Origin of the sequence: Streptomyces sp. NPDC052299 (genome assembly GCF_040679335.1) — a bacterium.
Taxonomy (GTDB): Bacteria; Actinomycetota; Actinomycetes; order Streptomycetales; family Streptomycetaceae; genus Streptomyces.
On sequence record NZ_JBFAUP010000022.1, the window covers coordinates 1 to 112,400 of the forward strand.

General features: G+C 73.5%; 95 protein-coding genes, 1 tRNA gene and 2 pseudogenes (1 of these 98 running past the window's edge). 38 read left to right on the forward strand and 60 right to left on the reverse strand.

The window, feature by feature from the left end; genetic code table 11:
* The coding region (locus AB0L33_RS29500; protein ID WP_365686298.1) for a homocysteine S-methyltransferase family protein at window positions 1-2,303 on the reverse strand (2,303 nt) is incomplete at its 3' end.
* Window positions 2,304-2,541: 238 nt separating this feature from the next.
* Between AB0L33_RS29500 and AB0L33_RS29505 the strand changes: the two genes are divergently transcribed.
* The 5 genes from AB0L33_RS29505 to AB0L33_RS29525 all read left to right on the forward strand — a co-directional run bounded on the left by AB0L33_RS29505 (window position 2,542) and on the right by AB0L33_RS29525 (window position 8,366).
* Complete coding sequence (locus tag AB0L33_RS29505) at window positions 2,542-3,306, forward strand: IclR family transcriptional regulator (protein ID WP_365686457.1); 765 nt, start codon at window positions 2,542-2,544, stop codon at window positions 3,304-3,306.
* Window positions 3,307-3,585: 279 nt separating this feature from the next.
* Entirely contained in the window at window positions 3,586-4,377 is a 792-nt protein-coding gene (locus AB0L33_RS29510) for an MIP/aquaporin family protein (protein ID WP_365686300.1), read from the forward strand.
* A gap of 48 nt (window positions 4,378-4,425) precedes the next feature.
* Window positions 4,426-5,967 (forward strand): glycerol kinase GlpK, encoded by a 1,542-nt coding sequence (gene glpK / locus AB0L33_RS29515; protein ID WP_365686301.1) that lies wholly within the window; start codon window positions 4,426-4,428, stop codon window positions 5,965-5,967.
* A gap of 5 nt (window positions 5,968-5,972) precedes the next feature.
* On the forward strand, window positions 5,973-7,586 hold the full coding sequence (locus AB0L33_RS29520; RefSeq protein WP_365686304.1) for a glycerol-3-phosphate dehydrogenase/oxidase: 1,614 nt from the start codon (window positions 5,973-5,975) through the stop codon (window positions 7,584-7,586).
* 108 nt (window positions 7,587-7,694) lie between these two features.
* Entirely contained in the window at window positions 7,695-8,366 is a 672-nt protein-coding gene (locus AB0L33_RS29525) for a FadR/GntR family transcriptional regulator (RefSeq protein WP_365686306.1), read from the forward strand.
* 147 nt (window positions 8,367-8,513) lie between these two features.
* Here AB0L33_RS29525 and AB0L33_RS29530 read toward each other — a convergent pair whose 3' ends face one another.
* Entirely contained in the window at window positions 8,514-9,293 is a 780-nt protein-coding gene (locus AB0L33_RS29530; RefSeq protein WP_365686307.1) for an SDR family oxidoreductase, read from the reverse strand.
* Entirely contained in the window at window positions 9,290-10,627 is a 1,338-nt protein-coding gene (locus AB0L33_RS29535; protein WP_365686308.1) for an enolase C-terminal domain-like protein, read from the reverse strand. Before AB0L33_RS29535 ends, AB0L33_RS29530 begins: the two co-directional genes overlap by 4 nt.
* Window positions 10,628-10,859: 232 nt before the next feature.
* Here AB0L33_RS29535 and AB0L33_RS29540 point away from each other — a divergent pair, with 232 nt between their 5' ends.
* The gene (locus tag AB0L33_RS29540; protein WP_365686310.1) at window positions 10,860-11,975 is read left to right on the forward strand and encodes a PAC2 family protein; all 1,116 of its coding nucleotides are present in this window, start codon (window positions 10,860-10,862) and stop codon (window positions 11,973-11,975) included.
* A 60-nt stretch (window positions 11,976-12,035) separates the two neighbouring features.
* On the opposite strand, the gene AB0L33_RS29545 is transcribed toward AB0L33_RS29540, so the two are convergent.
* The 5 genes from AB0L33_RS29545 to AB0L33_RS29565 form a co-directional block, all read right to left on the reverse strand.
* On the reverse strand, window positions 12,036-15,086 hold the full coding sequence (locus tag AB0L33_RS29545) for an NPCBM/NEW2 domain-containing protein (protein ID WP_365686312.1): 3,051 nt from the start codon (window positions 15,084-15,086) through the stop codon (window positions 12,036-12,038).
* 122 nt (window positions 15,087-15,208) lie between these two features.
* Window positions 15,209-16,438, reverse strand: a complete 1,230-nt coding sequence (mshC, locus tag AB0L33_RS29550; protein ID WP_365686314.1) for a cysteine--1-D-myo-inosityl 2-amino-2-deoxy-alpha-D-glucopyranoside ligase — start codon at window positions 16,436-16,438, stop codon at window positions 15,209-15,211.
* A gap of 110 nt (window positions 16,439-16,548) precedes the next feature.
* A complete protein-coding gene (locus AB0L33_RS29555) occupies window positions 16,549-17,388 on the reverse strand; it encodes an SCO1664 family protein (protein WP_365686316.1) in 840 nt (279 codons plus the stop codon).
* Window positions 17,352-17,942: a DUF3090 domain-containing protein gene (locus AB0L33_RS29560; RefSeq protein WP_143623319.1), complete on the reverse strand. Its 591-nt coding sequence runs from the start codon at window positions 17,940-17,942 to the stop codon at window positions 17,352-17,354. Before AB0L33_RS29560 ends, AB0L33_RS29555 begins: the two co-directional genes overlap by 37 nt.
* Before the next feature lie 94 nt (window positions 17,943-18,036).
* On the reverse strand, window positions 18,037-18,735 hold the full coding sequence (locus AB0L33_RS29565; RefSeq protein WP_365686318.1) for an MSMEG_4193 family putative phosphomutase: 699 nt from the start codon (window positions 18,733-18,735) through the stop codon (window positions 18,037-18,039).
* A gap of 74 nt (window positions 18,736-18,809) precedes the next feature.
* Between AB0L33_RS29565 and AB0L33_RS29570 the strand changes: the two genes are divergently transcribed.
* Entirely contained in the window at window positions 18,810-19,805 is a 996-nt protein-coding gene (locus AB0L33_RS29570; RefSeq protein ID WP_365686319.1) for a magnesium and cobalt transport protein CorA, read from the forward strand.
* Between the two features lie 12 nt (window positions 19,806-19,817).
* Here AB0L33_RS29570 and AB0L33_RS29575 read toward each other — a convergent pair whose 3' ends face one another.
* Both AB0L33_RS29575 and AB0L33_RS29580 read right to left on the reverse strand, forming a co-directional pair.
* Window positions 19,818-20,606, reverse strand: coding sequence for a ferritin-like domain-containing protein (locus AB0L33_RS29575; RefSeq protein ID WP_365686321.1), 789 nt, complete (start codon window positions 20,604-20,606; stop codon window positions 19,818-19,820).
* A gap of 238 nt (window positions 20,607-20,844) precedes the next feature.
* On the reverse strand, window positions 20,845-21,894 hold the full coding sequence (locus AB0L33_RS29580) for an LLM class F420-dependent oxidoreductase (protein WP_365686322.1): 1,050 nt from the start codon (window positions 21,892-21,894) through the stop codon (window positions 20,845-20,847).
* 106 nt (window positions 21,895-22,000) lie between these two features.
* Here AB0L33_RS29580 and AB0L33_RS29585 point away from each other — a divergent pair, with 106 nt between their 5' ends.
* Window positions 22,001-22,984 carry an aldo/keto reductase gene (locus AB0L33_RS29585; RefSeq protein ID WP_365686323.1) on the forward strand — a complete coding sequence of 328 codons (984 nt, stop codon included), beginning with the start codon at window positions 22,001-22,003 and terminating at the stop codon, window positions 22,982-22,984.
* A complete protein-coding gene (locus AB0L33_RS29590) occupies window positions 22,981-25,137 on the forward strand; it encodes a helix-hairpin-helix domain-containing protein (RefSeq protein WP_365686324.1) in 2,157 nt (718 codons plus the stop codon). The genes AB0L33_RS29585 and AB0L33_RS29590 overlap by 4 nt, the downstream gene beginning before the upstream one ends.
* 78 nt (window positions 25,138-25,215) lie before the next feature.
* On the opposite strand, the gene AB0L33_RS29595 is transcribed toward AB0L33_RS29590, so the two are convergent.
* Window positions 25,216-25,878, reverse strand: a complete 663-nt coding sequence (locus tag AB0L33_RS29595) for a hypothetical protein (RefSeq protein ID WP_365686326.1) — start codon at window positions 25,876-25,878, stop codon at window positions 25,216-25,218.
* Between the two features lie 47 nt (window positions 25,879-25,925).
* Between AB0L33_RS29595 and AB0L33_RS29600 the strand changes: the two genes are divergently transcribed.
* Complete coding sequence (locus AB0L33_RS29600) at window positions 25,926-26,114, forward strand: DUF5703 family protein (RefSeq protein WP_018103708.1); 189 nt, start codon at window positions 25,926-25,928, stop codon at window positions 26,112-26,114.
* 100 nt (window positions 26,115-26,214) lie between these two features.
* On the opposite strand, the gene AB0L33_RS29605 is transcribed toward AB0L33_RS29600, so the two are convergent.
* From AB0L33_RS29605 to AB0L33_RS29615, 3 genes are all read right to left on the reverse strand, one after another.
* A complete protein-coding gene (locus tag AB0L33_RS29605) occupies window positions 26,215-26,979 on the reverse strand; it encodes a chaplin (protein WP_365686327.1) in 765 nt (254 codons plus the stop codon).
* Between the two features lie 135 nt (window positions 26,980-27,114).
* Window positions 27,115-27,348: a chaplin ChpH gene (chpH, locus tag AB0L33_RS29610; RefSeq protein ID WP_365686329.1), complete on the reverse strand. Its 234-nt coding sequence runs from the start codon at window positions 27,346-27,348 to the stop codon at window positions 27,115-27,117.
* 143 nt (window positions 27,349-27,491) lie between these two features.
* Complete coding sequence (locus AB0L33_RS29615; protein WP_132903453.1) at window positions 27,492-28,826, reverse strand: M20/M25/M40 family metallo-hydrolase; 1,335 nt, start codon at window positions 28,824-28,826, stop codon at window positions 27,492-27,494.
* A gap of 159 nt (window positions 28,827-28,985) precedes the next feature.
* Here AB0L33_RS29615 and AB0L33_RS29620 point away from each other — a divergent pair.
* Window positions 28,986-29,073: transfer RNA gene (locus tag AB0L33_RS29620), tRNA-Leu, on the forward strand.
* Window positions 29,074-29,092: 19 nt separating this feature from the next.
* On the opposite strand, the gene AB0L33_RS29625 is transcribed toward AB0L33_RS29620, so the two are convergent.
* A complete protein-coding gene (locus tag AB0L33_RS29625) occupies window positions 29,093-33,511 on the reverse strand; it encodes a tetratricopeptide repeat protein (RefSeq protein WP_365686331.1) in 4,419 nt (1,472 codons plus the stop codon).
* A 6-nt stretch (window positions 33,512-33,517) separates the two neighbouring features.
* On the reverse strand, window positions 33,518-33,838 hold the full coding sequence (locus tag AB0L33_RS29630) for a CU044_2847 family protein (RefSeq protein ID WP_365686333.1): 321 nt from the start codon (window positions 33,836-33,838) through the stop codon (window positions 33,518-33,520).
* A gap of 120 nt (window positions 33,839-33,958) precedes the next feature.
* On the opposite strand from AB0L33_RS29630, the gene AB0L33_RS29635 reads away from it, so the two are divergent.
* Complete coding sequence (locus AB0L33_RS29635; protein ID WP_365686335.1) at window positions 33,959-34,951, forward strand: hypothetical protein; 993 nt, start codon at window positions 33,959-33,961, stop codon at window positions 34,949-34,951.
* Between the two features lie 16 nt (window positions 34,952-34,967).
* Here AB0L33_RS29635 and AB0L33_RS29640 read toward each other — a convergent pair whose 3' ends face one another.
* The 8 genes from AB0L33_RS29640 to AB0L33_RS29675 are packed head-to-tail and all read right to left on the reverse strand — an operon-like array spanning window position 34,968 to window position 48,140.
* Window positions 34,968-37,568, reverse strand: coding sequence for an AAA family ATPase (locus AB0L33_RS29640; RefSeq protein ID WP_365686337.1), 2,601 nt, complete (start codon window positions 37,566-37,568; stop codon window positions 34,968-34,970).
* Window positions 37,565-38,953 (reverse strand): hypothetical protein, encoded by a 1,389-nt coding sequence (locus AB0L33_RS29645; RefSeq protein ID WP_365686338.1) that lies wholly within the window; start codon window positions 38,951-38,953, stop codon window positions 37,565-37,567. The genes AB0L33_RS29640 and AB0L33_RS29645 overlap by 4 nt, the downstream gene beginning before the upstream one ends.
* Window positions 38,943-39,602 (reverse strand): 4Fe-4S single cluster domain-containing protein, encoded by a 660-nt coding sequence (locus AB0L33_RS29650; protein WP_365686340.1) that lies wholly within the window; start codon window positions 39,600-39,602, stop codon window positions 38,943-38,945. Before AB0L33_RS29650 ends, AB0L33_RS29645 begins: the two co-directional genes overlap by 11 nt.
* A complete protein-coding gene (locus tag AB0L33_RS29655; RefSeq protein ID WP_365686342.1) occupies window positions 39,599-41,155 on the reverse strand; it encodes a vWA domain-containing protein in 1,557 nt (518 codons plus the stop codon). Before AB0L33_RS29655 ends, AB0L33_RS29650 begins: the two co-directional genes overlap by 4 nt.
* Entirely contained in the window at window positions 41,152-42,477 is a 1,326-nt protein-coding gene (locus AB0L33_RS29660; RefSeq protein WP_365686343.1) for a hypothetical protein, read from the reverse strand. The genes AB0L33_RS29655 and AB0L33_RS29660 overlap by 4 nt, the downstream gene beginning before the upstream one ends.
* Complete coding sequence (locus AB0L33_RS29665; RefSeq protein WP_365686344.1) at window positions 42,474-45,110, reverse strand: hypothetical protein; 2,637 nt, start codon at window positions 45,108-45,110, stop codon at window positions 42,474-42,476. Before AB0L33_RS29665 ends, AB0L33_RS29660 begins: the two co-directional genes overlap by 4 nt.
* A complete protein-coding gene (locus tag AB0L33_RS29670) occupies window positions 45,107-46,285 on the reverse strand; it encodes a hypothetical protein (RefSeq protein WP_365686345.1) in 1,179 nt (392 codons plus the stop codon). Before AB0L33_RS29670 ends, AB0L33_RS29665 begins: the two co-directional genes overlap by 4 nt.
* A gap of 28 nt (window positions 46,286-46,313) precedes the next feature.
* Window positions 46,314-48,140: a hypothetical protein gene (locus AB0L33_RS29675; protein WP_365686347.1), complete on the reverse strand. Its 1,827-nt coding sequence runs from the start codon at window positions 48,138-48,140 to the stop codon at window positions 46,314-46,316.
* Between the two features lie 240 nt (window positions 48,141-48,380).
* Here AB0L33_RS29675 and AB0L33_RS29680 point away from each other — a divergent pair, with 240 nt between their 5' ends.
* The 3 genes from AB0L33_RS29680 to AB0L33_RS29690 all read left to right on the forward strand — a co-directional run bounded on the left by AB0L33_RS29680 (window position 48,381) and on the right by AB0L33_RS29690 (window position 53,678).
* Window positions 48,381-51,269 carry a glycoside hydrolase family 2 TIM barrel-domain containing protein gene (locus AB0L33_RS29680; protein ID WP_365686349.1) on the forward strand — a complete coding sequence of 963 codons (2,889 nt, stop codon included), beginning with the start codon at window positions 48,381-48,383 and terminating at the stop codon, window positions 51,267-51,269.
* A 193-nt stretch (window positions 51,270-51,462) separates the two neighbouring features.
* Window positions 51,463-52,527 carry a hypothetical protein gene (locus AB0L33_RS29685; RefSeq protein ID WP_365686351.1) on the forward strand — a complete coding sequence of 355 codons (1,065 nt, stop codon included), beginning with the start codon at window positions 51,463-51,465 and terminating at the stop codon, window positions 52,525-52,527.
* 14 nt (window positions 52,528-52,541) lie between these two features.
* Window positions 52,542-53,678 (forward strand): hypothetical protein, encoded by a 1,137-nt coding sequence (locus AB0L33_RS29690; RefSeq protein ID WP_365686353.1) that lies wholly within the window; start codon window positions 52,542-52,544, stop codon window positions 53,676-53,678.
* A gap of 86 nt (window positions 53,679-53,764) precedes the next feature.
* On the opposite strand, the gene AB0L33_RS29695 is transcribed toward AB0L33_RS29690, so the two are convergent.
* The 3 genes from AB0L33_RS29695 to AB0L33_RS29705 all read right to left on the reverse strand — a co-directional run bounded on the left by AB0L33_RS29695 (window position 53,765) and on the right by AB0L33_RS29705 (window position 55,727).
* Window positions 53,765-54,202 carry an NUDIX domain-containing protein gene (locus AB0L33_RS29695; protein ID WP_365686355.1) on the reverse strand — a complete coding sequence of 146 codons (438 nt, stop codon included), beginning with the start codon at window positions 54,200-54,202 and terminating at the stop codon, window positions 53,765-53,767.
* Window positions 54,203-54,232: 30 nt separating this feature from the next.
* Complete coding sequence (fabG, locus tag AB0L33_RS29700) at window positions 54,233-55,063, reverse strand: 3-oxoacyl-ACP reductase FabG (protein ID WP_365686458.1); 831 nt, start codon at window positions 55,061-55,063, stop codon at window positions 54,233-54,235.
* Window positions 55,064-55,184: 121 nt separating this feature from the next.
* Window positions 55,185-55,727: a flavoprotein gene (locus AB0L33_RS29705; protein ID WP_365686356.1), complete on the reverse strand. Its 543-nt coding sequence runs from the start codon at window positions 55,725-55,727 to the stop codon at window positions 55,185-55,187.
* Window positions 55,728-55,871: 144 nt separating this feature from the next.
* On the opposite strand from AB0L33_RS29705, the gene AB0L33_RS29710 reads away from it, so the two are divergent.
* On the forward strand, window positions 55,872-56,810 hold the full coding sequence (locus AB0L33_RS29710) for a pseudouridine synthase (protein WP_365686357.1): 939 nt from the start codon (window positions 55,872-55,874) through the stop codon (window positions 56,808-56,810).
* Here the strand turns inward: AB0L33_RS29710 and AB0L33_RS29715 are convergent.
* The 3 genes from AB0L33_RS29715 to AB0L33_RS29725 all read right to left on the reverse strand — a co-directional run bounded on the left by AB0L33_RS29715 (window position 56,807) and on the right by AB0L33_RS29725 (window position 59,328).
* Window positions 56,807-57,436: an MBL fold metallo-hydrolase gene (locus tag AB0L33_RS29715; RefSeq protein ID WP_365686359.1), complete on the reverse strand. Its 630-nt coding sequence runs from the start codon at window positions 57,434-57,436 to the stop codon at window positions 56,807-56,809. The two genes, AB0L33_RS29710 and AB0L33_RS29715, sit on opposite strands and share 4 nt — an antisense overlap.
* Complete coding sequence (locus AB0L33_RS29720; protein WP_365686360.1) at window positions 57,436-58,521, reverse strand: S-(hydroxymethyl)mycothiol dehydrogenase; 1,086 nt, start codon at window positions 58,519-58,521, stop codon at window positions 57,436-57,438. Before AB0L33_RS29720 ends, AB0L33_RS29715 begins: the two co-directional genes overlap by 1 nt.
* 105 nt (window positions 58,522-58,626) lie before the next feature.
* Entirely contained in the window at window positions 58,627-59,328 is a 702-nt protein-coding gene (locus AB0L33_RS29725; RefSeq protein ID WP_365686362.1) for a FadR/GntR family transcriptional regulator, read from the reverse strand.
* 142 nt (window positions 59,329-59,470) lie between these two features.
* Here AB0L33_RS29725 and AB0L33_RS29730 point away from each other — a divergent pair, with 142 nt between their 5' ends.
* The gene (locus tag AB0L33_RS29730; protein WP_365686364.1) at window positions 59,471-59,980 is read left to right on the forward strand and encodes a gluconokinase; all 510 of its coding nucleotides are present in this window, start codon (window positions 59,471-59,473) and stop codon (window positions 59,978-59,980) included.
* 11 nt (window positions 59,981-59,991) lie between these two features.
* Window positions 59,992-61,389 (forward strand): gluconate:H+ symporter, encoded by a 1,398-nt coding sequence (locus AB0L33_RS29735; RefSeq protein ID WP_365686366.1) that lies wholly within the window; start codon window positions 59,992-59,994, stop codon window positions 61,387-61,389.
* Here AB0L33_RS29735 and AB0L33_RS29740 read toward each other — a convergent pair.
* Together AB0L33_RS29740 and AB0L33_RS29745 are read right to left on the reverse strand one after the other, a co-directional pair.
* A complete protein-coding gene (locus tag AB0L33_RS29740; protein WP_365686368.1) occupies window positions 61,375-62,058 on the reverse strand; it encodes a cytochrome b/b6 domain-containing protein in 684 nt (227 codons plus the stop codon). The two genes, AB0L33_RS29735 and AB0L33_RS29740, sit on opposite strands and share 15 nt — an antisense overlap.
* Entirely contained in the window at window positions 62,000-62,665 is a 666-nt protein-coding gene (locus AB0L33_RS29745) for a molybdopterin-dependent oxidoreductase (RefSeq protein ID WP_365686460.1), read from the reverse strand. The genes AB0L33_RS29740 and AB0L33_RS29745 overlap by 59 nt, the downstream gene beginning before the upstream one ends.
* 183 nt (window positions 62,666-62,848) lie before the next feature.
* On the opposite strand from AB0L33_RS29745, the gene AB0L33_RS29750 reads away from it, so the two are divergent.
* A complete protein-coding gene (locus AB0L33_RS29750) occupies window positions 62,849-63,289 on the forward strand; it encodes an ASCH domain-containing protein (RefSeq protein WP_365686370.1) in 441 nt (146 codons plus the stop codon).
* A 7-nt stretch (window positions 63,290-63,296) separates the two neighbouring features.
* On the opposite strand, the gene AB0L33_RS29755 is transcribed toward AB0L33_RS29750, so the two are convergent.
* Together AB0L33_RS29755 and AB0L33_RS29760 are read right to left on the reverse strand one after the other, a co-directional pair.
* Window positions 63,297-64,538: an FUSC family protein gene (locus AB0L33_RS29755; RefSeq protein ID WP_365686372.1), complete on the reverse strand. Its 1,242-nt coding sequence runs from the start codon at window positions 64,536-64,538 to the stop codon at window positions 63,297-63,299.
* A gap of 85 nt (window positions 64,539-64,623) precedes the next feature.
* The gene (locus AB0L33_RS29760; RefSeq protein ID WP_365686373.1) at window positions 64,624-66,279 is read right to left on the reverse strand and encodes an FAD-binding dehydrogenase; all 1,656 of its coding nucleotides are present in this window, start codon (window positions 66,277-66,279) and stop codon (window positions 64,624-64,626) included.
* 182 nt (window positions 66,280-66,461) lie between these two features.
* Between AB0L33_RS29760 and AB0L33_RS29765 the strand changes: the two genes are divergently transcribed.
* The 4 genes from AB0L33_RS29765 to AB0L33_RS29780 are packed head-to-tail and all read left to right on the forward strand — an operon-like array spanning window position 66,462 to window position 68,645.
* The gene (locus tag AB0L33_RS29765) at window positions 66,462-67,352 is read left to right on the forward strand and encodes a DMT family transporter (RefSeq protein WP_365686374.1); all 891 of its coding nucleotides are present in this window, start codon (window positions 66,462-66,464) and stop codon (window positions 67,350-67,352) included.
* Window positions 67,353-67,380: 28 nt separating this feature from the next.
* Complete coding sequence (locus AB0L33_RS29770) at window positions 67,381-67,899, forward strand: NUDIX domain-containing protein (protein WP_365686375.1); 519 nt, start codon at window positions 67,381-67,383, stop codon at window positions 67,897-67,899.
* A 42-nt stretch (window positions 67,900-67,941) separates the two neighbouring features.
* Window positions 67,942-68,337 carry a DUF202 domain-containing protein gene (locus AB0L33_RS29775; protein WP_365686377.1) on the forward strand — a complete coding sequence of 132 codons (396 nt, stop codon included), beginning with the start codon at window positions 67,942-67,944 and terminating at the stop codon, window positions 68,335-68,337.
* Complete coding sequence (locus AB0L33_RS29780; RefSeq protein WP_365686379.1) at window positions 68,334-68,645, forward strand: DUF202 domain-containing protein; 312 nt, start codon at window positions 68,334-68,336, stop codon at window positions 68,643-68,645. Before AB0L33_RS29775 ends, AB0L33_RS29780 begins: the two co-directional genes overlap by 4 nt.
* Window positions 68,646-68,660: 15 nt before the next feature.
* On the opposite strand, the gene AB0L33_RS29785 is transcribed toward AB0L33_RS29780, so the two are convergent.
* A complete protein-coding gene (locus tag AB0L33_RS29785) occupies window positions 68,661-69,605 on the reverse strand; it encodes an NADP-dependent oxidoreductase (protein ID WP_365686381.1) in 945 nt (314 codons plus the stop codon).
* Between the two features lie 47 nt (window positions 69,606-69,652).
* Window positions 69,653-70,942 (reverse strand): glucarate dehydratase family protein, encoded by a 1,290-nt coding sequence (locus AB0L33_RS29790; protein WP_365686383.1) that lies wholly within the window; start codon window positions 70,940-70,942, stop codon window positions 69,653-69,655.
* A 153-nt stretch (window positions 70,943-71,095) separates the two neighbouring features.
* Between AB0L33_RS29790 and AB0L33_RS29795 the strand changes: the two genes are divergently transcribed.
* Window positions 71,096-72,118 (forward strand): phosphotransferase family protein, encoded by a 1,023-nt coding sequence (locus AB0L33_RS29795; RefSeq protein WP_365686384.1) that lies wholly within the window; start codon window positions 71,096-71,098, stop codon window positions 72,116-72,118.
* Window positions 72,119-72,124: 6 nt separating this feature from the next.
* Complete coding sequence (locus tag AB0L33_RS29800) at window positions 72,125-73,339, forward strand: acyl-CoA dehydrogenase family protein (RefSeq protein WP_365686386.1); 1,215 nt, start codon at window positions 72,125-72,127, stop codon at window positions 73,337-73,339.
* A gap of 4 nt (window positions 73,340-73,343) precedes the next feature.
* Here AB0L33_RS29800 and AB0L33_RS29805 read toward each other — a convergent pair whose 3' ends face one another.
* Complete coding sequence (locus AB0L33_RS29805; protein ID WP_365686387.1) at window positions 73,344-73,508, reverse strand: hypothetical protein; 165 nt, start codon at window positions 73,506-73,508, stop codon at window positions 73,344-73,346.
* A gap of 74 nt (window positions 73,509-73,582) precedes the next feature.
* Here AB0L33_RS29805 and AB0L33_RS29810 point away from each other — a divergent pair, with 74 nt between their 5' ends.
* Window positions 73,583-74,470 (forward strand): LysR family transcriptional regulator, encoded by an 888-nt coding sequence (locus AB0L33_RS29810; protein WP_365686389.1) that lies wholly within the window; start codon window positions 73,583-73,585, stop codon window positions 74,468-74,470.
* Here AB0L33_RS29810 and AB0L33_RS29815 read toward each other — a convergent pair.
* Genes AB0L33_RS29815 through AB0L33_RS29825 form a run of 3 tightly spaced genes read right to left on the reverse strand, consistent with a single transcriptional unit; the run spans window position 74,460 to window position 77,512 of the window.
* The gene (locus tag AB0L33_RS29815) at window positions 74,460-75,053 is read right to left on the reverse strand and encodes a TetR/AcrR family transcriptional regulator (RefSeq protein ID WP_018103668.1); all 594 of its coding nucleotides are present in this window, start codon (window positions 75,051-75,053) and stop codon (window positions 74,460-74,462) included. The two genes, AB0L33_RS29810 and AB0L33_RS29815, sit on opposite strands and share 11 nt — an antisense overlap.
* Before the next feature lie 39 nt (window positions 75,054-75,092).
* Entirely contained in the window at window positions 75,093-76,751 is a 1,659-nt protein-coding gene (locus AB0L33_RS29820; protein WP_365686391.1) for an AMP-binding protein, read from the reverse strand.
* On the reverse strand, window positions 76,748-77,512 hold the full coding sequence (locus tag AB0L33_RS29825) for an SDR family oxidoreductase (RefSeq protein ID WP_365686393.1): 765 nt from the start codon (window positions 77,510-77,512) through the stop codon (window positions 76,748-76,750). The genes AB0L33_RS29820 and AB0L33_RS29825 overlap by 4 nt, the downstream gene beginning before the upstream one ends.
* A gap of 207 nt (window positions 77,513-77,719) precedes the next feature.
* Here AB0L33_RS29825 and AB0L33_RS29830 point away from each other — a divergent pair, with 207 nt between their 5' ends.
* On the forward strand, window positions 77,720-79,000 hold the full coding sequence (locus AB0L33_RS29830) for a DUF1343 domain-containing protein (RefSeq protein WP_365686395.1): 1,281 nt from the start codon (window positions 77,720-77,722) through the stop codon (window positions 78,998-79,000).
* A 54-nt stretch (window positions 79,001-79,054) separates the two neighbouring features.
* Here AB0L33_RS29830 and AB0L33_RS29835 read toward each other — a convergent pair whose 3' ends face one another.
* Complete coding sequence (locus tag AB0L33_RS29835) at window positions 79,055-81,892, reverse strand: penicillin acylase family protein (RefSeq protein WP_365686397.1); 2,838 nt, start codon at window positions 81,890-81,892, stop codon at window positions 79,055-79,057.
* 229 nt (window positions 81,893-82,121) lie between these two features.
* On the opposite strand from AB0L33_RS29835, the gene AB0L33_RS29840 reads away from it, so the two are divergent.
* Complete coding sequence (locus AB0L33_RS29840) at window positions 82,122-82,733, forward strand: hypothetical protein (protein WP_365686399.1); 612 nt, start codon at window positions 82,122-82,124, stop codon at window positions 82,731-82,733.
* Window positions 82,734-82,781: 48 nt separating this feature from the next.
* Here AB0L33_RS29840 and soxR read toward each other — a convergent pair whose 3' ends face one another.
* Complete coding sequence (gene soxR / locus AB0L33_RS29845) at window positions 82,782-83,294, reverse strand: redox-sensitive transcriptional activator SoxR (RefSeq protein WP_365686400.1); 513 nt, start codon at window positions 83,292-83,294, stop codon at window positions 82,782-82,784.
* A 131-nt stretch (window positions 83,295-83,425) separates the two neighbouring features.
* On the opposite strand from soxR, the gene AB0L33_RS29850 reads away from it, so the two are divergent.
* Window positions 83,426-83,887 (forward strand): MaoC family dehydratase, encoded by a 462-nt coding sequence (locus AB0L33_RS29850; RefSeq protein WP_365686404.1) that lies wholly within the window; start codon window positions 83,426-83,428, stop codon window positions 83,885-83,887.
* A 64-nt stretch (window positions 83,888-83,951) separates the two neighbouring features.
* Here the strand turns inward: AB0L33_RS29850 and AB0L33_RS29855 are convergent, their stop codons facing one another.
* The 3 genes from AB0L33_RS29855 to AB0L33_RS29865 form a co-directional block, all read right to left on the reverse strand.
* Window positions 83,952-84,575 carry a TetR/AcrR family transcriptional regulator gene (locus AB0L33_RS29855; protein ID WP_164398472.1) on the reverse strand — a complete coding sequence of 208 codons (624 nt, stop codon included), beginning with the start codon at window positions 84,573-84,575 and terminating at the stop codon, window positions 83,952-83,954.
* Window positions 84,576-84,661: 86 nt separating this feature from the next.
* On the reverse strand, window positions 84,662-84,952 hold the full coding sequence (locus AB0L33_RS29860; protein WP_365686406.1) for a YiaA/YiaB family inner membrane protein: 291 nt from the start codon (window positions 84,950-84,952) through the stop codon (window positions 84,662-84,664).
* Between the two features lie 59 nt (window positions 84,953-85,011).
* Window positions 85,012-86,163 carry an acyl-CoA dehydrogenase family protein gene (locus tag AB0L33_RS29865; protein ID WP_365686408.1) on the reverse strand — a complete coding sequence of 384 codons (1,152 nt, stop codon included), beginning with the start codon at window positions 86,161-86,163 and terminating at the stop codon, window positions 85,012-85,014.
* A 65-nt stretch (window positions 86,164-86,228) separates the two neighbouring features.
* On the opposite strand from AB0L33_RS29865, the gene AB0L33_RS29870 reads away from it, so the two are divergent.
* Complete coding sequence (locus tag AB0L33_RS29870) at window positions 86,229-86,885, forward strand: TetR/AcrR family transcriptional regulator C-terminal domain-containing protein (RefSeq protein WP_365686409.1); 657 nt, start codon at window positions 86,229-86,231, stop codon at window positions 86,883-86,885.
* Between the two features lie 89 nt (window positions 86,886-86,974).
* Here the strand turns inward: AB0L33_RS29870 and AB0L33_RS29875 are convergent, their stop codons facing one another.
* From AB0L33_RS29875 to AB0L33_RS29905, 7 genes are all read right to left on the reverse strand, one after another.
* The gene (locus AB0L33_RS29875; protein WP_365686411.1) at window positions 86,975-88,054 is read right to left on the reverse strand and encodes a Zn-dependent alcohol dehydrogenase; all 1,080 of its coding nucleotides are present in this window, start codon (window positions 88,052-88,054) and stop codon (window positions 86,975-86,977) included.
* A 63-nt stretch (window positions 88,055-88,117) separates the two neighbouring features.
* A complete protein-coding gene (locus tag AB0L33_RS29880; protein WP_365686412.1) occupies window positions 88,118-89,512 on the reverse strand; it encodes an aldehyde dehydrogenase family protein in 1,395 nt (464 codons plus the stop codon).
* A gap of 106 nt (window positions 89,513-89,618) precedes the next feature.
* Complete coding sequence (locus tag AB0L33_RS29885) at window positions 89,619-90,968, reverse strand: ABC transporter ATP-binding protein (protein ID WP_365686414.1); 1,350 nt, start codon at window positions 90,966-90,968, stop codon at window positions 89,619-89,621.
* Window positions 90,969-91,106: 138 nt separating this feature from the next.
* Window positions 91,107-91,724 carry a TetR/AcrR family transcriptional regulator gene (locus AB0L33_RS29890; RefSeq protein ID WP_365686416.1) on the reverse strand — a complete coding sequence of 206 codons (618 nt, stop codon included), beginning with the start codon at window positions 91,722-91,724 and terminating at the stop codon, window positions 91,107-91,109.
* 40 nt (window positions 91,725-91,764) lie between these two features.
* Window positions 91,765-93,075 (reverse strand): hypothetical protein, encoded by a 1,311-nt coding sequence (locus AB0L33_RS29895; RefSeq protein WP_365686418.1) that lies wholly within the window; start codon window positions 93,073-93,075, stop codon window positions 91,765-91,767.
* Complete coding sequence (locus AB0L33_RS29900; protein WP_365686419.1) at window positions 93,072-93,890, reverse strand: hypothetical protein; 819 nt, start codon at window positions 93,888-93,890, stop codon at window positions 93,072-93,074. The genes AB0L33_RS29895 and AB0L33_RS29900 overlap by 4 nt, the downstream gene beginning before the upstream one ends.
* Window positions 93,887-96,004, reverse strand: coding sequence for a right-handed parallel beta-helix repeat-containing protein (locus AB0L33_RS29905; RefSeq protein WP_365686421.1), 2,118 nt, complete (start codon window positions 96,002-96,004; stop codon window positions 93,887-93,889). The genes AB0L33_RS29900 and AB0L33_RS29905 overlap by 4 nt, the downstream gene beginning before the upstream one ends.
* A gap of 119 nt (window positions 96,005-96,123) precedes the next feature.
* On the opposite strand from AB0L33_RS29905, the gene hmgA reads away from it, so the two are divergent.
* The 3 genes from hmgA to AB0L33_RS29920 all read left to right on the forward strand — a co-directional run bounded on the left by hmgA (window position 96,124) and on the right by AB0L33_RS29920 (window position 99,619).
* Window positions 96,124-97,452 (forward strand): homogentisate 1,2-dioxygenase, encoded by a 1,329-nt coding sequence (gene hmgA / locus AB0L33_RS29910; protein ID WP_365686423.1) that lies wholly within the window; start codon window positions 96,124-96,126, stop codon window positions 97,450-97,452.
* 28 nt (window positions 97,453-97,480) lie between these two features.
* Window positions 97,481-98,281 (forward strand): GntR family transcriptional regulator, encoded by an 801-nt coding sequence (locus tag AB0L33_RS29915; RefSeq protein WP_365686424.1) that lies wholly within the window; start codon window positions 97,481-97,483, stop codon window positions 98,279-98,281.
* Window positions 98,282-98,374: 93 nt separating this feature from the next.
* Window positions 98,375-99,619, forward strand: coding sequence for a type ISP restriction/modification enzyme (locus AB0L33_RS29920; protein WP_365686426.1), 1,245 nt, complete (start codon window positions 98,375-98,377; stop codon window positions 99,617-99,619).
* A 466-nt stretch (window positions 99,620-100,085) separates the two neighbouring features.
* Here the strand turns inward: AB0L33_RS29920 and AB0L33_RS29925 are convergent.
* The 3 genes and pseudogenes from AB0L33_RS29925 to AB0L33_RS29935 form a co-directional block, all read right to left on the reverse strand.
* Window positions 100,086-100,226, reverse strand: a pseudogene (locus AB0L33_RS29925) (TetR/AcrR family transcriptional regulator); the annotation flags it as partial.
* Window positions 100,227-100,393: 167 nt separating this feature from the next.
* Window positions 100,394-100,657, reverse strand: a complete 264-nt coding sequence (locus AB0L33_RS29930; RefSeq protein ID WP_365686429.1) for a hypothetical protein — start codon at window positions 100,655-100,657, stop codon at window positions 100,394-100,396.
* 184 nt (window positions 100,658-100,841) lie between these two features.
* Window positions 100,842-101,624, reverse strand: coding sequence for an SGNH/GDSL hydrolase family protein (locus AB0L33_RS29935; RefSeq protein ID WP_365686462.1), 783 nt, complete (start codon window positions 101,622-101,624; stop codon window positions 100,842-100,844).
* A gap of 317 nt (window positions 101,625-101,941) precedes the next feature.
* Between AB0L33_RS29935 and AB0L33_RS29940 the strand changes: the two are divergent.
* A pseudogene (locus tag AB0L33_RS29940) lies at window positions 101,942-102,028 on the forward strand (ABC transporter ATP-binding protein); the annotation flags it as partial.
* Between the two features lie 5 nt (window positions 102,029-102,033).
* Here AB0L33_RS29940 and AB0L33_RS29945 read toward each other — a convergent pair.
* Window positions 102,034-102,408: a GntR family transcriptional regulator gene (locus AB0L33_RS29945; protein WP_365686430.1), complete on the reverse strand. Its 375-nt coding sequence runs from the start codon at window positions 102,406-102,408 to the stop codon at window positions 102,034-102,036.
* A 69-nt stretch (window positions 102,409-102,477) separates the two neighbouring features.
* Between AB0L33_RS29945 and AB0L33_RS29950 the strand changes: the two genes are divergently transcribed.
* Both AB0L33_RS29950 and AB0L33_RS29955 read left to right on the forward strand, forming a co-directional pair.
* Window positions 102,478-103,398 (forward strand): GNAT family N-acetyltransferase, encoded by a 921-nt coding sequence (locus AB0L33_RS29950; protein ID WP_365686431.1) that lies wholly within the window; start codon window positions 102,478-102,480, stop codon window positions 103,396-103,398.
* The gene (locus AB0L33_RS29955) at window positions 103,379-103,876 is read left to right on the forward strand and encodes a DUF402 domain-containing protein (RefSeq protein WP_365686432.1); all 498 of its coding nucleotides are present in this window, start codon (window positions 103,379-103,381) and stop codon (window positions 103,874-103,876) included. Before AB0L33_RS29950 ends, AB0L33_RS29955 begins: the two co-directional genes overlap by 20 nt.
* A 10-nt stretch (window positions 103,877-103,886) precedes the next feature.
* On the opposite strand, the gene AB0L33_RS29960 is transcribed toward AB0L33_RS29955, so the two are convergent.
* From AB0L33_RS29960 to dnaE, 4 genes are all read right to left on the reverse strand, one after another.
* Window positions 103,887-104,975 carry a methyltransferase domain-containing protein gene (locus AB0L33_RS29960; RefSeq protein WP_365686433.1) on the reverse strand — a complete coding sequence of 363 codons (1,089 nt, stop codon included), beginning with the start codon at window positions 104,973-104,975 and terminating at the stop codon, window positions 103,887-103,889.
* Between the two features lie 79 nt (window positions 104,976-105,054).
* Window positions 105,055-105,948, reverse strand: a complete 894-nt coding sequence (locus tag AB0L33_RS29965; protein WP_365686435.1) for an alpha/beta fold hydrolase — start codon at window positions 105,946-105,948, stop codon at window positions 105,055-105,057.
* A gap of 201 nt (window positions 105,949-106,149) precedes the next feature.
* On the reverse strand, window positions 106,150-107,190 hold the full coding sequence (locus tag AB0L33_RS29970; protein WP_365686464.1) for a hypothetical protein: 1,041 nt from the start codon (window positions 107,188-107,190) through the stop codon (window positions 106,150-106,152).
* Window positions 107,187-110,711, reverse strand: a complete 3,525-nt coding sequence (dnaE, locus tag AB0L33_RS29975) for a DNA polymerase III subunit alpha (RefSeq protein WP_365686436.1) — start codon at window positions 110,709-110,711, stop codon at window positions 107,187-107,189. The genes AB0L33_RS29970 and dnaE overlap by 4 nt, the downstream gene beginning before the upstream one ends.
* A gap of 129 nt (window positions 110,712-110,840) precedes the next feature.
* On the opposite strand from dnaE, the gene AB0L33_RS29980 reads away from it, so the two are divergent.
* Both AB0L33_RS29980 and AB0L33_RS29985 read left to right on the forward strand, forming a co-directional pair.
* Window positions 110,841-111,863, forward strand: a complete 1,023-nt coding sequence (locus AB0L33_RS29980; protein WP_365686437.1) for a DUF3533 domain-containing protein — start codon at window positions 110,841-110,843, stop codon at window positions 111,861-111,863.
* An 11-nt stretch (window positions 111,864-111,874) separates the two neighbouring features.
* Window positions 111,875-112,400, forward strand: the 5' portion of a protein-coding gene (locus AB0L33_RS29985; RefSeq protein WP_365686439.1) for a hypothetical protein. The gene runs 26 nt beyond the window's last position; only the first 526 of its 552 coding nucleotides appear in the window; it begins with the start codon at window positions 111,875-111,877; the stop codon falls past the right edge of the window.

The following is a 112,400-nucleotide window of genomic DNA, read 5'->3' on the forward strand; positions in this document are numbered from 1 at the left end:
ATGTTGACGACGTTGAACCCGTTGTTGGAGAGGATGATGTCGACCAGGTTCTTGCCGATGTCGTGGACGTCGCCGCGGACGGTGGCCAGCACGATAGTGCCCTTGCCCTCGGCGTCCGACTTCTCCATGTGCGGTTCGAGGTACGCGACCGCGGCCTTCATGACCTCGGCGGACTGCAGGACGAACGGCAGCTGCATCTGCCCGGAACCGAACAGCTCGCCGACGACCTTCATGCCCTCCAGGAGGGTGTTGTTGACGATGTCGAGCGCGGGCGTGTCCTTCAGCGCCTCGGTGAGGTCGTCCTCCAGGCCGTTCTTCTCGCCGTCGATGATCCGCCGCTGAAGCCGCTCGTCCAGCGGGAGGGCGGCCAGCTCCTCGGCCTTGCCCTCCTTGAGGGACTTCATGTTGACGCCCTCGAACAGCTCCATGAGCCTCTGGAGCGGGTCGTAGCCCTCGGCGCGGCGGTCGTAGATCAGGTCGAGCGCGACCTTGACCTGCTCCTCCTCGAGCCGGGCGATCGGGAGGATCTTCGACGCGTGCACGATCGCCGAGTCCAGGCCCGCCTTCACGCACTCGTCCAGGAAGACCGAGTTCAGCACCACACGCGCGGCCGGATTCAGACCGAAGGAGATGTTCGACAGACCCAGCGTCGTCTGCACGTCCGGGTGACGCTTCTTCAGCTCCCGGATCGCCTCGATGGTGGCGACCCCGTCCTTCCGCGACTCCTCCTGCCCCGTGCAGATGGTGAACGTCAGGGTGTCGATGAGGATGTCCGACTCCTGAATGCCCCAGTTGCCGGTCAGATCCGCGATCAGCCGCTCCGCGACGGCCACCTTGTGCTCGGCCGTACGGGCCTGCCCCTCCTCGTCGATCGTCAGCGCGATCAACGCGGCACCGTGCTCCGCCGCCAGCCGCGTCACCTTCGCGAAACGCGACTCCGGACCATCACCGTCCTCGTAATTGACCGAGTTCAGGACCGCGCGGCCGCCCAGCTTCTCCAGGCCCGCCCTGAGCACGGGCAGCTCCGTGGAGTCCAGGACGATGGGCAGGGTGGAGGCGGTGGCGAACCGGCCGGCCAGCTCGTCCATGTCGGCGACGCCGTCGCGGCCCACGTAGTCCACGCACAGGTCGAGCATGTGCGCGCCCTCGCGGATCTGGTCGCGGGCCATCTCGACGCAGTCGTCCCAGCGGCCTTCGAGCATGGCCTCGCGGAACTTCTTCGACCCGTTGGCGTTCGTGCGCTCACCGATCGCCAGATACGCCGTGTCCTGGCGGAACGGGATGGTCTGGTAGAGCGAGGCGGCGCCGGGCTCGGGGCGCGGGTCGCGGGCGCCCGGCGCCGTCCCGCGTACGCGCTCGACCACCTGGCGCAGGTGCTCCGGGGTCGTACCGCAGCAGCCGCCGACCAGCGAGAGGCCGTACTCCTGGACGAAGGCCTCCTGCGCGTCGGCCAGCCCCTCGGCGTCGAGCGGGAAGTGCGCGCCGTCCTTGGTGAGGACCGGCAGTCCGGCGTTGGGCATGCAGAGCAGCGGGATGCGGGAGTGCCGGGCGAGGTAGCGCAGGTGCTCGCTCATCTCGGCCGGGCCGGTCGAGCAGTTCAGGCCGATCATGTCGATGCCGAGGGGTTCCAGGGCGGTCAAGGCCGCGCCGATCTCGGAGCCCAGCAGCATGGTGCCGGTCGTCTCGAAGGCCAGGGAGCACAGCAGCGGGAGGTCGCTGCCCAGGGCGTCGAGGGCACGGCGAGCGCCGAGGACGGCGGCCTTGGTCTGGAGGAGGTCCTGCGTCGTCTCGACGATCAGCGCGTCGGCGCCGCCGGCGATCAGGCCCTCGGCGTTGGCCTGGAAGCCGTCGCGGACGGTGGCGTACGCGATGTGGCCGAGGGTCGGCAGCTTGGTGCCGGGGCCCATCGAGCCGAGGACCCAGCGCTGCTCGCCGGTGGAGGCGGTGTACTCGTCGGCGACCTCGCGGGCGATGCGCGCCCCGGCCTCCGACAGCTCGTGCACCCGCTCGGGAATGTCGTACTCGCCGAGCGCCGCCGTGTTGGCCCCGAAGGTGTTCGTCTCGACGCAGTCCACGCCGACGGCGAAGTACGCCTCGTGCACGGAGCGCACGATGTCCGGCCGGGTGAGGTTGAGGATCTCGTTGCAGCCTTCGAGGTTCTCGAAGTCCGCGAGCGTGGGGTCCTGGGCCTGGAGCATGGTGCCCATGGCACCGTCGGCCACCACCACGCGGGTGGCGAGCGCCTCGCGGAGGGCTGCGGATCGGTTCCGGCTGTCGGCGGAAGGGGTCGGCGACGAGGCCATGGATGTACTCCCTGGGATGCGACGGCTGTCGGCTTTGCGTCTTCGGCGGAAGGCGCACCCGGCCAGGGTAGCCGGGCCGCGACCTGGGCCGTCACTCTGTCCCACGAGCCGGACGGCATCCTGATGACAGGGGGATCCGGTGTCGGGGGGTGCTGCGGACTTCTGCCGCAGCCGAGCGCAGGTCGGCATCGACCGATAGTGTTCAGCATTGTCGAACAAGGTGGAGGAGTACGGCGCGATGGCCAAGAACATCCAGTCGCTGGAGCGGGCGGCCGCGATGCTGCGCCTGCTGGCAGGCGGCGAGCGGCGGCTCGGGCTGTCCGACATCGCCTCCTCACTGGGCCTGGCCAAGGGCACCGCGCACGGCATCCTGCGCACCCTCCAGCACGAGGGCTTCGTGGAGCAGGACGCCACCTCCGGCCGCTACCAGCTGGGCGCGGAACTGTTGCGCCTGGGCAACAGCTATCTCGACGTGCACGAGCTGCGGGCCCGGGCCCTGGTGTGGACGGACGACCTGGCCCGGTCCAGCGGCGAGAGCGTCCATCTCGGCGTGCTGCACCAGCAGGGCGTCCTCATCGTCCACCACGTCTTCCGGCCCGACGACAGCCGCCAGGTGCTCGAGGTGGGCGCCATGCAGCCGCTGCACTCCACGGCGCTGGGCAAGGTGCTCGCCGCGTACGACCCGGTGGCGCACACCGAGGCCATGGAGGCCGAGCGGCAGCCGTTCACGCCCCGGACGGTGACCGGCGCGGCGGAGTTCGAGTCGGTGCTCGACGTCGTACGGGCCCGGGGCTGGGGGTCCGACGTGGAGGAGACCTGGGAGGGCGTGGCCGCGGTGGCCGCGCCGATCCACGACCGGCGGCGGATGCCGGTCGGGGCGATAGCCGTCACCGGCGCGGTGGAGCGCGTCTGCAAGGACGGGGAGCTGCGCCCGGAGCTGGTCGCGGCGGTCCGCGACTGCGCCCGCGCGGTCTCGCGGGACCTGGGCGCCCGCCGCTTCTGAGCCGCCCGGTCCCGGGCGGCTCTCCTCGTAACGATCGATTCGTACGTCACATCCCTCTTGACGCTGCCTTCGCCCGGGAGAAACACTGCCGTTCACCGGTCGGCATTGTCGAACACTTAACGGATATTCGCGTTAGGGTGTGACGGTGCTGGGGGGTGTCCTGCCCGACCCTGATCGGCAAGACACCCCCCAGGGGCCGGCCAAGCCCTCACACGAGGGCGCGGACCACCGGTGGGACCCGGGGTTCGGCTTCCTGGACGAAGGACAAAGGAGTCGCGGGTGTCCAGCTCCGACATCTTCATCGGCGAGACCATCGGTACCGCCGTACTCATCCTGCTCGGCGGCGGTGTCTGTGCCGCCGTCACGCTCAAGCACTCGAAGGCGCAGAACGCCGGCTGGGTCGCCATCACCTTCGGGTGGGGCTTCGCGGTACTGACCGGCGCGTATCTCGCCGGCGGCGTGTCGGGGGCGCATCTCAACCCGGCCGTCACCATCGGCCTGGCCATCGAGGGCGGCACGGAGTGGAGCGACGTACCGCTCTACCTCGCCTCCGAACTGCTCGGCGCGATGATCGGCGCGGTGCTGGTCTGGCTGACCTACTACGGGCAGTTCCGGGCCCATCTGACCGATCCGGAGATCCTGCGCGCCCATTCGGGTGAGGAGGGCATGGTCGACCAGGCCGCGGCCCCCAAGGCCGGACCGGTCCTCGGCGTCTTCTCGACGGGCCCCGAGATCCGGAACGCGGTGCAGAACGTCCTCACCGAGGTCATCGCCACGGTCGTCCTGGTCCTCGCCATCCTCACCCAGGGCCTCAACGCCGACGGCGACGGCCTCGGCACGCTGGGCGCGCTGATCACCGCCCTGGTCGTCGTCGGCATCGGCCTGTCGCTCGGCGGGCCGACGGGCTACGCGATCAACCCGGTCCGCGACCTCGGCCCGCGTATCGTGCACGCGCTGCTTCCGCTGCCGAACAAGGGCGGCTCCGACTGGGGCTACGCATGGGTCCCCGTCGTCGGCCCGCTGATCGGCGGCGCACTCGCGGGCGGCCTCTACAACCTCGCGTTCGCCTAGGCCGTGTCCGCCCTCACACCACACCGCACAGACCTCCGGGAGCACACCGTGACCGACGCACACACCACCGGCAGCCACGGCGCCGGGCCGTTCATCGCGGCCATCGACCAAGGCACGACCTCCAGCCGCTGCATCGTCTTCGACAAGGACGGGCGGATCGTCTCCGTCGACCAGAAGGAGCACGAGCAGATCTTTCCCAAGCCCGGCTGGGTCGAACACGACGCGGCCGAAATCTGGGCGAACGTCCAGGAAGTCGTGGCCGGGGCGATCTCCAAGGCGGGCATCACCGCCGCCGACGTGAAGGCGATCGGCATCACCAACCAGCGCGAGACCACCCTGCTGTGGGACAAGAACACCGGTGAGCCCGTCCACAACGCCATCGTCTGGCAGGACACCCGTACGGACGCGCTCTGCAAGGAGCTCGGGCGCAACGTCGGCCCGGACCGCTTCCGCCGCGAGACCGGGCTGCCGCTCTCCTCCTACTTCGCCGGGCCCAAGGCGCGCTGGCTGCTCGACCACGTCGAGGGGCTGCGCGAGCGGGCCGAGCGCGGCGACATCCTCTTCGGCACGATGGACTCCTGGGTCATCTGGAACCTGACCGGCGGCACCGACGGCGGCGTCCACGTCACCGACGTCACCAACGCCTCGCGGACCCTCCTGATGAACCTGCACACCATGCAGTGGGACGAGAAGATCTGTTCCTCCATCGGCGTGCCCACGGCCGTGCTCCCCGAGATCCGGTCCTCCTCGGAGGTCTACGGCACCACCAAGGGCGGCGTGCTCGACGGGGTGCCGGTGGCCTCCGCGCTCGGCGACCAGCAGGCGGCGCTGTTCGGCCAGACCTGCTTCTCCGAGGGCGAGGCCAAGTCCACGTACGGCACCGGCACCTTCATGCTGATCAACACCGGCGACACGCCCGTCAACTCGTACAACGGGCTGCTGACGACCGTCGGTTACCGGATCGGCGACCAGAAGGCGGTGTACGCCCTGGAGGGGTCGATCGCCGTCACCGGTTCGCTGGTCCAGTGGATGCGCGACCAGATGGGGCTGATCCAGTCCGCCGCCGAGATCGAGACCCTGGCCTCCTCGGTGGAGGACAACGGCGGCGCCTACTTCGTGCCCGCGTTCTCCGGCCTGTTCGCCCCGTACTGGCGCCCGGACGCCCGCGGTGTCATCGCCGGTCTCACCCGCTACGTCACCAAGGCGCACATCGCCCGTGCGGTGCTCGAGGCCACCGCCTGGCAGACGCGTGAGATCAGCGACGCCATGACCAAGGACTCCGGCGTCGAGCTGACCGCGCTGAAGGTCGACGGCGGCATGACCTCCAACAACCTGCTGATGCAGACGCTCGCCGACTTCCTGGACGCGCCCGTGGTGCGGCCGATGGTCGCCGAGACCACCTGCCTCGGCGCCGCCTACGCCGCCGGTCTGGCCGTCGGCTTCTGGCCGGACACCGACGCGCTGCGCGCCAACTGGCGCCGCGCCGCCGAGTGGACCCCCCGCATGGACGCGGACACCCGCGCCCGCGAGTACAAGAGCTGGCTCAAGGCCGTGGAACGCACCATGGGCTGGCTGGACGACGAGGAGTAGAGAACATGACCACCCTGCAGAGCGTCCCCGCACTCGGGACGCATCCGGCCTCCGGCTCCCTCCCGAGCCGTGCCGAGACCCGGGAGCAGCTCTCCAAGGCGACGTACGACCTCCTGGTGATCGGCGGCGGCATCCTGGGCATCTCCACCGCCTGGCACGCCGCGCAGGCCGGACTGCGGGTGGCCCTGGTGGACGCCGGTGACTTCGCCGGCGCCACCTCCTCCGCCTCCTCCAAGCTGCTGCACGGCGGTCTGCGCTACCTCCAGACCGGTGCGGTGAAGCTGGTGGCGGAGAACCACTTCGAGCGCCGTGCGGTCTCCCGCCAGGTCGCCCCGCACCTGGCCAACCCGCTCACCTTCTACCTGCCGGTCTACAAGGGCGGGCCGCACGGCGCGGCGAAGCTCGGGGCGGGCGTCTTCGCCTACTCGGCGCTGTCCGCCTTCGGCGACGGCGTCGGCCATGTGATCAGCCCGGCGCGGGCGGCGCGCGATGTGCCGGAGCTGCGCACGGAGAACCTGCGGGCGGTCGCGGTCTACGGCGACGACCAGATGAACGACGCGCGGATGGCGCTGATGACGGTGCGCGCGGCCGTCGACGCGGGCGCGGTGGTCCTCAACCACGCGGCGGTGACCGGGCTGCGGTTCACCCGGGGCCGGGTGACGGGCGCGGAGCTGCGGGACTCCATGGACGGTACGGAGTTCGGGGTGACCGCCCGGCTGGTGCTGAACGCGACCGGGCCGTGGGTGGACCACCTGCGGAAGATGGAGGACCCGAACGCGGCGCCCTCCATACGCCTGTCCAAGGGCGCCCACCTGGTGCTGAAGCGGACCCGGCCGTGGAAGGCCGCGCTGGCCACGCCGATCGACAAGTACCGCATCACGTTCGCCCTGCCCTGGGAGGACATGCTGCTGCTCGGCACAACGGACGAGGAGTACGAGGGCGACCCGGCGGATGTCGCGGTGACCGAGCGGGACACCGCGCAGATCCTGGACGAGGCCGCGTTCTCGGTACGGGACCAGCAGCTCTCCCGGGACCTGATCACGTACTCCTTCGCCGGTCTCCGGGTGCTGCCCGGCGGGCCCGGCGACACCTCGAAGGCCAAGCGCGAGACGGTCGTGACGGAGGGCCGGGGCGGGATGCTGTCGGTGGCCGGCGGCAAGTGGACGACCTTCCGCCACATCGGCCGTACGGTGATGAACAAGCTCGCCGCGCTGCCCGGGCACCCGCTGGCGGAGGACATGGAGCCGATGTCCCGGCTGCCCAGGAAGCTGCCGCTGCCCGGGATCGCCAGCCCGAACGCGGTGGCGCACCGGCTGCTGGTGGACGGCGGGACGCCCGGTCCCCGGATGGCCGCCGACACCGCGCGCCATCTGGCCACGCACTACGGTTCGCTCGCGTTCGACATCGCCCGGCTGGCCAACGAGAATCCGGCGCTGGCCGAGCGGATCCACCCGGACGCGCCGGAGGTCTGGGCGCAGGTCGCCTACGCCCGGGACCACGAGTGGGCCGAGACCGCGGACGACGTGCTGCGGCGGCGGACGACGCTGACGATCCGGGGCCTGGCGACGGACGAGGTCCGGGCCGGGGTGGAGAAGGTGCTCGGCGAGCGGCGGGGCTGAGCACGGACGGGCCGGGCGGCCGGGCGGACCGGGGGCGGTCCGACGGTCGTACCGGCCTTCGTCGTGGCCGCATAATGGGGCGATACATCGGATGTCTGGAGGTCGCCCATGGCTGTCACCGACGAGGCCATCGAGAAGATCAAGGGAATGATCGTCTCGGGTGCGCTACGGCCCGGCGATCGTCTCCCCAAGGAGAGCGAACTCGCCTCGGAACTGGGGCTTTCCCGCAACTCGCTGCGGGAGGCGGTGCGCGCCCTGTCGCTGATCCGCATTCTCGACGTCCGCCAGGGCGACGGCACGTATGTGACGAGCCTGGACCCCCAGCTGCTGCTCGAAGCGCTGAGCTTCGTCGTGGACTTCCACCGGGACGACACCGTGCTGGAGTTCCTGGCGGTGCGCCGCATCCTGGAGCCGGCCGCGACCGCGATGGCGGCCGGCCGGATCGGCGAGGAGCAGCTGGACGCGCTGAGCGCCCAGCTCGACGCGCTCGGCGAGCGTCCTTCGGTGGAGGAGCTGGTCGCCTGCGACCTGGACTTCCACCGGGGCATCGTCCAGGCGTCCGGGAACTCGGTGCTCTGCTCGCTGCTGGACGGGCTCTCGGGGCCGACGACGCGGGCGCGGGTGTGGCGGGGGCTGACGCAGGAGGACGCGGTGAGCCGGACGCTGCATGAGCACCGGGCGATTCTGGGGGCGTTGCGGGACCGCGACGCGGAGGCGGCGCGGGCGTGGGCCACGGTGCATGTGGCCAGCGTGGAGCAGTGGCTGCGGTCCACGCTGTGACCGTTCCGGGGCTCCGCCCACCGTCATGACGTCGACGACGAGTCGGAGCGTCGGTACGCCGGTGAGGGCGACGACCGGAGCGATGCCGATCGCGGATTCCTGGTTGGGGTCGCGGCTCGGACCCGGTGGGTATGGCGGGGTGCGGGTTCAGCTGCCGGCGGGGCGCAGGCGCAGGCCCTGCATCCCGCCGTCGACGGCGAGGGCGGTGCCCGTCACGGAGGCCGCGGCGGGGCTCGCGAGGTAGACGATCGCGGCGGCCACCTCGTCGGCGGAGACCAGCCGGCCCAGCGGCTGCCGGGCGTTCAGCGCGGCGCGTTCGGCGGCCGGGTCGTCCGCCCGGTCGAGGAGGCGGCCGATCCACGGGGTGTCGGCGGTGCCGGGGTTGACGCAGTTGACGCGGACGCCCTCGCGGACGTGGTCCGCGGCCATGGCGAGGGTGAGCGCGAGGACGGCGCCCTTGCTCGCGCTGTACAGGGCGCGCTGGGGCAGCCCGGCGGTCGCGGCGATGGAGCAGGTGTGCGTGATGGATACGGCTCCGGGGCGCCCGGCGGCCGCGCGGCGCAGGTGCGGCAGGGCGTGCCGGGCGGCGCGGACCATGCCGAGGACGTTGATGTCGAGGACCCGGGCCCATTCGGCGTCGTCGTTGTCCGTGACGGTGCCGATGGCGCCGATGCCCGCGTTGGACACGAGGGTGTGCAGCGAGCCCATGGTGGCGGCGGCCCGGTCCACCCCGGCGCGCACGGCCGCGTCGTCGGTGACGTCGGCCTCGACGGCGAGGGCGCCCCGGGGTGCTCCTGAGGTGTCCCGGTCGAGCACGGCGACCTGGGCGCCGCGCTCCAGGAGCAGGGTGGTGACGGCGGCCCCGATGCCGGAGGCACCGCCGGTCACCAGGGCGTTCATCCCCTCGAAGTCGCGTGTGCCGGTCATCGGCTCTCCTCCTTCTCCTGGCGCCGGGCCTGCCAGACGGGGCCCTGCGGGTAGCGGTGTGCGGCGATGGACTCGGGGCGCATCCTGGCCGAGAAGCCGGGGGTCGCCGGGGCGGCGTAGCGGCCGTTCACGATGACGGTGGGGTCGGTGAAGTGCTCGTGGAGGTGGTCGACGTACTCGATCACCCGGTCCTCGCGGGTGCCGGAGACGGCCACGTAGTCGAACATCGAGAGGTGCTGGACGAGTTCGCAGAGCCCGACGCCGCCCGCGTGCGGGCAGACCGGGATGCGGTACTTGGCGGCGAGCAGCAGGACCGCCAGGTTCTCGTTGACGCCGGCGACGCGTGCGGCGTCGATCTGGACGAAGTCGACGGCCCCTGCCTGGAGCAGCTGCTTGAACACGACCCGGTTGGCGACGTGTTCGCCGGTGGCGACCTTGACCGGCTGTCCGGCGCGGACGGCGGCGTGGCCGAGTACGTCGTCGGGGCTGGTGGGCTCCTCGATCCAGTGCGGGTCGTACGGGGCGAGCGCGGTCATCCGGGCGACGGCGTCGGCGACGTCCCAGCGCTGGTTGGCGTCCACGGCGATCCGGACGCCGGGTCCGACGGCCTCGCGGGCGAGCGCCATGCGGCGGACGTCGTCCTCGACCCGGCCGCCGACCTTGAGCTTGATCTGGGTGAACCCGTCGGCGACGGCCTGCTTGGCGAGCCGGACCAGCTTGTCGTCGGAGTAGCCGAGCCAGCCGGGCGAGGTGGTGTACGCGGGGTAGCCCTCGGCGCGCAGCCGGGCGGCGCGTTCGGCGCGCCCCGGTTCGGCGGCGCGCAGGATGGCCAGCGCCTCGTCGGGGGTGAGGGCGTCGGTGAGGTAGCGGAAGTCCACGAGGGAGACCAGCTCCTCCGGGGTCATCCCGGCCAGGAACTCCCAGACGGGTCTGTTCGCCAGCTTGGCCGCCAGGTCCCAGGCGGCGTTGACCACCGCGCCGGCCGCCATGTGCATCACGCCCTTCTCGGGGCCCAGCCAGCGGAGTTGCGAGTCGTGCGTGAGCTCCCGGTACAGGGCGCCGAGCGCGGCGGCCGTCCGGGGCACGGGGCGCCCGGTCAGGTAGGGACGCAGTGCCTCGATCGCGGCGGCCATGACCTCGTTGCCGCGGCCGATGGTGAAGCAGAAGCCGTGGCCCTCGACGGGCTCGCCGTCCGCGTCGGCGGCGTCGGTGCGCAGGACCACGTAGGCGGCCGAGTAGTCGGGGTCGGGGTTCATGGCGTCCGAGCCGTCCAGTTGGTCCGAGGTCGGAAAACGGATGTCGTGGACCTCGAAATCCGTGACGGTCTGACTCATGCGCGCCCCCAGGGGAAATAACATCGGACCTCTGCTCCGGTCATCCGATGTATAGCCGCCTTCGAGGGCGTGAGTCCAGAGAGAAGCGGGAATTTTCCACTGACAGCTCGGATGTATCGGGAGTACGCCGCCGCGTCGAGCGGTCACTCGGTCGTCCATGGGGGCTGCGGTCCGGGAGGCCGCAGGCCGTAAGGTTGGTCCGTACGCAAGGGAACTTCGGAAGGAGGCTGGGGTGATCGAGCTCGAGGGCGTGCCCGAGCTGATCGACCCGGTCATGGTGGCCGCGTTCGAGGGGTGGAACGACGCCGGTGACGCCGCCTCCACAGCGGTCGCGCATCTGGACCGGGAATGGAAGGGCGAGGTGTTCGCGGCGCTGGACGCCGAGGACTACTACGACTTCCAGGTCAACCGCCCGACGGTGTGGCTGGACAACGGGGTACGCAAGATCACCTGGCCGACGACCCGGCTCTCCGTGGTCCGCGTCGGCGGGGACAAGCCCCGCGATCTCGTGCTGGTCCGGGGCATCGAACCGTCCATGCGCTGGCGCTCGTTCTGCAACGAACTCCTGGGCTTCGCGCACGAGTTGGGCGTCGAGATGGTGGTGGTGCTCGGTGCGCTGCTCGGCGACACCCCGCACACCCGCCCGGTCCCGGTCAGCGGGGTGACGTCCGACCCGGACCTGGCCCGCACCATGGACCTGGAGGAGACCAGGTACGAGGGCCCGACCGGCATCGTCGGCATCCTCCAGGAGGCGTGCACCCATGCCGGAGTGCCCGCGGTGAGCCTGTGGGCGGCGGTGCCGCACTACGTGTCGCAGCCGCCCAACCCCAAGGCGACGCTGGCCCTGCTGAACCGCCTGGAGGACCTGCTCGGGCTGCGCATCCCGCTCGGCGAGCTGCCGGAGGACGCGCGCGCCTGGCAGCTCGGGGTCGACCAACTGGCCGCCGAGGACAGCGAGGTGGCCGAGTACGTGCAGACCCTCGAGGAGGCCCGGGACACCGCCGAGCTGCCCGAGGCGAGCGGCGAGGCCATCGCCCGCGAGTTCGAGCGCTATCTGCGGCGCCGCGAACCGGGGTCCGGTCCGCCGCCGGGCGGCCACGCCACGGAGAGCGGCGACGCAACGTACCTCCGGGACACGTCGAGCGGCCGGACGAGACCGCCCAAGCCGGTCCGGCCGGACGCCGCTCCGGGACAGCCGGGACGTCCGGGCCGGCCCGGACCCGTGAGGCCGCCGTCCGACGGGGACGACCGCACCGACCGCCCGGACGGCAGCGGCACGGGCGACAGCCGTCCGGACGGCGAAGCGCCGGACGACGACGGGGCCGACGGCCCCCCGGCGCAGGACTGAGCGTGGCACGGAGCCGGGCGGGTGCGTACCCGCCCGGCTCCTGCGCCGGGTGACCGCCACTCAGGCGCAGCTGAAGCGCGCAGCGCCCCAGTCGCCGTGGTCACCGGTCTTGGACCCGTTCGTGTCCGTGACCTTCAGGCGCACGTGCCGCGCCCCGTCGAGCGCCACATCGACCGGCACGGTCGCCGACGTACCGGTCACCTTCGGCGAGGTCCACAGCACCTTGCCGTCCGCCTCGACGGAGAAGGCGACTTCGCCGTACCCGTTGATCTCGTCGTCGATGCCGGCGTCCGCGGTGAAGCGGGAGCACTGCCCGCCGAGGTAGACCTCGATGTCGGAGTCGGCGTGGGTGCCGATGCCCTTCTCGTACGTCTTCCCGGCCAAAGTGATCGGGTGTCCGTCGGCCGCGCCCGACTCGCCGTTGCTGCGGTCGCGCTCGGCGGGTCCGTAGCCGTTGACCGCGGTCAGCCACTCCATGTCGCTCGCCCAGGTCTCGCCGGTGGGCGGCGCCGGCATCACGGAGACCGCGAGCCGCCCGGTGGCGGTGCGGGACTCGCCCGCCGACCGGTAGCGGACGAGGGCGGTCAACCGCGCCTCCCCCGCCTTCGCGTCCTTCGCCGGAGTGACCCGGACCTCGACGCGGCGGGTGGTGCCCGCCGGTATCCGCTCCACGGGCGCGGCGGGGGTGGCCTGCCAGCCCTCGGGGACGTCGAGCGTGACGGACGCGTCCGTGACGTCCGCCCGGCCCGCCGTCACGTCGACGGCGACGGTGCTCGGGGCACCCGCGCCGGTCTCCTGGCCGCGCGGGGCGGCGACGGAGGCCGTGGCGGCGGCGTTCCGGCCGCCGACCGCGCTGGCGTTCTTCAGCTTCAGGGAGAACGCGCGGTCCGTGGGCAGCGGTGCGGTCCTGATCCTGACCACGCCGCCCCGGTCGTCCCGGTCGTAGAACCAGCCCTGCTCCGCCTTCGCGTACGCGGCGGCCGAGGTGAGCCGGGGCAGCTTGCCGCCCAACTGGACCGCGCTCGGCTCGGAACCGGTGTGCACGGTGAACTCGTACGGGCGGCTGCTCTGCTTGCCCTGGTACGTGCCCTTGCTCGCGCCGATGTCCACGGTCACGTCGCCCGAGCCCCGGGAGGGCGCGCGGACCTCGGCGGTCTGCGTGGCGTACGCGCCGTCGCGGTGCTCGCGGGTCACGCCGTCGTCCTCGTACAGGGTGAACGAGGAGCGGCCCTGCGGGTAGACGTCCCAGGCCAGCGGGGACTCGGCGGTGCGGTCGGTGTACGAGCGGATGCCCGGCCACATCGGCACGCTCGCCCCGGCCTTCACGAACAGCGGCAGGGTGTCCAGCGGGGCGCTGTAGTCGTCGAGGGTGACGGGGCCCTGGTAGGTGCGCCCGGTCCAGTAGTCGGTCCAGGTGCCCTTCGGCAGGTAGATGCCGTCGCGCTCGGTGCTGTCCTGGTAGACCGGGGCGACGAGGAAGTCCTCGCCCGACATGAACTCGTACTTCGCGGCGTCGGTCGCGGCCTTCGGGTCGTCCGGGTACTCCAGGACCAGCGGGCGGACCATCCCGACGCCGGTCTTGGTCGCCTCGTGGGCGTACGAGTACTGGTAGGGCAGCAGCGACTCCTTGAGCTTGAGGTAGTCGCGGTTGATGGAGGTGTAGGGCTCGCCGTAGCGGAAGGGCTGCTTGTCGCTGGCCGCCCAGCCGTCCATGGTCATCGTGGTCCCCAGGAACATCTTCCACTGGAGGTCACGGGTGTACGTCTTGGCGCTGCCGCCGAAGATGCCGTCCACGTCGCCCGTGGTGTAGGCGAGGCCGGACATCGTGGCGCCCGCGTAGGTCGGGATCTGCCAGCGGATGTAGTCCCAGGTGCCGTACTGGTCGCCGGACCACTGGACGCCGCAGCGCTGCGCGCCGGACCAGCTCTCGGGGGCGTACGTGAAGCCGCGCGCGTCGCTGTTGGCCTCGATGCCCGCGTAGGCGTCCTTGCAGCCGTCGAGCGCGAACTTGTAGCCGGGGCCGACCCAGGCGACGTCCAGCTTCGCGACGCGCTGGCCGGCCTTCACCTGGTCCGCGAGACCGTCGATGCCGTCCTCGGTCCACAGGCCGAGCTCCATGCCGCGGTCCTTGAGGCCCTTCGCCGTCTCGGCGAGGTCCTCGTAGCCGCAGCCGTAGCCGTCGTTGACGAGCATCCAGCCGTTGGGCATGTCGTGGTCGACGTAGCCGTCGGCGACCTTCAGGGCGTCCAGGGTCCGGCGCTCACCGCGGTTCGCGTTGTGCAGGTAGCAGTCGGAGTCGCCCATCTCCAGGCCGTAGACCGGCGGCAGGAACGGCTTGCCGGTCAGCTGCGTGTACTGGCCGATGACGTCCTTGGCGCTGTCACCGGCGAAGTAGTACGCGTCGAAGCGCCGCTCCTTCTCGCTGGTGGTCACCGGGTCGTTGAAGGCGTAGGTGCCGGGCGCGAAGGTGTTGCGGAAGACGCCGTAGCCGGCCGAGGAGAGGTAGAACGGCACCGAGTTGGGGTGGCCGCCGTCGTCCCAGTTGTAGTCGACGCCCACCTCGACGGTCTTGCCCCGGTGCGAGGTGTTGCCCCGGCCGTTCTGCATGCCGGCGCCGTAGAACTGCTCGTCGGCGCCCCGGGCGAGGGTCTGGGTGGTCTGCTCGGCGTCCCAGCTCAGCCCCTTCGCCTCGGACCAGACCCGGCTGCCGTCGGCCCGGTACAGGGCGAACCGCAAAGGCGACTTGTAGACACGGAGGGTGACGCTCCGGGTGGACAGCTCGTAGCGGTCGCCGCGCTCCGTCCAGCGGGTGCGGGGCGGGGCGCCCTGCGGGAGCACGATGGCGTCGCCGGCCGGGTCCTCGAAGGTGCCGTCGGGGGCGAGTTCGATGCGAAAGGTCTCCTCGGAGACGAAGGTGACCCGTGCCTTCGCCGCCCCCGCCGTCAGGCGGTACACGGCCCCGTCGGCCTGGAAGCCGGTGAGGTCGCCGACCGTCGTGCCGGCGGGCTCCGCCGCGTCGTCGGCGCGGGCGGCACCCGGCCCGGTGAGTACGGCGAGGAGCCCCAGCAGCGCTGCAACTACCGCCGATCTGATGCGCGTTGATGATTGCATAGAGCGCTTTTAGCGCAGCACCGAGCATTTGACCATGGACAAAACGGAACCGACCCCGAACTTCATGAAGAAGTCCGGGGCCGGTGAAGTCGGCTGCTACGACGGAGAGTTACGAGAAAGAGCTACAGGGCCACGCCGAGGAGGGCGTCCACGGTACGGGAGACGAGACCGGGCGCCCCCTCGTCCGTACCGCCCTCGGCGGTCTGCCGCTCGGCCCAGCGGTCGACGGCGGCCAGCGCGGCCGGGGCGTCCAGGTCGTCGGCGAGGGCCGCGCGGACCTCCTCGACCAGGGCGTCCGCGGACAGCCCGTCGGGGCGGGAGACGGCGGCGCGCCAGCGGCCGAGCCGGGCCACGGCGTCGGCGAGCACCTGGTCGGTCCACTCCCAGTCGGAGCGGTAGTGGTGGGCGAGCAGGGCCAGCCGGATCGCGGCCGGGTCCACACCCTCGCGGCGGAGCGCGGAGACGAAGACGAGGTTGCCCTTGGACTTGGACATCTTCTCGCCGTCCAGAGCGACCATGCCCGCGTGCACGTACGCCTTGGCGAAGGGGTGCTCACCGGTGAGCACCTGGGCGTGCGAGGCGCCCATCTCGTGGTGCGGGAAGGCGAGGTCGGAGCCGCCGCCCTGGACGTCGAAGCCCATGCCCAGGTGGTCCAGGGCGATGGCCACGCACTCGATGTGCCAGCCGGGGCGTCCGGCGCCGAGGGAGCCGCCGTCCCAGCTGGGCTCGCCCTCGCGGGCGGCCATCCAGAGCATGGGGTCGAGCGGGTTCTTCTTGCCGGGGCGCTCCGGGTCGCCGCCGCGTTCGGCGGAGAGCAGGCGCATGGCCTCGGCGTCGAGGTTCGACACCTCGCCGAAGTGCGGGTCGGTGTCGACGGAGAAGTAGATGTCGCCGTCGAGCTCGTAGGCGGCGCCCGCGTCGCGGAGCCGTTCCACGAGCGGCACGATGCCGGGTATCGCCTCGACGGCTCCGATGTAGTGGCGGGGCGGGAGCATGCGGAGCGCGGTCATGTCCTCGCGGAACAGGGCCGTCTCGCGCTCCGCGAGCTCGGTCCAGTCCTGTCCGTCGCGCACGGCCCGCTCCAGCAGCGGGTCGTCCACGTCCGTCACGTTCTGGACGTAGTGAACCTGCCGCTTGGTGTCGAGCCACACGCGCTGGACGAGGTCGAACGCGTTGTAGGTCGCCGCATGACCCATGTGGGTCGCGTCGTACGGCGTGATGCCGCAGACGTAGATGCGGGCGACGGGACCGGGGTCAAGGGTGATCCGTCCGCCGGTCGCGGTGTCGTGGATCCGAAGGTCGCGGCCCTTGCCGGGCAGGGCGGGGACCTCAGAAGCGGGCCAGGCATGCATGTCACGAGCGTAACCGGATGCGGCTTCCGGATACGAACCGGAGGGGTGATCCTGACCGAAGAGGCACTCTTGCGCCGCCGCGCCCGGCGTGCATCGGGGCGGACCGGCCGTCAGACCGGGGGCCAGGGGATGGCGGGCCACTCACCGCTGGGCTCCCGGTGCAGCCCGGTCGTCCGCAGCCCGGCCACGCGGGCCCGCAGGGCCTCGATCTCGGCCGCCGTGATGAGTTCGGCCAGCCGGGTGACCAGCGGGGCGCCGGGCTCCACGTCGGCGGCCAGCCGGTCCAGCGCCTCGACCGCCTCGGGGGTCAATGGTTCGCCCGCCCAGCCCCAGAGCAGGGTGCGCAGCTTGTCGTCGGCGTTGAAGGTCACCCCGTGGTCGATGCCGTAGAGCCGGCCGCCGGGCGCGGGCAGCAGGTGGCCGCCCTTGCGGTCGCCGTTGTTGATGACGGCGTCCAGGACGGCGAGCCGCCGCAGCCGTGGGTCGTCCGCGTGCACGAGCAGGGCGGTCCTCCCCTCCCCCACCTCGGCGAACGCGACGGCCTTCCAGCCCTCGCCGGGCTCCTCCTCCTCGATCAGCGCGAGCAGCCCCGGCTCGTCCTCGCCCGGCTCCTCGGCCTCGATCCAGAGCTGGCACATGCCCTGGCCGTACGGCCCGTCCCGCAGCACGGTCGGCGGGATCAGGCCCCAGCCCATCGCCTCGGAGACCTCGTAGGCGGCCACCTCGCGCTGGGCGAGGGTGCCGTCGGGGAAGTCCCAGAGCGGCTGCTCTCCGGCCACGGGCTTGTACACGCAGTACGCCTCCTCGCCCTCGTGGGCGACGGAGCAGTACAGCACCGCGTTGGACGCGCCGCGGACCTGCCCGAGGACGGTGAGCGTGCCCTCGGCGAGCAGGACGGCCTGTCCGGCGTCGGTCAGGCGCCCCGGCGGTATCCGTTCTGGCGCGGGCATACGTGTCCTTCCGGGTCGAGCGGCAGGCTGCACAGCGGGCACGGCGGGCGGCCGGCGTTCACCACGTCCAGGGCCCGCTTGGCGAAGGCGCGGGCCTGGGCGCCGGTGAGCCGGACGCGGAGCATCGGCGGGCCGTTCTCCTCGTCCTGGAGCAGCCGCTCCTCGGCCTCGGCCAGGTCCTCGACGGAGTCGGCGTCCAGCTCGACCAGGGCCTGCGCCTCGACGATCATGCGCTGCTCCTCGCCGTCCCAGGCGAGCGCCATGGTGCCGACGCGGAACTCCTCCTCGACGGGGACGTCGAGCGGCGCGGTGTCCGTGACGTCCATCGGGGCGACGGCGGGCACCGGCGAGTTCCCGCCGGTGCGGCGGACCACCTCGTCCAGCAGTTCGTCCACGCGCTCGGCGAGCGCGGCGACCTGGGTCTTCTCCAGGGCCACGCTGGTGACACGTCCGCCTGAGGATGCCTGCAGGAAGAACGTACGGCGTCCAGGCAGCCCGACCGTGCCGGCCACGAAGCGGTCCGGGGGGTCGTAGAGGAACACCTGACGGGACACGTCCTGTCTCCCTTGAGAGTCGACGGGCAGAGATGGGGTGGGCCGGAGCCTCGGAAAGCGTTCTACGGCGCGTCCACCCTACTGCGCGCGGCGATCACGGCGCCCCAGCGCCGCCCCCTACCGCCGCGTCCCCGGCGGCTCCGGCGTCCGGGCCCGGTTCGCGGGGCGCGAGTCCGGCGAGGTCGCCGGTGTCGCCGAGGCGCAGCAGATGGGGCCGGAGCCTCGTGTAGCGGATCGCGGTGACCGAGCAGGGGTCGGCGTGGACGCGCTGGAAGAGGTCGAGGTGCATGCCGAGCGCGTCGGCGACCAGGGACTTGATGATGTCGCCGTGCGAGCACATGACGTACGCGGCGTTCTCGCCGTGTTCCGCCTCGATCCGCGCGTTCCACTCCCGTACGGCGTCGACGGCGCGGGACTGCATCGCGCGCATCGCCTCGCCGCCGGGGAAGGCGGCGGCGGAGGGGTGCTGCTGGACCACGGTCATCAGCGGTTCGTCGTTGAGTTCGGCGAGCTTGCGGCCCGACCAGTCGCCGTAGTCGCACTCGCTGATCCGGTCCTCGACGTGCAGCGGCAGATCGGGGCGGGCGGCCAGCAGGGGTGCCAGCGTCTCCCGGCAGCGTTGCAGGGGGCTGCTGACGGCGGCGGCCAGGGGCAGTGCGGCCAGCCGTGCGGGGAGTGCGGCGGCCTGCGCGGCCCCGCGCTCGTCGAGGGCGACGCCGGGGGTCCGGCCCGCGAGCACCCCGGCCGTGTTGGCGGTCGAGCGTCCGTGGCGTACGAGGATCAGGGTGGGCATGCGGTCCAGCGTACGGGCGCGGCCCGGTTTCCCGGCGGGGCCAAAGGTGCATACCGGGCCGGAAGCAGGGAAGAATGCGCGCCGTGATTGTCGACTGCGCCATCTATCGCGACGGACGCCGGACCGAGGGCCCCGCCGACTTCTCCGACGCGCTCGCCGAGGCGCGGGAGTCCGGCGACGCGTTCCTCTGGATCGGCCTGCACGAGCCGACGGAGAAGGAGTTCGACCTCGTCAGCAACGAGTTCGGGCTGCACCCGCTGGCCGTGGAGGACGCCCTCTCCGCCCACCAGCGGCCGAAGCTGGAGGTGTACGACGACTCGCTGTTCGCGGTGATCAAACCGGTCCTGTACGACCACGACAGCGACGCGGTCACCACGCACGAGCTGATGGTGTTCATGGGCGACTCGTTCGTCGTGACCGTGCGGCACGGCGAGGGCGCGCCGCTCGCGGCCGTACGCCGCCGGCTGGAGGCCGACCCGGAGGTGCTGAAGCACGGGCCGACGGCGGTCCTGTACGCGGTGAGCGACGCCATCGTGGACCACTACATAGACGTGGCGGGCGAGCTCCAGGTCGACCTGGAGGAGCTGGAGACGCAGGTCTTCGCGCCGAGCGGTACGGACGACTCCAAGAACACCGCGGCACGCATCTACACCTTCAAGCGCCAGGTGCTGGAATTCCGCCGGGCGACCGTGCCGCTGGCCGGGCCGATGGCCCGGCTGGCGGGCGCCGGGGTGCCGTTCGTGCAGGAGCACGCGCAGCCGTTCTTCCGGGACGTCCAGGACCACCTGACCCGGGCCAACGAGCAGGTGGAGGGCCTGGACCGGCTGCTGTCCGACATCCTGTCCGCGCATCTGGCGCAGATGGGGGTGCGGCAGAACGACGACATGCGCAAGATCTCCGCCTGGGCGGCGATGGCCGCGGTGCCGACCATGGTCGCGGGGATCTACGGGATGAACTTCGAGCACATGCCGGAGCTGCGTTGGGTCGGCTCCTACCCGCTGGTGCTGCTGCTGATGGCGGGGGCGGTCGTGGGTCTGTACCGCCAGTTCAAGCGGCGCGGCTGGCTCTGATCCGTTGGGGCGCTACGCGTACTCGGGTGCGGGCGTCGCGGGTCCGCCGAGGGCGTCGCGCCGGTCGGGCGGCGTCAGGCTGACCATGCGCCGCCAGCCGCCGAGGCGTTCGTACGCGTACATGGCGTGGATGCCCGCGGCGAGCACGGCGGCCTTCGCGCGGGACCAGCCGAGCACCCGGCCCATGTGGTCCATGACGGCGAGGCTGACGTCCCGGTAGACCCGGATCTCGGCCAGCGCGCACTCGCGCAGGATGCGCTGGATCGTGCGGCCGTGCCCGGCCCGCGCGAAGCGCAGCAGCTCCTCGTGGCAGTACGCGAGGTGGTTGTCCTCGTCGTTGGAGATCATGCGGACCGCGCGGCCGAGCTCGGGGTGGTCCGCGAAGTGCTTGGTCAGCAGCTGCATCTGCTCGGACGCGCGCTGCTCGGTGACCCGGCTGTGGGCCAGGTACGTGATGATGTCGCGCTCGGTCAGCGGCTCGTCGCGGCCCAGCTGCTCGTGGGCGAGTCCGATGCCGTGGCGCTCCAGGAGCATCGTGTAGTCGGTGTCCGGGGGGACGGGGCCGGGGGTCAGGCCGCGCTTCTTGAGCAGGGCGTTGAAGATCCTGCCGTGCTTGTCCTCGTCGGCGCCGTGCCGGGCGATCTTGGGGGCCAGCGGGCGCTGGCTCGCGGGGACGAGGGCCGCGATCCGGCCGTTCTCCCAGCCGCCCTGCGATTCGCCGCTGGCCGCGATGGAGCAGAACAGCCGGAACGAGTCGTCGTTGTCGAGGATCTCCTGGAACAGGTTCTTTGCCGAGAGCATCACTGCCACCTCCGTGCCGGCGTCGCCGAGCGCCAGTCAAGTGCGCCGGGCCGGGGCGGGCAACAGGAGGGGGCGGCGGCTGGGCCGAACGGGTGGCGCCGGCAGACGCCGGACCGGTTCCGGGCGAACCGTTTTTGCGTACGCCCGTAACCCCGCCGGGACGCCCGCGTTGTTCCCCGTGACGGCCGTGGCGGGGAGGACCCCCGAGCCCCCACCACGGCCGCAGAGCCCCTTCCGGTTACCCGAGACCGGCCCGCTCCAGCGCGTCCGTACCGGCCCGGAGCGCGGCGATCCGCTCGTCCAGCGTGAAGCCGGCCGGGGCCAGGGTCAGGGTCGTGACCCCCACCTCCGCGTACGCCTGCATGCGCTCGGCGATCCGGTCCACGGACCCGAGCAGCGTGGTCTGGTCGATCAGCTGGTGCGGGACGGCGGCCGCCGCGCCGCTCTTGTCGCCGGAGAGGTACTTCTCCTGGATCTCGGCGGCCTCCTTCTCGTACCCCATGCGCTGGGCGAGCCGGTTGTAGAAGTTCTGCTTCGCGCTGCCCATGCCGCCGACGTACAGCGCGGTGTAGGGGCGGAACATGTCCGCGAGGCCGGGGATGTCGTCGCCGACGGCGAGCGGCACGGTCGGGCAGACGTCGAAGCCCTCCATCGTCTTCCCGGCCTTCGCCCGGCCGGCCCGCAGATGGCTGACCGCAGTCTCCTCCAGGTGTTCGGCCGACGGGAAGATCAGCAGGGCGCCGTCGGCGATCTCGCCGGTCTGCTCCAGGTTCTTCGGGCCGATCGCGGCGATGTAGAGCGGGATGTGCTCGCGCTGCGGGTGCACGGTCAGCTTGAGCGGCTTGCCCGGACCGTCCGGGAGCGGGAGCGTCCAGTGCTCCCCCTCGTACGACAGGCGCTCACGGGTCATCGCCTTGCGGACGATGTCCACGTACTCCCGGGTGCGGGCCAGCGGCTTGTCGAACTTGACGCCGTACCAGCCCTCGGAGACCTGCGGGCCCGAGACGCCGAGGCCGAGCCGGAAGCGGCCGCCGGACAGGGAGTCGAGCGTGGCCGCGGTCATGGCCGCCATCGCGGGCTGGCGCGCCGGGATCTGGAGGATGGCGGACCCGACGTCGATGGACTCCGTCTGCGCGGCCACCCAGGCCAGCACGGTCGGCGCGTCGGAGCCGTACGCCTCGGCCGCCCAGCAGACGTCGTAGCCGAGCCGGTCGGCCTCCTGCGCCACGGCGAGATTGTCGCCGTCCATCCCCGCGCCCCAGTAGCCGAGATTGATGCCGAGCCGCATAGCCGAACCCCTTACCGATCAGTAACGTCCCTGAGTTCCGGACTCTAGCGCGCGGGAAGTTGATCCGGCAGGGGGCCGACCCACGCCGGTTGTAATCTCAGCGCCCATGGAGCAGAGGCATCTGGGCCGCACCGGCCTTCGTGTGTCCAGGATCGGGCTCGGCACCCTCACCTGGGGCCGGGACACCGACGAGCACGACGCTGCCGAGCAGCTGAAGGTGTTCTGGGAGGCGGGCGGCACACTGGTCGACACGGCCGATGTGTACGGGGGCGGCGAGGCCGAGTATCTGCTCGGGCGGCTCGTGGACGGCCTGGTGCCCCGGCGCGATCTGGTCATCGCGACCAAGGCGGGCAGCGTCGCCGACCCGTACCGCAGGGTCGACGCCTCGCGCGGGCACCTGCTTGCGGCCCTGGACGCCTCGCTGAGCCGGCTCGGCACGGACTACGTGGACCTGTGGCAGCTCCACGCGTTCGACCCGGAGACCCCGCTGGAGGAGACGCTCCAGGCGCTGGACCTGGCGGTGTCCTCCGGGCGCGCCCGCTATGCCGGGGTGTCCGGCTTCTGCGGCTGGCAGCTCGCGAAGGCGGCGACCTGGCAGCTCGCCGCGCCGGGGGCGCGGACCCGGCTCGCCGCGACGCAGATGGAGTACTCGCTGCTCCAGCGCGGCGTGGAGCGCGAGGTGCTGCCCGCCGCGCTGGACCTCGGCGTCGGGCTGCTGCCCTCCTCGCCGCTGGGCCGGGGCGTGCTGACCGGCAAGTACCGCACGGGGACCCCGGCCGGCTCGCGCGGCGCGTCCGAGCTGCTGGCCCCCTTCGTGGAGCCGTATCTGGACGAGGCGGCGGGCCACATCGTGGACGCGGTGGCGACCGCCGCCGACGGGCTGGCCACCACGCCCGCGCAGGTCGCCCTGGCCTGGGTGCGGGACCGGCCCGGCGTCGCGGCCCCGATCGTCGGCGCGCGCAACGCGCAGCAGCTGACGGAGGCGTTGTCAGTGGAGACGCTTAGTCTTCCTGACGAGATCTGCCAGGCGCTGGACGATGTGTCGGCGCCCGTGCACCGCTATCCCGATCAGGACTGGAGCACGCTGTGACCGCGCTACCCCGGGACGAGTCCCCCGGCGCCGACACCACCGAGGACGACACCGCCGCCGTCCCGGGCGATCCGGGCCCCGCCGGTGCCGCCGAGGCGGCCGGCGAGGACGCCGGGACCGGCGCCGAAGGCGCCCCCGCGGTCTCCGAGGCCGAGGCCGAGATCGCCGCTCAGCGGGAGTTGCGGGAGCGGATCGAGAAGCGGAAGGCCGAGAAGGACGGGCCCATCGAGGCCGGGGGGAAGCTGAGCGGCACCGCGGCGGATCTGCTTGCGGCCGTGCGGGCCGTGGAGAGCGGCCAGAAGCCCGCCAGGGCGTTCTACGACTCGCCCGCACCGGCCCCCGCCCGCCGGACCGCCCCGGCGCCGGTGCGGACACGGGCCCCCGAGCCCGCACCCGCACCCCCGGCGGCCTCGCCCGAGAGCGTCGCCGCCGTGGCGGATGTGCTGGCCGCCGGCGGGGCCCCCGCCGCCCTGGGCCGGTCCGCCGCCGCGCTGCTCGGGGACCGGGCCGCCGAGGTCCTGCGCGAGGACCCCTGGCAGCTGCTGGCCCTGCCCGGCGTCGGCCCCGAGCAGGCGGACGGCTTCGCCCGGGCGCTGCTCGGCTCGGCGGCCGGCCCGGACGACGAGCGCCGCACCGCCGCCCTGACCGGCTGGGTCCTGGAACAGGCCGCGCTCCGGGGCCACACCGCGCTGGACGCGGACCGGGTGCGCGAGGCGCTGGCCGGCCGGGGCGTGAGCGACCCCGAGGCTGCCGTGCGGCACGCCGTCGCGGAGGGCGTCGTGCTGGTCTTCCAGGACGGGCCGGAGGAGCAGGGGGATGCCGAGGACGCCCCGGACGCCGAGGAGACGGCCGAGGCCGCAGCCCCGGGCCCCGTGCTCCTCGGCCTCGACCGGTACGCCCTGGCGGAGGAGAGCCTGGCCGACGGACTGGCCCGGCTGGTCAACGGCGGCGACAAGGACGCGGACTGGTCGGAGGCGGCGGCCGCCGCGCCCTCCCCGTCGGCGGCCGAGCTGATCCGCGCGGCCGCCGCCCACGGCCTCGTCGCGCACACCGGCGGCGAGGCGGCCCGGGCCGAGCCGGCCGCCCTGATCGCCGCCGCCCGGGGCCTCGGCCTGCGTGCCCTGGGCGCCGCACACAGCGTGGACGGCCGCCGGCGGCTCGCCGAGGACACCGGCGCCCCGGAAGCGGCCGTCACGCTCGCCGGGCTGCTGTCGGGCGCCGAGGGGCCGGGGCGGGACGAGGAGGGGGCGCTCGCGCTCGACCTGCTCGTCGTGCTGGACGCGCCCCAGCTGGACGTGGAGACCGGCACGATGCTGGTGGAGTCCCTGGCCGACGGGGTCCGGCTGGTCCTCAGCGGCGACCCGGGCGTGCTGGGCTCGGCGGGCGCCGGGCAGGTGTTCGCCGATGTGCTGGCCGCCCGCGCCTGCCCCCGCGTCGCCTCCCGCACCCCGGACCCGGGTCCGGTCGGCGAGCTGGTCTCGGGCATCGGCATCGGCGAGCTGAACCAGGTGGCGGCGCCCGGCAAGGAGGTCGTCATCGTCCCGGTCCGGGACGCGGGCGAGGCGGTCCACCGCACGGTGCAGCTCGTCGCCGACTCGGTGCCGCGCGCCATCGGGGTGCCGTCCGAGGACACCCAGGTCATCACGGTGGGCCATGGCGGCGCGGCGGGCACCCGGGCGCTGAACGAGGCCCTGAAGCAGCGGCTCAACCCGGGCCCCGGCCGCTTCGGCGGGTTCGACCCCGGCGACCGGGTCGCCCATGTCCCGGCGCCGGGGCGGACGGTGCCCGGTGTGGTCGTGTCGGCGGACGCGGAGGGGCTGCACCTGGACTGCGCGGGGACCCCGGTCGTCGTGCCGCAGGAGCGGGTGGCCGATTCCGTGCGCCACGCGTGGGCGCTCAGTGCCCACCAGGCGGCCGGGATGCGGTGGCCGGCGGCCGTCGTGGTGCTGCCGGGGGACGCGGCGCGCGGGCTGAGCCGGCCGTGGGTCTACACCGCGTTCGGCCGCGGCGAGCGCCATCTGTCCGTGGTGCACGGCGTCGACCAGGCCCTGCCGCGCGCGGTGGCCGAGGTGCCCGCCCAGGAGCGCAGCACGCGCCTGCGCGGCCTGCTGGAGGCGTCCCAGGAGGCCCAGGAGCCCGCTGTGGAGCAGTGAGACACAAGGAGGGCCCCCGCGTACGCCTGGCGCGTCCGCGGGGGCCCTCCGGGCCTTCGGTGGGTGCCGGGGCGCCGCTCAGCCGGCGGGGTGTCCCGGCCCCTCCGCGTCGTCATCGAGCTCGTCGTCGTCGTCGAAGACCGCGCTGACGTCGAAGCGGCAGACCACCAGCTGGGGGTCGGCGTCATCGAACGGGGCGGCCAGCCACTCCCCCGGTTCGGGGAGTTCGTCCGCCGCGGCGACCCAGAGCGTGGAGTCGCCCTCCTCCAGGCCGAACTCCGTGTGCCGGGAGGCGATCTCGTCGGCCTCGTACTCTCCGAAGAGCACCCCGAGGGCCGCGTGCACGCTGGTGCCGACGACCGCCGCCCCGGCGTCCTCCCGCTCGTCCGGGTCGGCGTCGGCGAGGCGCTGGGCCTGCGCCAGCAGCCGCTGGGGTTCCACCACCGCGTAGTCGCGGCGGATCAGCACGCTGAGCGCGTGCGGCTCGTCGGGTCCGTTGTAGGGCGGAAGGGCGTCCTGCTCCCCCGGGATCTCGAAGGGGGTGACCTCGTCGTGGCGGTCGTAGAGGAGTTCGTCGTAGGCCTCGGCGGCGGCGGCCAGTGCGTTGAACGCGTCGTAGACAGCGGGATCATCGTCCCCCGACCGGCGTTCGACCGCCGCGAGGTGGTGGTCGATCGCGGCTTTGACCGCATCGGCGGCGGCGCGTACCTCGGCAGCGGTGGGCTGCGCAGCATCAGACATGGGGCAGACGCTATCCGTACCGGGCCCTTGCCCGCACAATGGATTCGATGCCGGAATACGAATTTGTCGATGTGTACGTGCCGCGCGGGGTGTCCCGGAAGGACACGGCCCGCCTGTTGACCGACCATGCCGAGTACGGGCACTGGGAACTGGACCGCCTGACGCTGCGCCGGGACGGCAGCCGCCGCGTGCGGCTGCGCCGCCGGATCATCCGTCAGCTGCGGGCCACGTGGTGAGCCGGAAGGCCCGGCCACAGACCGTCCGACCATGCGAAACGGGCCCCGCGATCCGCGGGGCCCGTTCCTTCTGCGCGTGCTCGCCGGTGCGGCGCTGCCGTCAGGCGGCGGCCTTCGCCCGGCGGTAGAGCACCGTGCCCGCGCCGGCCAGCAGCAGGCCCGCGCTCGCCGGGATGAGCAGGTCGAGCCCGCCCGCTCCGGTGTGGGCCAGTTGCGGCGCCTCCGGCACGGTCTGCGGCTCCGGCGTGTTCGGAGTGGGCTTCTCCGGAGTCGGCGGCGTGACGTGGCGGACCGGGGGCTCGGGAACGTCGACCGGCGGCGTGCTCTCGTTCTCGCACGTGTTGCCGATGGCCGGGTTCAGCAGGCCGACGATGTCGATGCTGTTGCCGCAGACGTTCACGGGAATGTCGATGGGTGCCTGGATCTGGTTGCCCGAGAGCAGACCGGGCGATCCCTGCGTGGTCCCCTGCGCGGTGGCTCCGCCGCCGTTGCCGCCGCGGACCGCCCGGTGCTTGCCGGTGCCCGAGTCCGCGCCCCGCGTGTGGTCGTCGGAGGCCCGGTTGCCGGCGTGGTTGCCGGAGGTGCCCGAGGCGGCGCCGGACCGGCCGGCGGTCGCGCCGTCCGAACCGTTTCCGCAGGCGTTTCCGGCGGCCGGGTTGAGCAGTCCGACAACGCTCACGGAGTTTCCGCAGACGTTCACCGGCACGCTGACCGGGATCTGCACCGAATTCCCTGAAACCACCCCCGGGGAATTCGAAGCGCCGCCGGCCGCTCCCGCGTCGGCGTGCGCGTAGCCGCCGCCGAGGGCGAGAACGCCACCCGCGGCCGCCATGGTGATCAGGCCGTTTCGCGTGACCTGTCGCATAGGTGTTTCCTGCCTTCTACCTTCCGGAGTACCCCCGGACTACCGTGCGGAGGCAAAGGACCCGACGGCCCCGGAGCGCGTGGAGTGCGGTCCGGGGCCGAGCGGGCTCAAACCCTTACGGGTTGACGCGCAACGTCAGTCGTTGACGCAGACGTTGCCGAAGGCCGGGTTCAGCAGCCCGATCACGTTGATCGTGTTGCCGCACACGTTCACGGGAACGTGGACGGGAACCTGGATGACGTTGCCCGAGACGACGCCGGGGCTGCCGATGGCGGCACCCTGGGCACCCGAGTCGGCGACGGCCATGCCGGCGCCGGCGAGCACCAGGCCACCGGTGGCAGCCGCGGCGGCGACGATCTTCTTGATCATGATTCCTCCTAGTTGGCAAACACGGTCCCAGCCGCGGACCGCACCCCCTGTAACGAGGAGGAAGTAACGGGGCTACGAGGCAAACGCCCCATTCACTCGTTCCGGTTAGTGGCGTACACCCTGGCGATTTACGCCCTCCCGGGTCAGCTGTGGTCGATGAAGCGGTCCAGAACGCGGGCGCCGAACTTCAGCCCCTCGACCGGAACGCGCTCGTCCACGCCGTGGAACATGCCCGCGAAGTCGAGCTCCGGCGGGAGCTTCAGCGGGGCGAAGCCGAAGCAGCGGATGCCCAGGTCGTCGAAGGACTTGGCGTCCGTGCCGCCGGACAGCATGTACGGGACGGCGCGGGCGATCGGGTCCTCGGCCTTGAGGGCCGTCTGCATGGCGTCCACGAGGGCCCCGTCGAAGTCGGTCTCCAGCGCCTTGTCGCCGTGCACGTCCTCGCGCCGGACGCGCGGGCCGAGGATGCGGTCGAGGTCGGCCAGGAACTCCTCCTCGTAACCCGGCAGGAAGCGGCCGTCGACGTGGGCGGTGGCCTGTCCGGGGATCACGTTGACCTTGTAGCCCGCGCCGAGCATGGTCGGGGCGGCGGAGTTGCGCAGGGTGGCGCCGACCATCTTGGCGATGCCGCCCAGCTTGGCGAGGGTGGCCTCCATGTCCTCCGGGTCCAGCGGGGTGCCGAGCGCGTCCGACAGCTCGTCCAGGAAGGACCGCACGGTCTTGGTCACCCGCACCGGCCAGGTGTGCCGGCCCAGCCGGCCGACCGCCTCGCACAGCTCGGTGATCGCGTTGTCGTCGTTGGTCATGGAGCCGTGGCCCGCCGTGCCGTCGACGGTCAGGCGCATCCAGTGCATGCCCTTCTGGGCCGTCTCCACGAGATAGAGCCGCAGGTTCTCGTTGACGGTGAACGAGAAGCCGCCGACCTCGCCGATCGCCTCGCTGACGCCGTCGAACAGGTCGGGGTGCTTGTCCACGAGGTAGCGGGCGCCGTACGTACCCCCGGCCTCCTCGTCCGCGAGGAAGGCGAGCACGATGTCGCGCGGGGGCTTGCGGCCGCTGCGCATGCGCTCGCGCACCACCGCCAGCGTCATCGCGTCCATGTCCTTCATGTCGACCGCGCCCCGCCCCCACACACAGCCGTCCGCGATCTCGCCGGAGAACGGGTGGTGCGTCCAGTCGTGCGCGTTGGCCGGGACGACGTCGGTGTGGCCGTGGATCAGCAGGGCCGGGCGGGACGGGTCCTCGCCCTCGATGCGCGCCACGGTGGAGGCGCGGCCCTTGTGGGACTCGAAGATCTTCGGTTCGAGCCCGACCTCGGCCAGCTTCTCGGCCACGTACTCGGCGGCCGCCCGCTCGCCGGGCCCGGAGTGGTCGCCGTAGTTGCTGGTGTCGATCCGGATCAGGTCACGACAGAGGTCCACCACCTCGTTCTCGGCGGTCTCGCCCGAGCCGCTCCGGGCCGCATTGCTCTCGCTCACGCTGGGTTCCTTCCCTGTCGCCGTGGTGCTCCCTCCCATCCTCCCGCGCCGGGCCCGCGCACCCAAGGCCCCCAGGGCACCGGGCGTGATCGAGCACCCTCCAATGTTTGCTATGGTTTTCCACGTCGGAACGGGCGAGGCCCGCGAGACAGACACCTTGTCCGGGTGGCGGAATGGCAGACGCGCTAGCTTGAGGTGCTAGTGCCCTTTATCGGGCGTGGGGGTTCAAGTCCCCCCTCGGACACCAGCCACAGGCCCACGGTTCCTCAGGAATCGTGGGCCTGTGTCGTTGTGGGGGCCGCTTCCGGGCGGCCGGCCAGGTCGTACCAGAACGCGGCCTCCTCGTGGGCGCCCTCCGCATCCGCCACGTCGCCCAGCAGTGCGAGCAGCGCGGGCGGGAGCGGGTGCGGGGCGGCCGGGGCGGGGCGTGTGGGGGCGGGCAGGGTGAGCGTCGGGGTGTCGTCCATGGTCGTCTCCTCGTCCGGGGGTCCGGCGTCGGGGTCGTCGTCGTCCACCAGGGGCCGGTAGATCTCCAGGGCGCGCTCCCGTCGTCCCGCGCTGAGCAGCAGTTCCGCGTACGTCTGGCGGGCCCCGGTCTCCGTGTCGCCGTCGCCCCCGGCGCACTCGATGGCCGCTTCGAGCCAGGGATACGCCTCCTCCGGGCGGTTGTCCGCCGCCAGGACGCGGCCGAGCAGCAGCAGGGCCTGGGGGCGGTGCTCGGTGTCGTCGGAGCGGGCCAGCGGCAGCAGGACCTCCTCGGCCTCGGGGAGCAGGCCCAGGCGGAAAAGGGTGCTGCCGAGGTAGCGGCGGGCCAGCGGTTCGGTCTCCGGGTCGCCCGCCGCCAGGGCGTCCGTGAGGAGTTCGCGGGCCCGGTCCAGGTCGTTGACCGAGCGCCGGACGACGCCGAGCAGGGCGCCGATGCGGGGCGCGGTGTCCGGGCCGGCCAGCTCCAGGGCCGCTTCGAGCAGTTCGCCGGCCGTCTGGACCTCGCCGGTCTCCAGCAGGTATTCGCCCGCGCCGAGGTAGCCCGCGACGATGGCCTCCGCGTCGCCGGAGTCCTCCACCCTGACCAGGAGCGCCTGCGCGGCGTCCGGGTCGCGGTGCAGCAGCCGGACCGCGAGCCAGGCCCGGGCGACCTCGGTGACCTGGGAGGGTTCGCCGTCGACCACCGTGCGCACCAAGGCTTCGGCGGCCTCGTCCTCCCCGTCGGCGGCCAGGCACTTGGCGAGGTGGAAGCGGGCGAACTGGGAGGCGGCACCCACGTCGGCGTCGGCGGCGGCGCGCAGCTGCTCGCGGCCCTCCTCCGGGCGGTCGTTGCCGAGGTGGACGACACCGAGGACGCCGCGCGCCCATGCCTCGGCGCCCGGGTCGTCCGATGCGGCGACCACCAGGAGGAGGCGTTCGGCCTCCTCGAAGGCGCCGTGGTCGGCGAGCATGACGGCCAGGTCCATGCGGGCGATGAGCGACCACTGGGCGTGGCCGGAGTCGATGGCGACGCGGTAGAAGTGCTCGGCGTCCTCGAAGCGGCCCTCGCGCACGAAGAGGTCGCCGAGGAGGTCGGCCGCGCGGGGCCCCTGGTGGGGGTGGCCGGACGCGATGACCGAGGTGAGGAGGTCCGCGGCCGCCTCCGCGCTGTCGCCGTCGCCCCGGGCGGCCTGGAGCAGCGCGAGTTCGATCCGGACGACCTGGGCCCAGTCCCGGTGTCCGGAGGCGACCGCGAGGCCGTACGCCTGTTCGGCGTCCTCGATGCGGCCCTCCCGGACGAGGAGGTCGCCGAGGGCTGCGGCGGCGAGCGGGGAGAGACCGGGGTGGCGGGCCTCGATGACGGTGTCGAGCAGCCCGGCGGGCCGGTCCAGGCCCTCACCGCTCCCGGCGAGCATCAGGGCCAGCTCCACCCGGGCCATGCCGCCCCACTCCGGGTGGCCGGTGGCGATGGCCCGCTCGAAGAACTCCTCGGCGGAGATCAGGTCGCCGTCGTTCGCGTACCACTCGGCGAGGCCGCAGAGCGCGCGGGGGCCCTGGGCCGGGTGGCCGGACGCGGCGGCCTCGCGGAGCAGGTCCATGCCCTGCTCGATGAGCCCGCGCGGGCGCAGGGACACGGCGAGCAGGATCTTGGCGTACGGGATGAGGAGCGGGTTGCCCGATTCGATCAGGGCCCGCAGGACCTCCCCCGCCTCCTCGTTGCGTCCCCGGACGATCAACAGCTCGCCGAGGCCCACCTGCGCCCGGGGCACGGCGTGGACGCGTCCGCCGGCCAGCGCGGAGCGCAGCAGTTCCTCGGCGCGGTCGACGTCGCCCTGGCTGACCAGCAGGGAGCCGAGGCTGGCCTGGGCGACCGAGGCGACCTGGCCCGCCATGGACTCGCCGACCGCGCGGGAGAGCGACCAGGGCTGTTCGACGGGTTCGGTGCGCCCGGCCGGGGCTCCGCCGGCCCGCAGGGTGCCCTTGCCCTGGCCGCTGCCGGGGCGCTGTCCCGTACGCGCTCCGGCGGCGTCGCCGTCGGAGCCGCTGAGGACGCTCACCAGGCGGGCCTGGGCGAGCGGGGCGGCCTCGGTGTCGCCGGCCGCGACGATCGCCTCCAGCATGCGTTCGGCGCGGTCCTCCTCGCCGTCCGCGAAGAGCAGGGTGGCCAGGCCGACCTGGGCGACCTGGGAGAGCTGCGGGTCGCGGGCGGCGACGGCGCTCTCCAGGAGCCGGCGTGAGCGGTCGCGGTCCCCGTACATCATGAGCAGTTCGGCCAGGACGGTCTGGGCGAGCGGGACGACGCTGTCCACGCCGGATTCCGCGGCGCGCTCCAGGAGCCGGGCGGCCGCGTCGAAGTCGGCGAGGTAGAGGTGCATCTCGCCGAGCATGAGTGCGGCCCAGGCGGCGCTGTCGCGGTCGTCGGTGCCGTCCGCGATGCCTTGCAGGAGCCGTTCTGCGATGGCGGCCTCGCCCCGGACGAGGGCGGTGTAGGCGCTGGGGAGGAGTGCGGCGGCGGGGCGGCGGTCGGCGAGGTACTTCCAGGCGAACCACGGGACCGGGGCGGACGGGTCGTCGTCGCGGCTGTCGAGGTATTCCGACAGGTACGGCGTGCCGGTGTAGCCGCCGGGACCGGGGGCGCGGTGGACGAGTGCGATCGTGCCCGCGACCGGCTCGCGGGCCCAGGCCAGGGCGGTGCGGAACGTGGAGTCGTCGGCGTCGAGCGCGGGGTGGTGCTCGGCGAGGTAGCCGGCGAAGAGCTCGCGCAGGACGGCGTCCGGGACCGGGTCGGTGACGCCCATGCGCATCCAGTCGGCGGCGGCCCTGGCCAGGGCCCAGCCGGCCGGGCAGCTCTCGGCGCCGTCGGTGAAGCGCCGTTCCAGGCTGGGGGCGGCGACCATGAGTTCACCGATGCCCCGGGCCGCGAAGTCCTCGCCCGGGTACATCTCGCGGGCCGCCTCGGCGTCCTGGGGGCCCAGCAGGGTGGGCAGTTCGACGGTGCTCGCCTTGTCGATGACGGTGCGGGCGATGCGGCCGACGTCGTTCTCCATGGCGGTCAGCGCGGCCCGCTGCTTGGCGGGGATGGTCGCCACGATCGTCACGGCGGGCCGCCTGCGGGCCAGCCGGTCCAGGATCTGGAGGTCGAGGCCGCCGGGGTGGAGGTAGCGGTGCAGGTCGTCGAGCCAGAGCACCACGCGGTCGGAGCCGGTGGGCAGGCTGAGGCGGCTGAGGTCGTCCAGCGTCCGGCGGGCCGAGTCGCCCGGGCGCGGCACGACGAGCCGGGCGTCCGGCATGGCCCGGGCCAGCGCCTCGTACAGGGTGCGGGACTTGCCCGCCTTGGAGCGCCCGGCGAGCAGCACGAACCGGCGGGTGGTCAGGAGTTCGGCGAGCCGGCCGTCCTGGGGGCTGCGGCGGACGTAGGGGGCGCGGGCGGAGCCGCCCCGGTCCGGGTCGCTGTATTTGGAGCGGCAGACGCCGATGTCGTACGGGTCCACCTCGTCCACCCTCGGGATGCGGCCGTCCTCGGTGAGCGGGGTCCAGAGCAGGGCCTCGAGACGGTCGCGCACCTCGGTCGTCGTCATGTCGCGGACGAGGGGGCCGAGTCCGGGCCAGTAGCGGGCCAGGGCCTCCGCCTTGATGGCGTAGGCGGTGCGCCGGTCGACGGAGGTGACCGAGTCGCGGGCGACGAGCATGCCGACGACGCCCTGGCGGTCGACGTCCCAGACGGGGCCGCCCGAGAACCCCTTCTCCAGGCCCCAGCCGGTGTGCGGGCCCGCCTCCACCTGGATCCACTCGCTCCCGGCGTGGCCGATGATCTCGCCGCGGACCGGGACGCCCCGGCGCTTGTGCTCCTCGGGGTAGCCGTAGGCGCGGAAGCGGTGGTCCCAGGTGCCGGGGTCGGTGGTGCGCAGGGGGGCCGGCAGGGCCTCGGGGGGTGCGGGCGCGGCGAGTTCGAGGACGGCGACGTCGCCCGTGCCGTCGCCGGTGTCCGGGTGCCAGCCGCCGGGGACGACCGTCGCGGGGAGGGGGTCGTGCGGGGCGGCGTGCTGGAAGCTCACGTGGACGGGCCGGGCGGGCGGCTCCGGGGCGCGTCCCGGGCCCACGACGTGGGCGCAGGTCACGATGTGGCGCGGGGTGACGAGGAATCCGGCGCCCACCGGGTCGCCGTGCTCGGTCCTGCGCACGCTGACCAGCCAGGGCGGGCGTTCCCAGTCCGGCGCCATCTGAGGTCAGTCCGCCCGGGGGCGGTTCCAGGAGACCTTGACCGCGAAGTGGCCCTCGATCGCGGTCTTGGCGATCACCACGCCGGACTCGGCGTTGAACTTCATGCCGAACTCGATCTCGTACGCGTCGGGGCCGAGCGCCTGGACGGACTCCATCACGGAGCGGAGCGCGGGGCGGGTCTGGGCGAGCGCGTCCTCCAGCCGCCGGCCGGCGCGCACGACCTCGCCGGAGTCGCGCGAGATGCGTTCGAGTCCGGGGGCGTCGTCGGGCACCTCGACCTGGAGCGAGGCGCCGTCCGGCCCTTCGAAGGACACGACTTCCGGCATGACGTCCCCCTGCTTTCGGGTGGGTTGTGGGCCGATCGTATCGGCCGGGGCGGACCCCGCGCGGGGGTTTCGGGTGATGTGATGATGGTGCGGATGTGCTGCCGGGGGACGGAGAGGGTCGTGTACGAGGCCGCGGAGGAGATCACCGCCGCGCTGTCGGGTGCCGGGGCGGACGCCCCGGAGGCCGAGGTGGCGCTGCGCGTCCTCGGCCTGGCGTTCCGGTGGGCGGGGGCCGCGTTGGGCCGGGTCGACGGCGGTGAGAGCGGTGCGCCGGCCCTCTCGGCGCTGTTCGCGCTGGAGGACGCGCTCGTGGAGTCCGGGGCGCTGGCCTACGCGCTTCCGGGGCTGCTGGAGGCGGCGATGCCGGGCGAGGCGTTCGGCGGGGGTACGGAGGAGCTGATGGCCCGGCTCGCCGCCGTACGCGAACGGGTCCGGGAGGAGCGCGAGCGGACGGACCTCGCGCACGCGGCACTGGAGAAGCTGTCGGCCGCCGAGGAGGCGCTGCGGGACCGGCTCGCCGAGCACGAGGCGCTGCGCCGCCAGGTGGACGAGCTGCGGAGGCTGGAGCGTCTGGTGCTCGCCCTGGACGCGCTCCAGGAGCAGCAGGAGGTCATCGCGGAGCGGCTGGCCGCGTTGCGCGGGCGGGACGCGGGGGTGGAGGGGACGCTGCGCACCAGCAGCGACGCGCTGGTGGGGCTCTCGGAGGACCGGCTGGCGACGCTGGCCCCGCGCACCCGGGAGGTCCTGGAGCGGGCCGAGGCGGCGCAGCGCGCGCTGGCCGAGGAGGAGCGGGTGCACGGCGACGCGGCGGCGGACCTGGCGGAGCGTCAGGCCCGCCTCGAGCGCATCCGCGAGGCGCAGGGCGACCGGGTCGCCTCGCTGCGGCGGTACGCCGCGGTGGACCGGGACCTGGCGGGTGCGCTGGGGGCGCCCGGCGGCGCGCCGGAGGGCGCGGTGGCGCCGGAGCACCGGGTGACGCTGGCCGAGGTGGCGGCGGCGACGGAGGAGATGGAGCGACGGCTGGGCGCGGCGGACGAGGCGCTGGGCCGCGTGCTGGCGGAGCGGGACGCCCGGGACCGGGACGGGAAGTCGGTGGTGCACCGGACGCCGTGAGGGAGCGCCGCGCTCCTCACAGCGGCGGAGCCGGTACGTCACCCGGCAGGAACTGGGTGAAGGTCCCGGGCTCGGTTCCCTCGCCCGCCCGGGCGAAGCGGGCGGCCAGGCGGGATTCCATGAGTTCCAGGAGCTTGCGGACCGTACGGGCGTTGCCGAAGCCCGCCGGGTCGGCGCGGCGGGTCGCGGCCAGCCACTCCCCCGCGTGGCGGGGCACCTCGGGGTGCAGGGTGTAGCCCTGGGCCGCGGCCATCCGGCGCAGGATCTCCAGGAGGTCGTCCGGGCCGTAGTGCGGGAAGGGGACGCGCTCGGTGAAGCGGGACGGCAGGCCGGAGTTGGCGTTGAGGAAGGCGTCCATCTCGCGGGGGTAGCCGGCGACGATCACGGAGAGGCGGCCGCGCCACTGCTCCATCTCCAGGACCAGGGTGTCGATCGCCTCCTGCCCGTAGCCGCCGCGCACGTCGTGGGCCAGGCTGTACGCCTCGTCGATGAACAGCACCCCGTCCAGGGCGTCCTGCACGGCCTGGCGGACCAGCCGGGCGGTCTCGCCGAGGTAGGCGCCGACGAGGGTGGCCCGGCTCGCCTGCACGACGTGGCCCTTGCGCAGCAGGCCGAGGTCGCGGAAGAGGGTGCCGACGAGCCGGGCGACGGAGGTCTTCCCGGTGCCGGGCGGCCCGGTGAACACCAGGTGCGGGGGTGTCAGCTCGCCGGTGCCGTGGGCCTGGCGCAGCCGCTGCCGGTTGGCGAGGCCGGTCAGCACCTCGCGGACCGGGCCCAGTCCCACGTACGAGTCCAGTTCGGCGAGGAGCCGCGCCGGGTCGGGCGCGGGGCGTTGCAGGTAGTCCCGGTAGCGCTCGGGCAGGTCGTCGGGGAGGACGGGTTCGTCCACCCGGCTGCGGACCCGGTGGGACCAGCGGGTGAAGACGGCGTCGGCGAGGGTGCGCATCTCGCGGGCGTTACCGAAGGACTCGTCGCGGGTGCGGTGCATCTCGGTGACGATCCGCAGGAGCTGGGACTCCGTCTCGGGGGCCGGCCGCGCACCGCGCTCGCGGAGCCGGCCGAGGGCGATGGCGTGCAGGGCGGGCGGCGGGTAGTCGGGGAAGCGCAGGATGTTGTCCTCGGCGACCCGGCTCCGCAGGCCGGGGTTGGCGTCCAGGAACTCGGTCATCTTGTCCGGGTATCCGGCGACGATCAGGACCAGCCGGCCCCGGTCGTTCTCCATGCGGGTCAGGAGGGTCTGGATGGCCTCGTTGCCGAATCCCTCGCGCTGGTCGCTCAGCCCGTACGCCTCGTCGATGAACAGCACCCCGTCCAGGGCGCGGTCGACGGTGGCGTCGGTGAGCCCGGCCGTCTGGCCGATGTATCCGGAGACCAGGTCGCTCATCTTCGCCTCGACGAGATGGCCCCGCTCCAGGAGCCCGAGGTCGCGGTAGATCTCGCCGACGAGCCGGGCCACCGTGGTCTTGCCGGTGCCCGGGTTGCCGGTGAACGCGAGGTGCAGGGAGGGCGGTTCGAAGACGCCGGCCCGGCCGCCCGCGCGCAGCGCCTCCGCCGTCTCGACCTCGGCCCGCAGCTGCTCGAAGCGGTCCCGCACCACGTCGAGCCCCGGCATGGCCGCCAGTCGGTCCCAGGGGCTGCGGGGGTCGGCCGCGGTGGCCCCGGGGAAGGCGTCGCGCACGGCCGCCGGGCCGAGGACGGCGCCCGGGGTGCCGGCCAGCTGTTCCAGCCACGCCTGCCAGGCGCGTGCGGTGCGGGGGTGGCTGCCCATCGCCTTGACGACGGTGTCCAGTTCCCGCCAGTCCCCGACGCGCAGTCCGGTACGCAGCCGTACGGCGTGGATGAGGCGTTCGACCTCGGCGGCGGGCGGGTGCCCGATCCTGGCGGTGCCGGGGCGGCCCGGGGCGGCGGCCTGCTGCCGGGTCAGGGCCTCCAGGACCGGGTAGGCGTGGCAGGACTCCACGAACCGGGCCACCTCGTCCAGGCCGGACCGGCGGAAGACCATCAGCCACAGGTTGCCGTTGCCGTGGTCGTCGGTCCAGGCGTCCATGGCGCCGGCGAGTTCGCGCTGGGCGCGGTAGTGGAGCAGGGTGCCCTCGGCGTGCGCGAAGACGACGGCCGTGCGGTGCCGGCGCTGCGTCAGGTAGCGCTTCAGGGTCATCACGGCGAACGGGTCGCTGACCCCGGGCGCGGGGCCGGGCGCGGGCAGCGGCGTGCTGTCCTCCCGGGGTGCGGGGGCGGGCACCCGGCCGGTGACCCGGAGGTTGCCCATCGGCCCGCGCATGCCCGGCGTACGCATGACGGGGAGCCCCGGGCCGCCGCCGGTGCGGGAGCCGGGCGGGCGGCCGCCCGGGCGGGACAGGTCGCGCGACGCGGTGTCCCGGAAGTAGACGGGGTGGTCGCTGGAGCTGAAGACGATGCGTTCGTAGCCCTCGGCGCGCAGCAGCCGCCACAGCGCTTCCTCCAGCCGGCAGACCTGGTAGGCGGTGTCCACGAAGACGTCACCGGCGCCGGGCCCGTAGAGGATGGTGAACGGTTCGCCGCCGCGCAGGGCGGCCGGGTCGAGGCGTTCCACGACCGGCGCCGCGGCGGGGCGGGGCGGTTTGCTCCACCGGGTCATCCGCCGCTCCCCGTCCCCCTCCGCCGGGTCCGTTCCCCGCGCTCCCGGTGGCCCTCGATGTCCAGGAAGCTGCGGTCGGGGGTGCCGGGTTCGGCCTCGGGGGCGGCCGGGACGGCCCGGCCGTCCGCGGCGAGGGCCTGGCGGACGGCCTCGGCGCGGTCGCGGAGCTGGTCCTCGGACGTGGTGTCGTAGTCGTAGGAGAGGACCCGGACGACCTGTTCGCCGGAGTCGGGGGCGGCCTGGGAGATGTCGAGGACGATCTCGTTGCCGTTCTCGTGGCGCAGCTTGGCGTAGTACGAGCCCCGGGGGTCGGCGTTCTCGTACTCGCCGTCCACGAAGTCGTAGTAGGCGAGACGGCTCAGGCTGTGGGCCACGGTGTCGGCCAGGTTCACCCGGAGCTGGGAGGCGAGGTGGCGCATGGTCGCGCGGCCCACGGCGTCGCCCAGTTCCTCTTCCAGGCGGGGTGCCTCGCGGTCGCGCAGGCCGAGGAGTTCGTCGGTGCCCGTGGCGTCGTCGCGGGCACGGGCCAGGGTCTCGGCGGCCTCGGTGCGCAGCCGGTCCCAGTCGCCCTCCGACCAAAAGGCGACGTCGACGGTGTAGTCGGGCAAAACGGCGCCGTCGGGCCCGGTGACGGGCTGTTCGCGGCTGCCCTCGATCGCGCCGGCCACGGTGACCAGGGCGTCGATGGCCGCCAGCTGGGCGGTGCAGCGCTCCAGTTCGCGCTGTTCGGTGTCGGCGCGCAGCTCGCTCAGGGAGTGGCAGGTCTCCTGGACGAGGGCCAGGGCGGCGTCGAACCTGCCCTCGGCGGCGTTCTGTTCGGCGGTGGCGAGGCGGCCGGTGAGACGGTCCAGCTCGCCCGGTGCGTAGCGCTCGTGGAGCCCGGCCTCGGTGAGGTCGGCGGCCAGGGCGCGGGCGTCGGCGAGCCAGCTGCGCACCGTACGGTCCGCGCGGGTGCGGTCCTCGGTGAGTTCGCCGATCTCCCGGGCCAGCCGGGCGGTCTCGGCGCGGCGTTCGGCGCGTTCCTCGGCGATGGCCCGGCGGGTCGTCTCCTGCTGTTCGGCGAGGCGCTGCCGGGTCTCCTCGCGGATCTGCCCGGCGGACGCGGCGAGCGCCCCGCGCACCTCGGCGGCCTGGTCGCGGAGCCGGCGCGCGGTGTCGGCCTCCAGGCGACGGGTCTGCTCGCTGAGGCCCTGGACGACTGCTTCGTGGCGCCGCTGGCGTTCCTCGACGCGGGAGAAGACCCGGTCCAGGTCCTCGCCGGTCTTCCGGCGGACCTCCTCGATGAGGCCGGGGATGTTGCGCTGGACGTCCTTGAGCTGCTGGGCCTTGCGCTGGATGCGGTACCACTCGGACTCGTCGACCTGGATGCGCTTCCTACCGCTCATGGTGTTCCTGTCCTCTCACGGGGGTCGTGGTGCGGGTGCGGACCGCGTCGACCGCGAGGTCGAAGGCGTCCAGCAGACCGGGCGGCGGTACGCCGATCAGCAGGGCCTCCGGGCCGTTGACGGCGATCTCGGCGGACCGGGTGCGGTGCTCGAAGTCGTAACCCGTGTCCGCGAGGCGTCCGGTGAGGTGGTGGACGCGCTGGTTGGTGCTGCCGCGCAGGCCGCGTCCGTCGTCGAGGGCGGCCACGTACACGCCGTCGACCAGGACGTCCACCTCGGCCAGGAGCGCGGCGACGCCGGGTCCCGGCGGCCGGGCCCGGAGCCGTTCGAGCCGGTGTCCGGTGAAGCAGATCAGCGTCACGTCGCGGATCTCCCGGGCGAGCCGGGCCACTTGGGCGAGGCCGGCCGCCTGGGCCATCGGCTCGCCGCCGGAGAAGGTCAGTCCGGTCACCCGGGCGTCGGCGAGCAGTTCCCGGGCCAGCTCCGCCGGTGCGGCCTGCCGGGCGGGGCGGAAGGGAATCCAGTCGGGGGCCATGCAGCCGGCGCAGCTGAACGGGCAGCCCTGGACCCAGAGCGCGGACCGCACGCCGGGGCCGAGCGCTTCGGTGCCGACGCGGGTGGCGGCCACGTTGAGGCGGGGGCCGGTCATCCGGGCCGGCCGGGGGCGGGGGCGTGACCGGGCGCGTCCAGGTAGGTGAAGGAGACCCCGCTGACGACGACTTCGGCGCCGGGTGCGCAGACCGCTCCGCTCTCGCGGGCGGCGGTGCCGTCCGGTGAGAACCGGATGCGCAGATCGGTGCGGGGGCCCTCGCGGGTGGACCTGCGCCTGCCGTGCACGGTGCCCCGGCCGCCGGCCGATGCGGGGCGCAGGGTCATGCGGCGGCCGCGCAGCTCGATGCGTTCGGGCAGCGGGCCGCCGAAGGGGGTGGCGAGCAGGAGCACGCCACGCAGCGGCGGCCGGTTGGTCCGCAGCCAGATGAGCCATCCGGCGAGGACGAGGAGGACGAGTCCGGCGGCGAGGGCGGGCAGGAGGGCGGCGGAGCCCACGTCCGCCCGCAGCGGCAGGTCCGTGCGCTGGAGGCGTATCGCCGCCGGGGTCTTCAGCCGGATGTCGGGGGCGAGGGGCCGCTGCCAGGTGGAGGTGACCCTGCCCGCCAGGTGGAAGGCGGCGCTGGCGGTCTCGGTGTGGCGGTAGGGCAGGACGCCGCCGGAGAGCCGGCCGCGCAGCCGGAGGGTGTACGTCTTCGACTCGCCGGGTTCCAGGGTGAGCCGGTCGGGCAGTCCGGTGACGGTCAGGTCAGGGCCGGTGACGGAGGCGCGCAGCCCGGTGACGGTCAGGGGGACGTGGGTGGTGGCGGAGCGCAGGGTGAGCTTCCTGGTGGCGGAGCCGTCGCCGAGGTCGAGCGCGTCGCCGTCCTGCCAGGCGGCGGTGACGCCCTTGCCGGTGTCGGGGGCGAGGAGGCGCGCGGCCTTGCGGGCCCGGGTGCGGTCGCCGGCCCGGGCGAGGTAGGCGCCGAGGTCCTGGATGCCGTCCGGGCGCAGCACGGTGGTGTCGGGGACGACGTTCGCGAGGAGCCCGGCGCCGGTCGCGCCGCCGCCGAGGGGGATGGCGTATCCGGCGAGTTCGGTGCGTCCGGCGACTCCCTTCGCCCGCTTCGCGAGCGCGTCCCAGGCGGGGCCCGACGCCTTGGGGTAGCGGGAGCGGGCGGCGGGGCGGTGTTCGCCGTCGGTGAGCAGGACGACCGAGGCGACCGGGGACGCGTCGTCGCGGGCCACCTCCTTCAGGGCGGCGTCCAGTGCGGCGCCGATGTCGGTGTCGCCGTCCTTGGTGGGCGCGCCCGGGAGCGAGCCGATGATCTTCGAGGTGTCACCGGCCGGGCCCACGTACCGCGCCTCGGTGCGGGAGTCGAACGTGAAGAGCGCGACGTGGTCCTCGGGGGTGAGCCCGTCCAGGAAGGGGCGCAGCGTCGCGCGGACGGTGTCGTACCGGCCCTCCTTGGTCATGGAGCCGGAGGTGTCCACGAGGATCGCGTAGTCGGCCGGTTCCCGGTCCAGATCGAGCGCCCGGTATATCTCGGCGCGGGTGGGGTCCGAGGCGGCGGGCGCGGCCTGGGCGGGGGCGGCCGGGAGCGCGGCGAGGAGCACGGCGGCGAGCAGCACGGCGCAGCGCCGGAGCGAGCGTCCGGGGGCGGTGTGGTTCACGGGCCCACTTCCTTGGTGTCGGTGCCGATGTCGGCCGGCAGGGTGCCCAGCGGGAACGCTCCGGGCGGTCCGGCGCCGAGCGGGTGCAGGACCAGGGCGGCGGTCCCGTCGGCGGCGAGCCGGACGCCCACGTGGAAGCGGTCCGTTTCGCCGCCGCCGGGCAGGGTGAGGGGGCCGAGCGGTGCCCCGGCGCCGCTCGCGGGGTCGATGGCCCGCACCCGCACCGGGCGGCCCGGCGCGGTGCGGACGCCGACGCGCCGCCCGTCGCTCTCGGCGTAGACGGGCGGTCCGCCGGGTTCCAGCGTCCCGGCGGCGCTGATCAGCAGCTCCCGGTCCGTGGGGCGTCCCGCCTCGGTGCGGTGGGCACCGATCCACAGCTCGTACGGGTAGCGGTCGGCCGGGTCGACGCGGCCCGCGGCGACGAGCGCGGCGCCGAGGACCGCCGCGTGGGCCGGGTCGGTGTCGTCGGGGAGCGCGGTGAGCGTCAGGCCGGCGGCGTCCAGGTGCGTCCGGAGGGGGCCGAAGCGGGCGACGCCGCCGGTCAGGGCGAGCGGGGCGGTCCGGCCGGGGCCGCCCGGCGCCCCGGCCAGTGCCCGGTCCAGGCCGTCGGTGAGCAGCGGCAGCGCGGCGCGGACCGTGTGGGCGGTGACGGGGCGGCCCGCGACGTGGTGGACGGCGGTGGTCTCGAAGCGGGCGGGATCGCGGTCGGCCCGGTCCAGGACGAGTGCGAGGCGGCGCCCGGCGCCCGGCTCGGCCCGGACGGCGGCCAGGGCGCGGCGGGTGTCGTCGTCGGGGGTGAGCCCGGACCGGGTGAGGAGGGCCGCGTCGAAGGCCGCGCCGTAGCCGTCGTCGGGGGCGTGCCGGGAGGCGGCGGCGACGGCCACCGCGCCGGGGGTCACGGTGCACACCGACACCTCGGCGGCCGCCGCGCCGAGGTCGCACACCGCGTACCTGCCGGGGGCGAGGGGGCCGGTGTGCCGGAGCAGGGCGAGCACCGCGTGCGGGGCGGCCAGGGTACGCACGTCGGGCGCCGGTCCGCGGGCGGGCGGGGTGGTGAGGGCGTCGGCGGCGCGGCGCGCGTGACCGGCCCGGTCGTGCTGCGGGACGACGACGAGCAGCCGGGCCGGGGCGTCGTGGTGCCGGAGGTAGGCGTCGTACGCGGTGCGCAGGGCGGCGGCCCGGTCGCCGCGCGCCGCTTCGGGCACGGGCAGCCCCTCGCCGGGCACCGCGCCCGGCAGGTCGACCGGTTCGGGGCCGCCGCCGGGTGCGACGCGGGCGAGGCGGGCGTACCGCGATCCGGCGTCGATCGCGAGTGCGGTCATCCGTCTCCCCGTTTCTTGAACCGGAACCCCCACCGGGGCGAGCGCTCCTCCTCGTACGAGGAGGCGGGCGGGTAGGCGGGGTGGCCGTCGGGGGTCCGGGGCGGGGCGCCCTGGGGGCCGCCGGGGGCCGGGGGCTGCGGCGGGGCGGTCGAGGGCGGGGCGGTGGGCGGGAAGGGGCGGTGGTGGTAGGGGCCGGGGGGCGGGGCGGGGCGCGCGGGGGCGGTGAGGGCGCCGATGATCCTGCGGTGGCGCGCCTCCTCGTGGTTGCTGTAGCGGACGAGCCGGGCGCACAGTTCGCCGTAGCGGGCGTCGCGGCCCAGTGCCTCGTAGACGGCGAGGCCCATGCCCGGCTGCCGCCGGTCGAGTTCCGTGGCGAGCGCGTAGCCGAAGGCGGCGCCGCGGTCTCCGATGAGGTGGGCGATCTCGTCCAGCAGACGGCCGGTGACCGAGCGGTGCGGGCAGCCGCTGATGACGATCCTGGCCAGTTCGCCCAGCTCCGCCCCGGCGTTGACGGCCATTCGGAGCGGCCGGACCGCCCGGAGCCAGCCGAGCCCGGAGCGTTCCAGGCGGTCGATCAGGTCGGCGGGGAGGTCGAGGTCGAGCCAGTGGGCGTAGTCCGCGGCCATGAACCGGCGGGACAGGCCCTCGCCCACGGTGGTTTCGATGCTGGGCCGCTGTTTCATCCACCGGGTGAGGACGGGCCAGCCGTGCACGGGGTCCGGCCGGTCCCCGAGGAGGGCCGCGATGACGTCGTCGCGCAGCTCGGGGTCGCCGTCGGTGCGGGCCACGAGCGTGTCGGCGTACCGGTCGAGGGCGGGTGGGCCGTCGGTGATTCCGCGCAGCCGGGGTAGCGCCGCCGCCGGGCGGAAGCCGGGGTCCGCGGCCCGGGCGGTGAGCCACAGCAGGTCCGCGTCGGCGGCGGCGCCCGGGGGCAGCCCGGGGGCTCCGGGGCGCGCCAGGTCGTCGAGGAGCTGGAGGAGTTCGGCCTGCCGCCCGGCGCGCAGGACGCCCCGCAGGACGGGCCAGAGCGGGGCGATGACACCGGGCTGCCCGTGGTCGCGGGCGGTCTCCAGGGCGATGCGCCAGGCTTCCTCGTTGTCCCCGACGAACGCGGTGGCGTCGGCCTCGGTCGCGCCGGCGGACGCGTGGTGGCCGATGAGCGCGCCGGCGAAGCGCAGCCAGCCGGGGACCGGTCCCGCGCCGGGGGCGGCGGCGAGGGTCAGCAGCCGGTCCAGGGGGCGCAGTTCGCGGGCGTGGTTGGTGAACAGGCCGCGCACCCACGCGAGTCCGGCCTCCGGTGCGGCCAGCAGGGCCCGGTCGGTGGCCTCGGTGGCGTAGCCGTACTCCCGTTCCACCATGTAGGCGAGCTGTCCGGTCCATACGGGGTCGTAGCCGGGGGCGGTCGCCAGCGCGGTGAAGAGGCGGCCGAACGCGCTGGGGCGGCTGCTCCCCTCCAGGGAGTGCATGAGGCTCAGGTACTTCCTGGCCAGGGCGAAGGTCTCCTTGGACGCCGGCTGGGCGAGGACGTCGGCGGCGAGTAGGTCCGGGATCCGCGGGGTCCAGTGCCGGGCGAGGAGCGCGGAGGCGGCTCCGTCGTCGGGGCGCACGGCGGTGCGGGCGAGGAAGGAGACCAGCTCCCGCTGCCATCGCTCGTCCAGCGTGTCCAGGGCGTGCAGGGCGAGCAGCCGTCCGGCCTCCTCGGTCTGGCCCCTGCCCTGCCGGACGGCTTCCAGGACGGAGTCGAGGAGGTCCAGTTCGCGCAGGACGCGGACGGCGTCGGCGCCTTCGCGCAGCGGGAGGGGTGAGGTGGCGGCGAGGAGGTGGGCGACGACGTCGGCGGTGGACTCCCGCTTGGCGCGCACCCGGGAGAGCTCGGCGAGGTAGGCGCGGGCCGTGTCGCCGCCCGGGGACGGGGCCCGGCCGGCGGCGAGCGGGATCTCCAGCTGCCCGCTGCGCGCGGACCCGGCGAACACCAGCCGCAGCGCGTGCTCGGTCTTCCCGGCCCAGGTGGCGCCGCTGAGCCAGGTGCGGCAGCCGTACGGCAGCAGGGCGCAGATCGCGTCCAGGACCCGGACCCGCTCGTCGATGCCGGGGAGGGCGGAGCCGCGCGGGGCGGTGATGACGAGGTGCCGGCCGTCGAGGAGGAGGGCGGCCGCTCCGGCGACCCAGTCGAAGCCCAGGCGGTCGACGGTGTCGGCGAGTTCGGCGGCGGGGGTGCGCTCGGCGTGCAGGACGACCTCGGCGCCGGGCGCGGTCTCGGTGCGGGCGGCGGCCCGGTCGAGGGAGGTCCACGTCACCCCGGCCCGGGCGGCCGGACGCCATTCGGTGAGCAGCAGCCGCCAGGTGTAACTGGCCGCTCCGGTGCCGTCCTTGGAGCCGTCCCAGGTGGTGTCGACCACCGCGCAGACCGGCCGGTCCTCGCCGTCCGCGGTGCTGAGGAAGACCCGCCAGGGCAGTTCGCCGTCCGGGTCGCGGCCGTCCGGGGTGCCGGTGGTGGCGGTCCACAGATAGCGCTGGGCCCGGTCCCCGGGGAGGCTGCCGTCCAGCACCTCGTATCCCATCGAGCGGCCCGCCCGCTTGCCGAGGACGGCCCAGTCGGCGGGCAGCGGGACCGCGCCCGGGCCCTCGCTCACCGCTGCCACAGCTTCGAGCCGCCGGACCGGATGCGCCTTTCGAGGTCGATCAGCGGTTCCAGCACGTTGATGGGCACGGGAGAGGTGCAGATGCGCGGGGTGCCGTCCACGACCTCGACGTTCAGGTAGTTGCGGTAGTCGAAGATGTTCTGCGGGTTGAGCCGGAAGCCGATGGCGGAGGTCGCGTAGTACGAGATGCGCGACGGGTGGAAGAAGTTGGACAGGCCGTCGCGCACCAGCCGGGCGCTGGCCCCGCGCACGTCGTCGCACATCCACTGGAAGAAGCGGGCCGCCTGCTCGTCGGGGACGCGCGGCAGCCGGTTGCCCTCCAGGCTCTGCGTCACCCAGCCCGCCTCCACGGCCGGCCGGAACACCTCGGGGTCGTCGAACTTGGTGATGCAGACCGAGACGTGGTGGGGCAGCCGGTTGCGGTGGAGCTTCCCGGCGTCCCGGACCCGGGCGTTGAGCTCGGTGAGCATCGAGTAGAGGAAGTTGAGCCCCTCCCCGGCCCGCTGGCTGTCGAGGAGCGGGTCGAAGAGGTAGATCAGCCCCTGGGAGCGGGCCAGCTGGTCGAGGACCCTGGGCCGCAGGGCGTTGGCCTCGTCGCCCCGGTACGCCTCGCCGGTGACGTCCTGGACCTCCAGGATGAAACCGGTCTCCTTGTTCCTCCGGAACGGTCCGGCCGTCGGCTGGTCGCCCTGGAAGGACCAGGAGAGGGGCTGGAGGCCCACGGTCGCGTCCGGGAAGCGGCGCTGGATCGCCAGCTGGGTCACGCCGTCGTTGAGGAACTCGATGGACTCGGGGTTCATCCCGCCGATGACCCAGTTGGAGCGGCTGTGGCGCTGCTGCTGCATCGCCGCGATGGCCATCGACGCGAGGTAGGTCGTCTTGCCGGAGCGGGGCGCCCCCCACAGCCCGATGCGGACGCGGTCGGCCGCCGGATTCTCCACGCCGGTGGGGGCGACCGGGATCGGCAGGGGTTCGAGATTCCCGTCGACCGAGGGGTACGAGGACGGCTCCGGCCCGTACGCGGTGGTGCCGGGCTGGGGCGGAAGGCTGTTCCAGGGGGCGGTGGTGGCGTCGGGATCGGAGGACGAGGCGGTGTGACCCGGCGGTTCGGAGCGCCCCACCGCGTCCTCGGGGGGCTCGTTGGGGTCGTAGTACGGATCGGTCATGTGTCTCTCCTCGTACCGGAGCGGTCGGTCACAGCAGCGGGGTCGCGAGGGCCAGCGGGCAGGGCGGGCCGTCCCACTGCCAGGGAGGGGCGAGGGCGTCGGCCACGTCGTCCGCCGTGTCGGTGCCTGGGCGGAAGGACCCGCCGGCCCGGAGCGCGTCCCAGGCGGACGCGGTGTAGTGGCGTACCGGGCCCTTCGGGCCGTCGTCCGGGTCCGCGCGGGCGAGGACCCGGACGCCCCGGGCGCGCAGGGCGTCGAGTTCGGCGCGCCAGTCGGCCCCGAGGGGGCAGGCGGGCACCACCTCGTGCTGTTCGGGCAGTCCGGGCGGGCGGCGGCCGATGACGAGCAGGACGCGCCGGGTGTCCGGGCCGCGCGCGGTGCCGGGCCGGGCCCGGACGAGCCGGCCGGCCTCCTTGAGGGCGTCCTCCAGCGAGGAGGCGGTGTCCTGTTCGCGCCGTGCGGGCCGCCAGCCGGTCAGCGCGGCGAGGGCGGCGCGGGCGGGCCCGGGCGGGACGCGCAGCAGGAGCAGGGGGCGGGGGCCGTAGCGGTTCTCGTGGACCGCGTGGTCGTAGTGGCCGACGATGCCGACGCGCAGACCGGGTCCGTGCCGCCGGGCGAGGGTGGCGATGACGTCCCGGGCGAAGCCGAGCCGCTCGCCGGCCTCGCCCGCGTCGGCGCCGCTCATGTCGACGGTGAGGAACACGTCGAGGGCGGGCGGGTGGATGACGCGCCGGGGCAGGCTGCCCACCAGGGCGGGGACGTCCGGCAGTTCGCCCCGGCCCTCGGCGTGCGGGCCGCCCTCGTGCGGGGTGACCTCCCCGGGGCCGTGCAGGACGAACGCGAGGCGCGCCGGTGCGAAGGCGGCGAGCGCGGTGCGCCGCGCGGAGAGGGTCACCGCGCCGCTGCCGTCGGCCTCCGGGGTGCCGGCGAGGACGGGCAGCAGCACCGGGGCGCGGGCGGCGAGTCCGCCGTAGACGGTGATCTCGGCGGTGGCGGTCTCGCCGCGCCGCAGCCGCGAGCCGGCCGGGAAGAGGACCTGGGTGTGGGCGTGCACCTCGCCGGTGCGGCGGTCCACGCGGGCGAGGAGCAGGGAGTGGTCGACGGCCAGCGGTGCCGTCCGCAGCGCCGCGCGCACCGCGTCGGCGGTGTCGGTGCCGGAGGCCGCTTCGCCGGGCCCGGGGCCGATCTCGGCGCTCGGCCGGTGCGCGGCCCGCAGCAGGTCGGCGGCCCGGTCGAGGAGGACCCAGCCGGTGCGGCGGCCGAGGAGCACGAGGGTGCGGGCCCGGGAGAGCGCGGGGTGGGTGCGCAGCCACCGGCTGACGGCCGTGTCGAACTCCGCGCGGTCCAGGGGCTCCTGGGTGCCGATGCCGCCGGCGAGGCGGAAGCGGCGCGGTTCGGCGTCGCCGTCGAGCAGGGGCAGGAGCGAGGCCCAGTCGGTGCTTCCGGCGTCGGTCTGGCGGGGTATGCCGCTCCGGTCGGCGGCGGCCCGGATCACGTGCAGGCGGTCGGGCGTGAATTCGGCGAACACGACGTCGGGGATGCGCCCGGCGACCAGGTCGGTGAGGATCTGCTGCCAGCGGGCGGAGTCGTGCGGCGGTAAGGAGCCCGCGGGCAAGGACGGCGGTGCGGGCTCCGCCGGTCCAGCCCTGAGCAGCGGCGCGAGCCGCCGTACGCCCTCCGCGCCGCCCGTCGAGAGCGTCGCGGCCCGTAAGTCCCAGGCGTGCTGGGCGGTGTGCAGCGCGGTCCGGGCGGCCTCGGTGTCCTCGTCGGTCAGGGCGCCGAGGACCGGGTCGTCCCACATGCGCCAGGAGCAGCCGGCGCACTCCTGGCCGCCCGTGTCCGGTGTCGCGCACACGGGACACACCGCACCGGTTCCCCTCGCCACACCACGGCTCCCCTCGTAGCCCGTCGCTCACCTCCGCGCCTGGCCACTGACCACAGGCGCTCGGCTCCGGGGCGTCATGGTGACACAGCGGCGGGTGCGAAGGTCAGGGTTCGGACGGATGAACCCGATCATCTCGCCGAACGCCCCATGGTGAACCGGTTCTTCGCTCATTAGCGTGATCGCGGAGGGTCCCGCCGACCGAGGAGACGCATGAGCCGCACCGACACCGACCCGCTCACCTGGTACGAGAGTCCCTCGCCCGGCACCGGCTGTCTGCCGCCGCGTTCCTGGTACCCGGCGTCCGACGCCCGCCGGCTGTCGCTGAACGGCCGCTGGGCCTTCCGCCTATCGCCGCGCGCGGACAGTGCGGACACCTCGTTCGTACGGCCGGAATTCGACGCCTCGGACTGGGCGACGGTCGCCGTGCCGGGGCACTGGGTGCTTCAGGGCGCGGGCGGGGCACCCGCGTACACGAATGTCGTCTATCCCTTCCCGGTCGATCCGCCGAGGGTGCCGTCGGAGAATCCGACCGGCGACCATCTGCGGGCCTTCGAGCTGCCCTCCGACTGGCCGGGCGACGGCGGGAGCGTGCTGCGGTTCGACGGGGTGGAGTCCGCCGCCCGGGTGTGGCTGAACGGGGTGGAGGTGGGCGACTTCAAGGGCTCGCGGCTGCCGCACGAGTTCGCCGTGGGCGAGCTGCTGCGGCCGGGCGCCAACGTCCTCGCGGTGCGGGTGCACGCCTGGTCGTCCGGGAGCTATCTGGAGGACCAGGACCAGTGGTGGCTGCCCGGGATCTTCCGGGACGTGACGCTGCTGCACCGCCCGGCGGGGGCGCCCGACGACTTCTTCGTGCACGCCGGCTACGACCACCGCACCGGCGCGGGGACCCTGCGCGTGGACTGCGAGGGCGCGCGGGGGCGGGTCCTGGTGCCCGGGCTCGGGCTCGACATCGCGGCGGGCGAGACGGTGACGCTGCCGGTCGAGCCGTGGACCGCCGAGACGCCCCGGCTGTACGACGGGGAGCTGGTGACGCCCGGCGAGCGCGTCCCGCTGCGCATCGGCTTCCGCACGGTCGCCGTGGCGGACGGCGTCCTCACGGTCAACGGCCGTCGGCTGCTGTTCCGGGGCGTGAACCGGCACGAGTTCCACCCGGAGACGGGCCGGACGGTCGACGCGGAGACCATGCGGCGCGATCTGGTCCTGATGAAGCGGCACAACGTCAACGCCGTGCGCACCAGCCACTATCCGCCGCACCCCGCCTTCCTGGACCTCTGCGACGAGCTGGGCCTCTGGGTGATCGACGAGTGCGACCTGGAAACCCACGGCTTCGGGGAGGTGGACTGGCGGAACAACCCGGTGGACGACGAGCGCTGGACGCCCGCGCTGCTCGACCGGGCGGCCCGGATGGTCGAGCGGGACAAGAACCACCCGTCGGTGATCGTCTGGTCGCTGGGCAACGAGTGCGGCACGGGCGCCGGTCTGGGCGCGATGGCCCGGTGGATGCGGGAGCGCGACCCGGACCGCCCGCTGCACTACGAGGGCGATCCGTCGTGCGCGGACGTCGACCTGTACTCGCGGATGTACGCCTCGCACGCCGAGGTGGAGCTCATCGGACGGCGCGCCGAGGAGCCGTTGACCGATCCGGAGCTGGACGCGCGGCGCCGCGCGATGCCGTTCGTACTGTGCGAGTACGGGCACGCCATGGGCAACGGACCGGGCGGACTGAGCGAGTACCAGCGGCTGTTCGAGCGGTACGAGCGCTGTCAGGGCGGCTTCGTCTGGGAGTGGATCGACCACGGCATCGCCCACCCGGAGCTGGGCTTCGCGTACGGGGGCGACTTCGGCGAGGAGCTGCACGACGGGAACTTCGTGTGCGACGGGCTGCTCTTCCCGGACCGCACGCCGTCCCCGGGCCTCGCCGAGTACAAGAAGGTCGTCGAGCCGGTGCGCATCGCCCCGGGCGCCGCCCCCGGCACGTTCACCGTGACCAACGGCTACGACTTCACCGGGCTCGACCACCTGGAGTTCCGCTGGTCGCACGAGGCGGACGGCGTCCTCGTCGGCTCGGGGACCGTCGCCGTGCCCCCGCTCGCCCCCGGCGCCTCGGCCGACGTGGCGCCCGACGCGCCCGCCGGGGACGGGCTGTGGACGCTGCGGGCGGTCCTCGCCGGGGCGACGGGCTGGGCCGGACGCGGCCACCTGGTCGCCTGGGGCCAGAGCGGGACGGACGCCCCGGCCGCCCCTCCCCCGCCCACCGGGGCGTGCCCGCGCGCCTCCGGCTCGACGGTCTCGCTCGGCCCGGGTGTCTTCGACGCGGCGACCGGGGCGCTCCTGCGTGTCGGGGACGTCCCGGTGGAGGGGCTGCGCCTCGACGTGTGGCGGGCGCCCACCGACAACGACAACGGGGCGGCGTGGCAGCCGGAGGAGCGGTACGGGCTGCGCTGGCGGGAGTGGGGGCTGCACCGGATGCGCCACCGCCTGGACGCGGTGGAGGCGGGCTCGGACGCGCTGACCGTGCGCACCCGGGTGGCCCCGGCCGCCCGGGACGTGGCGCTGCGGACGGTCTACCGGTGGACGGCCGACGGGGACCGGCTCGGGCTGACGGTGTCGGTGGCGCCGGAAGGCGACTGGCGGGTGCCGCTGCCCCGGCTCGGGGTGCGGTTCGCGCTGCCCTCCGCTTACGACGCGGTGCGGTGGTTCGGCGGCGGTCCGGGCGAGGCGTATCCGGACACCCGGGCGGCCGCGATGCTGGGCCAGTGGGCCAGGGGTGTGGACGAGCTGCAGACCCCGTACGTCCGCCCGCAGGAGAACGGGGCCCGGGCCGGTGTGCGCTGGGTGGAGGTGGCCGGGGCGGGCGGCGGCGGGCTGCGCGCGGAGGGCGGGGCACCGTTCTCGTTCACGGCGCGGCGCTGGACGGCCGAGGAGCTGGACGCGGCGGAGCACCTGACGGATCTGGTGGCCGGGGACCGGGTCCATGTCGGCCTGGACCACGCGGTGCAGGGCATCGGCTCGGGGTCGTGCGGGCCGGGCGTGCTGCCCGCGTACCGGCTGGACGCGGCACCGGCGGAGTTCTCCTTCGTGTTCTCGGCGCTGGGCTGAGACGTCCGGGCGGGCCCGGTGCCGTACGGAATCGGGCCCGCCCGGGAAGGTGCCGGGCCCGGTGCCGTACGGAATCGGCAACCGGGTGCGTTCTGTGCCGAGTTGGGCCCGCGCCCCCCTCCCCCGGGGCGAGCGGTGACGTCGTAGCATCGGCACTTTGCGCGATCTTTACCGCTTCACAAGGGGGAATGTGATGGGCATCGGCAGGCGCCGGGCCTCGGTCATCGCCGGGGTGGTGGCCGGGGCGGTGCTGGCGACGGGCACCGTGCTGTGGGCGACGGACAGCGGGCCGTTCCGGGACAGTTACTGCTGGGGCGCGTGGGAGCAGAACAGCGGCCCGTCCTTCCTCGGTGACGAGGCGCTGGAGAAGTCCGGCTCCGAGCGCGGCTCCACCGAGTCGGCCGCGCCCTCGGCGGCCCGGCCGCACGGCACCTGTACGGTGTCCGTCACCTCCTCGGTCGAGGACGACGACTCGGACGAGCCGCTGACCTTCGAGGAGTCGGTGACCCTGGACTACGGCCCGGTGCCCGCGGGTGCGAAGGAGCGGCGGGCCTGGCTGGCGCACTTCTTCCACGGCTCCGCGTCGCCGCTGCCGGACGGGCTCGACGGCCTGGTGGGAGGGGACCGGGGCATGCTGATGCTGCCGTCGTCCTGCGACAAGGACGGTGCGCCGTCCGTGGTCACGATCCGCAGCGAGAGCACGGGCGACGGCCATCTCGGCAAGGTCCCCATGCCGTTCACGATCGCCACGCGCACCGAGGTGGCCCGGATGCTGCTCGCCGCCGCCAACACCGGTATGGACAAGGCCGGATGCGCACCCGCGCACCCGCTGCGCAGCAGCTCCCCGATGGTGACGGTGGCCGAGGACGAGGAGTCCGCCGCGTCACCGCTCTGCCGGATACCGGGCGTCACCTTCGACTACGGCGAGGGCTCGCGCTACCGGCAGCAGGTGGGCGCGGTCACCGACCGGCTCCAGACGTGCTCGGTGGTGTGGAAGCAGCCGCGGATGCCCGATGAGCCGTCCGCGCAGTACGTGATGGCGAACGGGAGCCGTCTGACGGCCCTGTTCGAGGGCATGCCGGAGGGCGCGGAGCAGGGCCTGGTGCGCCGCAGCTGCGACGGACGGCGGACGGTGTTCTACGGGCATGTGGAGGCCGGTCTCCAGGACCGGGGCCGCCCCTCCGACCAGCAGGTGTTCCACCGCTTCGTCGAGTCGGTCGGCAAGCGCATCGGGTGCGGAAGCGGTGAGGACGCGTGAGCGAGGAGAACGCCGTGACGGACACGGAAACCCAGGTCGCCCCGGAAACCGCCCGGCCCCCGCTGCTGCGCCGTCTGCTGCGCAGCCGCACCGTGCGGGCCGCGACCGCCGCCGCGTTGGCCGGGGCCCTGCTGGGCGCGGGCACGGTCGCCTGGCGCACGGACACCCTTCCGCTGCTCGGGCCCTCCCCCTGCTGGGACTCGCTCGGTTCCGGGTCCATGGACGGCCTGTTCGGGGACCGCCGGACCGAGGTCGAGGAGCAGTCGCTGCACAACGACCCGATGGGCGACGGCGGTTCGTACGGACAGTGCCGCATCACGAGCTACGAGGACGACCGGGCCCGCCGCCAGGTGACGGTGAACGTGCGCCGCCTCGACGGGCTGCGGGGCACCGACTCGCAGGACTGGCCGGGCGAGTTTCTGTCCTCGGGCATGGTGCCGCTCGGCGAGGGACTGCCCGGCATGGCATCGTCCTCGCGCGCCTGGATCGCACTGCCGCAGGCGTGCACCGGGCGCGACGACTTCACCGGGCCCACGGTGGTGGACATCGGCATGGGCCGGTCGGGCTTCGAGGTGTCGTCCGAGTACACCCTGCGGGACCGGGCGGCCCTGACCGGGGCGCTGATCGACGCGGCCAACGGCGTCATCGACGACTTCGGCTGCTCCGGCACGTACCGGCAACCGCGCGACATGCACCCGCCGGTCGAGTGGGACGACACCCGGACGTCCACGTTCTGCGGGATCAAGGGCCTCACCCTGCCCGCGGCGTACCGGAAGGACCTGCGGGAGACCCGCGTCAGCGGCGAGGGCGGCCCGGCCCGGATCTGCGAAGCGGGCTACGACTCCGACGAGACGGCCGTCCGGCTGACGACGGTCACCGACCCGGTGCTGGCCGAGATCTACTCGTCGGACGCGCTGCACTCGGGTGCGCCCGTGAAGGGGACCCGGGGTTACGGAAAGGTGGGCGGGAACCGCGCGGTGTACCGGGCGGTCTGCCAGACGGGCCAGGTGATGTTCGTCCTGGAACAGCTGCGCCCGGCGGGCAAGGGCAGCCGCTTCACGTTCACCCACGACCTGCTCCCGGCGTACGCGGCGGCGGAGGCGGAACGGATCGGCTGCGGCCCGCAGAAGGTGACGTTCCCGGCGTCCTGAGCGCCGAGCGAACAACACGTAGCGACGCCATCCGGGCCGACTCGCCTCGGAGTCGGCCCGGATGGTGTGCTGACGCGCCCGAAGGTTCAGAGAGATACCCCGACTCCGAGGCTTCCGGTGCTGATGGCTCCCCGTAGGACGTGGACGATGTCCTCGGGCTTGAGGTCGATACCGTCGAGGCCCTCCAGGGTCAGCGGGATCTCCTCCAGCGCATATTCACCGCGGCCCTCGGCGCTGAACTCGGGACCGGTGCGGTCGTCGAAGGACCAGGTCGCGATGCGGGCGAGGTAGAAGAGCTGACGCTCGTCGTCGGACTCCATCGTGTGGAGCAGACGGATGATGTCGGCCTTTCCCGCGATCTCCTCGTGGATCTCGCGGTGGAGGGCGGCCTCGCGTGACTCATCGGTGGGCTCGACGCCGCCGCCGGGCAGGACCCAGTACTCGGGGATGCCGGGCCTGGTGCGGCGGATGACCAGCATCGTGCGGTCGCGGGTGACGAGGACGGCACGGACTCGTTCGATCATTTCGTTGGGTCTCCTTGCTTGTTGACGTTCTCAGTGGAGCAGCCAGCCACCATCGACGTGGACGGACTGCCCCGTAATGAACGAGGCGGAGGGGCCTACGAGAAACGCCACCAGGGCGGCGACGTCCTCGGGGCGGCCACGGCGCGGGACGCACTGGCGCTTGATCTGGTCCTCCGGCCGTGCACGGTGCCGGGCGGGGAGGGCGTTCTCGGCCTCTACCTGGATGGCGCCGGGCATGACGGTGTTGACGCAGATCCCGAACGGACCCAGTTCCCGGGCGAGGGAGCGGGTCAGTCCCAGCAGCCCGGCCTTCGCGGTGCTGTATGCGACGAGGTTCGTCCGGCCGGCGCGGGCGTTGACGCTGCCGATGTTCACGATCCGGCCCCAGCGGCGTTCGATCATGCCAGGGGTGAATGCGTGGCAGGTGCGGTAGTGGGCGGTGAGGTTCACGTCGAGGGAGTAGTCCCAGGCGGTCTCGTCGGTGTCCTGCCAGGCGACGCGGGGGTAGGAACCGGCGTTGTTCACCAGGATGTCGACGGGTCCGATCTCGGCGCGGACGAGGTCGGCCATGGTCCGAACGGAGCCCGGATCGGTCAGGTCTGCGTTGACCGCGATCCCCGGGCTGCCCGCGCGTTCGAAGGCGGCAAGGAGGGCGTGGGCGTCGGGGTCTTGGCCGAGGTGGTTGACCGCCACGGTTGCTCCTGCGGCCGCGAGCGCCCGTCCGATCTCGGCGCCGATGCCGGTGGCCCCGCCTGTGACGAGGGCGGTGCGCCCCTGGAGGGGCCGACTCTGGAGAGGACTCTCAAGCAGTGGCAGTGCCGGTGGGCCCGTGCGGGAGTGTCGTTCCGGTCGTCGCCCCAAGAGGTGGAAGCGCCGCCACAACGCCACCCACGCCAAGGTTCGTTGCGGTTGATTTGACCTTGCGGCTGGCAAGAAGCCTGCTGCGGTTGCCATCCCTTCGCTCCGACGGGCCGAAGGGCGATCACCTTCCGGGGCGGTCGGCAATCTTGCCCTCCAAAAGTTTCAGTGCCTCCTCCCACCGGAAGCGGTCCACTCCACCGCCGGTCTTCGGCCGGTGGGGCTCGTAGGAGCCGATCATCACGCCCATCTCCCGGAGCTGGTCCAGACTCCGGCCGTAGGCCGGGTGGGCAGCCATAGCCGTGTTCACGTACGGGAGGACGGCGGTCGGGATGCCCATCCCGTACGCCTCGCACAGGATGCCGAGGGCCAGGGTGTCGGCGATGCCGGCCGTCCATTTGTTGATCGTGTTGAAGGTGGCGGGCGCGACGGCGATGGCGTCGGCGGGCGGGAGGGGACGCGGGTCGCCGGGACTGCGCCAGGCCGAGCGGATCGGGTAGCCCGTTTGCGTCTCGATCGCTTCCGTGTCGAGGAAGCCGAGCCCTTGGGGTGTGGCTATGACCCCGACGTCCCAGCCCTTGTTCTGCGCGGCGGTGATCAGCTTGGGGGCGTCGCCCGCGATGCCGGCTGCGCAGACCACGACGTACAAGAAGGGTTGTGTCGTCACACCGGGGCTCCCAGTCGTCGGCTCAGTCGGTGGAGTTCGGGCAGCGTACGTCGCCGGTCGGGGGCGGCCAGGCCCCCGGCTCCATGAAAGGATGCCGGGCACCATGAGAACCATCAGCTTTTCCGTGCCGGGCCGGGGCCCCCGGTGAGGGGCCGGGCGAAGCCGCCCGCGTCGCCGCTGCCCCAGCGCGACGGGGTCGATCCGGTCCGGGTGCGGCTCCCGGCCGACCCGGACGGGCGGTGGGCCACGGTCCGGGACCATCTCCTCGACCGGTTCGCCGGGGCGATCGGCGCGGAGCGGGTGGCGGCGCTGCTCGCGGGCGGACGGTTCGTCGCCACGGAGGGGCCGGTCACCGGCGACGAGCCGTACACGGCGGGGCGCTATCTGTGGTTCCACCGGGACTTCGCGCCGGAGGAGCCGGTGCCGTTTCCGGTGGGGGTGGTGTACCGCGACGCGCATCTGGTCGTCGCGGACAAGCCGCACTTCCTGGCGACGATGCCGCGTGGCCGGCACATCACGGAGACGGCGGTGGCCCGGCTCCGCCGTGACCTGGACCTGCCGGAGCTGCAGCCCGCGCACCGGCTCGACCGGCTGACGGCGGGTCTCGTGCTGTTCGTGGTCCGGCCCGGGGAGCGCGGGGCGTACCAGACGCTGTTCCGGGATCGGCTGGTGCGCAAGGAGTACGAGGCGGTGGCCTCGTACGATCCGGAGCTGGTGCTGCCGCGTACGGTGCGCAGCCGCATCGTGAAGGAGCGCGGGGTGCTCGCGGCGCGCGAGGAGCCCGGCGAGCCGAACAGCGAGAGCCGGATCGAGCTGCTGGACCACCGGGACGGGCTCGGCCGTTACCGGCTGCTGCCCGCCACCGGGCGCACGCACCAGCTGCGGGTGCACATGAACAGCCTGGGGCTGCCGCTGGTCAACGACCCGGTCTATCCGGTGACCGAGCCGGACGCCGCCCCCGGCGACTTCTCGCGCCCGCTGCAACTGCTCGCCCGGATGCTGCGGTTCACCGACCCGGTCACGGGAGAGCCGCGCCGCTTCGAGAGCGGGCTGCGGCTCTCCGCGTGGCCGGACAGGCCCTAGTGACCCCTCGCGATCCACTCGTCCAGGTGCGGGGCCTCCGCGCCGATGGTGGTGGAGTCGCCGTGGCCGGTGCGCACCTCGGTCGCCGGGTCCAGGGTGAGCAGCCGGTCCCGGATGGAGTCCACGATCACCGGGAACGACGAGAAGGACCGGCCGGTGGCGCCGGGGCCGCCCTGGAAGAGGGTGTCGCCGGTGAAGACCGTGGCCAGGCCGGGGGCGTACAGGCAGACCGCGCCGGGGGCGTGACCCGGGGTGTGCAGGACGGTCAGCGTGGTCCCGGCGACGGTGATCTCCTGGCCGTCGGCCAGTTCGCCGTCGGGGGCCCGGTCCGGGTGGGTCTGCTTCCACAGCGGCAGGTCGTCCGGGTGGAGGAGGACCGGCGCCCCGGTGGCGTCGGCGAGGGCCGGGGCGGCGTCGATGTGGTCGTTGTGCGCGTGGGTGCAGATGATGGCGCGCAGCGTGCGGCCGCCGAGGGCGTCCTCGATGGCGGCGGCGTCGTGGGCGGCGTCGATGACGACGGCCTCGGAGTCGTCGCCGACGATCCAGACGTTGTTGTCGACGTCCCACTCGCCGCCGTCGAGGGCGAAGGTGCCGGAGGTGACGAGGTGGTCGATGCGGGCGGCCATCAGAACACCACCACCGAGCGCAGCACGTCGCCGTCGTGCATCCGGCCGAACGCCTGCTCGATGTCGCCGAGGCCGATGGTCTCGGTGACGAACGCGGCGAGGTCGAGCCGGCCCTGCTGGTGGAGGTCGACCAGCATCGGGAAGTCGCGGGACGGCAGGCAGTCCCCGTACCAGGAGGACTTGAGCGAGCCGCCGCGGCCGAAGACGTCGAGCAGCGGGAGTTCGAGCTGCATCTCGGGGGTGGGGACGCCGACGAGGACGACGGTCCCGGCCAGGTCGCGGGCGTAGAACGCCTGCTTGTACGTCTCCGGGCGGCCGACGGCCTCGATGACGACGTCGGCGCCATTGCCGCCGGTCAGCTCGCGGATGGCCTCGACGGGGTCGGTGGAGCGGGAGTTGACGGTGTGCGTGGCACCCATCGACTTCGCCGTCTCCAGCTTGCGGTCGTCGATGTCCACGGCGATGATCCGGGCCGCGCCGGCCAGCCGGGCGCCCGCGATCGCGGCGTCGCCCACCCCGCCGCAGCCGATGACGGCGACCGAGTCGCCGCGGCCGACCTGGCCGGTGTTGATGGCGGCGCCGATGCCCGCCATGACCCCGCAGCCGAGGAGCCCGGCGACGGCCGGGGACACCTCCGGGTCGACCTTGGTGCACTGGCCCGCGGCGACGAGGGTCTTCTCCGCGAAGGCGCCGATGCCCAGGGCCGGGGACAGCTCGGTGCCGTCGAGGAGGGTCATCTTCTGCTCGGCGTTGTGGGTGTCGAAGCAGTACCAGGGGCGGCCGCGCAGACAGGCACGGCACTGGCCGCACACCGCGCGCCAGTTGAGGATCACGAAGTCGCCCGGCGCGACGTCGGTGACGCCCTCGCCGACGGACTCCACGACGCCCGCGGCCTCGTGGCCGAGGAGGAAGGGGAACTCGTCGTTGATGCCGCCCTGCTTGTAGTGCAGGTCGGTGTGGCAGACGCCGCACGCCTGGACCTTGACCACGGCCTCACCGGGTCCGGGGTCCGGAATGACGATCGTCTCGACGCGGACCGGTTCGTTCTTCCCCGGCGCGATGACCCCTTGTACGTGCTGCGGCATTCCCGTGGACTCCCTTTTCCCGACTCTTCGCTGAGACCGGTGCTCCCGGCTCGGGGCCGGGATCGATCACGGGCAACGGTACGCGGTGCCGGGCGGCGGGCGGTCTCAGGGCGCGAGAACGTCCAGCTCGTGGAGGGCGCCGACGGCGATCTCCTTCGTCAGGCGCTCGGCCCCGGCCGCGTCCCCGGCGCGTACGGCCTCGGCGAGGCGCACGTGCAGGGTGACGGCCGCCGGGTCGGGGTCCTCGAACATCACCTGGTGGTGCGTGCGGCCCGCGAGGACCTCGGCGACCACGTCGCCCAGGCGCGCGAACATCTCGTTGCCGGAGGCGTTGAGGACGATGCGGTGGAAGGCGATGTCGTGTTCGAGGTACCCCTCCAGCTGCTGGCCGCGCGAGGTGGCGACCATGCCGAGGGCGCGCTCGGTCAGCTCGGCGCACTGCTCCGGGGTGGCGTGGCGGGCGGCGAGCGAGGCGGCGACCGGCTCGATCGCGGAGCGCAGGACGGTGAGGGAGCGCAGCTGGCGGGGGCGGTCGGCACCGGCCAGCCGCCACCGGATGACCTGGGGGTCGTACACGTTCCACGCCTCGGCCGGGCGTACGGTCACGCCGACGCGGCGGCGGGACTCGACCAGGTGCATGGACTCCAGGACCCGGATCACCTCGCGGACCACCGTGCGCGAGACGTCGAAGCGCTGGGCGAGCTCGTCGGTGCGCAGCACCTGGCCGGGCGGGTGCTCCCCGGCGGCGATCTCCAGGCCCAGGGTGTCCAGGACATGCGTGTGGAGCCCCTGGGCAGGTGTGGTCATGGACCCAGGGTACGGGGCCGCCCTCCAGCCCATTAAGTACGACGTTTATGTCACACCCTCTTGAATAAGTCGTACGTATAGGTTTCAGTGGCGCGACGGACCGATGTCGAGGAAGACATCGAAGAGACAGCGAGGCACCGCTATGAGCACCCCCCACGTCGTCGTGGTGATGGGCGTGGCAGGGACCGGCAAGACCACGATCGGTCCCCTGCTCGCCGACGCACTGGGCGTTCCGTACGCCGAGGGCGACGACTTCCATCCCCCCGCGAACATCGCCAAGATGTCGGCCGGCACTCCGCTGGACGACGCGGACCGGTGGCCCTGGCTCGACGCGATCGGGCAGTGGGCGCACGGCCGGGCGGGGCTCGGCGGGGTCGTCAGCAGCTCCGCGCTCAAGCGCGCCTACCGGGACCGGCTGCGCGCCGAGGCCCCGGGCGCGGTCTTCCTCCACCTGACCGGTGACCGGTCCCTGATCGAGGAGCGGATGGCGGGCCGCAAGGGCCACTTCATGCCGACCGCGCTCCTCGACTCCCAGTTCGCCACCCTCCAGCCGCTGGAGGACGACGAGGCCGGCGTCGCCGTGGACGTCTCCGGCACCCCCGAAGAAATCACCCAGCGAGCCGTCGCCGCGTTGCGCCGGCTCGACAGCTAAGGACCACCACCGTGACCAGTCTCAGCGTCGAGACGCTGGCAGCGGACGCCGTCGAACCGATCACCTCGGCCGGCAACGCGCAGTTGGGCATCGCCGTCCTGGCGGGCATCGCCGTCATCGTCCTGCTCATCACCAAGTTCAAGATGCACGCGTTCCTCGCGCTCACCATCGGCTCGCTGGCGCTCGGCTCGTTCGCCGGTGCCGCGCCGGCGAAGACGATAGCGAGCTTCACCGCGGGCCTCGGCTCGACCGTCGCGGGCGTCGGCGTCCTGATCGCGCTCGGCGCGATCCTGGGCAAGCTGCTCGCGGACTCCGGCGGCGCCGACCAGATCGTGGACACGATCCTGGCGCGGACGAGCAAGCGGGCCATGCCGTGGGCGATGGTCCTCATCGCGTCGATCATCGGCCTGCCGCTGTTCTTCGAGGTCGGGATCGTCCTGCTGATCCCGGTCGTGCTGCTCGTCGCCAAGCGCGGCAACTACTCCCTGATGCGCATCGGCATCCCGGCCCTGGCCGGTCTGTCCGTGATGCACGGCCTCATCCCGCCGCACCCCGGCCCGCTGGTCGCGATCGACGCGCTGGACGCCAACCTCGGCGTCACCCTGGCCCTCGGCGTGGTCGTCGCGATCCCGACGGTGATCCTGGCCGGACCGGTCTTCTCGCGTTACGCCGCCCGCTGGGTGGACATCAAGGCGCCGGAGAAGATGATCCCGCAGCGCCCCTCCGAGGACCTGGAGCGCCGCCCCGGCTTCGGCGCCACCCTCGCCACGATCCTGCTGCCCGTCGTGCTGATGCTGATCAAGGCGCTGGTGGACATCGTGGTGGACGATCCGGAGCAGGGGCTCCAGAAGGTCACCGATGTGATCGGCTCGCCGCTGATCGCGCTGCTGGCGGCCGTGATCGTCGGGATGTTCACGCTGGGCCGGGCGGCCGGCTTCACCAGGGCGCGGCTCTCCACCACCGTGGAGAAGTCCCTCGCCCCGATCGCCGGTGTGCTGCTCATCGTGGGCGCGGGCGGCGGCTTCAAGCAGACGCTGATCGACGCGGGCGTGGGCCAGATGATCCTGGACTTCTCCGAGGACTGGTCGATCCCCGCCCTGCTGCTCGGCTGGCTGATCGCGGTCGCGATCCGCCTGGCGACCGGCTCGGCGACCGTGGCGACGATCTCGGCGGCCGGCCTGGTCGCCCCGCTCGCGGCCGACATGTCGACCTCGCACGCGGCCCTGCTGGTCCTGGCCGTGGGCGCGGGCTCGCTCTTCTTCAGCCATGTCAACGACGCCGGGTTCTGGCTGGTGAAGGAGTACTTCGGCATGGACGTGGGCCAGACGGTGAAGACCTGGTCGGTGATGGAGACCATCATCTCCGTGGCCTCGCTGGTCTTCATCCTGCTGCTGTCACTGATCCTCTAGCCGGTCCCGCCCGTCGGGTGCCCACAGCGGGTGCTCGCGGCGGGCCCACTCCCGGCCCACCGACCCGGAGCGCATGCCGCGGCGTGCCTCCGGGTCGGCGTACGCCATGGCGATGTGACCGGCCAGCACCAGCCCGGCCGCGAGGGCCAGCCAGTCGTGGACGAAGGTCGCGGCGGTGCGCCACACCAGCGGGGCGAACCCGGTGAACCACATCAGCAGCCCGGTGCCCGCCATGACCAGCACCGCCCCGGCGATCCACGCCGCGTAGAGCTTCTGCCCGGCGTTGAACTTCCCGGCGGGCCGTGCACCTGGTCGCCGGTCGCGCCGCAGGGCCGCCCGCAGCCACGTCCGGTCGTGCGGCCCGAACCGGTTGAGCCTCCGCAGGTCGGCCCGCAGCGGCCGTGCCGCGAGGCCCGCGAGCAGCGGTACGGGGATGAGCAGCCCGGACCACTCGTGCACGGTGACAACGAGGTGGCGGCGCCCGACGAGTTCGGCGAGCTGCGGCACGTACAGGCAGCCGGCCGAGGCCACGCACAGCAGCATCAGCGCGGCGGTGGCCCGGTGCACCAGGCGCACCGGGCGGGCGAACCGGTGGACCCGGCCCGCCGGTTCAGACGGTGGGGGCGTCGTCGCGGCCGTTGGACCGGCCGACCCAGGCGTCGACGTCATAACCGAGCTTCTCCCAGTAACCGGGGCGTACGGAGTCCGTGACGGTGATCCCGGAAAGCCATTTCGCCGACTTGTAGAAGTACATCGGGGCCACGTAGAGCCGCACCGGCCCGCCGTGCGCGTGGGACACCGGCTCGTCGTTCATCCGCAGCGCCACGAGCACGTCGGCGCGGCGGGCCTGGCCGAGGGTCAGGCTCTCGCTGTAGGTCCCGTCGAAGCAGGTGAAACGGACGGCCTTCGCCCCGGGCCGCACCCCGGCCGCGTCGAGCAGGGCGGACAGCCGCACGCCCTCGAAGGCGGTTTCCGGGACCCGCCAGCCGGTGACGCACTGCACGTCCCGGACGATCCGGGTCTGCCGCATCCCGCGCAGCGCGTCCAGCGTGTACGTGGCCGGGCGGTCGACCAGCCCGTCGACCTCGAGCCGGTAGTCCGCGGCGCCCTTGGCCGGTACGGAGGAGGCCACGGAGTAGTAGCGGAATCCGCCGCCGCCCGGCAGAAGCCCGGTGAGCCCCGTGGGGTCCTTGCCCGCGACCGCGCCGAGGCCCGATTCCAGGGTGCGCTGCAGCACGGGCGCGGCGACGAGTCCGGCGGCGCCGAGGCCCAGCATGCCCAGGACCAGGCGGCGGCCCACGGGGGCGCCGACGCCGTCCGGGCCGTCATCGGGTGGGGAACTGTTCACCCGACGATTCGAGCACCCCGGGCGGCCGGGCGCCAGGGGCGGCGGCGGGCCGTCACCGTTCCGTCAGATGTGCCGTGCGCCGGGGAGGGGCCCGGTGCCAGACTGGCGCCCATGCCGAACCGTGAAGCGCTCAAGCCCTTCCTGCTCGCCTTCCCGGGGCCGCTGCGCGACCAGTTGGTCGCCGCGGTCCTGGACGGGCGGAAGGTGTCCACCTCCGGACTGCTCGTGGAGTACGAGATCGAGCAGGAGGAGCTGCCGCCGGTCGGTGAGCGGTCCGCCCTGATCGACTCGGACGGCCGGGAGATCGCCGTACTCGAAGTGACCGAGGTACGGGTGCTTCCGCTGGCGGACGTGGACCTCCAGCACGCGCTGGACGAGGGCGAGGGCTATGCGTCGGTCGCCGAGTGGCGGGAGGGCCACGAGCGGTTCTGGCACAGCGAGGAGATGCGCGACGCGCTCGGCGACCCGGAGTTCACGGTGGACGACGGGACGATGATCGTCGCCGAGCGGTTCCGGGTGGTCGAGCGCATCGATCCGGACGCGCGGGGCTGAGCGGGCCCTACTTCTCCGTCCGCTTCGCCCGGTCCGCGCCCTTCACCAGGCCCAGGCGGCGGCGGAACGCGAGCAGCCGGGGGTGGCGTTCGTGCAGGTGGGCCGAGCGGCGGTCGAGCTCCTGGCCCAGGCGCTCGGCGCGCTTCTCGATGTCCAGTTCGTCCAGGATGCGGTCCACCTCGGCGAGCAGCGCCCCGTGCAGCTGCCACTTCCGGGGGTGCTCCTGGACGGCGGCCAGCAGCATGTCCGCCACCAGGTCGCGGGTCCTGCGGCTGGTGTCGAGCGCGTCGGTGAGCCGGTCCTCGGCCTCCTCGGCGCTGGCGGCGACCGGGGTAGTGATGAGCATCGAGAAGCTTTCGATGGCCCCCGCCATCTGCTCGAACAGTTCCGTCATGTGGGCGGCGACCTCGGGCGGGAACTGGGGGGCGTCGCCCCGGTCCTTGGCGAGGTCGGTCAGGGTCCTGGACAGCACCCGGACGACGACGGCGCAGATCTCCAGCGTGTCCAGACCGGTCCGCAGCACCACGCGGTGCAGCAGCCCCTGCCGCACCCTCGGGTTGTACATGAGGCTTTCCTCGGCCTGCCGCAGGGAGGCGTCGACCTCCACGATGTCGTGGTCGAGCCGCCGGGCCCGGTGCAGCCGGTCGGCCGCCTCCGCGACGGTGACCGGGCGGGCGAGGTCACTGCCCAGATCACGGAACATCTGCCCCATCTCGCGGGCCAGCCCGTCGATGGAGGCGCCCGCGGTCTGCACCCAGACGGGCGGGGCGAACAGCAGGTTGAACAGCAGGCCCACACCGGCGCCGATCAGCGTCTCGAACACCCGCTCCCAGGCCATGCTGGACCGCGCGGTCTGCGAGGTGACGCCGAGGACGAGCATCGCGCTGATCGCCACCTCGGGGACGAACTCGTCCACCCGGACCAGTCTGCCGATGATCAGCGCGGTGAAGATGGTCAGCCCCAGGCTCCACCAGGACAGCCCGACCAGGGAGCTGAAGCCGCTCGCGATGAGGACGCCGACGACGACGGCCACCACACGCTTCACCGACATGTTGACGGTGGCGTACAGGGTGACCTGGACGACGAGCAGCGCGGTCAGCGGTGCGGTCAGGGGGGCGGGCTCGGTCAGGGTGGCGGTCGCCACGGCATAGGCGATGACCGCGGCGCCCGTGGAGCGCAGGGTCTGCGCCGCCACGGGCTCCGTGCTGCGCCGGACGAGGTTGATGACGGGTTCGGCTACTCCTGGCATCTTCTTCCCATGCCCGGATAGCGGCGTCTCCCCACGGTTCCGCCCCCGGAACCCCACCGGACGGACGCGCCCGGGGCCGCAGGCCTCAGCCGACCGCCTGTGCCGCCGCCCGGCCCGCCGCGCGGCCGGAGAAGATGCAGCCGCCCAGGAAGGTGCCCTCCAGCGAGCGGTAGCCGTGCACCCCGCCGCCTCCGAAGCCGGCCGCCTCGCCCGCCGCGTACACCCCGGGAAGCGGGGTCCCGTCCCCGGTCAGGACGCGCGAGGACAGGTCGGTCTCCAGGCCGCCGAGCGACTTGCGGGTCAGGATGTTCAGCCGTACGGCGATGAGCGGCCCGGCCTTCGGGTCGAGGATGCGGTGCGGCGCCGCCGTGCGGATCAGCTTGTCGCCGAGGTAGCTGCGGGCACCCCGGATCGCGGTGATCTGGAGGTCCTTGGTGAAGGGGTTGGCGATCTCCCGGTCGCGGGCGGTGATCTCGCGGCGGAGCGCGTCCTCCTCGATGAGGCCGTCGCCGGTGAGCGCGTTCATGCCGCGTACGAGGGCGCCGAGGTCCCGCTCCACGACGAAGTCCACGCCGTTGTCCATGAACGCCTTCACGGGGGCCGGGACGTCGGCGCGGGCGCGGCCGAGCACGCCGCGGACGGACTTGCCGGTCAGGTCGGGGTTCTGTTCGGAGCCGGAGAGCGCGAACTCCTTGCCGATGATCTTCTGGTCGAGCACGAACCAGGTGTAGTCGTGGCCGGTGCGCATGATGTGTTCGAGGGTGCCCAGCGTGTCGAAGCCGGGGAAGAGCGGGACGGGCAGCCGCTTGCCGGTGGCGTCCAGCCAGAGCGAGGACGGGCCGGGCAGGATGCGGATGGCGTGCTTGTCCCAGATGGGGTTCCAGTTCTCGATGCCCTCGGTGTAGTGCCACATCCGGTCGCGGTTGATGTGGTGGGCGCCCGCCTTCTCGGCGACGCCGAGCATCAGCCCGTCGACGTGGGCGGGGACGCCGGAGAGCAGCTTGGCGGGCGGGGTGCCCAGCCGTTCGGGCCACTGGGCGCGTACGAGGTCGTGGTTGCCGCCGATGCCGCCCGAGGTGACGATCACCGCCTGGGCCCGGAGCTCGAAGGAGCCCGCGGTGTCCCGGCTGCTCGCGGTCCCGCGCGGCGCGGCGCTCGGCTCCAGGACCTCGCCGGTCACGGTGTCGACGGCGCCCCCGGTGCGGGCGAGGCCGGTGACCCGGTGACGGAAGCGGAAGGTGACCAGCCCCTTGGCGACGCCCTCGCGCACCCGGCGCTCGAAGGGGGCGACGACGCCGGGCCCGGTGCCCCAGGTGATGTGGAAGCGGGGTACGGAGTTGCCGTGGCCGTTCGCGTCGTAGCCGCCGCGCTCCGCCCAGCCGACGACGGGGAAGAACCGCATGCCCTGGGCGTGCAGCCAGGAGCGCTTCTCACCGGCCGCGAAGTCGACGTACGCCTCGGCCCATTTGCGTGGCCAGTGGTCCTCGTCGCGGTCGAAACCGGCCGTGCCCAGCCAGTCCTGGAGCGCCAGCTCCCGGCTGTCCTTGATGCGCATCCGGCGCTGCTCGGGCGAGTCCACGAGGAAGAGGCCGCCGAAGGACCAGTGCGCCTGGCCGCCGAGCGACTGCTCGGGCTCCTGGTCGAGCACGATGACCGAACGGCCCGCGTCCACCAGCTCCGCGGTGGCCACGAGCCCGGCGAGCCCCGCCCCGATCACGATCACATCAGCGTCGTACGCCATGGGTTCCATCCTTGTCGGGGCTCGCGAAGTTACTCGTGCGTCAGATCTTGGGCACCGCCCGTCGCCGCGTCAACCGTCCGGCCGTCGGCCACGGTCGGCCGCGCCCTCGCCGCGCCGGGCGGGGCGGGCGGTTATCGTCGAGGGACATCACCCTCCTCCGGCCTGACGTGGGGTGGACAAGCGTGTCGGTGCTGGTCCTCGTGCTCGCCGTGACGGCCGCCTGCTGCCTGGGCTTCGGCTTCGTGTTCCAGCAGGCCGCCGCCGCCCACGCGCCCAAGCGCGACTACCTGACGTTCCGGCTGCTGCTCGACCTGATGAAGGTGCGCAGCTGGCTGGCGGGCATCGGGCTCATGGTGTGCGGCATGGTGCTGGGGGCGCTGGCGCTCGGCAAGGGCGAGGTCTCCGTCGTGGAGCCGCTGCTGGCGACGAACCTGCTCTTCGCGATGGCCCTGTCCCGGCACCGCACCGGCCAGCGCCTCGGCCGGCAGGGCTGGGCGGGGCTGTGGCTGCTGGCCCTCGGGGTCGCCGCGTTCCTGGTGGCGGGCGAGCCGAAGGGCGGCGAGGCGGTGTCGAGCCCGCTGCGGCACTGGCTGGTCGTCGGGGTGGTGGCGGGGCTGGCCCTGCTGCTGACCGCGTTCGCCAAGCGCCGCAGGTCGCGGACGTCCCCGGCGCTGCTCGCGGTGGCGGCCGGGCTGCTCTACGGCTTGCAGGACGCGCTGACCCGGGTGAGCGGCGAGCGCTTCTCGGAGGGCGGCTGGTCGGGCCTGCTGACGTCGTGGCAGCCGTACGCGGTGCTCGTGCTCGGGGTGACGGGCCTGCTGCTGGTGCAGAGCGCCTTCGAGACGGGGCCGCTGCGGATGTCGCTGCCCGCGCTGACGGCCGCCCAGCCGCTGGCCGGGATCGCCTGCGGGATCGGGTTCCTGGGCGACCAGGTGCGGACGGACGCGGGCGCGCTGGCCTGGCAGGCCGCGGGGCTCGCGGCGATCGTGACGGGCATCGTGCTGCTCGGGCTGCATCCGGCGATGCCGGAGGGCCCGGTGCGGCGCGGTGCGCACAGCCTTCAGCGGCACTGAGCGCGGGCGGTGCTGTTGGATGGCCCGCATGAATCCTTCTGACGAGATCCTGGACATCGTGGACGAGAACGATGTGGTCGTCGGGCAGGCCCCGCGCGGTGAGGCGACCGCCCGGGGCCTGCGCCACCGGTGCGTGTTCATCGAGGCGCGGGACGCGGAGGGCCGGGTCTTCGTGCACCGCAGGACCGCGACGAAGCTGGTGTTCCCCTCGCACTACGACATGTTCGTCGGCGGGGTGGTCGGCGCGGGCGAGAGCTACGACGAGGCGGCGCTCAGGGAGGCCGAGGAGGAGCTGGGCGTCTCGGGGCTGCCGCGCCCGGAGCCGCTGTTCAAGTTCCTGTACGAGGACGAGGGCGGCCACCACACCTGGTGGTCGGCGGTCTACCGGGTCAGGTGCGAACTTCCGGTGAACCCGCAGGTGGAGGAGGTCGCCTGGCACACCTTCCTGGACGACGCCGAGCTGGAGCGGCGGATCGGTGACTGGCTGTGGGTGCCGGACGGGCTGGACTGCTACCGGCGCCTGCGGGCGTTCCGGGCAGCCGCCTGAGCCGGTCGGAAGCGAACATAAAAGCGGGGATAAGGTCCACAAGTGAACGAATTTGTACAGAGCATGCGGCTGTGGTTCGCGCCGGAGCGCGTCCGCGCCGAGGGCGAGACTCCGGACTACCGCTTCTCGCTCGCCAACGAGCGGACCTTCCTCGCCTGGATCCGGACGGCGCTGGCCCTGATCGGCGGGGGCTTCGCGGTCGACCAGTTCCTGCCGGAGCTGTCCCGGGCGGTGCGCACGGGGCTGGCGCTCGCGCTCCTCGCGGCCGGTGTGCTGTGCGCGCTGCGGGCGGTCAACCACTGGGTGCGGTGCGAGCGGGCGATGCGGCGCGGCGAGGACCTGCCCGTCTCGCGTTTCCCGACGCTGCTGAGCATCGCCGTCGCCGTGGTGGCGGTCGCGATGGTGGTGGTGGTCCTCTTCGGCTGGGAGGGCCGGTGACCGCCGGGGAGCGCGACCCGGGGCTCCAGCCGGAGCGGACCCGGCTGGCGTGGCGGCGTACGACCCTGTCGTGCACCGTGGCCGCGGTGCTGGCCGTGCGGCAGACGCTGCACGGCGGGGCGACGGACACGGCGGTCATCGCGCTGTCGCTGAGCGCCCTGGCCTGGCTGGGGTTCCTGTGGGTCGCGAACCGCAGGGTGCAGAGCATGGGCGGCGCCCGCCCGCGCCCCCTGGAGGCGGCGAGCGCGATCACGGCCGCCGCGTGCACCGTGGCGCTGGCGGTGTTCGCGGCGGCGATGCTGGTCTGAGGGCGGGGCCGCCGGTCAGCCCTCGGGCGCGTCCCAGTTCACGGTGACGACGATCTTGCCGCGGGTCCGGCCCTCCGCGTTGAGCCGCTGGGCCGCCGCCGTCTCGGCCAGCGGGAAGACCCGGTCGACGTGGACGGTGACGATGCCCTGCTCGGCCAGTTCCGCGAGGTGCGCGAGGTCGGCGGCGTCGGGCCGGACGAACGCGTACCGGCCGCCGTACGAGAAGACCTCGGTGTCCACGATGGAGGCGAGCCGTCCGTCGGGGGCCAGGGTCTCGGCGGAGGCGCGCAGGGCGTCCCCGCCCACCGTGTCGAAGGCGGCGTCGATGCCGTCGGGGGCCAGGGCCCGCAGCCGGTCCGCCAACCCGTCCCCGTACGCCACGGGCTCCGCGCCGAGCGTGCGCAGGTGGTCGTGGTTGCGTTCGCTCGCGGTGCCGATGACGCGGCAGCCCGCGTGCCGGGCGAGCTGGACGGCGAGCGAGCCGACGCCGCCCGCCGCCGCGTGGACCAGGACGGTCTCGCCCTCCCGGACGCGCAGGGTGCGGTGGAGCACCTGGTAGGCGGTGAGCCCGGCCAGGGGCAGGCCCGCCGCCTCCTCGAAGCTCAGGCGCAGGGGCTTGCGCGCGAGGGTGCGCACGGGCGCGGCCACGTACTCGGCGAAGGTCCCCCGGCTCAGGAAGTCCTCGCGCACGTAGCCGATGACCTCGTCGCCGACCGCGAACTCGTCCACGGCGACACCGGGCTGGACCACGACCCCGGAGACGTCCCAGCCGGGGATCACCGGGAAGACCGTGTCCAGCATGCCGTCGAGCCTGCCTTCCCGGGTCGCGCGGTCGACCGGGTTCACGGCGGCGGCCCGGACCTTGACCAGGACGGTGTCGGGACCCACTTTCGGGTCCGGCCGCTCGCCGTATTCGAGGACGTCCTCGTCGCCGAATCTGCTGTAACTGATCGCCTTCATGCCTCGACCCTCGCGTCGGGCCGGGGCGCCCGCAACTCAGCCGCGGGTCACCAGCGCGGGATCGACGGGGTCCGCCAGTCCGGCTCGGCCTTCCGCATCGCGGCGGCGTCGTCGCGTTCGCGCATGGAGCCGTCGTCGTCCAGCCAGCGCCGGTGCAGCGCGGCGAGGCGGTCCCGGTCGAGCTCGACACCGAGGCCGGGGGCGTCCGAGACGGTGAGGCGGCCGTCCTCGAAGACGTGGCGGGCGGTGATGACGTCCTCGGTCTGCCAGGGGTAGTGGCTGTCGCAGGCGTAGTCCAGGTTGGGGACGGTGGCCGCGACGTGCGTCATCGCGGCGAGGCTGATCCCCAGGTGGGTGTTGGAGTGCATCGAGAGCCCGACGCCGTGCAGGCGGCAGATCGCGGCGAGCTCGCGGGTGCGGTGCAGCCCGCCCCAGTAGTGGTGGTCGGACAGGACGACCTGGACGGCGTCCCGGGCGAACGCCTCGGGGACCTCGGCGAGCGTGGTGACGCACATGTTGGTGGCCAGCGGGACGTCCGTGGCGGCCGAGACGGCGGCCATCGCGTCCGTGCCGCTCGCCGGGTCCTCCAGGTATTCGAGGACGTCCTTCAGCCGCTCGGCGACGTACAGCGAAGTCTCCGCGGACCAGGCGCCGTTGGGGTCCAGGCGCAGCGGCTGCCCGGGGAACGCCTCGGCGAGCGCGCGGACGGCGGCGATCTCCTCGTCGGGCGGGAACACGCCGCCCTTGAGCTTGAAGGAGGAGAAGCCGTGGTCGCGGGCGAACCGGCGGGCCTGGGCCACCACTCCGGCCGGGTCGAGGGCCGCGCCCCAGCCGTCGCGCTCCCCGCCCTCCGGGTGGGCGGCCCAGCGGTAGAAGAGGTACGCGCTGTACTCGACCCGGTCGCGCACCTTGCCGCCGAGCAGCGCGTGCACGGGGAGCCCGACGGCCTTGCCGAGCGCGTCCAGGCAGGCCACCTCGAAGCCGGAGACCACGGAGAGCCGCAGCTTGTCCGCGGTCTGGACGCCGCGCAGCCCGCCCGCGTCGACGCGCTCGTCGGCCGCCCGTGAGTCGCCGCACACCTCGTCGGCCAGGGCGAAGAGCCCGTTCACATCGCTGACCGGGCGTCCGGGCAGCGCGTCGGCCAGGGGCCTCGCGAGCTCCAGGTACTTGCCGTCGCCGTAGGTCTCCCCGATTCCGGTGACCCCGCCCCGGGTGACGACCTCCACGACGAGCCGGGGGGTGTACGGCTGGTGGACGCCCTGGGTGTTGAGCAGGGGCGGGTCGGCGATGAGGATCGGGGTCAGCCGGACTTCGTCGATGAGCAGCGCGGTATCCATACGTGAACCCTATTCAGGGATGCGACCGAGCACCAGGGGTGGGGCGGTTCCGGGGCCGGAGACCCCAGAACCGGTTCCGGGCACGCACTGGACGACATACCGACTGGTCGGCATCATGAGAGCGACCGTTCGCCCACCCCGGAGGTACGCACGATGAGCCACGTCCATCCGCCAGGTCTCGATCTCGACCGGCTGCGCGGACACCTGGACCGCGAGCGCCCGGGACTGGTGGGCGGACCGCTCGACGCACGCGTCGTGGAGGGCGGCCGGTCGAACCTGACCTACCTGGTCACCGACGGAACCGGCCGCTGGGTCGTCCGCCGTCCTCCGCTGGGGCACGTCCTGGCCACCGCGCACGACATGAAGCGCGAGCACCGGGTGATCAGCGCCCTGCACCCGACGGCGGTCCCGGTCCCCGAGCCCCTCCTGCTCTGCGAGGACGACGCGGTCATCGGCGCGCCGTTCTACGTCATGGAGTACGTGGAGGGCACCCCCTACCGCACGGCGGAGCAGCTGGCCCCGCTCGGACCGGAGCGGACCCGCGCCGCGGTGCTCGCCCTGGTCGACACGCTGGTCGAGCTGCACGCCGTGGACCCCGAGGCGGTCGGGCTCGGCGACTTCGGACGTCCCGAGGGCTTCCTCGACCGGCAGCTGCGCCGCTGGGGGAAGCAGCTGGCCGCCTCCCGGAACCGCGAGCTGCCCGGCATCGAGGAGCTGCACGCGGCGCTCGGCCGCGAGCTGCCCGTCTCCCCCGCGCCCGCCGTGGTGCACGGCGACTACCGCCTGGACAACGCGCTGATCGGCCCGGACGACGAGATCAAGGCCGTCCTCGACTGGGAGATGTCCACGCTCGGCGACCCGCTCACCGACCTCGGGCTGCTCGTCATGTACAGCTCCGACCTGGGGCTGCCGGAGTCGCCGGTCTCCACGACCAGCGGCGCGCCCGGCCACCCCTCCCCCGCCGAGCTGATCGAGCGCTACGCGGCCCGCTCCGGCCGCGACACCTCGGCCATCTCCTGGTACACGGCGTTCGCCTGGTTCAAGCTCGCCGTGATCCTGGAGGGCATCCACTACCGCTACACCCTGGGCCAGACCGTCGGCGGCGGCTTCGACCGCATCGGCGATCTCGTCCCCGTCTTCATCGAGCACGGCCTCACCACCCTCCAGGAAGGCTGATCCCCCATGGACTTCGCATTCGACGCCCGTACCGAGGAGCTGCGCACCCGGCTCCTCGCCTTCATGGACGAGCACGTCTACCCGGCCGAGCGGATCGCGGACGAGCAGCGGGCCGAGCTGGACTCGCCGTGGCAGACCCCGCGCATCGTGGAGGAGCTGAAGGCACAGGCCCGCGCGCAGGGCCTGTGGAACCTCTTCCTGCCGGGCACGGAGCACGGGGCCGGGCTGAGCAACCTGCAGTACGCGCCGCTGGCGGAGATCCTGGGCCGCTCGCCGCGGCTGGCGCCCACGGCGACGAACTGCGCGGCGCCGGACACCGGGAACATGGAGGTGCTGGCCGAGTTCGGCACGGACGAGCAGAAGAAGCGGTGGCTGGAACCGCTGCTGGCCGGGGAGATCCGGTCGGCCTTCGCGATGACGGAGCCGGAGGTCGCCTCCTCGGACGCGACCAACATCGAGACCCGGATCACCCGTGACGGCGGCGACTACGTCATCAACGGCCGCAAGTGGTACATCTCCGGTGCGATGAACCCGGACTGCGAGATCTTCATCGTGATGGGCAAGACGGACCCGGACGGCGCGGACATCCGCCGCCAGCAGTCGCAGATCCTGGTGCCCCGGGACACCCCCGGTCTCACGGTGAAGCGCGCCATGCAGGTCTACGGCTACGAGGACCACTGGCACGGCGGGCACGCGGAGGTCGTCTTCGAGGACGTGCGCGTCCCGGCGTCCAACCTGATCGGGGAGGAGGGCGGCGGCTTCGCCATCGCCCAGGCGCGGCTGGGTCCGGGGCGCATCCACCACTGCATGCGGCTCATCGGCATGGCGGAACGGGCGATCGAGCTGATGTGCCGGCGCGCGGTCTCGCGTACCGCCTTCGGCAAGCCGCTCGCCCAGCAGGGCGTCGTGCAGAACTGGATCGCGGACGCCCGGGTCACCGTCGAGCAGCTGCGGCTGCTGGTGCTGAAGACGGCCTGGCTGATGGACACCGTCGGCAACCGGGGCGCGCACACCGAGATCCAGTCCATCAAGATCGCCACCCCGCGCGCGGTGGTCGCCATCCTCGACCAGGCGGTGCAGCTGCACGGCGCGGGCGGGGTGAGCCAGGACTTCCCGCTCGCCGAGCTGTGGGCCTCGGCCCGCACGCTGCGCCTGGCGGACGGCCCGGACGAGGTGCACCAGCGCTCGCTGGCCCGGCGGGAGATCAAGCAGTACCTGTAGCGCCTCAGTAGCCGCCGGACGGTACGTGGTCGGCCAGGGCCAGTTCGCGGGCGAAGGCCCGGACCCGCAGCAGGGTGCGGGCCAGCAGCCGGACCGGGAGGGGGCGGTGCGGGCCGTAGGCCGCGGTCCACAGGACGGGGATGCGGGTGGAGCTCTGGATGTGCGCCATGAATCCAGCTTGACCCCGGCCCGGGAGGCGGTCCAACAGATGGATTCGCTGGGAGCCATCGATAGCGTAGATGCATGGAGATACGCCAGCTCCGCCACTTCATGGCGGTGGTCACGCACGGCAGCTTCACCGCGGCCGCCCGCGCCGAGCTGATCGTGCAGTCGGCGCTGAGCACGTCCGTGCGCAACCGGGAACGGGAACTGGGCGCCGAGCTCTTCGACCGCACCGGCCGCCGGGTCGTCCTCACCGAGGCGGGCCGGGCGCTGCTGCCCGCCGCGCGCACTGTGCTCGCGGGCACGGACGCCGCCAGGGACGCGGTGGCGGCCGTGTCGGGGCTGGCCACCGGGCGGGTCCGCGTCGGCACGATCCAGACGCTGACCTGCGTCGACCTGGCCGCCGAGCTCGCGGCGTTCCACCGGCTGTGGCCCGGGGTGCAGATCTCGCTGCGCGAGGCGACGACGCCGGAGCTGGTGGCCGCGGTGCGTGCCGGGGAGCTGGACCTCGCCTTTCTGGCGCCGGACGCCGCCGCACTGCCGGAGGGCATCACCGCGTTCGCCACCTGGTACGAGGAACTGGTGCTGATCACCGCGCCCGGGCACCCTCTCGCGACGGCGGGGCGCACGCTGATCAAGGATCTCGCCGACGAGCCGTTCGTGGACTTCCGGGCGGGCACCGGCCTGGAGACGGCGGTGCGCAGGCTGGCCGCGCACTGCGGTCTGGAGCGCCGGATCACCTGTGACGTCACGCAGATCCGGCTGCTGGTCGACCTCGTCCGGGCGGGTATCGGGGTGGCGATCGTGCCGCGCCGGATCGGCGAGGACGCGGGGCTGCCGTGCGTGACCATCCGGCAGCCCGAGCCGGGCCGGACGGTGCTGCTGGTGGGCCGGGCGCCCCGGCCGCGCAACCCGGCGGCGGAGGCGCTGCTCGACCGCCTGTGCGGCCGGGAGCCCGTTACGGCCTGAGCGCCCGCAGCAGCAGGTCGGCGAGGTGGTCGGCGACCTCCTGCGGGGTGAGGGGGCCGTCCGGGCGGTACCAGGTCGACAGGTGGTGGACCGAGCCGAAGTGGTAGTCCACGATCAGGTCCGCCGGGGTGGCGGTGGAGAAGACACCGCTGCGCTGGCCCTCCTCGACCAGGGCGCGGAAGCGCTCGTGGTAGCGCCGCCGCTCGCCCCGTACCTGCTTGTTCTTCTCCGGGCTCAGGTGGTGCATGGAGCGGAAGAAGATCGAGGCGTCGTCCAGGTTCTCGATGGTGGTGACGACGACGTCGGCCGCCGCGTCGCGCAGCCGCTGCTCGATGGGCGCCTCGGCGTTCGCGAAGGCGTCGAGCCGTTCCTGCTGGAGGCGCAGCACCCGGGCGTACACCTCCTGGAGCAGGTCCTCCTTGGAGCCGAAGTAGTGGTACAGCGCTCCCTTGGTGACTCCGGCCGCCTCCACGATCTCCTGCACCGAGGTGCGGTCGTAGCCCTGCTCGGCGAAGAGCCGGGTGGCGGCGGCCAGCAGTCGCTGCGGGACGGGGGTGCCGCTCCCGTCCGTCTCCTTGGCCATAGCCGCCGCCTTCCTTCCGTGCGTACGCGTATGTCTGTCCTAGCGGGCTGAACGCAGTTCCCGCCTGAGGATCTTCCCACTTGCCGTCTTGGGCAGCTCGGCCAGGATCTCGACCTCGCGCGGGTACTTGTAGGCGGCGAGCCGTTCCTTGCAGTACGCGCCCAGCTCGTCCGGCTCCACGGACGCGCCCGGACGCAGGCTGACGTAGGCCCGGACGGTCTCGCCCCGGTAGGCGTCGGGCACGCCGACGACGGCGGCCTCGCGGACGGCCGGGTGCGTGTAGAGGACGTCCTCCACCTCGCGGGGCCACACCTTGAACCCGGAGGCGTTGATCATGTCCTTCTTGCGGTCGACCACGTAGAGCCAGCCCTCGCGGTCCATGAAGCCGATGTCGCCGGTGCGCAGCTCGCCGTCGGGGAAGGCGGCCGCGGTGGCCTCGGGCAGTCCCCAGTAGCCGGAGACGACCTGCGGGCCGCGCACCGCGATCTCGCCCTGCTCCCCGAAGGGCACCTCGGCGCCGTTCTCGTCCAGGATGCGGACGACGGTGTCCGGCCCGGGCACGCCGACCGAGAGGGTCCCGGAGACCGGGTCGACGGGCGCCTCGCGCTCCGGGGGCACGGAGGCGCAGGGCGCGGTGCACTCGGTGAGCCCGTAGCCGTTGCGTATGTACGGGCCGAAGCCCGCCCGGAACTTCTCCACGAGCGCGGGCGGCAGCGGCGCGCCGCCGGAGGAGATGACCTGGAACGACGCGAAGTGCCCGCGCGTCACGCCGGGGGTCGCGGCCAGCGCCATGAAGGCGGTGGAGGGCCCGACGGTGTACGCGGGGCGGTGCTCGGCGAAGGCGTCGAGGACGACCCCGGGGTGGAAGCGGTAGGCGAGGACGAGGGTGCCCGCGTTGGTGAGGCAGGCGGCCAGCTGGCACACCATGCCGGTGATGTGGAAGAGCGGGGCGAGCGCGAAGTAGGCGGCGCCCTCGGGGACGGGGTGGCCGGTGCGCTGGCGTTCGGCGTTGACCATGATGTTGCCGTGGGAGTTCAGGGCGCCCTTGGGGGTGCCGCTGGTCCCGGAGGTGTAGCTGATCAGCGCGGTGTCGGCGGCGGTGAGCTCCCGTCCGGCGGGGGCGGCGAGGCCCTGGCGGGCGACGGCGACCAGGTCGTCGGCGTCCGCGGCGGCGGGCAGCCGCTCGAAGTTCAGCACCCGCTCGTCGTTCTTCGTCTGGAGGTCCAGCTCGCAGGCGGTGACCGCGATCCGGACGGCGGGCGCGGCCGCGGCGGTGTCCCGGAGATAGGCCTCCCAGGCCCGGTCCGAGCAGATCAGGGCGGTGACCTGGGCGTCCTTGAGTACGTGGCCGACCTCGGCGGACTTGTACATCGGGTTGAGCGGCACGACGGTGGCGCCGGCCTTCCAGGCGCCGAGGAGCGCGAGGACGAACTGCGGGGAGTTCTGGAGCATGATCGCGACCCGGTCGCCGCGTTCCAGGCCCCGGGCGGCGAGGTGTCCGGCCACGGAGTCGGAGAGCTCGTCCGTCTCGCGGTAGCTGAGGCGGCCGTCGAAGTAGGCGAGCGCCGGGTGGTCCGGGGTGCGGTCCACGGACGCGCGGAAGGCGTGCACCAGGGTCTCGGCGGGGTGGACGGGGGCCCGCTGGGCCTCGCTGAGCAGCGGGAGCCAGGGCTTCGCCGCGTAGATGGAATCGGTCATGCTCCGGTCTCCTCCCAGGTGCGCTGGAGGCGGTTCATGCCGCGGATCCAGCGGTCGGTGTCGGCGGCCCTGGCCTCGTAGTAGCCGGCGACCTCGGGGTGCGGCAGGACCAGGAAGCGGTCCTCGGCCATGGCGTCGAACAGGGCGTCCGCGACGGCCTCGGGCTCGATGGCGCCGGGGGCGAGGACGAGCTCGCCGGCCGTTCCGGCGGCGGTGAGCATGTCCGTGCGCACGCCCTGCGGGCAGATCGCGTGGACCTTGACGCCCCGGTGCCGGTAGGTGAGCGACAGCCACTCCGCGAAGGCGACCGCGCCGTGCTTGGAAACGCTGTACGGGGCGGCGCCGATCATGGTCAGCAGCCCGGCGGCGGAGGCGGTGGAGACGAACCGGCCGCTGCCGCGTTCCAGCCAGTCCGGGAGGAGCGCGCGGGCCGCCCGGACGTGGGCCATCACGTTGACGTCCCAGGCCGCGGCCCAGACCTCCTCGTCGGCCATCGGGTCGCCCGGAGAGGCGAGCCCCGCGTTGGCGCAGTACACGTCGATGGTGCCGTCCAGGGCGTCCCGGGCGGCTGCCACGATCCGGGAGGCGTCCCCGGCGACCGGGATCGCGCCGGTCTCCTCGGCGAGCGCCGCGATCCGGGACGCGTCGAGGTCGTTGACGACGACCCGTGCGCCTTCGGCGGCGAATCTGCGGGCGAGGGCGGCGCCGATGCCGCCTCCGGCCCCGGTGACCACTACGCCGGCACCCTGCACCGTACTCATCGCTCTCGCACCTCTCAGCCGACTGCACGGGCAGACTAACCAGTCGGTATGTCGTGTGGGAAGGGGTGGCGCAAGGGAAAGGGAAGGCGTGGCGGCGTCCCGTCGGCCACTCCCGGCGCGGCGGCCCCGTCCGACACGTTCCCCCGGGCCCCTCGGCGCGCTAGCGTGCGTGACCATGACACTCGTCGCGATCTTGGAGGTAGCCGAATGAGCCTGTCCAGGCGTGGTTTGCTGACCGCCGGCGGTGCGATGGGAGCCCTCGCGGCCACGGCCGCTTCGGCCGGACCCGCGGCGGCCGGTACGTCGCGGGGCAAGGGCCGCGGACACGGCAACGGGCCGGGCGTCCGCACCGGCTTCGACCGCCTGGCGGCGGACGGCTACGCCCTGCTGGAGGGGCAGCGCGTCGGCGTCGTCACCAACCCGACCGGGATCACGTCCGACGTCCGGCACATCGTGGACGTGATGCACCCGGACGACCGGGTGGACCTCACCGCCGTCTTCGGCCCCGAGCACGGCTTCCGGGGCACCGCGCAGGCGGGCGGTTCCGAGGGACGCTACGACGACCCGGCGACCGGGCTGCCGGTCTACGACACGTATCTGAAGAGCGGTCAGGCGCTCGCGGACATCTTCACGGCGTCCGGCGTGGACACGATCGTCTTCGACATCCAGGACGCGGGTGCCCGCTTCTACACGTACATCTGGACGCTGTACGACTGCATGGAGGCGGCGGCGCTCGCGGGCAAGAGGTTCGTCGTGCTGGACCGGCCGAACCCGGTGTCCGGGCGGGCGGCGCTCGGTCCGGTGCTCGACCCGGCGTTCGGCACGTTCGTGGGGCGCCGGGAGATCTCCCAGGCGCACGGCATGACGGTGACCGAGCTCGCGCTGCTGTTCAACGGGGAGTTCCTGAAGGCCCGCCCGGCCGAGCTGGAGATCGTGAAGATGACGGGGTGGTCGCGCTCCGACTTCTTCGACGCGTCGGGGCTGCCGTGGGTGCCGCCGAGCCCCAACATGCCGACGCCCGACACGGCCCTCGTGTATTCCGGCACGTGCCTCTTCGAGGGGACGAACCTCTCCGAGGGGCGGGGCACGACGCGCCCGTTCGAGCTGCTGGGCGCGCAGGGCATCGACCATGCGTGGGCGGACGCGGCCAACGCGCTGGAGCTGCCCGGAGTGGCGTTCCGCGAGGCGTACTTCGCGCCGACGTTCTCCAAGTTCCAGGGCGTCACGGTGGGCGGGGTGCAGGTGCACGTCCAGGACCGCGAGGTCTTCGACCCGGTGCGTACGGGGATCGCGCTGCTGATCACCGCGAAGCGGACGTGGAGCGGGTTCGCGTGGCGGTCGGACAACTGGATCGACAAGCTGACGGGCAACACCCGGGTGCGGACGATGATCGACGCGGGGGCGGACCTGGACGAGGTCGTGGGCGCGTGGGCGGATGACCTCGCGAAGTTCCGGGCCGTCCGGAAGCGGTATCTGCAGTACCGGTGAGCATGCGGGCGGGCCCGCGCGCGTGTCGCCTGTGCGCGCGGGCCCGCGAGTGGGCTACCGGTGTGCCGGGAACTCCACCACCTGCTGGTACGTCGGGCGGTTCTGCCAGTGGATGGCCTTCTGGGAGATGCCGCCCAGCGCACGGTGGACGATCGAGTCCGTGCACCACTGGTCGCCGGCCTCGCAGGTGACGTCGGCCGGGTAGACCTCGGCCGCCGGCACCGCCGCCGCCTCCTTCAGCGAGGCCAGCAGCGCCGAACGACAGGCGCTCAGGTCGCCGCCCCCGCAGTACGCCTTGGCCAGCGGCCCCTTGACCGGCTGCCCGAGCACCTGGCGCAGGTCCTTGTCGGCGAAGCCCCACCAGCCGTACTGGAAGGCCGAACCGCTGTGCGCCCCGCTCGGCCCGTGGCTGGCGGCCGGGGACTCGTCGGTGGCGAGGTTCGCGGTGAGCGCCCCGTACAGGTCGTCACCGAGACCGGGCCGGAACTCCGCCTCGATCAGCCGCGGCCACCAGGCGTCCATGATCCGGACCGCGTCGGCGTGCCCGTACGTGTGCGAGCCGGGGCTCGTCTCCTTGCGCTGGGCGCCCGACGCGCGCCAGGAGTCCAGCTGCTGGACCACCGCGTTCAGGTCCGGATCGGTGACCGGCTGGGAGCGGATGACCTTCAGCAGTTCGGGCAGCAGCTGTTCGCCGCGCAGGTCGGTGAGGGCCGCGTCCGCCATGGCCCGGGTCAGCGAGGCGCGGGTGACGCCGCCCTCGGCGACGAGCCCGGAGACCCGGTCGTCCAGCAGGTCGCCCCGGTGCACCGCGCTGAGCCCGAAGCCCGAGGCGGCGTACCCCTCGGCCTGCTTGTTGTTCCAGGAGATGTAGTAGTCCTGGCCGCTGGAGTGCGGGTGCTCGGCGAAGGCGGTGTACGAGGCGGTGTTGGCGGCCGGGTCGTAGCCCTGCCACTCGTACGCCTTCTCGGCGCGGATCGGGAGCGCCGGGTCGACTCCGGACGGGCGCACCGGGTTCATCCCGCTGTTGTAGTAGGCGGCGGTGCGGGAGTCGGCGTAGAACCAGTTGAAGGCGTAGTCGATGTTGCTCGCCGCCTGCTGGAAGGAGGCCGCGTCGGTGACGTACGCCGGGTCGTTGAGCATCTGGAAGCCGATGATCGAGTCGGCCTCGTGCCGGTAGGTGGAGCGGAGCGTGGTGTACGCGACGGGCTTGCCGCCCACGGTGGCCCGGTGGGTGACGATGCCGTAGTTCGTGCGCCACACCTGCATGCGGTACGAGCCCTTGGCGGTGGAGTCCGCGACGGTGGGCTTCCAGGAGTTGGTCTTCTCCATCTTCTCCATCGCGGTGCAGGTGCCGCGGTAGAGGTAGTGCGCGGAGTCCTTGGTCGGAGTGGAGCCGTCGGGCTCGCAGAGGTCGACGGCGTAGGTGTCGGTGATGTCCTGGCCCGCCGAGGTGGCGCTCCAGGCGTAGTCCTGGCCCCGGCCCATCTGGATGTACATCCCGACACCGGCGAAGGAGACGCCGCGCGCGCTGATGCCGGGGCCCTGGAGCTCCTGGAGCATCATCAGCTGCGGGGCGAAGTAGCCGGTCTGCGGCCCGAACACGGCGACCGGGTGCCCGCTCGCGGTGCTTCTGCCGGACACCAGCAGGGCGTTGGACATCCCGCGCTTCTGGGCGCCGGAGCCGGACCCGGGCAGCGAGCCCTCCGGGATGACGCCGTCGTCGAAGACGCCCTGCGCCTTCTTGAGTGCGGAGGGCGCCTTTACGGGGGCCTTCACCCCCGTGCCCGCGGAGCCGGTGCGGTCGTAGATCAAGGGTTCGGCGGTGACCGAGCCCCGGTCCGGGAGGGCGGTGCCGACGGCCTTGTCGGGCTTGTCGGCGTACGGGAAGGAGGTGCCGTCGTGGATGGTGAGCACGGCCTCGGGGTCGTTGCGCTGGCGGAACGACTCCCACACCTTCGTGCCCTCGGCGACCCCGTACTTCTGCTGCGCGGAGAGCAGCGACAGCGCCGCCTGCACCTCGCCGCCGCCCCCGCCGCCGAACTGGCCGCCGACGACCGAGGCGATGGAGATCAGGTCGGTGAGCTTGAAGGGCTGGATCTCACCGATGTTGGTGATGGAGTCGATCTTGCCGGTCAGGACGTACTCGCCGGGGAAGTAGCGGCCGTCCTTCGACTTCTTGCGGTAGGCGTTGATGCCGTCCACGTACGCCTGCGCATCGGCCATGGCCTGTTCGCCCCTGGCGCCCTCATGGGTCCTGATGTATTCGACCTGGGCCTCCAGGTCGGCCTCGGTGTACGGGGCCTGCGGCCAGAACTGCTGCTCCAGGCCCTGGTTGGCGAGGGCGCCGCCCGCGAACGAGGTCAGCTCGCCGCGCCCGATGTGCCGGAAGAGGTCCATCAGCCACAGCCGGTCCTGCCCGGCCGCGTACCCGGCGCCGAACTCGGTGCCGTAGCGCGTGGTGCCCTTGATGTGCGGGACGCCGGAGGACTTGTCCCGGGTGATCGTGACGTCGTCGCGCGGTGAGGTGACGGACTCGACCTGGTCCTTCGGGACGCCGAACGAGGCGTCGTTGAAGAAGTCGGTGAGCTTCTGGTCGGTGAGGCCGGTGTGCCCGGCGACCAGGCCGTCGTAGCGGTCGAGCTGGTCGTCGCTGTGCGCGGGGTGGGTGCCGAACGCCTTGTTGCCCAGGATCTCGACCAGGGTGGCGTTGCCGTTCTCGCCGGGCGGCAGGATGTCGTCGCACTGCCCCTGGCAGTAGTCGGGGACGGGGTCCGCCTCGGCGGCGCCCGCGTGGGGAGCGGCGGCGAGCAGCGACGTACCGAGGGCGAGAGCCGCGGCGAGGGCGGCGGCTCTGGTGGTACCTGTGCGGGTCATACGGGTGCGTGGGGGCATGCGTACTCCTCCGAGAGGCCGATGCGCGGCAGGTTACTGGCGGTATGACCGGCCGGTAAGATGAACATCGGTCACCTTTTCCGAATCACCACATGCCGCCGGATTCTGTGCGGCGTCTCACCTTTCGGACGCTCCGGCCCTTGGATGGAGCCGATCCGGGCAGTCGTACGTCCATCCCCTGACGCCGAAGTACGGGCGACGGAGTACGAGCGACGGAGGTGGCGGCTCAATGGCCGGTTTCCGGAGTCTGGCGAGACAGGTCCGCGACCCGGGAAGCGATCTGGCGCTGCGGCGGTACTCGCTGCGCAAGTGCCTGGAGCGCTTCGCCCCTTACGGGCACCGGGCGACCTGGGACCATCTGTGCGCACGGCACGGCATAGCCCCCGAGGACCGGGCCCCCGACCCGGTGCGCCTGGTGCGGGCACTGGACGAGCTGGAGCGGGCCCGCACGGTCTGGCTCGGTTACGAGGCGGGGTTCGCGGAGCGCCGCAGGCGCGAGAAGCACCGGGGGCTGCGCCGGCCCGGCGCCCTCGACGACTGGCACCGGCGCACCTGGGGCGGCAACGGCGTCGCGCGCTGCGACGACCCGGCGGTCCACCCCTCCGCCCCGCTCGCCGAGGTGCTGGCCCGGCTGATCTCGGCCCTGGAGGCGGAGCCCGGCGCCGGCTGCCCGGTGTGCGGCAGGACCAGGATCACCTGGCGGCACGACCTGGACAGCGAGCCGTGGTCGGGCCCGGTCTGCACCGGCTGCGGGATCGTGGTGCCACAGCCGGCCCTCACCCCGGCGGCCCTGGCGCGGGCCCGTCGCGACCGGGCGGGCGAGCTGGCGACGGTGGCCTGACGCGCGGGCGGGCGGCCCGCCGCGCGCGGACCGCCCGGCACGCGGCGGTCAGCAGCAGCGCTCGGCGGTCTCCGCCGGCCCGTGGCTCACCGGTGCGCGGTCCGCCTTGCGCTCCGGCATCAGGCGCGAGCCGCTGATCTTCTCGCCGTTGATGTCGTCCGGGTTGGACAGGACGCAGGTCTCCAGCGAGAGGCAGCCGCAGCCGATGCAGTCGGTGAGGTGGTCGCGGAGCCGGCCCAGCTGCTTGATCCGGTCGTCCAGCTCGGAGCGCCAGGCGTGCGAGAGCCGCGCCCAGTCGTCGCGGTTCGGGGTGCGCTCCTCGGGGAGTTCGGCCAGCGCCTCGCGGATGGTGGCCAGCGGGATGCCCACCCGCTGGGCCGCGCGGACGAAGGCGACCCGGCGCAGGGCGTCCCTGCTGTAACGGCGCTGGTTGCCGCTGGTGCGGCGGCTGCTGATCAGGCCCTTGGCCTCGTAGAAGTGCAGGGCCGACACGGCGGCGCCGCTGCGCGCGGAGAGCTGGCCGACGGTGAGTTCATGAAGTGTCTGCGGGATCTGGGGCACCCGTCGAAGCCTACGTGCCCCACCGCGCCCCGGTCCGTCGTTGACAGGAACGCAACCGCGCACGATGCTGAGCAAGCGCTTAGACAGTGCGCGACGGATGGTCGGCAGAGCGGAAGGCAGGGAGCAGGGACATGGCTGAGCCGAGGGTCTTCGAGTCCGCGCAGGAGCTGCGCGACGGTGTGGGCGAGCAGCTGGGGTACAGCGACTGGCTGGAGGTCGACCAGAAGCGGATCGACCTGTTCGCCGACGCCACCGGTGACCACCAGTGGATTCACGTGGACCCGGAGAAGGCGGCGGCCGGCCCGTTCGGGAAGACCATCGCGCACGGCTATCTGACGCTGTCGCTGCTGCCGGTGCTCGTTCCGCAGGTGATGGCGGTCGAGGGCGCGAAGATGGGCATCAACTACGGCACCAACAAGGTCCGCTTCCCCTCCCCCGTGCCCGTCGGCTCCCGGGTGCGCGCGACGGCCGTCCTGAAGAGCGTCGAGGAGGCGGGCGGCGGCGTGCAGATCACCGCCCTCGTGACGGTCGAGCGCGAGGGCGGTGACAAGCCGGCCTGCGTCGCGGAGTCGGTGTCGCGCTACTACTTCTGAGCCCGCGCCCGCGTGCGTACGCGAACGCCCCCGGCCCCGCGAAGGGCCGGGGGCGCGACCGCGCTCAGCGCCCGGCGGCGACCATCCGCAGCACCAGGCCGGCGTACAGCTCGGCGACCTCGTCCGGCGTCCGGCTGCCCTGCGCGTTGAACCAGCGCGCCACGTCGATGCAGAGCGACAGCACCGCGAGCGTGGTGCCCGGCACGTCCGGTACGTCGAACTCACCGGAGGCGACGCCCTCGCCGATGATCCGGCGCACCACCGCGTCGGTCCTGCGGCGCAGCGCGATGATCTCGGTGCGGTGCTCCTCGCCGAGCGCGTCCAGCTCGTACTGGACCACGCGGGCGGTGGTGTGACGTTCGGCGTGCCAGCGGACGAAGGAGCGCACGGCGGTGGCGAGCCGTTCGGCGGCCGTGCCGTCGCTGTCGGCGGCCGCCTCCAGTACGGCCAGGGCCCGGTCGTGGCCGATCCGGCTGATCCGGTGGAGCAGCTCTTCCTTCGTCTTGTAGTGGATGTAGAGCGCGGCGGGGCTCATTCCGGCGCGGCCCGCGATGTCCCGGGTGGTGGTCGCGTGGTACCCGCGCTCGGCGAAGGCGTCGACGGCCGCGACGAGGAGCCGCCGGGCGGCCTCGGGCGTCACCTCGGCCCACGGCGGGTCCTCGGCGTCGGTCTCCTGCGCCGTGCTCATCGTCGCTCGCCCCTCTCAGTCAGCAGGACGCACACCATACCCCGATCCTGAGCAAGCGCTTAGGGAAACCTTCGGGGGGCGGGACGTCAGAGCTTCTGGAAGGGGTCGTGCTCGGCGAGGATCTTCTCCAGCCGGGCCTGGTCGACCCGGCTGACCAGCTGGCCCGCCTCCTGCCGGTCCCGGATGACCTTGGCCAGGGTGAAGCAGGACGTGACCAGGTAGAGGACGCCGATGGCGAGGAAGGCGCGGACCCAGGCGTCGGCGTCGAGGAAGTAGATTCCGAGGCTCACCGCGGCCATCGCGATCCCGAAGGACGCGACGGCCTGCCCGAAGTAGGCGCCGGTGGTCTGCTGTTTGACCGGTGTCGTCTCACTCATGGCGCCCAGCATCCGGCGGTATGACGCACGCCACATCCGTTCGGATACTCAGAAGATACTCAGAACGCCGAAACCCCGGTCAGGGCGCGGCCGATGATCAGCTTCTGGATCTGGCTGGTGCCCTCGTACAGGGTCATCACGCGGGCGTCCCGGAGCAGCTTGCCGACCGGGTACTCATCGATGTAGCCGTAACCGCCGTAGACCTGGAGCGCGTTGTTGGCGGCACGGACGGCGGCCTCGGAGGCGAACAACTTGGCGCGGGACGCTGCGGTGGCGAACTCCTGGCCCCGGTCGATGAGATCGGCGACCCGCCAGGTGAGCAGGCGCGCCGCCTCGACGTCCACGGAGATGTCGCTGATGAGTTCCTGGACGAGCTGGTAGCCCGCGATGGACCTGCCGAACTGCTCGCGCTCACCGGCGTAGCCGACGGCCGCGTCCAGGGCCGCCTGCGCGATGCCGACGCAGCCCGCCGCCACCGACATCCGGCCCTTGGCCAGGGCGGACATCGCGATCGAGAAGCCCTTGCCCTCGGGCCCCAGCAGGGCGCTCGCGGGCACCCGGACGTCCTCCAGGACCAGTTCGGCCGTGGCCTGGCCGCGCAGGCCGAGCTTGCCGTGAATGGTGCGGCGGGTGAGGCCCGGGGCGTCGGCGGGGACCAGGAAGGCGGAGATGCCCTTGTGGCCGGGAGTGTCGTTGGTGCGGGCGAAGAGCAGCACCACGTCGGCCCAGGTGCCGTTGGTGATGAACATCTTGCTGCCGTTGATGACGTAGTCCGCGCCGTCCCGCACGGCCCTCGTCGTCAGACTGCCCGCGTCGGAGCCGGTGCCGGGTTCGGTGAGCCCGAAGCAGCCGACCGCGTCGCCCGAGGTGAGCCGGGGCAGCCACGCGCGCTTCTGCTCCTCGTCGCCCCAGGCCGCGACGGTCTTGGCGACCAGGCCGAGCGAGACCGAGACGATCCCGCGCACCGAGGAGTCGCCCCGGCCCAGTTCCTCGGTCACCAGGCAGTACGCCAGGTGGTCGCCGCCCGAGCCGCCGTACTCCTCGGGGACGGTGAGGCCGAGGAAGCCGAGGGCGCCGAGCTTCTTGACGATCGACTTGTCGACGTTCTCGGACCGGTCCCACTCGGCCGCGTACGGGGTGACATCGCGGGCGACGAAGTCCCTCGCGAGCTGCCGGACGGCTTCCTGCTCCTCGCTCAGTTCCAGGTTCATCGGCCGCACCCTCCGGTTTAATTAGCACTGCTAGTTTTCATTGCGCAGGGCCTACTATGTGCCGCATGGCCCGCCCGCGCAAGCCCCTCCTGAGCAGAGAACGCATCGTCGAGACGGCGAGCGCCCTCGTGGACGCCGAAGGGCTGGACGCGGTGTCGACCCGCCGCCTGGCGGCCGAGCTGGGGGTCAGCGGGCCCTCGCTGTACAACCACTTCCGCAACAAGGACGAGATCCTGGACGCGGTCGCCGACGCCGTCTCGGCGCAGGTCGACCTGTCGATGTTCGAGGAGTCCGACCCCCGGGACTGGCGCGCCGCGCTGCACGACTGGGCGGTCTCCTACCGGGCGGCGCTCGCCGCGCATCCGCACATCGTGCCGGTGCTCGCGCAGGGGCCCGGGCGCCGCCCGGCCGGTCTGCGGGTCGCGGACGCCGTGTTCGGGGCCATGGTGCGCGCGGGGTGGCCGCCCGCCCAGGCCACGTACATCGGCGCGCTGATGCGTTACTTCATCACGGGCTCGGCGCTCGGCTCCTTCGCCCGGGGGTTCGTGGACGACGAGACGGCGTACGACCCCGCCGACTATCCGCACCTGGGCCAGGCTCACCTGCTGGCCGAGCGGCGCCAGCAGGTGGACGAGGGGGCCTTTGAAACGGGGCTGCGGGCGCTGGTGGACGGGCTGGAGCTGCAGTACGCGCAGCTGAAGCCCGCCCGGGCCACGCCCTAGGTCCTGTCGTCACATTCCCGTCGTCCGCCCGGAGGGCGGGCCGGGCGGCGTCAGGTGCGTGCTCTCGCTGTGCCGGCCCCCGACAGGACCTAGAACACCACGAGGGCCCGGCCGCCCTTGCCCGCGACCATGTTGTCGAAGGCCGCCGGGATGCCGTCCAGGCCGATGCGTTCGGTGACCATCATGGAGAGGTCGAAGCGGCCCGCCCGGATGTGGTCCGCCAGCACCGGCAGGTCGCGGGCCGGGTCGCTGTTGCCGTAGACGCAGCCGGTCAGGGTGCGGCCCCAGTGGAAGATCTCCAGGGCGTTGAAGGTGACCTGCTGGTCCTTGCCGCCGATGCCGACGACCGTGGTGCGTCCGCCCCTGCGGGTGGACTCCCAGGCGGCACGGATGGTGGCCGCCCGCCCCACGCACTCCACTGCCACGTCCGCGCCCTGGCCCCCGGTGAGCTTCCGGACGTCCCGGGGCGTGGTCTCCCCGGCGACGACGAAGTCCGTGGCGCCCGCCCGGCGGGCCAGCTCCTCCTTCTCCGGGGACACGTCGACCGCGATGACCTGCGAGGCGCCCGCGATCCGGGCGGACTGGAGCACGGCGAGCCCGACGCCGCCGATGCCGAACACCACGACGGACTCGCCCGCGCGGACCCGGGCGCTGTGGTGGACCGCGCCGTAGCCGGTGAGCACCGCGCACCCCAGGAGCGCCGCGTCGGTGAGCGGGATGCCGTCAGGGGCGGGCAGCACGCAGTTCCCGGCGACGACGGTCTCCTCGGCGAAGGCGGCCACGTTCAGCCCGGGGCGCAGGTCGGTGCCGTCGGCGGTGCGGGCGTGGAGGTTCGCCGCGCCGGCCAGGGCGCCCGCGCAGAGCCACACCTCGCCGATGCCGCAGTGGTGGCAGCTGCCGCAGGAGGGCGCCCAGTTGAGGACGACGCCGTCGCCCGGGGCGACATGGGTGACGCCCTCGCCGACCGCGAGGACGGTGCCCGCGCCCTCGTGGCCGAGGACGGCGGGAACGGGCACCCGCATGGTGCCGTTGGACAGCGAGAGGTCGGAGTGGCAGACCCCGGCCGCGGCGAGGCGGACGCGCACCCGGCCGGGGCCGGGCTCCGGCAGGACGATGTCGGTGATCTCCAGCGGAGCTCCGACGGCGGGCAGTACGGCGGCGCGGACCACGAACTGGCTCCTTGCTGATCGACGGGCGCGATCGGTGGGCGTACGGGCTTCGGGACGGGGTGCTCAGAACTGGAGGGACTTGGTCTGGAGGTATTCGGCCAGGCCGTGCGCGCCGAGTTCACGGCCGACGCCGGACTGCTTGTAGCCGCCGAAGGGCGCGAGCGGGTTGAAGCGGCCGCCGTTGATGTCGACCTGGCCGGTGTCCATCCGGCGGGCGAAGGCCACGGCCGTCTCGTCGTCCGCGGCCCAGACCGCGCCCGCGAGCCCGTAGACCGTGCCGTTGGCGATGCGGAGCGCGTCGTCCTCGTCCTCGTACTTCAGGATCGAGACGACGGGGCCGAAGATCTCCTCCTGGGCGATCGTCATCTCCGGGGTGACGTCGGCGAACACCGTGGGGCTGACGTAGTAGCCGGTGGGCAGCGGGGCCTCGGGGCCGCCGGCGACGAGGCGGGCGCCCTCCTCGACGCCCTTCTCGATGTAACCGCGCACCCGGGCCTGCTGCTTGGCGTTGACGAGCGGTCCGACCCGGTCCCCGGGCACGTACTTGGCGACGGCCGCCGCCGCGAGCGCCACGGCCTCCTCGTACCGCTCCGCGTCGACCAGCATCCGGGTCCAGGCGCTGCACGTCTGCCCGGAGTTGGACATCACGTTGGCCACGCCCACGTTGACCGCCTTGGCGAGGTCCGCGCCGGGCAGGATCACGTTGGCGGACTTGCCGCCCAGTTCCAGCGCGACGCGCTTGATCGCGCCGCCGGCCGTGGCCCCGATCTGCCGGCCGACCGCGGTGGACCCGGTGAAGGAGACCAGGTCGACGTCCTCGTGCGCGGCGAGGGCCTGTCCGGCGACCGGGCCGAGGCCGGTGACCAGGTTGAACACGCCCGCGGGCAGCCCGGCCTCGGCGACCGCCTCGGCGAAGAGCTGTGCGGTGAGCGGGGTGTCCTCGGCGGGCTTGAGGACGACCGTGCAGCCGGCGGCCAGCGCGGGGGCCACCTTGGCGACGATCTGGTGCAGCGGGTAGTTCCAGGGCGTGATCGCGCCGACGACGCCGACGGGCTCCAGGTAGACCGTCGAGCTGCCGTGCCGCTCCTCGAAGGCGTACGTGGCGGCGAGCTCGGCGTAGGTCCCGGCGACCAGGACCGGGAGGCCCGCGTGTACGGACACGGCGAGCGCGGGCGGGGCGCCCAGCTCGGCGGTGACCGTTTCGGCGATCTCCTCCGCGCGGACGCCCAGCACGTCGCGGAGCGCGGCGATGCGGGCGGCGCGCTCGGCGGGCGGGGTGGCGGCCCAGCCGGGGAAGGCGGCGCGAGCGGCGCGCACCGCGGCGTCGACGTCCTCGGCGGTACCGGCCGGGACATGGCCGATGACCTGCTCGTCCGCCGGGTTCACGACCGCGATCGTGTCCGTTCCCGCGGCGGGCCGCCAGGCGCCGCCGATGTACATGCCGTCGTGGGCCTTCATCGCTGTTCCTCCCGGGCGCGGTGACGGACGGGATCGTCCGGAGCCCAAACTAGCGCTGTTAGTTTTGCGGCGCCAGAGACCCCCGTCACGTGCCGGGCTTCCCCGTCTACATGTCCAGGCCGGGCACGTCCTTCGGCAGCGGGCAGATGCGGCGGCCCTGGTGGTCGAAGACGTACAGGTGCGCGAGGTCGACCAGCAGGGGCACCTGGCCGCCGCTGCGCAGCATCATGTCGGGCCCGGTCCGCACGACGAGGTCGCTGGCGGTGACGGCGGGGCGGTCCGGGCTGTGCATGCCCGGCGGCAGGTCGTCGGTCTCCGGCGCGTCCAGGACGGCGACGGACCCGCCGACGTAGGAGCTGGCGCGCTCCTTGATCCGCTCCAGCACCCCGGCACCGCCCTGGCGCCTGCGCACGGGGCCCCGGTCGGTGCGGGCCGATTCCAGCTCGGGGACCACGGCGGGCCGGGAGCCGGTGTTGAGGTGGACCAGCGCTTCGTGGCCCTGGTACTCGACGTGCTCCACGATGCCGCTGAGCGCGACCTCGCCGGGGCGGGCGTGGCTGGGCGGGGCGATCCGGACCGCCTCCGAGCGCAGGCCGACGATGATCGGGCGGCCCTGCTGGATGCGCAGGAGCTGGTGGTCGGGGCTGAGCGGCTCGGGCAGCGGGAGGCGCTGGCGGCCCAGGTCGATGGACATCCGGCCCTCCAGGGGGGCGTGCACCACGGCCTGGAGGAGGTTGATCCGGGGCGTCCCGATGAAGGCGGCGACGAAGACGTTCTCCGGCAGGGCGTACACCTCGCGCGGCGGGCTGACCTGCTGGAGGACGCCACCGCGCATGACGGCGACCCGGTGGCCGAGCGACATGGCCTCGGCCTGGTCGTGGGTCACGTAGACGGTGGTGACGCCGAGTTCCTTGGTGAGCTGGGCTATCTCGGCGCGCAGGTGGTTGCGGAGCTTCGCGTCGAGGTTGGACAGCGGCTCGTCCATGAGGAAGGCGGAGGGCTGGCGCGAGATGGCCCGCCCCATGGCGACCCGCTGGCGCTCGCCGCCGGAGAGCTGGCCGGGGAGCCGGTCCAGGATGCGCTCGATGCCGAGCATCCTGGCCGTGTTCTCGATGCGCTCGGTGTGGTCGGCGCGCGGATTCTCCAGCTTCAGCGGGAAGCCGATGTTGGCCCGGTTGGTCATGGTCGGGTACAGCGCGAAGTTCTGGAAGACCATGGCCATCCCGCGCTCGCGCGGGGTGAGGTGATTGGCCGGTTCGCCGTCGAGCAGGATCTCGCCCTCGCTGGTGTCCTCCAGGCCGGCGATCATGCGGAGCACGGTCGACTTGCCGCAGCCGGAGGGGCCGAGCAGGACGACGAATTCGCCCGGGTCGATGGAGAGCGAGAGACGGTCGACGGCGCGCGGGGACCGTCCGTATGCCTTGCTGACGTTGTTCAGGGTGATGGCGCGAGTCATGTGGTTCCGCCCGGGAGGGTTCGTGATGGAGCGGTGGGGAGCGGCAGCAGTGGCCCGAAATTAGCCCACCGCGCCCGGTGAGGGAATGACTCGCGCGAATTTGGGTAGGCCACGGCCTCATTCACAGCCGGGGGAAGCTCAGTCGAGCCTCCGGGCGAGGTAGGCGTGGATGAGTTCGCGGGTCTCGGCGACGAGGGCGTCGTCGCCGGACGGGTCGGTGCGGAAGGCGAGTTTGAGCAGGGCGTCGGCCGCCTCCACGCAGACCAGGATCGCGCGCAGCAGGTCCGCGTCGGCCTCCCGGCCGAGTTGGCCGGCGAGGAGTCCGGCGAGCCGGGACGCGACGCGCTGGTTGGCGTCGTCGGCCGGGTCCTCGTCGGGTGCGGGGGCGCCGAAGTCGACCAAGGCGAAGCCGGGGACGGTGCGCTTCATCGCCAGGTACTCGTCCAGCACGGCGTCGATCGCGCCGCGCCAGTCGGCCGTTTCGACGGCGGCCAGCCGGGCGGTGATGCGCTCGGCGTAGCTGTCCAGGTTGCGGCGGGCCAGCGCGTCGGCCAGGGCGCGCTTGTTGGAGAAGAAGCGGTAGACGGAGCCGATGGGCACCCCGGCCCGCTGGGCCACGGCCCGGGTGGACAACTGCTCGTAGCCGATCTCGTCCAGGAGTCCGGCGCAGGCGTCGAGGATGCGGGCGAGGCGTTCGGCGCTGCGCTGCTGCACCGGGGCGCGGCGGAGGTTGTTCGTGTCGGGCACGCCTTCCATGATGCCGTGGGCCTCCTGCGGGGGCGGCGGGAGCCCGGGCTCAGGCGATGAGCAGGGCGAGCCCGCCCACGGTGTACGCGATCATCAGGACGAGCAGCGGGAGTTGGCCGATGACGGCGCGCCGGGGCGGCATGAGCCGTACGGACCTGTCGTGCGCGGCGACGACCCCGAGGACGTGGCCGGTGACGATCGCGACGACCTGGAGGGTGGCCACGCCGCCCGGCCCCAGGGGCGGTTCGGGCACGGCGGGCCGGTCGGCGCCGAAGGCCAGCCGCACGGTGTGCGGCCCCTCCGTGGCGAAGAGCGTGAAGTAGTGGGCGACGAGGTAGCCCAGCGCGATCGGCACCAGTGAGTGGGCGAACGCCGTAAGCGGGTGGGGCAGTGTGCCGCAGACGAGCCGGGTGGCCCCGGCGCAGAGCCCGTACAGGGTGGCGACGAGGGCGACGGTGCCGAGCAGCCCCAGGGTGGCGGTGGTGGTGCGGCCGAGCTCCGAGGTCTGCACGGTGGTGATCCAGCGCGGCGCGTCGGAGAAGCCGTCGTACGCGGTGGAGCCGAGCATCACGCAGACGGTGGCGACCAGTCCGGGAAGCCGGGGCGTGGCGTCGAGCCCGTTGAACGGGGAGCGGACGACGAGGCGGGCGTCGGCGGGGCGTCGGCCGAACGGGGAGAGCCGGCCGAGGAGGCCGGAGTAGGCCTCGAAGGCGTCGGCGTGGTCGAACCAGTGGGCGCCGTACACCGCCGCGCCCGCGAGGTGGGCGGTCGCGTATGCGCTGAGGAAGACCAGCAGGGCGGTGGGCGATGCGGGGTCGGGGGCGACGAGTTCCAGCCAGGTGAAGGCGAGGAGCCCGGCCGCGGCGGGCCACATCCCGAGGCGTACGGGGAGGGGCCGGCCGGTGTCCGGGTCGCGGCCCAGCGCCCGGCAGGCGAGGAGGTGCAGGGTGCGCAGGGGGTTGAGCGCGCGCCAGACGGGGCCGAGGAGCAGCGAGGCGGGGACGAGCCCGACCCACAGGAGGACGTAGACCGCGCCGGGCGCGGGATTGCGGTCCGGGTCCGCCGGGCCGAGGAGCAGCCACAGCACGACGGCGAGCGCGGCGGCCAGGCCGAGCGCGCGGGCGGTGAGCCGGGTGGCGCGGGCGTCGGCCACGCGCTGGACGACGCCCGGGAGCGGGCGGCCCGCCCCCTCCCCCTTGAACCGCGAGTCCGACCAGAGCAGGCCGAGCGCGAGGAACGAGACGAAGAGCGCGGCGAAGGCCCCGGCGAACGCGTAGAACGGCGAGAGGGGCAGGTCGTGCTGGGCCCCGATGCCGTGGGCGAGGACGCGCAGGGCACCGGGGGCGGGGGCGCCCGTCACCGGACGACGAGCTGGGTCAGCAGGAGGTCCGACTCGTGGGTCTCGACCTCGAAGAGCCCGGTCCGGTCGGCGGTGAAGGTGACCGTGGCGGTCCGCCCGGCGGGGAGCCTCGCCTCCTTGTCGTAGCCGTGGACGTGCAGGACGTCGTCGCGGTCGCTGCGGACCCGCAGGCGCACGGTGCGGCCCTTGTGGACCTCGGTCCGGCCGGGCGCGGGGGTGACCTCGCCTCCCTCGATCGCGATGTCGACGGTGGTGGTGTCGTCGTCGGGGGCCGGGGAGGCGGGGCTCGCGGAGACGGCGTCGCCGAGCGTGGCGGCGGCCCGGACCGGGGTGGAGCCGACGGCCCAGGCGGTGTGGTCGTCGGCGTACAGGCCCGCGGTGAGGTGGGTGCCGCCCCCGGCCGCCCGGAGGAGGGACGCGGGCAGGTGGAACCAGGCGCCGTAGACCCGGGCGAGGGGGTGGCCGTCCAGGAAGAGCCGGGCGTGGCCGCGTCCGGCGAGCGCGCCGCCGCCCACGCTGTCCGGGGTGAAGCGGAAGTTGCGGACGGTGAGGTGGACGTTCCAGCCGTCCTCCGAGTCGGGCCGGACGGCGAGGTCCACCTCGGGGGCGCCGTCGGCGCCGACCTGGCGGAGCCGGTGGCCGTCGCCGTCGTCGGCCTTCAGGAGGCGGCCGTTGCTGCCGGTGTCCTCGGCGTGGCTGGTGCCGGGCTTGTGGTGGGTGGTCGCCCTGCCCCCGCAGGCGCCCGCGCCGAGGACGAGGACGGCCGCGGTGAGCAGGGCGAGGGCGGGGCGGGCCGCGGGGCGGGCGCGGGTCATGAGGGGTCGCCTTCCGGGTCCGGGGCGGGGGTGCGTGTCGAAGAGGCGGCGGCCGGGGGCTCCGGAGAGTGGTCCGGCGCCTCGGCGCCCGTCGTGCCCCCGTCCCCGTCCGCGTCCTCGGCGCGCCCGTGCCGTGCGGCGGCCACGACGGCCCAGACGACCCAGACCAGGCCGAGCAGCCCCCGTACCCAGGCCGGGCTGAGCGGAATCCACGGGATCATGAACACGCCCTTGTCCAGCGCGTCGAGCAGCGTCAGCGCGCCCAGGACCACGGTCACCCAGCCGAACACCGGGCGCGCCGGACGCAGCGCCAGGCCGATGCCGGTCCACCAGAGCCCGGTCAGCAGCAGCGCGACGGCGGGGAGGTGGGTGGCGGCGAGGCCCATGGTGGAGCCGGCCACGTCGAGGCCGAGGCCGATGACGCCGAGGGCGGACGCGACCGTGGCGAGGCGGCTGGTCCGGAGCCGCCGCCACCAGAGCACCCCGCCGACGAGCACGAGGACCACGGCGATGCCCAGGGCGGCCTGCACCTCGATGCGTTCGATGCCGCGCGCCCCGTACCAGTCGCAGCCGGCCGGCAGCCGCCGGGCGCGGACGTCGTAGTCGGCGCAGACCAGCAGCTGGGCGAGTTTGACGGGCTCGCCCAGGAGCCGGTCGGTGGAGCCGGAGACGTCGCCCCGCTTCTCGCCGCAACTGGGCAGGGAGCGCGGGGTCGAGGCGCCGGTGTCGGACTGCCAGCAGTTGCCGTCGCCCTGGCCGTCCCACCAGACGTCGGTGCCGTTGGGGCGGGACCTGCCGTTCTTGTCGGTGCCGAGGTGGTTGCCGGCGTAGCGGTTGTGGTGCGAGGTGTCGGTCTGCTTGCCGAGGGCGTTCTCGCCGCGGATGAAGGCGGGGACGGCGCTCAGGAAGAAGGCCGCGCGGTTCTGGCCGTAGATCCAGTTGTCCTCGTAGCGGTTCCAGTTGCCGCCCGCGGTGATGATGCCGGTGCCCGGGGGCATGGAGATCTGCGGGCAGACGACGCCGTCCTCGTATCCCCGCTCGGCGGGGGGCTTGGCGCAGGTGCCGTCGGCGACGTAGCGGTAGTAGTCGGCGTTGTTGTCGTGGATCAGGTTGCGCTCGAAGCGGGCGTGGTTCTGCGGGAGTCCGGGGTGGCCGGGGAAGGCGCTGTCCATCGAGGCGCCGCCCATGTTGTGGTCGAACTCGTTGTCGTGGACGTAGACGGAGTCGCCCGCGGTGCCGGAGTAGCCGACCATGCTGTGGTGGCTGCGGCAGCCGGTGATCTCGATCGAGTAGCGCGGTACGTCGTAGCCGTAGCCGTCGTTGATGTCGGAGGCGCTGCCCGGGTAGATGCCGGAGTCGCCGTTGCCGTAGGACTCGCAGTTCTTGTACAGGCCGTGGTCGCTGGCGAAGGTCAGGAAGCCGTACTCGTCGTTCCAGCGGGTCAGCACGTCGTCGATGACGAAGCCGTCCTGGGCGAGGACGTAGAGCGAGTTGAAGGTGGTGCGCTGGGCGGTGAAGTTCTTGAAGTAGATCCCGTCGGACTTGTCCGAGCGGATCGCGTTGAGCTTGCGGTACTTGGCGTCGATGACGACGTCCGTGCGGGCCGCCCCGGTGCCCTCGATCTGGAGGTCCTTCTTGCCGAGGATCGCCACCAGGTTCTGGTTGTGCGGGCACCGCGCCTGCTGCTCGTAGCTGAGGATCTGGTAGCCCAGCTTGGAGTCGGGCGCCTCGAGGCGGGCGCACTCGCCCTTCGGCGCGGGCAGCGAGGGCTCCTCCTCGTACAGGCCGGGAAGGATCGCGATGGTCTTCCCGGGCCCGTCGACCGCGTCGACCGCCTGCTGGAGGTGGCGGTAGCCGGAGGTGCGGCACCGCTCGAAGAGCGTGAGGTTGCGCTCCTTCAGGGCTTCGGGGAAGCCGGAGATCCGGCGTTCGAAGTCGGCCCGGTCCGTCTTGCAGACCAGGAGATCGGGCTCGCCGGTGCGGTACACGGGGACGCTGCCGGTGCCGTCGGGCAGGGTGACCGGCCGTTCCTCGTGCGCCTGGGCGGCGGGGGCCGCGAGCAGTGCGGCGGCGAGCACCGCCAGAACCGCCAAAAGTCTTCGTGTCCACGACATGTGCGGGAGAGTAGAGCATTGTTCAGCTTTTTGAACCCCTTCTGCACGACGAATGCCGTTGACGCGCCACGCTTCCATTCCTACGGTTGTGCATAGGATTCCTTCGGACGGGAGCGCACATGGGCGGCATCGAGCAGGCGAGGAAGACGGCGGAGGGGCTTGCGTACTCCACCGGTTTCGGGAATCAGCACAGCTCGGAGGCGGTGCCGGGAGCGCTCCCGCACGGGCGCAACTCGCCGCAGCGCGCCCCGCTCGGGCTGTACGCGGAGCAGCTGAGCGGGTCCGCGTTCACCGAGCCCCGCGCCCACAACCACCGCAGCTGGCTGTACCGCATCCGCCCCTCGGCGGCCCACCCCCCGTTCGTCCGCACGGACAACGGCGCGCTGCGCACCGCCCCGTTCACCGAGACCGTGCCCGACCCGAACCGGCTGCGCTGGGACCCGCTCCCCGAGCCCGCGCCCGGCACGGACTTCGTGGCGGGCCTGTGGACGCTCGGCGGCAACGGCGACGCGGCCCGGCGCACCGGCATGGCCGTGCACCTGTACAGCGCCAACGCGGCGATGACGGACCGGGTGTTCAGCGACAGCGACGGCGAGCTGCTGATCGTCCCCCAGCAGGGCGGGCTGCTCCTGCGCACCGAACTGGGCCTGCTCCGCGCCGAGCCCGGCCATGTCGCCCTGATCCCGCGCGGCGTCCGCTTCCGGGTCGAGCTGCTGGACGAGACCGCCCGGGGTTACGTCTGCGAGAACTACGGCCGCCCGTTCACCCTCCCGGACCTGGGCCCGATCGGCGCCAACGGCCTCGCCAACGCGCGGGACTTCCTGGCCCCGGTCGCCGCGTACGAGGACGTGGAACGCCCGGTCGAGGTGATCAACAAGTACTGCGGCAACCTCTGGACGGCGACCTACGACCACTCCCCGCTCGACGTCGTCGCCTGGCACGGCAACCACACCCCGTACGTCTACGACCTGCACCGGTTCAACGTCATCGGCTCGATCAGCTACGACCACCCGGACCCGTCGATCTTCACGGTGCTGACCTCGCCCTCGGACACGCCGGGCCTGGCCGGGGTCGACTTCGTGGTCTTCGCGCCCCGCTGGCTGGTAGGCGAGGACACCTTCCGTCCGCCGTACTTCCACCGCAACGTGATGAGCGAGTACATGGGCCTGATCGAGGGCGCGTACGACGCGAAGACGGCCGGAAAGGGCGGCTTCGTGCCCGGCGGCGGCTCGCTGCACAACATGATGTCCGCGCACGGCCCGGACCGGGAGACCTTCGAGAAGGCGAGCGCGGCCGAGCTGAAGCCGCAGAAGATCGACGACGGCCTCGCCTTCATGTTCGAGACCCGCTGGCCGGTCACCGCGACCGCGCAGGCCGCGACCGCGGACCACCTTCAGCAGGGCTACGACGACGTATGGCAGGGTCTGAGCCGCAACTTCAGGCCGTGACGCGCCCTCCCGGGCCCGGCGACGACGCATGCAGGAGGACCAGGTGCCGCAGCCCGCTGCGAACAGTCCCGCCCCCCGGGGCACCGCCTTCGCGCCCGACTCGCTGGTCCTGAACCGCAAGCTGCCGCTCTGGTACCAGGTCTCGCAGTCGCTGCGGGCGTCCATACTGGGCCGCGCCCCGGACGCCACGCTGCGGCTGCCCACCGAGGAGCAGCTCGCGGCGCACTACGGGGTCAGCGTGCTGACCATGCGCCAGGCGCTCAAGGAGCTGGAGGCGGAGGGCCTGATCAGCCGGCACCGGCGGCGCGGCACGTTCATCGAGCCGCACGCCCGCCGGGGCTCCCCGGTCCGGCTGCTCGGCTCGATCGACGCGATCGTGGCCCAGCAGTCGGGCGAGCGCTCCACGCTGCTCGGCCACGGCCCGGTCCCGGTCCCGGGCGACGTGGCCGAACACTTCCCGGGCTGCGCGGAGGTCGTCGGCTACCGCCGGCTGCGGTGCGACGGGACGACCGGCGAGCCGACGAACTGGGCGCAGAACTGGGTGCACCCGGAAGCCGCGGCGGACCTGGACCCGGCGGACCTCGACCGGTGGCCGATGACCAAGGTGCTGCGCGACCGGGTCGGCGTCCCGATCTCCCGGATCACCGACACGGTCGAGGCCCGGCTCGCCGACCCGGCCACCGCCGAACTGCTGGGCGTCCCGCTGCTGAGCCCGATCCTGTACTACACGGGCATCACCTACGACGAGGGCGGCCGGGTGGTCGACGTGGCCCGGATCCATTACCGGGGCGACCGGTTCTCGTTCTCGGTGACGGTGGAGGCGCACTGAGCCCGCACGGGAAGGCGCCCTGACGCCGCCCCCGCCGCCGCCGTTACGATGCCGGGGAAGGCGGCGGGCGCGGCAGGCGGGGAGGACGACACGGTGGCAGCACCGGCAGCGGCCGGGTCCGGCGACGGCCCGCGCGGCCCCCTCCTGGACGACCTCATGCCCTGGTCGGTCCGGCCGCTGCGCACCGGGCGCGCCTGGGTGACGGCCCCGGACGCGGCGTCCCTGCGGGCCCGCTGGGACCGCCTCGTGCGGGCGTCGGGCGAGGAGCGCGAGCGGCTGTTCGCCCCGAGCCGTGCCCGGACGCAGCACAGCGCCGTGGCCGCGCTGCCCGGCCGGTCCGGCGCCACCGGCCGCTTCGCCCGCGAGACGGGCCCCTGCCCGGAGCCGGTGCGGGTGCTGCACGGGCCGTACGACGAGCAGTGGCTGCTGCCCGACCACCGGCTGCTCGACGTGGCCCGGCCCGAGCTGTGGCGGGTCGCCGACGACCATCAGCTCTTCCTGGTCGAGCACGGCCGGGTGCCCCATGATCCGGGCCCCGTCGTGTCGGTGACGACGCTGCTGCCCGACGGCCACTCCCCCGCCGGCCGCCCCGGCCGGGTCCGCCCGCTGTACCGCCGCCCCGGCGGTCTCGAACCCAACCTCGCCCCGGGCCTGCTCCCCGCCCTGCGCGCCCGGTACGGGGAGGCGGTCACCGCCGAGTCCGTGCTGGCCTGGATCGTGGCGGCGGCGCGCCCCTCCCCGGCCGGCTGCGTGGTCCCGCTCCCGGCGGACGCCACGCGCTGGGCCGAGGGGACCGGGCTGGGCCGCGAGCTGCTGCGGCTCCACATGCGCGGGGCGCGCGGGGCGGAGCGCCCCCGGCTGCCGGGCGGCCGGCGCCCCTATGTGCGGGCGGCCGTCCCGCCGGTCCCGGCACACCTGTCGTACGAGGCCGAGGAGCGGGCGCTCGTGCTGGGCACCGGCCGCGTCGCGCCGGTGCCGGCCGGGGCGTGGGAGTTCCGGGTGAGCGGTGTGCGCGTGCTCGAGCTGTGGTTCGAGCGCCGGGCGGCGGCGTGCGGGGCGCCGGGGGCGGACGCGACGGGGCTCGAAGCGGTCCGGCCGCGCGCCTGGCCGCAGGAGTGGACCTCGGAGCTGCTGGACCTGGTCACGCTCCTTGCCCTGCTGGCCGAGCTGCGGCCGCGTCAGGAGGAGCTGGCCGAGGCGCTGGCGGCGGGCCCGGGGAGCGGCGATGAGGAGCTGCGGGAGGCGGGGGTGCTGCCGGTCGGGCCGGCGGCGCGGCGGCCCGCTTCGGTCCTGGACCATCAGGAGGAGGGGCCGGACGGGCAGTTCGCGCTGCTGTGAGCGGGCCCAGGGCGGCCGGCCGGTCGAGGTCGCCGAGGAGGCGGACGAAGCCCGTCTCCAGGAAGGCGCGGAGCTCGTCCAGGGCGTCCGGCTCGTCCAGCGGCCAGCCGGTGACGGCCTCCTCGGCGAAGGCGAGCCAGGCCCGGGCGGCCAGGGTGAGCCGGGGCGACGGCGCCATCCCGAGGCGGCGCTGCCCCTCCACGACCCGGCGGGCGAGGGTGGCGCGGGTGGCCTCCACGATGTCGCCGGCGGCGGGGTGGCTGCCGGCGGCGCCCCGGACGAGGGCGCGGTAGACCTTGCGGCGCCCGGTCACGTACGCGACGAAACCGGCGATGAACGCGCGCATCCAGGCGACCGGGTCCAGCGAGGCGTCCGGTTCGGTGGCGGCGGTGAAGTCGTCGCATTCCCGGCGCACCACGGACCGGTAGAAGTCGCGTTTGGAGTCGAAATAGTGGAAGAGCAGTCCGCGCGATATGCCGGCCCGCCGGGCCACGGCATCGGTGGAGAGCTCGTCCAGGGAGCAATCGGCGAGCATGTCCACGCCAATCGCCACCAATTGCGCCCTTCGCTCGTCGGGGCGCAGACGCGCGGCTCGCTTCTCGGGCATGGGCCCAGTGTAGAAGTAGTTCGGCACCGAATTACCTCGGTACCCATACGGGGCCCGTCCGGCACAGCGCGTGACCGGGAGCGGACATGGCGACGCGCCACTGCCGGCTCCGGGGATGACGGAAGAGCGGGCAGCAGCGCGCTGCGGGAATCAGGACCGCCGTCGGGTCAGTGGCGGCTGCCGAAGAGCGAGCGCCGCAGCCGGCGCAGTGGCGCGAAGAGCGACACCCGTGCACTTCTGCTGCGCCGGGCGTGTCCGGCCTCGCGCGAGGTCAGCTCGCGCATCAGCAGCGTCGCTTCCGCCGCCTCGCGCTGCGGCACGACGGGGCCGCCCAGCACCGCGAGATGGCGGTCGAGGCGCGAACTCGTCGCGCTGCTCCCGCATGTAATGGCAGGCACGCGCGCCCTGCTGCGCACCGTTATCTGTTCCATGTCACTCCCCACCCGTACGAGGGCACTCGGCCCGGGCAGGTTAACCCTATCGCCTGCCGCCGACACTCGTGTATCCCGGGAGCGGGATTGCGCACACACATACGGAGGTTGACGAGGCGTCGGTGAATCTGCCCGGCTCCGGGGCGAGTTGGCGGGCGCGCCCCTCGCGGGGCGCGCCGCGGTGTCAGTCGAGCGCGTTCAGGACCGGCAGGTAGCCGCCGGACTGCCCGGCGGCGAAGGGGTGGTACGACTCGCCGATGTTCAGCCAGTTGAGGCTGTGCAGCCAGGCGCTTCCGGAGCAGATCTCGTGCCCGGTGAAGGTGCCGGTGACGTCACCGAAGCTGAAGCCGTGGTCGGCGGCGCGCTTGGCGGTGGCCGCGTTGAGGTAGTCGGCGGCGCCGTTGATGGCACCGCGCACCTTGTCGCTCAGCCCGACGACGCAGCTGCCGCCGATCTTGTAGAAGCGCGGGTAGCCGAGGACGACGACACGGGCGGCGGGGGCCTTGGCCTTGATCGCGTCGTACACCGAGTCGAGCTTGCCGGGCAGCGTGGTGTCCACGTAGCTGCGGGCGGTCGCGATGCGGCTGAGGCAGGTGGACTCCGACTGGAGGACACAGGTCGTCATGACGTCGGAGAAGCCCGCGTCGTTGCCGCCGATGGAGATCGAGACGAGGTCGGTCGAGGAGTTGAGCGGACCGAGCTGATTGGCGATCACGTCCCCCGTGCGCGCCCCGGAGCAGGCCGTGAAGGAGAAGGAGGCGGGCGAGTGGGCGGAAGCCCAGAGGGAGGGGTAGGCGAGGGTGCTGCGCTTGCAGTCGCCGCTGGAGCTGATGTAGCTCCCGGAGCCGACGCCCGAGGAGTACGAGTCCCCGAGGGCGACGTAGTCGACGGACGCCGCGGCGTTCGCGGTGGTCGCCCCGGTCAGGGCGATGACGGCGCCGAGCAGGAGCGAGGACGAGAATGCCACGAGTCTGGACAGTTTCACGGAATCTCCCTTGAGCGACCGGCAGGATCTCTGCCTACTCAGTGGTAGCAGCGCGGAGGCCCTTTCCGGAAGTGTTCATGCCAAGTCGAACGGATGAGCTTTTGCCGAAGGGCTCATGACCGGACGCTCACCCAACTCGGCGTGCGCGCGCGGGGGTTGCAGCAGATCGGACCGGATGGCCTGCTCCACTGGTCTACGCCATTACCCCGGCGCCGGCCGGGGCCCGGAGGAGGCCGTGTGCTGCGCCTGATGCGGCATCAGCCGCTGAGCCACTGGGCGCGTTCGCCGGCCCTGCCGGCCGGGCCCTGATCGGCTCCCCGCGCCTGATCCTCGCGGACGAGCCGCCGGGCAACCTGGACTCGCGGTCCGGCGAGGACGTGCTCGACCGCTCTCAGTCCGCGAAGACGGCGCGCACCGCGTCCTCGGCGAGTTCCAGGGCGCGGGCTCGGGAGAGGCCGAGGCGGCGGGCCTGTTCCGCGTACGCGCGGGCCGCGGCGGCGGCGTTGCGGTCGGCGGTGTCTCCGGCGGCGGCGACGAACGTGCCGTTGCGGCCGCGGGTCTCGATGACGCCGTCCGCCTCCAGCGCGCGGTACGCCTTGGCGACCGTGTTGGCGGCGAGGCCCAGCTCCTCGGCGAAGCCGCGTACCGTCGGCAGCCGGTAGCCGACCGGCAGTGCGCCGGAGCGGGCCTGTTCGGAGATCTGGGTGCGCAGTTGCTCGTACGGGGCGGTGCCGGAGTCCGGGTCCACGGCGATCTTCAGGGTCACGCGCCGATTGTCCCCCACCGGCGGAAAATGGGAGGCGGTCGGGTCGGCGGCGCGGCTAGCGTCCGGCGCATGACTGTCCTCGTACGCGACTTCCGGCCCGACGACGCCGAGGGGTGGGTGCGGGTGCGGCGCGCCGCCCTGCCGTACATGATCACCACGCCGGAGCAGGTCGTGGCCGACCTCACCGGGGCCCCGGCGGCGCGGCGGTACCGGATGCTGGTCGCTGAGGAGGACGGCGAGATCATCGGCACGGCGCAGGTGGGCCTGGCCCATGACAGCCCGGAGCCGGGGTCGGCGTTCTGCAATCCGTACATCCATCCGGACCGGACCGGCCGGGGCGCCGGGACGCTGCTGCTGCGGACCGCCGAGGAGTATCTGGCCATGGCCGGGGCGACCACCGTCTACACCTGGGTCCCGGACACGCCCGGCGACCGGGCGTTCGCCGAGAAGCACGGCTACACACCGAGCCGGCCGGCCCACTTCCTCCATCTGGATCTGGCGAACGGCTCGCTGCCGCCGCGTCAGGAGCTGCCGTCCGGGGTCGAGCTGCGGACGGGCGCCGACTTCGCCGACGATCCGCGCCCGCTCTTCGAGGCGGACGCCGAGGCCACGGCGGACGAGCCCAGCGACACGCCGGCCCGGCTCGACGACTACGCGGAATGGCTCGCCGAGACCTGGAACGACCCCGGTCTCGACCACCACCTCACCTCGGTCGTGCTGGCCGACGGCGAGGTGGCGGCCTTCAGCGCCGCCCGGACCGACGGGGCGGGCCGCTACGGCTCGGCTATGACGGGCACCCGGCGGGCGTACCGGGGCCGCGGCCTCGCCAAGCTCGCGAAGAACGACTCGCTGCACCGGGCGCGCGCCGCCGGATGCACCGACGCCTACACCGGCAACGACGCCGGGAACGAGCCGATGCTGGCGGTCAACCGCTGGTTCGGCTACGAGATCTGCGCCACGGAGGTGCGCCATGTCCGCAGGCTCGGCTGACGCCGCGCTGACCGTCGTCCTGGTCAAGGCCGGGAAGACCAAGATCAGGTATCCGGCGGCCCCGGTCGCCGACGACGGCACCCGGATCACCGTCCGGGCCCCCTGGGCCGCCCCCGGCGTCCGGGACTTCGGCTTCGTCCGCTTCGAGCCGGGCGACGTCTTCACCGAGCACTACTGGCGGGACGCCTGGTTCGCGGTGAAGGAGGTCCGCTCCGGCACGGGCGGGCTCAAGGGCTGGTACTGCGACGTGACCCGCCCGGCCGTGCTCCGGGACGGCGAGCTGGTCGTGGAGGACCTGGACCTCGACCTGTGGGTGTCCGCCGACCGCTCGGAGATCCTGCGCCTGGACGAGGACGAGTTCGCCGCGAGCGGGCTGGCCGTGCGCGACCCGGAGGCGGCGAAGGCCGCGATGGCGGCCCTGGACGAGCTGGAACGGCTGGCCCGCTCCGGGAACGGGCTCGCCCCGCTGCTGACCTGAGCGGCCGTCCTCACCCGCCGCTCACCGGGAGCGCCACCCCCCGGCGCTCGCCCTCCGGTTCGTACGCGACCGGGTCGCCGTCCTCGTGCCAGTGGATCAGGAAGCGCTCCCCCGCCCGGTAGCCGTCGAGGCCCGCGCGGCAGTAGGCGACCATGTCGTCGGGGAGGGCGTCCAGCGGATACCAGGCCAGCTCGGAGCACTTGTCCGGTTCGCGGTTGTACGGGGGCCGCGCGGGGTCGTACGCCGCCTCGAAGAACCAGCCCGTGCGGGGGTCGCCGCCCGGGCCCCGGTGCTGCATGACCAGCGCCACGCGCAGCTCCGCGGGGTCCAGGGCGAGGCCGGTCTCCTCGGCCGCCTCCCGGATCATCGCGGCGCGCACGTCCTCGCCGTCCTCCACATGGCCGGACGGGGCGTGCAGCAGGCCGTCCGCGTAACCCGTGCCGGACCGGCGGGCGAGCAGGACCTCGGGGCCGCGGCGGAGGATCAGGTGCACGTCGACCACCTCGGTGTGGCGGCGCGCCCCGCGCACCGGGGCCACCAGCGCGTACCGCTCGTCGTCCACGTCCTTGCCCCACAGGTCGCGGTCGCCGGAGAGCCGTTCGTGGTGGACGCGCTCGGTGAGCGGGGCGAGCAGCGCGGTGAGGCGTTCGGCGGAGAGACCGGTCCCGTTCCACACGCCCTCCACCAGGACCAGCCTGCCGCCGGGGCGCAGCAGCCCCGCCCAGTGGCGCAGGACGGCCGCCGGGTCGGGCATCAGCCACACCACGTGCCGGGCGAGGACCACGTCGAACCTGCGGTCGCCGACGGGCGGCCGGGCCGCGTCCCCCACCAGCACCTCGGCGTCCGTACCGGCCAGCTTGGCGCGGGCCCGCTCCACCATGCGCGGCGAGCTGTCCACACCGGTGAGCCGGTGGCCCCGGCCGGCCGCGAGCAGGGACAGGCTCCCCGTACCGCAGCCGAGGTCGAGCACATCGGACGGCCCGGCGGGCAGCCAGCTCTCCAGCCGCCGCGCCCAGGCGGCGCGGACCACCGGGTCGAGGAGCCCGTGGTCGGCCTCCTGGTCGAAGGTGTCGGCGAGGGTGTCCCAGTCGGTCGTCATGATCCGATCGTGCCAGCCGCCACTGACAACGCCCCCGTCCCGGCGAGGACGGACCTCACCGGGACGGGGGCGTGCGGCTCTAGCCGATGACCGAGGCGCAGTCGGTCGGGGTGGCGTGCGACGGGTCCAGCGCGTTCGCCACCTCGTGGTAGGCGACCCGGTCGATGGTCCCGATCGCCACGTGCTCGGAGAGGTCGACCGGGCACAGGTCCTGGAGCAGGACGTTGCGCACGTCGGGCCCGTCCAGGAACTGGGTCCGGTACGGGGTCACGACCTCGTCGTACCGGGTCGCGATGACGGTGTAGTGCACGCCGGGCACGGTGTCCGGCAGGGAGTTGAGCTTGGTGATGAAGGGCGAGCCGGCCACCTGGTCGGCGAGTCCGGGCGTACCGGCGTTGAGCAGGTACTCGGCACCGGGGAAGTACGGCAGGAGCTTGGTCAGGCCGAGCAGCGTGGTGCCGTGGTTGTCGGGCGCGAGGCCGATCATGGCGTTCACCCTGGCCGCTCCGCCGAGGAACTTCAGGTAGTAGTTCGGCATCATGCCGCCCTGCGAGTGGCCCACGATGTCCACCTTGGCGGCGCCGGTGGAGGCGAGCACCGTGTCGACGAAGGCCGCGAGCTGGCCCGCCGACTTGTCGATCGGGCCGAGCCCGTTGAAGACCGGCACGCCGGGCAGCTGGCCGTAGTCGAGCGAGTAGACGCAGTAGCCCCGGTTGACCAGGTAGGGGGCGAGGACCAGCCAGTTGTCGACGGAGTTCCCGAAGGTCCCGTGGACCAGGACCACGGGACGGGGGTGGGCGGCGGAGGGCTTGCAGGAGTAGTCGTTCCAGCCGCGCGAGGTGGCGGCCGTCGCCGCGGCGGGGGCGGCCGCGGCGGTCGCCGTGGGGGTGGCGACCGCCGCGACGGCGAGAAGCAGGGCGGCGAGCGTCCGGCGGGCGCGTGGGGAGCGCGGCGCACGGGTCCAGGGCAGCATCGTGGGGTCTCCTTGCGGCTCAAGGGAGTTGCGATGTCTGTGCACCCTGCGGCCCGGACCACAAGTTCTGCTGACGTTCTGCGTGCTCATGCCAAATTACGCACGAGTAGGGTTCGCTGGGAAGTTACGCGTCGGTAAAAAGTCCGCGGCGCGGCCGGACGGGCGGGTCACGCGACGACCGGCCCGGGACCCGCGCCCCGCTCAGGCCGCCAGCCGCCCCGGCATCACGGCCCGGGGGCCGAACCGCTCCCGCAGCTCGTCCGCGACCGCCTCGATCCGCCGGGCCCGCTCGTCCACCGGGTCGAAGCTCAGCTGCCGCGCCGCCCTTCCGGCCTCGCCCAGCCCCTCCGCGCGCAGCCCGATCCCCCGCACCCGGGCCCGTTGCAGACCGAACGAGCCGTGGATGCGGTACGCCAGCGCGGTGAGCTCCGCGGAGTGCGCGGTGGGCTCGCGGAGGGTACGGCTCCGGGTCAGCGTCGAGTAGCCGGTGCGGTCGGCGTAGCGCACGGAGACCGCGAGCGCGCGGCACACCTGCCCCTCGCCGCGCATCCGCGCCCCCAGCTCCTCGGTGAGCGACATGAGCGCGCGGCGCTGCCGCTCCGGGTCCAGCTCGTCGCGCGGGAAGGTGCGCTCGGCGGCGACCGAGCGGGCGGCCGCGTTCGGCCGGACGGCGGTGCGGTCGATGCCGTGCGCCCGGTCCCACAGGTCGCGCCCGGTCCGCGTCCCGGTGATACGTTGCAGGGTGCTGAGCGGGGCCGCCGCGATCCGGCCGACGGAGTCGAGCCCGTACCCGCACAGCGTCCGGGCCGTCGCCGCCCCGACGCCGTCCAGCGCGGCGGCCGGCCGGTCCGCGAGGAAGGCGGCCACCCCGTCGGCGGGCACCACGAAGGTCGTCCCGGGCGCGGCCTGCCGCAGCGCCATCCGGGCCAGCATCGGGTTCGGGGCGGCCCCGATCGCGCAGTCGACCCCGTGCAGGGCCAGCGCGCGGACCCGGATCACCGAGGCCAGGCCCCGCACGTCCCGCCCGAAGTAGCGCAGCGCGCCGCGCACATCGGCGAGCGCCCCGTCGGGCGGCGCCGCCTCCACGACCGGGGTGAACGAGCCGAGCAGGGCGAGCAGCCCCGCGTACCCGGCGGCGTCCGGGGGCCCGCCGCCGACCCGCCGGAACCGCAGGCAGAGGACGTCGGCCCCGGAAGCCCCGGAGGCCCCGTGAGCCCCGGAGGGCCCGGCCGCCCCGGTCATCCCGCGCTCCCCGGGCTCTGGTGCCACAGCTTCCTTCCGGTGGGCAGCCCCTCGCCGGGCGGCTTGAGGTCCGCCCAGGGGTTCATCTCGTAACCGGTGGGCATCCGGATGCGCCGCCCGTCGCCGCCGGACCCGGTCTCCGCCTCCGCCTCCGTCTCGGCCTCGGCCTCGGCCTCCGGCACCTGCGCCAGCCGCTCCGCGACCGCGTCGAGTCCGCCGGTGCGCCGGAGCTCGGCCAGCTCCGCCAGGTTCCAGACGGCCGCGCCGACCACGCTCAGGCTGCGCGCCCCGCGCCGCTGCACCACCCCGCGCACCAGCAGCAGCCAGGAGTGGAAGACGGTGTGCGCGCAGGCGGCGTGGCTGTCATCGAAGAAGGCCAGGTCGACCAGGCCCGTGCCGTCGTCCAGGGTGGTGAAGACGACCCGGCGGCCGGAGCGGATGGGCGGGGTCTGGGTCGCCGCCTTGGCGCCCGCGACCAGCACGGTCTCCCCGTGCCGCGCCTCCCGCAGCCGCTTGGCCGAGACCGCGCCGAGCTCCTTGAGGAAGGCGTGGTGATCGCTCATCAGATGGCGCGAGACGTCCATGCTCAGCACGCCCAGTTCGGCGCTGAGCCGTTCCGCCTCGTTGAGGTCGGGCAGCCCGGCGGACGCGGTGCGGCGCCCGCCGCCGAGCGGGAGCTGCGCGCCGGAGCCCACGCCGCGCTGGGCGCGGTGCAGTTCGGACAGGTGGAGCAGCAGGTCGCGCCGGTTGGCCCCGAAGGCGTCCAGCGCGCCGACCTGGGCCAGCCGTTCGGCGGCCGGCTTTCCCGGGCGGGCCCGCTGCCAGAAGTCCAGCAGTGAGCTGTAGGGCTGACCGGCCTCGATCCGGGCGACCTCGGCCTCGCTGATCCCGTGCACGTCGGAGAGCGCGAGCCGCAGCCCCCAGCGCTCCTCCCCCTCCCCCTCCTCGGACACCAGTTCGATTCGATGGGCGGCCGCCGACCGGTTCACGTCCAACGGGAGCACGGGCACCCCGCGCCGCCGCGCGTCGGCGAGCAGCAGCCGCTTCGGGTACATCCCGGGGTCGTGGGTGAGCAGCCCGGCATAGAAGGCCGCCGGGTGGTGCGCCTTCAGCCAGGCCGACTGGTACGTGGGCACGGCGAAGGCCACCGCGTGCGCCTTGCAGAAGCCGTAGCTGCCGAACGCCTCGATGATCTCCCAGGCGCGGGCGATGACCTCCGCGTCGTACTTGCGCGCCGCCGCGTGCTGGGCGAACCAGACCCTGATCAGGGGCTGGGACTCGGGGTGGGAGAGCCCGCGCCTGACCCGGTCGGCCTCGTCGCGGCCGCAGCCGGTCATGATGTCGACGATCTGGATGATCTGCTCGTGGAAGACCACCACGCCGTACGTCTCGCGCAGCGGGCCCTCCAGGTCGGGGTGCGGGTAGCGGACCGGCGCGCGGCCGTGCCGGGCCTCGATGAACGGGCGGACCATGTCGGCGGAGACCGGGCCCGGCCGGAACAGCGAGATGTCGACCACCAGGTCGTGGAAGTTCTCCGGCTGGAGCCTGCCGACCAGGTCCCGCTGGCCGGGCGACTCGATCTGGAAGCAGCCCAGCGTCTCGGCCGTCCTGATCAGCTGGTACGTGCGCGGGTCGCCCGGCGCCACGGCGTCCAGGTCCACCTCGCGCCCGGAGGCCCGCTTCACCTCGGCGACCGCGTGCGCCATCGCCGACTGCATGCGTACGCCCAGCACGTCGAGCTTGAGCAGCCCGAGGTGTTCCACGTCCTCCTTGTCGAACTGGGACATCGGGAAGCCCTCGCCGCTGGTGGGCACGACGGGGGTGCGGCGCAGCAGCGAGGCGTCCGAGAGGAGGACCCCGCACGGGTGCATGGCGACGCCCCGCGGCAGTGCGTCCAGCGCCTCCACCAGCTCCCACAGCCTGCCGTACGTCTCCCTGGTCCTGGCGACCTCGCGCAGTTCGGGCAGTTCCTCCATGGCCGCGCGGGCGTCGCGGGCCCGGATGTGCGGGAACGCCTTGGCGAGGCGGTCGGTCTCGGCCGGGTTCATGGAGAGGGCGGCGCCGACGTCGCGGATGGCGTGGCGCACCCGGTAGGTCTCGGGCATGGCGACGGTGGCGACCCGCTCGGCGCCGAAGCGGCCGATGATCGCGCGGTAGACGTCCAGGCGGCGGGCCGATTCGACGTCGATGTCGATGTCGGGCAGCACGAAGCGGCGCTTGGACAGGAAGCGTTCCATCAGCAGCCCGTGCTCGACCGGGTCGGCGTGGGCGATGCCCAGCAGGTGGTTGACCAGCGAACCGGCCCCGGAGCCCCGGGCGGCCACCCGCACCTTCATCGCGCGTACGTCGTCCACCACCTGGGCGACCGTCAGGAAGTACGAGGCGAAGCCGTGGTGGGCGATGATGTCCAGCTCGTGGTGCATCCGGTCCCAGTACCCGGGCCTGCGGTCGTAGCCGCGCAGCACCATGCCGGCGGCGGCGCGGGAGGCCAGCACCCGCTGGGCGGTGCGCCGCTCCGCGCCGACGAGACCGGGCTCGGGGAAGTGGACGGAGCCGAGTCCGATGTCGCCCCCGGGGTCCACCACGCACGCCTCGGCGGTGTCCCGGGTCTCCGCGAGCAGCCGCGCCCCGGCACCGGCGCCGAGCCCGGCGGCGGAGGTGATCCGCTCGGCGGTCTCCGCCATCGCACGGGCGTCCTTGAGCCAGCGCTCACCGCTGTCGAGCGGGGCGCGGCGCGGGTCGACGGGGACGAGCCGGCGGGCGGCGTCGAGCACGTCGGCGACCGGGCCCTGCCCCGGGTCGGCGTACCGGACGGCGTTGGTCAGCACGGCCCGTACGCCCTGCTCGGCGGCGAGGCCGACGGTACGGGCGGCGAGCCGCAGCGAGCCGGGCCCGGTCCCGGTCCGCCCGTGGTGGACGGCTTCGAGGCGCAGGCCGTCGCCGTACAGCTCGCGCCAGGGGGCGAGGAGGGCGGCGGCCAGGTCGGGGCGGCCCGCCGACAGGGCCCGGCCGACGTCGGAAGCGGGGCCGAGCAGCACGGCGAGCCCTTCGGCGGGCAGCGCGGACCGGTCCACCAGGGGCCGGCCGCCCTCGGGGACGGCGGCATGGGCGGCGGTGACCAGGCGGCACAGCTCGGCCCAGCCCAGGGCGCCGTCGCGGGCGAGGAAGGTGACCCGGGGTGCCGATTCATCGACAAAGGAACCTCCCCGGGCTGGGGTGCGGGGGCGCCGGGCGGGCCCGTCCCCCGGCACCGGCCCCACCGCGAGGTCCGCCCCGAACAGCGGGCGCACCCCTTCCCGCTCGCAGGCCCGGGCGAACCGGACCGCGCCCGCGAGGGTGTCGCGGTCGGTCAGCGCGAGGGCCTCCAGGCCGCGCTCGGCGGCGCGTTCCGCCAGCCGCTCCGGGTGCGAGGCCCCGTACCGCAGGGAGAACCCGGAGGCGGTATGCAGATGCGTGAACCCTGGCACCTGCACCTCCTGAACCGATTCGTACGCGCTGGCCACCCCCTCGCTCTCCACCATAAACCAAGTTTCGAACACTCGTACGATACTCGGCGCCCGCCCGGTCTCCCCCGCTCACGCACCCCTCTCCTTCCGCCGTTCGGCCGCGCCCCGACTGCGCGCGCGAGGGGCAGCCCGGAGCGTGGGGGCATGACTTTCGCCGACGAGGTGAGGAACGCAGTCACTCCCCGGGCCGCTCTGCTCGTCATCGGGGTGCTGGCGCTCCAGCTGCTGTTCATCGCGTCCTACATCGGGGCGCTGCACCACCCGAAGCCGACGGACGTCCCCTTCGGCGTCGTCGCACCCCAGCAGGCGTCCGCCCGGCTCGTCGACCGGCTGGACGGCCTCCCGGGCGGCCCGCTCGACCCGCGTACGGTCTCCGACGAGGCCACCGCCCGCCGGCAGATCCTCGACCGCGAGATCGACGGCGCCCTGATCGTGGACCCCCGGGGCACGAGGGACACCGTGCTGGTCGCCTCCGGCGGGGGCACCGTCCTGGCCACCTCGCTCACGAAGATCGTCAAGGAGGCGGAGGCGACCCAGCGGCGCACCGTGCGCGCCGTCGACGTGGCCCCGGCCTCGCGCCAGGACTTCGACGGGCTGTCCGCGTTCTACCTGGCGGTGGGCTGGTGCGTCGGCGGCTATCTGTGCGCCTCGATCCTGGCGATCAGCGCGGGCACCCGCCCCGCCAACCGGCAGCGCGCGCTGATCCGGACCGGGGTCATGGCCCTGTACGCGATCGCGGGCGGCATCGGCGGCGCGCTCATCATCGGCCCGGTCCTCGGCGCCCTGCCCGGCAGCTTCTGGGGGCTGTCGGGCCTGGGCGCGCTGACCGTCTTCGCGGTCGGCATGATCACCCTCGCCCTGGAAGGGCTCACCGGCATCGTCGGCATCGGCCTGGCCGTCCTGATCGTGGTCATCGCGGGCAACCCGAGCGCGGGCGGCGCCTTCCCGCTCCCGATGCTGCCGGACTTCTGGCGCGCGATCGGCCCCGCCCTGCCCCCGGGCGCCTCGACCTGGACGGCCCGCTCGATCGCGTACTTCCAGGGCAACGCGGTGACCGGCCCCCTCCTGGTCCTGTCCGCGTGGGCGGTGGCGGGGACGGCGGGCACGCTGCTGACGGCGATGCGCAGAACCCCGGACCGGCCGACGGTGGGGGCGTCCCGCCGTTAGCATCGGCCCCCATGATCACACTGGCCGTCACCATCGGGCTCACGTTCACCGGCTACGCCCTCACCTATCTCAACGGGCTGCGCCTCGCACAGCGCCAGGAACGCCTCGCCCGGGTGAACCGCCAGCTCGGCGATTTCTACGGCCCCCTGTTCGCCCTCACCGAGGCCAACAGCCGCATCTTCGCCGCGTTCCTGGAGCGCAACGCCCGCCCCGACGGCAGATCCCCCTTCGACCACGGAACGCCACCCACCGAGGAGGAACTCGCCGAGTGGCGGCTGTGGGTCACGACCGTCTTCCTCCCGAACATCCGGGCCATGCGCGATCTCGTCCTCGCCCACGCCGACCTCCTGAGCGAGCCGGTGATGCCGCCCCTCCTGCTCCAGCTGTGCGCCCATGTCTCGGGTTACGAGATCACGGCCGCCCGGTGGGCGCGGGGCAACCACGAACAGCACCTCTCGGTGGTGTCGTTCCCCAGCCGGGAGATAGCCGCCTACGCGCGCAAGGGCTTCACCGAACTGAAGAGGGAGCAGGCCCGCC

Bases quoted from the DNA above. Each gene is read 5' to 3' on its own strand.
- AB0L33_RS29965 (WP_365686435.1), bottom strand. From the start codon at position 105,948: ATGCTGCCCTGGACCCGTGCGCCGCGCTCCCCACGCGCCCGCCGGACG.
- AB0L33_RS29835 (WP_365686397.1), bottom strand. From the start codon at position 81,892: ATGCCCCCACGCACCCGTATGACCCGCACAGGTACCACCAGAGCCGCC.
- AB0L33_RS29680 (WP_365686349.1), top strand. From the start codon at position 48,381: ATGAGCCGCACCGACACCGACCCGCTCACCTGGTACGAGAGTCCCTCG.
- AB0L33_RS29535 (WP_365686308.1), bottom strand. From the start codon at position 10,627: ATGAGTCAGACCGTCACGGATTTCGAGGTCCACGACATCCGTTTTCCG.
- AB0L33_RS29890 (WP_365686416.1), bottom strand. From the start codon at position 91,724: ATGGAAGGCGTGCCCGACACGAACAACCTCCGCCGCGCCCCGGTGCAG.
- AB0L33_RS29695 (WP_365686355.1), bottom strand. From the start codon at position 54,202: ATGATCGAACGAGTCCGTGCCGTCCTCGTCACCCGCGACCGCACGATG.
- AB0L33_RS29815 (WP_018103668.1), bottom strand. From the start codon at position 75,053: ATGGCCAAGGAGACGGACGGGAGCGGCACCCCCGTCCCGCAGCGACTG.
- AB0L33_RS29840 (WP_365686399.1), top strand. From the start codon at position 82,122: ATGGCCGGTTTCCGGAGTCTGGCGAGACAGGTCCGCGACCCGGGAAGC.
- AB0L33_RS29860 (WP_365686406.1), bottom strand. From the start codon at position 84,952: ATGAGTGAGACGACACCGGTCAAACAGCAGACCACCGGCGCCTACTTC.
- AB0L33_RS29855 (WP_164398472.1), bottom strand. From the start codon at position 84,575: ATGAGCACGGCGCAGGAGACCGACGCCGAGGACCCGCCGTGGGCCGAG.
- AB0L33_RS29575 (WP_365686321.1), bottom strand. From the start codon at position 20,606: ATGCTCTCGGCAAAGAACCTGTTCCAGGAGATCCTCGACAACGACGAC.
- AB0L33_RS29670 (WP_365686345.1), bottom strand. From the start codon at position 46,285: ATGACCGATCCGTACTACGACCCCAACGAGCCCCCCGAGGACGCGGTG.
- AB0L33_RS29760 (WP_365686373.1), bottom strand. From the start codon at position 66,279: ATGGCGTACGACGCTGATGTGATCGTGATCGGGGCGGGGCTCGCCGGG.
- AB0L33_RS29580 (WP_365686322.1), bottom strand. From the start codon at position 21,894: ATGCGGCTCGGCATCAATCTCGGCTACTGGGGCGCGGGGATGGACGGC.
- AB0L33_RS29880 (WP_365686412.1), bottom strand. From the start codon at position 89,512: ATGAAGGCCCACGACGGCATGTACATCGGCGGCGCCTGGCGGCCCGCC.
- AB0L33_RS29885 (WP_365686414.1), bottom strand. From the start codon at position 90,968: ATGACTCGCGCCATCACCCTGAACAACGTCAGCAAGGCATACGGACGG.
- AB0L33_RS29900 (WP_365686419.1), bottom strand. From the start codon at position 93,890: ATGACCCGCGCCCGCCCCGCGGCCCGCCCCGCCCTCGCCCTGCTCACC.
- AB0L33_RS29505 (WP_365686457.1), top strand. From the start codon at position 2,542: ATGGCCAAGAACATCCAGTCGCTGGAGCGGGCGGCCGCGATGCTGCGC.
- AB0L33_RS29545 (WP_365686312.1), bottom strand. From the start codon at position 15,086: ATGCAATCATCAACGCGCATCAGATCGGCGGTAGTTGCAGCGCTGCTG.
- AB0L33_RS29625 (WP_365686331.1), bottom strand. From the start codon at position 33,511: ATGGCGCCGGACTGGGAACGCCCGCCCTGGCTGGTCAGCGTGCGCAGG.
- AB0L33_RS29645 (WP_365686338.1), bottom strand. From the start codon at position 38,953: ATGAGCGGTAGGAAGCGCATCCAGGTCGACGAGTCCGAGTGGTACCGC.
- AB0L33_RS29520 (WP_365686304.1), top strand. From the start codon at position 5,973: ATGACCACCCTGCAGAGCGTCCCCGCACTCGGGACGCATCCGGCCTCC.
- AB0L33_RS29770 (WP_365686375.1), top strand. From the start codon at position 67,381: ATGAATCCTTCTGACGAGATCCTGGACATCGTGGACGAGAACGATGTG.
- AB0L33_RS29745 (WP_365686460.1), bottom strand. From the start codon at position 62,665: ATGCTGGGCCTCGGCGCCGCCGGACTCGTCGCCGCGCCCGTGCTGCAG.
- AB0L33_RS29640 (WP_365686337.1), bottom strand. From the start codon at position 37,568: ATGACCCGGTGGAGCAAACCGCCCCGCCCCGCCGCGGCGCCGGTCGTG.
- AB0L33_RS29585 (WP_365686323.1), top strand. From the start codon at position 22,001: ATGGAGCAGAGGCATCTGGGCCGCACCGGCCTTCGTGTGTCCAGGATC.
- AB0L33_RS29850 (WP_365686404.1), top strand. From the start codon at position 83,426: ATGGCTGAGCCGAGGGTCTTCGAGTCCGCGCAGGAGCTGCGCGACGGT.
- AB0L33_RS29980 (WP_365686437.1), top strand. From the start codon at position 110,841: ATGACTTTCGCCGACGAGGTGAGGAACGCAGTCACTCCCCGGGCCGCT.
- AB0L33_RS29555 (WP_365686316.1), bottom strand. From the start codon at position 17,388: ATGCCCGCGCCAGAACGGATACCGCCGGGGCGCCTGACCGACGCCGGA.
- AB0L33_RS29930 (WP_365686429.1), bottom strand. From the start codon at position 100,657: ATGGAACAGATAACGGTGCGCAGCAGGGCGCGCGTGCCTGCCATTACA.
- chpH (WP_365686329.1), bottom strand. From the start codon at position 27,348: ATGATCAAGAAGATCGTCGCCGCCGCGGCTGCCACCGGTGGCCTGGTG.
- AB0L33_RS29565 (WP_365686318.1), bottom strand. From the start codon at position 18,735: ATGCCCACCCTGATCCTCGTACGCCACGGACGCTCGACCGCCAACACG.
- AB0L33_RS29740 (WP_365686368.1), bottom strand. From the start codon at position 62,058: ATGACGTCGACGCCTGGGTCGGCCGGTCCAACGGCCGCGACGACGCCC.
- AB0L33_RS29720 (WP_365686360.1), bottom strand. From the start codon at position 58,521: ATGCCGCAGCACGTACAAGGGGTCATCGCGCCGGGGAAGAACGAACCG.
- AB0L33_RS29650 (WP_365686340.1), bottom strand. From the start codon at position 39,602: ATGACCGGCCCCCGCCTCAACGTGGCCGCCACCCGCGTCGGCACCGAA.
- AB0L33_RS29630 (WP_365686333.1), bottom strand. From the start codon at position 33,838: ATGCCGGAAGTCGTGTCCTTCGAAGGGCCGGACGGCGCCTCGCTCCAG.
- AB0L33_RS29810 (WP_365686389.1), top strand. From the start codon at position 73,583: ATGGAGATACGCCAGCTCCGCCACTTCATGGCGGTGGTCACGCACGGC.
- AB0L33_RS29785 (WP_365686381.1), bottom strand. From the start codon at position 69,605: ATGAAGGCGATCAGTTACAGCAGATTCGGCGACGAGGACGTCCTCGAA.
- hmgA (WP_365686423.1), top strand. From the start codon at position 96,124: ATGGGCGGCATCGAGCAGGCGAGGAAGACGGCGGAGGGGCTTGCGTAC.
- AB0L33_RS29830 (WP_365686395.1), top strand. From the start codon at position 77,720: ATGAGCCTGTCCAGGCGTGGTTTGCTGACCGCCGGCGGTGCGATGGGA.
- AB0L33_RS29825 (WP_365686393.1), bottom strand. From the start codon at position 77,512: ATGAGTACGGTGCAGGGTGCCGGCGTAGTGGTCACCGGGGCCGGAGGC.
- AB0L33_RS29725 (WP_365686362.1), bottom strand. From the start codon at position 59,328: ATGACCACACCTGCCCAGGGGCTCCACACGCATGTCCTGGACACCCTG.
- AB0L33_RS29915 (WP_365686424.1), top strand. From the start codon at position 97,481: ATGCAGGAGGACCAGGTGCCGCAGCCCGCTGCGAACAGTCCCGCCCCC.
- AB0L33_RS29750 (WP_365686370.1), top strand. From the start codon at position 62,849: ATGCCGAACCGTGAAGCGCTCAAGCCCTTCCTGCTCGCCTTCCCGGGG.
- dnaE (WP_365686436.1), bottom strand. From the start codon at position 110,711: ATGGTGGAGAGCGAGGGGGTGGCCAGCGCGTACGAATCGGTTCAGGAG.
- AB0L33_RS29905 (WP_365686421.1), bottom strand. From the start codon at position 96,004: ATGTCGTGGACACGAAGACTTTTGGCGGTTCTGGCGGTGCTCGCCGCC.
- AB0L33_RS29530 (WP_365686307.1), bottom strand. From the start codon at position 9,293: ATGACCGGCACACGCGACTTCGAGGGGATGAACGCCCTGGTGACCGGC.
- AB0L33_RS29795 (WP_365686384.1), top strand. From the start codon at position 71,096: ATGAGCCACGTCCATCCGCCAGGTCTCGATCTCGACCGGCTGCGCGGA.
- AB0L33_RS29955 (WP_365686432.1), top strand. From the start codon at position 103,379: ATGTCCGCAGGCTCGGCTGACGCCGCGCTGACCGTCGTCCTGGTCAAG.
- AB0L33_RS29685 (WP_365686351.1), top strand. From the start codon at position 51,463: ATGGGCATCGGCAGGCGCCGGGCCTCGGTCATCGCCGGGGTGGTGGCC.
- AB0L33_RS29600 (WP_018103708.1), top strand. From the start codon at position 25,926: ATGCCGGAATACGAATTTGTCGATGTGTACGTGCCGCGCGGGGTGTCC.
- AB0L33_RS29605 (WP_365686327.1), bottom strand. From the start codon at position 26,979: ATGCGACAGGTCACGCGAAACGGCCTGATCACCATGGCGGCCGCGGGT.
- AB0L33_RS29525 (WP_365686306.1), top strand. From the start codon at position 7,695: ATGGCTGTCACCGACGAGGCCATCGAGAAGATCAAGGGAATGATCGTC.
- mshC (WP_365686314.1), bottom strand. From the start codon at position 16,438: ATGCATGCCTGGCCCGCTTCTGAGGTCCCCGCCCTGCCCGGCAAGGGC.
- AB0L33_RS29960 (WP_365686433.1), bottom strand. From the start codon at position 104,975: ATGACGACCGACTGGGACACCCTCGCCGACACCTTCGACCAGGAGGCC.
- AB0L33_RS29870 (WP_365686409.1), top strand. From the start codon at position 86,229: ATGGCCCGCCCGCGCAAGCCCCTCCTGAGCAGAGAACGCATCGTCGAG.
- AB0L33_RS29730 (WP_365686364.1), top strand. From the start codon at position 59,471: ATGAGCACCCCCCACGTCGTCGTGGTGATGGGCGTGGCAGGGACCGGC.
- AB0L33_RS29595 (WP_365686326.1), bottom strand. From the start codon at position 25,878: ATGTCTGATGCTGCGCAGCCCACCGCTGCCGAGGTACGCGCCGCCGCC.
- AB0L33_RS29755 (WP_365686372.1), bottom strand. From the start codon at position 64,538: ATGCCAGGAGTAGCCGAACCCGTCATCAACCTCGTCCGGCGCAGCACG.
- AB0L33_RS29970 (WP_365686464.1), bottom strand. From the start codon at position 107,190: ATGACCGGGGCGGCCGGGCCCTCCGGGGCTCACGGGGCCTCCGGGGCT.
- AB0L33_RS29865 (WP_365686408.1), bottom strand. From the start codon at position 86,163: ATGAACCTGGAACTGAGCGAGGAGCAGGAAGCCGTCCGGCAGCTCGCG.
- AB0L33_RS29950 (WP_365686431.1), top strand. From the start codon at position 102,478: ATGACTGTCCTCGTACGCGACTTCCGGCCCGACGACGCCGAGGGGTGG.
- AB0L33_RS29570 (WP_365686319.1), top strand. From the start codon at position 18,810: ATGCGCGCCGTGATTGTCGACTGCGCCATCTATCGCGACGGACGCCGG.
- AB0L33_RS29805 (WP_365686387.1), bottom strand. From the start codon at position 73,508: ATGGCGCACATCCAGAGCTCCACCCGCATCCCCGTCCTGTGGACCGCG.
- AB0L33_RS29790 (WP_365686383.1), bottom strand. From the start codon at position 70,942: ATGGATACCGCGCTGCTCATCGACGAAGTCCGGCTGACCCCGATCCTC.
- AB0L33_RS29715 (WP_365686359.1), bottom strand. From the start codon at position 57,436: ATGGCCGCCCGCATCGACCACCTCGTCACCTCCGGCACCTTCGCCCTC.
- AB0L33_RS29660 (WP_365686343.1), bottom strand. From the start codon at position 42,477: ATGACCGCACTCGCGATCGACGCCGGATCGCGGTACGCCCGCCTCGCC.
- AB0L33_RS29800 (WP_365686386.1), top strand. From the start codon at position 72,125: ATGGACTTCGCATTCGACGCCCGTACCGAGGAGCTGCGCACCCGGCTC.
- AB0L33_RS29820 (WP_365686391.1), bottom strand. From the start codon at position 76,751: ATGACCGATTCCATCTACGCGGCGAAGCCCTGGCTCCCGCTGCTCAGC.